The sequence below is a fragment of the Streptomyces olivaceus genome (assembly GCF_000721235.1).
Classification (GTDB): Bacteria; Actinomycetota; Actinomycetes; order Streptomycetales; family Streptomycetaceae; genus Streptomyces; species Streptomyces olivaceus.
The window spans coordinates 1-115,343 of record NZ_JOFH01000007.1 but is presented as its reverse complement, the minus strand read 5'-3'; the positions used below and the strand labels follow the sequence as shown (position 1 = coordinate 115,343).

Below are 115,343 nucleotides of genomic sequence, written 5' to 3'. Positions count from 1 at the left end.
CCCTGGCGCCGTCCCGGACCCCGCCCGTGCGGGGAGTCCGGCTGTCGGCCGGGAAGCGCAGGGCCCGCTCGCATCCCCCACCCCGGGCCCATGGAAGACGAGACGAGGAGAGGCCGTGCAGTCCAAGCGCGACCAGGTACAGGCCCACAGCTTCATGATGGGCAGGCTCAGTTCGGGCCTGCTGACGGCCGCCCCGGACGCCCCGGAGAGCCCGCTCGGACGCACCACGCGCGGTGTCGTCTTCGGCCTGCTGTTCACCGTCCTGATCGGCGCGGGCACCGTGGTCTACGGACTGCTGCGGCCCGGCGGGAACGACGGCTGGCGCGACGGCGGGCACCTGGTGGTCAACCGCGACACCGGCGCCCGCTACCTGTGGACCGACACCGACGGCGTACTGCACCCGGTGCGCAACTACACCTCCGCGCGGCTGATCGGCGGGTCCGACCTGCCGACCGAGGACGTCGGCACCGCCTCGCTGCGGGACGTGCCCGTCGGCGGCCCCGTGGGCATACCCGGCGCCCCCGACGGCCTGCCGGACGCCGGGCAGCTCGACGGCGGCGCCTGGAACATGTGCGTCACCGGGCCGGACGGCGCGGACCCCAGCACCTCCGGTGCGGCCGCCGCCCCGGCCGTCGACGCGGCCGGGGCGACGACGCTGGTGGTCGGCGCGCCGGTGGACTCCGCGGCCGTCGGCCGCGACCGCGGGGTGCTGGTGAGCGGCCCGGACAAGACGCAGTACCTGGTGTGGCGGGGCAGCAGGCTGCCGCTGGACGAGAAGTCCGACGCCCGTACCGCGCTCGGCTACGGCTCGGTGTCGGCGGCGCCGGTCTCGGCGGCCTTCCTGGACGCGCTGGCCCCGGGTCCCGAACTGCGCTCGCCCGACGTGCCCGGACGCGGCGGCGAGGGTCCGGAGCTGGGCGGCGAGGCCACCCGCGTCGGCCAGGTCTTCGAGGTGAGCGTGCCCGGCGGCGAGAGCACGTACCACCTGCTGCGCGAGGAGGGCCTGGTGCCGCTGACCCGGCTGGGCGCCGCCCTGGTGCTGGGCGACCCGGCCACCCAGAAGGACGCCTACCGGGGCGAGTCGCCCGAGGCGCGCACGGTCGGCGCCGACGCGCTGCGCGAGCACCAGGCGGAGGGCGCCGGCGGGGACGAGGCGGCGGGACTGCCGGACGCGCCGCCGGCCCCGCAGTCCGTGCCGCGGGGCAGCGCGCTGTGCGCCCAGGTGGACGGCGGCGACGGCGGCGCCCGGATCGGCTCGGTGCTGGCCCCGCTGACCGAACTCGCCCCGGTGGCCGTGCCGGAAGGCACCGCCGACCCCGTGCGGGAGGCGTGCGTACCGACCGACGCCACCGTCGTACGGCCCGGTCACGGCGCCCTGGTGCGGGCGCTGCACGCGAGCGGCGCCGCCCACGCGGGCACCACCTACCTGGTCGCCGAGAACGGGGTGAAGTACCGCGTCCCCGCCGACGACTCCCTCCAGGCGCTCGGGTACACCACCGGCGACATCGACTCCGTGCCCGCTCCGCTGCTCGCGGCCCTGCCGACCGGCGCCGACCTGGACCCGGACGCCGCCTCCGGCGCCGCGGAGGTCCGGGTCACGGCGCCCGACTGCGGAACGGACGCACAGCAGGAGGAGGCGGCCCCGGGGAAGAAGGCCAAGGCTGCGAGCTTCGTCACAGGAGACCCCGCAGCCGCACCGGGCGCAGCGGACACAGCGTCGCGAACCCGGCAAGACGGTCAAAGCGAGTTCTGAGGAGGTAAGCGGGGTAAAACGGGGGCGATTTCCGGCCCGCGTAGTTGCAGTGGCCATTCGGTCCAAGCGCTTTCTGGTCTTTGTGGTCGCGAGCGAAGCCCGGATCGGAAATTTCCGGCGGCCGTCCCGTGAATTGACCGGAAGCCCCGCATATCCGGTCCGCGGGCCCCGGGGTGGCCGTTCCCGGTGGCCGTTTGCCGCTTCGGCGCGCCCGAATGGCGCCCGTATCGGACCTTCCGCCGGTACGGATGCCGCATGACGGACAGTCCGCCCGGTGGATCTGTTCATCTGCCCGAAACCTTTGGTCAACTGCCTTGCCGCGGACATATATCGGGCAGCCGAACGGACCTCGAAAAGTTCCACCGCGCGTTGCGCGGAACAGGCGCTTCTACTTAGCCTCAGCGGGCAACAGTGCGACGTGATCGCTCGAACGTGATCGCTCGAACGAAGGGAGTGCGACATGGCGGACAGCGCCGCAAGGAAAGCGGACTATGCCAAGGGCTTGGGGGGCGTCTCCTCCCTGGAGTCGGCCCGCAGCCAGGTGGAGAAGATTCAGAACAACGTCGCCGAGATCGCCGCGCGTTCGGGCGTCGGCGGCGACGAGGGCCAGGCCCTGCTGAAGCTCTTCCGCAGCTGGAACACGGAGGCCCAGACGGTCGTCGTCCAGATCAGCAAGATGATCGACGCCCTCCAGGAGAACGTCACCTCCGCCAACCGCCTGGCGCAGGAGAACCAGGACCTCACCGAGGTTCTCAACAGCAAGACCAGTCAGGGCGTCTTCCAGGCGCTGCTCTGACGCGTCCGGCGCGGTGCGGCTCCAACCGGCGCCGCATTGTTCGAGCTTGCCGGGCGCGAGGCGTCCGGCCACCAGAGAGGAGACGTCATGGCCGACGGCATCATCGACGTGCAGTACCCCGTGGTCCGCAGGGCCGTCGAGGAGATGACGGAGCAGACCCAGCAGATCATCAACGCCCTCAACAACCTGGAGGACGAGCTGAAGCCGCTCGTCGCGTCCTGGGAGGGTTCGGACCAGGAGATGTACCGGCAGGTGCAGATGGAGTGGGACCAGGCCACCAAGAACATGGCCACCCTGCTCAACGACAACGGCACGCTGATCCAGTCCATCCACGACAACCACTCCCGTGACGAGCGCCGCAGCGCCGACAACTGGGGTAACGTGCGGGCGCGCTAGCACCTGCCCGCCTCGCCCCGCTTCCGTCCGGAACGCGAAGCGGCGGGCGGCGCGCCGCGGCTCTCACGCGGCGGTGTGCCCCCGCCCTTTCGCAGTCCGTGCATCCACCCGTCAGACCGAGCGGCAGGAGAGCTTCCGATGGCCGACAACCCCACAGACATCAAGCACTTCGACCTGTCCGCGATGGAGAACTTCCGCGACTACGAGGTGGACCGGGCGTACAAGGACGCCAAGCGGCACCGCGAGGGCGGCGGGGAGGGCGACCCCCGCACGCTCGGCGACCTCATCGACGGCCACACCACCGAGGACAACCTCGACCAGAGCCAGCAGCTGCTGCGCATCGGCAAGATGGCCAGCGACGGACGGGTCTCGGGCCCCAAGCTGCTCGAAGGCGTCCGGGAGGCCGCCACGGCGCTCGACAAGCTCCTCGGCGACCAGATCGACCTGTACAAGGAGCTGCAGGACGCGCTCACCGACACCATCGAGGGGGCGCAGAAGACCCAGGCCAAGAACCTGGACGCGATCGACGCCCAGACGCTGCTCCAGCACTTCGACGAGGTCGACACCCTCACCGCCGGCGGCAGCGGCGGCGAGGACTCCGACTCCTAGAGAACCGGTGCCGCGCGACAGGCGTGTCGCGTGCCGCACGACAACCCGACCAGAGAGGGCGCCCGGTGGTCGACCGTTACGACGCGGACTCCATAGACAACGTCAACAAGTACGAAGGCGCCACGGACGCGTCGTCCGACGTCTGGGCGGGTCTGGTCACGCACATCACCGGTTACCCGGTCCCTGACCGCAGCACCGTCTTCGACACCCTCCGCTCCGACCACGGCGGCAAGCTGTTCCGGATGGACATCCGGGACCGCGGCCTCGGCTCGTTCGTCAAGGACGCCTCCGGCTTCCTGCGGAACACCGGCGAGGACTACGACATCTGGTTCTTCGACAGCGGCAAGAAGACCCAGATCAAGCAGGCCAGGATCGTCTTCGAGGGCCGGGTGCGGGCGGGCGACGAGCTGATCTTCGCCGATCCCGGCACGGACGACGTCGCCAACGCCTCCGTGCGCGAGGGCAACGAGTTCAAGGACTACAACAAGGACGAGATGAGCACCGTCGCCCTCGCCCGCTACATGAACGGGCCGCGGACGGCGCTCCTCGAACTGCTGGGCGGCAACACGGCGGACGCCCGCTTCAGCAACCTCGGTGTCGCCGAGGACTCCTCGGTCGACCTCAACTCCTTCAACACCACCGGCCAGACCTTCGACTTCGCGGCCCAGTTCTTCCGGGACCAGGGGCCCAAGATCAAGGAGTGGGAGGAGGCCCTCGGCCGGGAGGACGCGAGCTGGAAGGGCGAGGCGGCGGAGGTCTTCCGCAGCCTGCTGACGAAGATCCGCGAGAACTACGACGCGTACATCGAGACGTTCGACGAGAAGCCCAGCACCGGCGAGGGCGACGGCACCGGCAAGACGGTGTACTCGCGCGCCCTCTCCCAGGCCCGCTCGGCGCTGGAGGACGCCGCCGACAAGCTCCTCGACGCCTGGATCACCTGGGCCAACTCCGACTACTACGACCCGCACCGGGTGCTGCGGTACGTCCTGGACGACCTGGCCCAGTGGGTGGACAGCAACAACGTCGCCAAGACGGACATCAAGACGACCTACTCGGCGTACTCCTCGTCCACCTACCACGACCCGCAGGAAGGTTTCTCCCAGAACCACCCCGAATACGGCGACCTCACCGACATCGCCAACTGGGCGAAGGTCGGCGACAAGGCCGTACAGATCTGGAGCCGGGGCGTCGACGAGCACCTCGTCAAGCCCGCCCGAACCGTGCAGTCGAACCTGAACAACACCTTCCTCGACCTGGGCGGCGACTTCAGCGAGAACATCCCCGAGCCGAAGTCGACCAGCACGGCCTCGCAGGAGTACGAGGAGCGCAAGGCCGAGGAGGCGCAGGAGGAGATCGAGCGGCAGAACGAGGAGAACCGCCGGTACCAGGACGAGCTGCGCGAGGAGCAGGAGAAGCAGCGCGAGGAGGACCGGAAGTACCAGGAGGAACTCCGCGAGGAGCAGCGGCAGCAGCGCGAGGAGGACAAGCAGGCCCAGGACGAGCTGCGCGAGGAGCAGAACCGGCAGCGCGAAGAGGACAAGAAGGCGCAGGACGAGCTGCGGGAGGAGCAGAACCGGCAGCGCGAGGAGGACCGGAAGTACCAGGACGAGCTCCGCGCCGAGCAGGAGAAGCAGGCGGACGAGGCGCAGGAGCAGCTGCGGACGCTGAACGACCCGACGACCACGGACCTCGGCGGCCTCGACGACCTGCTGAACCGGGACGTCCCGGTCACCGAGAGCCTCGGCGACATGGGCGGCCTCAACGGTGGCCCCGGCGGCGGCGACACCGCGCTCACCGAGAACCTCGGTGACCTCGGCGGAGTGAACGGCGGCCCCGGCGGCGGTCCGGGCACCGGTGACCTGGGCAACTTCGGCGACGCCAACAACGCGGCCAACCAGAGCCTCGCCGGTCTCGGCGGGACGGGCGGCGGCGACCAGCCCGCGGCCGTGCCCCCGACGGCGAACCTGGGCAGCCTCGGCGGCCTCAACTCCGGCGGCGGCACGCGGCTGCCGGCCGAGCGCACCCCCGGCCTCGTCGACGGCAACCCCGTCGCGCAGTTCCCCGACGGCAGCAGCACCAGCTTCGACCCCGACACCGGGCTGCTGACCAGCACGGCACCCGACGGTTCGACCACCACCACGGACCTGGGCAACGGCCTGCAGGTGACCAACCCGGACGGCTCGGTCACGTCGCTGGGCGACGACGGCAACCTGAAGACGACCTTCCCGGACGGCCGTACGGAGACCATCGACCCCTCGACGGGCCAGGCGGTGACGACCAACCCGGACGGTACGACGACCACGACGGACCTGGGCAGTCTCGGGGGGCTCAACAACGGTGCCGGTGGCGGGTCGTTGGACATGCCGACGGGTGGCAGTACGCAGCTGTCGGGCGGGGATCTGACGAGCCGGTTCCCGGACGGGAGCAGTACGAGTTTCGACCCGGACACCGGGACGCTGACGACGACGGGTCCCGACGGTTCGACCACGACCACGGATCTGGGCAACGGCCTGGAGGTGACCAACCCGGACGGTTCGGTCACGTCGCTGGGCGACGACGGCAACCTGAAGACGACGTTCCCGGACGGCACGACGCAGAGCATCGACCCGTCGACGGGCCAGGCGGTGACGACCAACCCGGACGGTACGACGACCACGACGGACCTGGGCAGTCTCGGGGGTCTCAACAACGGTGCCGGTGGTGGGTCGTTGGACATGCCGACGGGTGGCAGTACGCAGTTGTCGGGCGGGGATCTGACGAGCCGGTTCCCGGACGGGAGCAGTACGAGTTTCGACCCGGACACCGGGACGCTGACGACGACCAATCCGGACGGTTCGACGACCACGACGGATCTGGGCAACGGCCTGGAGGTGACCAACTCGGACGGTTCGGTCACGTCGCTGGGTGACGACGGGAACCTGAAGACGACGTTCCCGGACGGCACGACGCAGAGCATCGACCCGTCGACGGGCCAGGCGGTGACGACCAATCCGGACGGTACGACGACCACGACGGACCTGGGCAGTCTCGGCGGTCTCAACGGCCAGGGCAACCAGGGCGGCCTCGACTCCCTGGGCGACCTGCAGACCCAGTCGAACGGGGACCTGGGCGGCCTCGGGGACCTCGACCTGGGCAGCCTCGACGGGCTCAACTCCGGCGGCGGCTCCGGGCTGGAGACGCCCACGGGCGGGGACACCTCGCTGGCCGGCGACGACCTGCTCACCCGGTTCCCGGACGGCACTCAGGCGACGTTCGACACGCAGACCGGGATGCTGACCGCCACCAACCCGGACGGTTCCGTCACCACCACCGACCTGACCCACGGCGCGCAGGTGACCAACCCCGACGGTTCCGTCACCTCCCTGGACAACGGCATGCTGACCACCGACTTCCCGGACGGCAGCACCCAGGTCGTCGACCCGGAGACCGGCATCGCCACCGTCACCGACGCGCAGGGCAACACCGAGACGGTGAACCTGCACGACCTCAACACCGGCAACGGCCCGACCTCCTCGAACGGCAACGGCCTCCTCGACGAACTCGGCTCGCTCGACGGGCTGGGCGGACTCGACGGGCTGGGCGGCACGGGCGGCGGCATCAGCACCGAGACCCTCTCCCCGTCCGACCTGGGCCTGGGCAACGGGGGTTCGCTCACCTCCGGCACCGGCGGCGGCCTCACCGCCGGTGCCTCCGTCGGCTCCGACGGCCTGCTCACCGGCGCCGCGGCCCCGCTGTCCGACAGCGCCACCGCGGCCGGGGGCACTCCGCTCACCCCGGCCGCCGGGGCCGGCACGGCCGGCGCCCCGGGCATGCCCGGCAGCCCAGGCATGCCGATGGGCGGCATGGGCGGCATGGGCGGCGGCGGAGACAAGGGCAACGGCGAGCGGGTGCGGGCCGTCCTGGTCGACGCCGCCGAGGAGAGCGAGCGCCGCAACCGCAGGCGGCGCAGCCCCTGGAACCGCCAGGAGGACAGCGACACGTTCCTGTCCCCGGCGTCCCGCGTCGCCACCACCGGCGGCGACGAGTCCTCCGGGGAGGAGCCCGGCCAGGGCCGCGGCGTCACCACGTCCGCCGACTACCTGGAGGAGGACGCGGACGTGTGGGGCACCGAGGACGGCGGCACCCCGGCCGTCATCGGACGGTGACGTCCGGGTCCGCGGTGGCGTCCGAGCGGCGGGCGCGCCGGAGCGGCTCCGGGCCCGCGCGGCCGGGCGGTGCCGGGAGACGAACGCCACTCGGTCCCCGGCTGCCGCGGAGGGCACCTCACCAGGCAAGATCGACCGTGGAGTCGCAGGACATCAGGGAGCGGACGTGACGGAACCACTGGAACAGCGCCTGGAGAAGGCCATGGCCGAGCTCCGGTCCGCCCAGGAGGCGGTCGAGCGCACCGAACGCGAGCTGCGGCAGGCCTCGTTCGCGGTGCTCTCCTCCGACCGCGCCGTCCGCGCCACCGTGGGCCCCCAGGGCGAGCTGACCGGCCTCGACTTCCTGGAGTACAAGTACCGCGACATGTCGCCCCAGGAGCTGGCCGCCAGCGTCCTGGAGGCGGCGAGCGCGGCGCGGGAGAAGATGAACCGGCACGTGATGAAGGCGATGGCGCCCTTCGCGGAACCCAGCAGCGAGGTGCCCGAGCTGAAGGGCTTCGAGCTGGACTGGGAGCGGATCTTCGGTCCCGGCGTGCTGGAGAAGGCCGACCAGGACACGGACCGCACGGACGGCGCGGCGCCGGGCTGGCGCGACGCGCTCGGCGAGGACGGGGAGGACTGACATGGGGCAGCGGTACTACGTAGACCCGGCCCGCATCGAGGCCCTGAGCGGGCAGTTGGAAGAGATCGCCACGCTGGCCCGGAGCATGACCGAGGAGTTCCTCGACGGTCTCGCCCCCACGGTCTCGTGGCCCGGCACGTCGGGCGACTTCGCGGAGAAGGCCAAGCCGCAGGAGCAGAAGGAGCGGCAGACCACCAAGGACACCATGATGTCCATCCGTGACGCGCTGGTGAGCATCACCGACGCCACGCTCAGCCAGGTCAAGCTCATGGAGGACACCCGGGACCGCAACCTGGAGGACATCGAGCGCAACACCAGCCGGATCGAGACCGACGGCTTCGGGCTCGACGGCTCGGGCGGCGGTGACACGGGCGGGCATGGCCGCCACTGATCCCTCCGCCGCAGCAGGCCGCTCCCGCCACATGCCGGGAGCGGCCCCGCGGTGCTGTCCGCACGGCGCGACGGGCGGTCGCCGATGAGCATCATGCCGTCGCCCGAGGTCAACGCGATGATCTTCATCCTCACCGGAGAGCGGCTCATCGACGCGGACGAGGACCTCGCCTACGAGAGCCGGGGACCGTACTCCCGGCTGGGCCGCAAGATCGACCAGATGTCCGCGATGATCCAGAAGTCGGTGCACGACATCGGCCAGTCGATGCCGGACGACCTGTCGAAGGCGTACGCCGGCGCGATGGGCACCCTCACCGACGACGGCGGCCGGAACTACCTGAAGGAGTTCTCCGAGCAGCTCGACAAGATCGCCGAGGGGCGGCGCAAGACCTCCATGGACATCATGGAGTCCAAGTGGCAGGTGATCGCCGAGGTCATCCGGCTGCTCATCGAGATCGCCATCTACCTGGCGCTGTCGTTCTTCACCGGCGGCGCCTCGGCCAGCCAGATCATGCTGGCCAAGATGCGCAGCCGGTTCTTCATCCTCACCACGCTCAGCCACCTGCTCCAGCGGCTGCACATCGCGCCCTCGCTGACCGAGGCGTTCTCCGAGGCGTTCACCACCTTCGCGGTCCGGCTGGCGATGATGAACTTCGCCCCCGACGGCCGCCGTCCCGACGGCTTCGACTGGGGCCAGATCCTCAAGGACGCCGCGTTCGGCGCCGCGGCCGGCGGTCTCACCAGCATCTTCGCCGACTGGGCCCGCAAGATCGTCAAGGGCTACGACGGCAACTTCCTGAAGAACGCACCCGACCTCGACTTCAAGGCGCCGCCGCCACGGGTGAAGAACGGCCCCGACCTCGACGTCGGCAACCACACGCCGCCGAACACCAAGCCGGACCCGGACACCAAGTTCGACCCCACCCCGAACGGCCGTCCCGACCCGGTCACGAACACCCCCGGCTCGGGGTACAACCCGCCGACCAGCTTCCGGGACATGTTCAACTTCCGGAACAACTTCCGCAACAGCCCCGAACTGTGGCGGAACAACCAACTCCTGCGCAACAACGCCGACCGGCCGGGCGCGCTCGCCGGGCACTACGGGATCAAGGGCACGGCCGACTTCCTCGCCGCCGGCGCCGGCGAGGCGCTGGGCGAGATCCTCATCAAGGGCGCCTTCGACGGCGACTGGTCCACGAGCTGGTCCACCTTCGTCGGCGCCGGTCTCAGCAGCCAGGTCGAGTCCACGCTCACCGGCGGCGCCGTCAACGGCAGCGCCGAACTCCGCAACATCCTCGAAGGGTTCCGCGCCAAGCCGCCCACCGTCTCCGGCGGCGGCACCGGCTCCTCCGACTCCCCGGGAGCACGGGACTCCGACGGCCCGTCGCGCACCGGGGGCAGCACCGACCGCACCGACGGCCCCTCGTCCGCGGACACCGGCGGCGGTGCCGGTGCGACGTCCGCCGCGTCCGGCTCGTCCCCGCAGGGCGGCGGCGTCGAGGCGCCCCCGCCGTACTCCGTCCAGGACCCGCCGCCGTACACGTCACCGGCCCCGCCGCCGTACTCCCCGGGCCCGTTGCCCGTGACCGCCACGGAGAACGGCCTGTGGCAGCAGGTCCACAGCGGCTCCGCCGACCTCCGCGAGCAGGCGCTCCGCGACCTCGCCGCCCTGCGGGGCGCGCAGCCTCCCGGCGCCACGGAGATCGGCGTCCGCGACGCCCTGCACGGCAACCTCTCGCAGGCCCCGGAGATCCGCGTGGTCCCCGCGGGGAGCGGCCCGGCCGCCGAGATCGACACGGACGGCGTCCGCCGGGCCCTGGAGGGCTTCGGCACGCCGGTGACGGTGACCCCGCCGCCCACGGCCACGGCCACCGCCACCGACGGCACGGTGCAGGTGGGGCCGGGGGACGGCTCGGCCACGGGCACCGAGGCCACCTCCAGGCCCGGGGGCGACGTGCAGGGCGCTTCCGGCACCGGCACCGGCACCGGTACGGATATTGGCACCGGGGCTGGTACGGACATAGGCATCGGTACTGGCTCCGGCACCGACGTCGGTACCGGCACTGGCACCAGCACCGGCACTGACATTGGCACCGGCACCGGCACTGACGTTGGCACCGGCGCCGATGGTGCTACCGGCACGGGCACGGAGGTCGGCACGGGCGCCGGCGTCGGTCCCGGGGCTGGCACCGACGTCGGCACGGGCACCGGCCAGGGCGCAGACGCGGGGACCGGCGCCGGTATCGACACGGGCACCGGTACTGGCGCGGGGCAGGCAACCGGCACCGGTCCGGCCGCCGGTACCGGTCCGGTGGCAGGCACGGGTCCGGCGGTCGGCGCCGGTACGAGTCCGGGCACCGGCTCCGCCGCGGGCACCAACACCGGTACGGGTACGGCAGCCGGGTCCGGGACCAGTACGGGCACCGGTACCGGAACCAGTACGGGGACAGGGGCAGGGACCGGGACAGGCACCGGAACCGGCACCGGTGCGAGTACCGCGTCCGGTGCGGCCAACGGCAGTGGTGCGAACGCCGGTTCCCGGGGCGGTGCCGTCGGTGATGCGGGTGGCGGTGACCGTGCCGCCGTGGACTCCGACGGGGACGGCCCCGTGCCGGGGGAGGACCCGGGTACCGCCGACGTGCCGGACCGGAACGCTCCCGTCGCCCCGGTCGCGACCTCGACGGACGGCGTGTCGGGGAACCCGGACGCGTCGCCCGGCGACGTCGCTCCCGTGCCGCCGAAGACTGAGCCGACCGGCCCCGTCGGTACCACCGGGGACGCCTCGCCGCTGACCGTCGTCGTGTCCGACGGGCCCCCGCCGGCCGCGGCTTCGCCCGAGGCGGCCGCGCTCCTCGACCGGGCGGGCGCCGACCGCGCCGTGGTGCTCGGCCCGCCGACGGCGCCCGACGGGACCGGACGCCCGGTGCGGGCCGCCGTCGAGCTGACCCGCGAGACACCCGACGGCCCGGTCCAGGTACGCCCGCTCACCGGTCCCGCCACCACCGGCACCCCCGCTCCGGAGACCGCGTTCCCCGGCGCCGACGTGCTGCTGCCGCTCGCCGACGCGCTCGGCCCGCCCCCGGACGTCCGGCCCGTCGTCACCGAGAGCGGCGCGTCGGCGGACCCGGACGCGTCCGTCGGCAAGGACCCGTCCGTCGGCAAGGACCCGTCCGCCGGCCCGGAACCGTCCGAGAAGGCACCGCCACCGCAGGCCGAGCCCCTGTCACCGACCAGCGACGGAACCGTCCCGAACGCCGACGCGCGCGGTACCACCGATGCCGCGGCCAAGTTCGACCCCGCGTCCCGGCCCTGGAACGAACCCGCCACCGCGCTGCACGTGGAGTCGGGCGAGGACGGCGGCAGCACCGTGCCCGGCCCGTCCCCCACGCAGCCCGCCCGGGTCGTCGTACGCCCCGCGGACGGGGGCCCGCGACCGGTCGGCGAGCCGGCCCTCGCCACCCTGGACGGCGGTACCGTCCCGCTCGACCAGGTGCGGCGCCTCGTGCCGGACACGGCGGTACGGCCCGAACCCGGGCGGGCCGTACGGACGCTGACCATCTCCCAGGACCCGGCCGACGACGGCACGGCCCGGGACGCCGGACGCCGGGCGCTGCTCGGGCAGGACAGCTTCCGAGGCGTACGCACGGAGTCGGGTCCGGCCCTCCCGAACCCGACCGGCACCGCGGACACGGACACGGATGCGGACGCGGACCCGGATACGACGGCTACGACGGATACGGCGCAGTCCGTTCCGCGTACCGTGTTCACCGGTCCGCCGACCGCGCTCCCCGGCGCCGGCACCGAGCGGGGCGCCGACTACTTCGTGGGCCACGGCACCCCCCGTGCCGTCACCCTCGGCACGCACGACTCCTCCCGGCCCACCGTGAAGGTCAGCGGCGTGCAGCTCGGCGAGGCGCTCAAGGCGTGGGCGGCCGACGGCGACCGGGAACGGCCGCTGGTGCTGTACTCCTGCGAGACCGGGCGGCAGCCGAGGATCGCGGGCCTGCCGGTGGCCCAGCACGTGGCCAACCGGACCGGACGCCCCGTCTACGCGCCGACCAGCGAGGTCGGCACGGCCCGCGACAAGGACGGCGACGTCCGCGCGGTGCTCGTGGAGGACGGGGACGGGCCGGGACGCTGGCGGATGTTCACCCCGGAACCCGACGGCGCCGACCTCGACCGGCTGGCGCGGGACGCGGGCCTGCACACCGGACCCGGCCCGGCGGACGTGTTCGCCCGCACCCGCACGCTCCAGCAGGTCCGCACCCTGCGCGACGCGCTCGGCACCGACGCCGAACAGCGCCCCGAGAACCGGGAGCTGCTCGCCGGTCTCGCGTACGTGGACGGCCTGCGCTGGCACGGCGCGGACAGCGCGGCGCGCTACGGCGACGGCCGCATGACCCCCGACCTGCTCCGCCGCATGGCCACCGACTGGCACGGTGCCGGGCGCGGCGCCACGAGTGGTCCGACGGGCGGTCGCGGGGACGGACGTACCGCCGTCGACCCGGCCACCGGACCGACCCCCGAGCAGTACACCGCCTTCCTGCGGGCGGCGGCCGCCGCCCGGGCCGACCAGGGCCCCGGCACCACACTCGACGACCTGATCCCTTCGCCGCCGCCCTCCCTGCCACCGACCGCGCTGGTCTCCCGGGACGACGTGCGCGGGCTCGACTACGCCCAGTCGGCGCAGATCGCCTGGGGCCTGTCGGACGATCCGCTGCCCCTGTCCGAGCTGGGCCTCGGCCCCGAGGACACCGCCGAACTCGCGCGCCGCAGGCCCGACCTGTCGCCCGTGCCGAGCCGGCCGGAGAGCCTCGCCGAGGACCTGACCGCGTTCGGCCCGGTGTCCGCGGCTCCCACCACCGGCCCGGCGGACGTCGTCCGGTCGGGCGGGCGCGCCTTCCGCCGGTTCGACGCCCGGCCCGACGGCAACTGCTTCTTCCGGTCGGTCATCGACAGCGCACGCTCCGAAACGGTTCCGCCGGCCTGGGCCGCAGGGAGCATCGCCGGGCTGCGCGCGCGGGTGCGGGACCGCGTCGCCCACACCGAACTGGGCGACATCGCCGACGCCCTCGTACCGGACCCGGTCCACTCCGTCGTGAACGACCTGCGGCTGCGCGCCCTGGCCGGGGAGACCGACCCGGGCGAGCAGCGCCGGATCGCCGAGGAGTGGGACCGGACCGCACGGGAGGTCGTCACCGACGGCGACGCGGGCCGGTGGCGGGAGATCGTCGCGGGCAGCGACTACCCCGGACTCGCCGAGGTGGCGCCCACCCCCGGCGACGCGCGCCGGCTCGGCGGACGAGGGCTGCTCGCCGCCACCGCCGGACGCGTGGACCTGTGGCCGTCCCCCTTCGCCGACCTGATCCCGGAGGCGCTGGCGCACACGCTCGACCTCGACCTGCGGATCGTGCAGCCCGACCCGCGGACACCGGGCGCGCTCACCACGGTCGCGCTGCACCCGGGCGGCACCGGCGACCCACTGCACGTGGCGTACAACGGGGCCGACCACTTCGACGCCCTGATCCCCACGCCGGACCCGGCCACCACGCCGGACCCGGCCACCGCTCCGGACCCGAGCACCGCGCCGGACCCGACATCCACTCCGGACCCGAGCACCGCGCCGGACCCGACATCCACTCCGGACCCGGACCCGGACCCGGAGCCCGTGCCGGAGCCGAGTCCCGCGCCGGCTCCGGAGCCCGGTCCCGAGGGTTCCGACCCGTACGGGGACTGGCTGCGCGAGATGGCCGGGATCACCGACCCCGACGCCGACCCGGCCGATCCGGGCGACCGGGCGCCGCTGGAGACGCAGTTGGACCGGTACCGTCCGGCCCGGCTGCTGACCGGCATGGATGCCCGTCCGCCCGGCCCGGCACCGCGCACCGTCGCCTTCGAGGACGGCAGCAGGCTGCCCCCCGCGCTGATCAGGCCGGGCGCCGACCCCGGTGACACCGACGGGGACGGGACCCCGCCGGGTACCGAGCCCACCGGGCTGTTCGCCGGGACCGGCGTCCTCAGCCTGCGCGCGCCCGAACTCGCGGCGCGGCAGATCCTCGACGGGCTGCCGGAGCGGCTGCGGACGCGGTTCGACGAGGCGGAGCTGCTGCGGCTGCTCACCGACCAGCCCGCGGCGTTCACCGCCCCGCGCGGCGCCCGCCTCGTGGGCCGCGAGAAGTCCGGCGTCGGCCTGGAGATGACGGTGGAGGCCGTTCCGTACCACCGCTGGGTCCGCCTCTCCGACGCGGGCGGCACCGTCAAGGCCGACACGATGCGGCGCGGGCAGGCCGGCACGGGCGGCGGGCGCACGGTGGGCTTCGGACGCCGGATCGCCGGTGCGCTGAGCATGGGGCCGCCGCTGGAGTGGCTGCTGAAGATCGGTGCCTCGCTGGGCTGGGCCCGCCGCACCGACTACTCCCAGGGCACCGCGGCCTACCAGCAGACCGAGTACCGCGCCCACGAGGGCTCCCACCTGCACCTGGACGACGTCCACTACCGGGTACGGGTCCACCGGGTCACCGAGGCGCCGGGCACCACCGCTCCGGCCGTCACCAACGGCGCGACCGGCTCGACGGGTACGACGGGTACGCCCCGTACCGGGCCGGGCCCCCGCTGGACGCGGCAGCTGGTGCACGCCGCCGAGTTCGGCATGCGGGACGGGCTGAGCTGGCGGTTGCCGGACGACCTGACCGTGCCCTTCGAGGGGCCGCGCAAGGCGCCCCGGACGCTCACCTTCCCGGAGGGCGAGCACCCGCGGCTGCTCGACTCCACGGGCCTGTACCTGACGGACCCGGCGGAGGACGTGGCGCTCGCCCTCTCCGGCGCGCGGCCGGGCAGCTCCGCCCACCGCACCCTCGTGTCGTACACCCGGCCCGGGCGGCTGCTCGGCATCTTCGGACGGCTCACCGGACCGGTCAGCGGGCCCGAACTCACCCAGGGCCGGGGCCAGCGCCCGCTGGGACACCTGGTGGTGGAGCGCTCGGTGCCGCACCGGGCCGACCTGGTCACCGAGTCGACCAAGGCCGAGGTGCGCGACCTCACCCAGACCACGTACTCCAACCAGCGCGGGCACGTCCGGGAGACCCGGTTCGGCCTCCAGGTCACCTCCGGTCCGAACCACCAGTTCGCCGGTCCGGTCACCGACGTACGGGTGCAGGGCGGTCCGGCGGTCCGTACGGACTTCGCCGCCGGGCGCGGGCACTACCTGGGCACCGACGCGGCCCGCAAGGTCACCGGCCGGGTCCGCAACCAGCCGATGGCGCTGTACCGGGTCGAGCGCACCCTGATGGTCAGGGGCGCCGGCGAACCCAGGTCCGCGGCCCGGCCGGTGCGGGTGGTCAGCCTGGACTGGATGTCCACGCAGGACGCCCGCAGGCTCGCCGGCTGGGACAGCCGTACGCCCGGCCGCACGGGGCCGAACGCCGACGCCGAGCCGCCCGTGCCGTGGTACCTCAAGAAGGACGACCCGGTCCATCTGGGCGGCCAGGTCCGCGCGGAGGGCTTCCGCCCCGAGAACCCGCCCGCCACCGGCCCGCAGACCGCACCGGTCCAGGACGGTACGCAGGCGGTACCGACGCCGGACGGTACGCAGACCGCGCCGGCGCAGACCGGCACCGCGACCGCACCGGCACAGAACGGCACCCAGACCGCTCCGGCGCCGGACGGCACGCCGCAGCCCGCGCGCGAGCCCGTGCAGCAGTTCGCGGACACCGTCCTCGACACCCTGCACGCCTCCTACCCGTCGCTCTTCGTCCCCCCGGCGATGCGCAACCACCCGCGGCTGGCGCGGCTCTGGTACAGCGACGAGCGGCTGCGGACGGCGTGGTTCAACGAGCGGCAGGTGCGCGAGGCGCTGAACCGGCCCACCCTCGCCCAGGCGCTGGACGACCTGACCACCACCGGCGTCCCGGTCACGCTCGTCGAGGACGGCAAGGTCCGCCGCGGCCACCACACGCTCACCCTGCGGGCCCGCCTCACCGACCGCCGGTTCGAGACCACCCTGAACGAGCGGTCCCTGCGCAACGCGGTGATCGGCAACGAGGTCTCGGGCCAGGGCCAGCAGCAGTCCAGCACCTACACCGCCGGTGTCGAGCTCGGGATCTCGCCGCGCGACCACGACAAGGTGGGCGACACCGGACTGCCGCGCCAGATCGGCAACCTCACGGTCGGCGGGCGCTACGCCCACGCCCGCCAGGAGGCCACCCGGAACACGACCACCGTCGCCCACGACCACCTGGCGGCCCAGAGCGGCATCGACCTCTACAGCTACCGGGTCGAGCTCAAGGCCGACTTCGAGGGCCACCGGCGCCCGCGCGGCTGGCCCCGCCTGCTGTCGGCCGGGCTGCTCGGCACGGGCGTCTTCGTCAGCAAGGTCGCGGAACGCCCGCTGTTCAGCCGCGGTACCGAGCCCGTGGGCCGCGTCGAGCTGGCCGTACCCGCCGCACACGGCTCCGACCGCTACGCCCCCACCACGCCCACGAGCGCCGCGCCCGCCCCCGCGGCCCCCGCCCCGCAGCGGCTCTCCGCCACCGAGGCCGACCAACTGCTCGACGGCACCCGCCCGTTGCCCAGGGCGACCCCGGCGAACCAGTCACTCGTCGGGCGGCTGCTCAGCGCCCCGCACGTGGTGCTCGGCGCCGAGGGCGGCCCGGAGCGCCAGGAGCTGATGCAGGAGACCGCGGACCGCGCCTCCGGCAACTCCTGGCACACCAGCGCCCCCGGCGCCCCGGTCCGCACCGCGCTGCGCCGCGCGGCGGCCAACCTCGGCGTGGCCGGGCAACTCGGCCAGTACCTCGGCCCGTTCGGCACCCGGATCACCGGACTCAACGGCGCCGGACCCTTCCGTACGCACTATCTCAAGGCCGCGGTCCGCGGCGAGCTGGACAACGTACGGGTCATGAGCGACCCCAAGCCCGCCTCGTTGGAGAACACCCTCGCCAACGACCACAAGGTCACCGGCAGTTCGAGCACCACCTCGCGCACCACGCTCGGTCTCCAGGGCAGCGACTCGCCGCTGCAGCAGGCCCCCGGAGCCCAGCCGGTGTCCGGCTCGTACGGCGCCGCGCTCCAGTACGCCTGGGGGAGGGGACGCACCCTCGCGCAGTCCGTCACCCGCGGACGCAGCACCACCATGACGTACGCCGGGCGCATGTACCTCGTGGTCGCCGACGCCGCCGAGACCGTCGCCGTCCGGGACCGCTGGACGGCCGCGATGGGCACCGTCGGCACCCGGGCCGGACAGCGGATCGGCTCCGCCGCCGGACGGCTGTCCGACCGCGCCGGGCGGGCCCTGTCCCCGCGGCGGGCCGCCGCCGCGCTCCAGCGCGTCCGCGACGCGGTCATGTTCCACCTGCCGATGCAGGACGCCATCGAGACCGGCCTCGCCCCGGACGGCCTCGGTACCGCCACCCCGCGCAACCTCGGCGGCGGCTACCGCGTGCCGGGCTTCCTGCGCGGCCGGCGCTTCCCGACCCACCCCAGCGGCCGGCTCGACGCGAGCCGGGCGGCGCAGCAGCTCATGCCGCGCCTGGAGAAGATCGGCGTGCCCTCGCACGACCGCGAGCAGGTCCTGCAGCGGCTCTCGCCCGACTTCCTCCGCGCCCACCTGCACGAGCTGACCACCGACGGCATGACCCTGCCGGTCCGCTACCGCGCCTGGTCCAGCCCCCACCACCTGCCGGTCGGCGGCAGCCCGGGACAGGTCCGGTTCAAGCTGACGCCGGTCACCACCACCGTGGAGCGGCTGCGCACCGGGTACGAGGTGGACGACTACCGGTCCCTCGTCCGCGACTCTGCGCTCGGCACCGGCCAGGACCGCGGCGGCGACATCACCCTGAGCGCGGGCCAGCGCACCCCCGGCAGCGACGTCCTCGCCGCCAACCCCTCCCTCCAGGGCACGGCGACCGGGCAGCAGGCCAGCACCAGCACCGACACCGAGGGCAGCACCGCGATGCCCGACATGGCGACCACGCAGGCGCACGCGGAGGTCGTCACCGGCTACACCCTGAGCGTCACCATGACCGACGCCGCCGGCGACCTGCTGGCGCCGCGCGCCGTCGCGCACGTCGGCACGCTCCACGAACTCGTCTCGGCGGGACTGCTCACCCCCTCCGGCACCGGCGCCGACGGCACGCTCACCGAGCAGGACGTGGCCGAACCCGAGCGCGCGGTACGGATGCTGACGGCCGACCGGGCACGTCAGGAGGCCGTCGCCGCCTGGCGCTCCGACGGCGACGACATCCTGCCGTTCGACGACCGCACCGGTTCCGGCATGCTCGCCGTCGACTTCCGGGGAGCGGCCAACGTCGAGAACGCGCTCACCCTCGCCACCGCCCGCGCCGACGGCCTCGGCGACGGCGACCTCGGCAGGCGGCACACCGGCGACACCCTGGCCGCGCAGGTGCGCATGGCCCGCCACACCCCGCTCACGGCCCTCGGCACGGCGCCCGCGCAGGCGCAGCAGGAGGCCACCTCCCAGGGCGGTCTCACCGCCGGGTTCCGCGAGGCGCTCGGCGCGGACGGCTCCGTGCTGCCCACCCAGTCCTCCGCACGCCTCCTCGGCCAGTCCCACACCGCCGACTCCCGCCTCTACGCCAAGATGCACCGCCGCGGCGCGCGGCTGCTCGCCGTGGAGAGCGCGCCCCGCATGGAGTCCATGCAGCGGCGCAAGACCGCCCAGGCCATGGAGGCCGGGATCACCGACAACTCCGAAGGCGCGGTCGGCACCGCCCCGCTGGTCACCACCACGGGCGCCGGTGTGACCAACCCCGGCGCCACCGGACCGGTCGGCGGCGCGGGCGACGGCATCGCGCCCAAGGAGGCCGACGACGTCACCGCCGGCACCCACGTCAAGTACGGCATCGACCGCAGCATGCTCTTCGCGCTGCCGGTGAGCTGGCTGGCGGTCTCCGAGGCGGACCACCGGATCACCGACAGCCGTCCCGTGCGCACCCTCGGCAAGGCCCAGCGCGGCCCGCGCGCCGCCGAGGCCGACACCACCGCCCTGGTCTGGCTGCGCGAGGACCAGGCCCGCGAGTACGGCCTGCTCGACGACGCCTCGTTCCCCGAGGAGGCCGCCACCGCCTGGGACGACATGGCCAAGGCCGCCGCCGACCTCGCCGCCGCCGAGAAGGCGTACTACGACGCCCGCGCCCGGAGCCGGGAAGCCTGGCTCTCCCTCGGTCCGGCCGAGCAGAGCGCGCTCGGCGACGGCGACCCCGGCCTGACGGCCCCGTTGACGACCGTCCTGCCGCGGGACCTCGCCGAGTCCCCGGCGGTCCGCGCCTGGCAGGACGCCCGCGACGACGTGCACCTGTGGCAGGGGCGGGTGGACACCGCCGCCGCGGACCACCACCGGCTGCACCTCGCCGCGTCCCGGCTCACCGCCCACCACCAGGGCTCGGCCGCCGTGCCGGTGCGGGACGTGCCGCAGGAGTACACCGAGCCCGGGTGGCGCTCCGAGGCCCCCGACCCGTACACGGTCACCGAGGCCGACGGCACCGGCGCCCGCACCCTCACCTCGCCGGACGGCACCGTCGTGCGGGAGGTGCACGAAGTACCGCACGACGGCGCCTCGTTCTTCCACGCGCTGCTCGCCGCCGCCCACGCCCGCGGCCGGCTGCCGCAGCTGCTCGGCGCCGACCTCGGCGACCGGTTCGCCAGGTCCCCGGGCGACCCCGGGGTCACCGCCGACGCCGTCCACACCGCCCGCGACCGGCTCGCCCGGGAGCTGGCCTTGCCGGACAACAGGGACCTGCTCGGCGCCCTCGCCGCGGACACCGCCGACACCTTCACGCAGGACGAGCTGGACGGCGCGGGCGTCACGCTGTCCCGGGAGCAGCAGGCCGAGTTCGACGCCCTCGGCCGGCTCCCGGAGACCTTCTGGCCGACGTCGGCGCAGCGGGCGGCGCTGGCCTCCCTCGCCCTGGCCCGCCCGTTCACCGCCGAGCCGCTGCCCGCCGGCGCCGGGCGGCCCGACGACGACCCGGCCCCGCCCGAACGCCGGGCCGGCGACCACGGCGGCGCCGACCTGCTGCCCGCGCTGGCCGCACGGCTCCTCGGCACCTCGCTGACGGTGGTGACCGGCGAGGGCCGCGAACAGCTCTTCCTGCCGTACGGCGACGGCAACGCCCCCGACGGCCCGGCCCCCGTCGACCGCGCGGCCGACCCGGTGCTCCTCGCCGCCGACGGCCACTTCCACGCGGCCCTGCCCGTCCACACCCCGGCGCCGACCACCACGGCGCTGCCGAAGCCGACACACGAGGACTCCGGCACGACCGGCACGACCGGTGCCGTCGGTTCGACCGGCACGACCGGAACGACCGGCATGACCGGAACAACCGGCACGACCGCGACCGGTACGTCCGGCACCACCGGCACCAACACCGGCACCCCCTCCGACGCCCCCGGAGAGTCCAAGCCGCCCGCGCACCGCAGCCACGCCACCGCCCCCTGGCTGCCGCCCGCCGACAGCGACGGGCCGCGCTACCGCCTCGCCCGCGACGGCGTCCTCACCGCACCCGACGGCGCCACCTACACGCAGGGGACGCCCGCCGGGCGGGGCAACGGCTTCTTCGACGCCCTCTCCACCGCCCTGCGGCACGCCGCCGCGCAACCGGGCCTGGAGAGCCGGGAGGCCGGCCGGCTGCGCTCGCGCGCCGGGGTGTCGCCCGCCCAGCTCATGCGGCTGAACGGCCTGCCGGGCACCCCGGCCGAGCGGACCTCGCTCTTCTCGCCGCCGCCCCTGGTGCAGCGCCGCGGCGCCCCCGCGCCGAGCCCGGAGGCGAAGGAGGGCCGGCTGCGCCGCCACCTCGCCGACGGCCCCTGGACCACCACCGAGGCCGACCAGGCGGTCGCCCGGTGGGCCGCCGCCGCGACCGGCGCCACCGTCACCCTCGTCGAGGAGAACGGCACCGCCCACACCTACCCGGGCCCCGGCGGGGACGGCGGCGCGCACCTGCGACTCCGCCGCCGCGGGGGCGACTTCGTCCCGCTGATCGGGCGCACCCCGGCGCCGGACGCGGGCCGGAACCGCGGGACCGAGCCCGAGGAGGCGTTCGGTCTCGACACGCTGTCCGGCGCGGAGGGTTCGCGGGGGAGCGCCCGACCGGGCCCCGCGCGGCCCGAGGCCGATGCGTTGGCGCGGTTCCGGTTCACCGACGACCCCTCCGACACCTCCGACCCGTCCGACCCCTCCGCCGCCGAGCGGCTCGCCAGGTTCCGGTTCACCGACGACGCCGGCGCCGAGAGCTCCGACAGCGACAGCGACGACAGCGACGGCACCGACCGCGAGGACGGCGAGGACGCCGGCCCGGACCTCACGCCGGAGCAGTACCTCGACGTCCTCTTCACCCCCGCCGCCCGGAGCGACGAGTCGACCGAGATGCTCATCGGCACGGCGCTCTCGCTGCGGCGGCTCGCGCGGGCCCACACCGACGCCACCGGCGAGGCCACCGGCGCACTCGGGGCGCTGCACGCCCTGACCCGGCGGGTGCTCCGGCTCCGCCCGGGCACCCCGGTCGGCGAGGGCCATCTGGCCTTCCTCGGCTCGCTCGCGCTCGACGCCACGCCCGCCGCCCTGGCGAACGCGGACGCCCTCGCCTCCCACCTGAGGCGTCACGACCGGGCCCTGGGGCAGGAGACCCGCTTCCCGCGCGGCGACGGCGCCGTACGCAACTGGACCGGCACCGGCGACCAGCTGCCGCCCCTGGACACGTACGCGGTGGAGGACGCGGACGGCGCGCTGAGCACCTGGCCGGCGCCGTGGTCGAAGCCGTACGTGGTCCTCGCCCAGCAGGCCGGGGACTCGGTGCGGCTGAACACGCCCGACGGCACGGTCACGCTGGACGACAGCGGCGAGTTCGCCCGGCTCGTCACCCGGGACCCGGCCCGGCGCGGGACCGACGACATCGTCCTGGCCTTCCCCCACGACGACGCCGAGACCCTCGCACGCCACGTCGCCGACCTGACCGGCGCCAGGGTCTGGTACTCCGCGCACGCCCCGCGCCCGTCCACGGACTGGCGGACCGGCGCCGACCACCTCACCCTCGGCCCCGTCGACGACGGCGGGGGAACGGTGTGGAACGCGGTCCTGCCGGGTCGGGACGACGGCACCGAGGGCGACCTCGACGACCTCCTCGGCCTGTACGAGCAGGGCTCCGAACCCGGCGACGGGGTCCGGGCGCGCCAGTCCGAGCCGCTGACCACGCGCGACTACGGCATCGTGGACCACACGGGCGACGGCGTGCTGTTCCGCAAGCCCGGCGCAATCCGCGGCGACTGGCAGACCCCGCGGTCGATGGCCGGCACCGAGAACGCCCCCGAGCTGCTCCTGAACGAGCAGGACTACACCCCGACGCCCGCCACCGACCGTCCCGCCCTGCGGATCTCCCCCGACCGCACCCTCGCCGTCGAGGACGGCGCCCACGGCCAGCAGGTCTTCGCCACCCGGGAGGCCGTCGAGGCGTCCTCGGCCAAGCTGGCCCGCGCCGGCCTCGCGGTACGGCTGCGCATCGACGACGACCTCGGCATCGTCCTGCCCACCCCCGACGGGGGCAGCCGGCGCCTGTACCGCGTCAGCCCCGACTTCCTGACCCACTCCGGGAAGTCCACGGAGGAGGTCTGCCGGGACTTCGCCGACATGCTGGCCGGTACCTCACGCACCTCGCACATGGTCTTCCGCGCCCCCGGAGGCGGCCCGGCGGTCACGGCGCCCGTCAACGCCTCCGACGGCGCCGAGGTCACCGGCACCCACCACCTCGCCGACGCCCTGGGCCGCGTGGCGGACGGCCACGAACCGCCGCAGTCGGCGGCGCCGGACTGGGCGGCCACGCTGGTGCGCCGGGACGACCGGCCCACCGGCGGCCACGGCGGGCCGCTCCCCGGCCGCGCCTACGGCAGCGCGCTCAGCCTGGAGCAGCCGGACGACCCGCGCCGCGACGCCCTCTCGGACGCCTCCCGCCGCATCGGCGTCAACGAGCACGCCTGGGCCGACGTCGGCGAGGGCTACGTCGTCCAGTCCGTCGCGGCCGCCGGCGAGCAGGGCCAGGCCAGCCTGGAGCACAACTACGCCAAGCCGCAGACCGACGACACCAGCGCGCACTTCGGCTACCACTTCGCCACCGTGGTCCTGGCCAGCGAGGACGGCAGCCACCAGGTCTCCCTGGAGAACCACGCGCGCGTCTCGCAGCGCACCCACCGCCACCGCCGGGCGGTCCAGGCCAACCTGCGCAACCACGACCTGGACGAACTGCGGGCGATCGCGGCGTCCCTCCGCCGGGAGGCCGAGCGGAGGGAGGACGACGCGGCCGACGAGCACCTCAAGGAGCTGCGCGGCTACCTCGACCTGGCCTTCGCCCTGATCCGGGCGAAGCAGGCCCAGACGGAGACGCAGACCGCGCCGGCGGGCTCGCCGGAGCGCGCGGAGGCCGAGCGGAACCTGGAGGCCGCCGTCCGCGCCGCCGCGAACCGCATCGGGAACCTGGAACCCGTCATCCCCGGCAAGCACCAGTGGTACATGCGGATGTACTCGCGGCGGCCGGGCGAGTCCGCCCACGACACCAACGCCGGGCTGCTGACCGAGGGCCCCTCGGCCGAGGCCAACCCGCTCACCGCCGTCGTGCTCCGCGGCCAGCAGGCGCTGCCGGTCTCCGTCACCTTCGACAAGGGCGTCCAGCACACCCCCGAGGGCTCCCGCGGCGCCATCCGGCACCTGGCCGGGGTGGTGGCCAGGACGGGGCTGTGGAACGCCGCCAACGGGCTGCCGCTGCCGGACGTCACGGTCAGCGGGCAGCGCACCGCCCGCCTGGGCGGCCGGGACCTCCCCCAGGCGCGGGCCGAGGCGGTCGCGGGCTCCTTCCGCCGCGAACTGGCCGACGCGCTCGCGGCGCTCCAGGACGGCACCCCCGGGCCGCACCTCACCGCCGACCGGTTCACCGTCGACCCGGTCTCGGTGCGGGCCCGAAGGGCGTCGCTCGGGGGAGACCAGGGCGCCACCACCGTGGACGTCACGGTCGACGACCACCGCGGCGGACTGCGCGACGTCGCCACCCGCGGCCCGCGGGGCAGCCTCCGGACCGGCGGCGGCCTGCGCGGCGGCTCCCGCGACGACGGCCTCGACCCGATGACCGAGCAGTGGCCCATCGGCCGCCCGGTCACCCTCGCGCGGCCCCGCCACGGCGGAGTCCACCCGTCCGCCGTCGTCCCCGTCGGCGAAGCACCCGCGGCACGTCCGCCCGCGGACCCGAAGGGCAAGTCCCCCGGCACCGGCACGGCGCGTCCGCCCGAGCACTGGTACACCTACACCCGGCCCGCCGACTCCCGCTCGCAGCCCCTCCGTTACGAGGTCGCCGACACCGGGCACCTCAGGCTGCCCGACGGGACGGAGGTCCCGCCGGACGGATGGACGCGCTTCGGCCACGACTTCGTGCACGCGGCGACGGGCACGCTGCTGCGCGGCGACAGCGGCTGGATCGGCCGCGTCGCCAACATGGAGTCCCTCGCGCCGCACCTGGCCGAACTCGACCCCGACCCCGTACCGCAGCGGATCGCGGCCGACTCCGAGGCCCTGTACGTGGTACCGGCGTACGGTTCCACCGCGCTGCGCGTGCCGCTCCGCCAGGACGGGCCGCCGCCCGCCGCCCACCGCGACGGCCGGCCGCGGACCGTCGTGCGCTCCGCCTTCGACGTACGCCGCTTCACCCACGGCGGCGAGAACGTCACCGACCTCACCGTGCGGCTCGCCCTGCGCCCGCACGCGGAGGCGGCCGACGCCGTCACGGCGCGGGTGGCCGAGGGCGTGGAACGGTTCTACAACCGGCCCGGCCACCGCCTGCCCGGCGGCGACCGGCTGCACGTCACCGTCGAGTTCGTCGGCCCGGACGACGACCCGCACCTCACCGTCGACCTGGTCGGCCGCGACCAGCCGATGAACCAGCTGGCGTGGTGGGCCGACGCTGACCCGGAGGAGTTCGCGCACGAGCTGGGACACCAGCTCTTCCTCCGCGACGAGACGCCCGACGCCGCGGGCCCGGACCGCCTCGACGCGCCGGGCAGCCTCCTGGGCGCCTTCCGCGAACCGGCCCCCGACGGCCTCGCGCAGAGCGGTCTGCGCCCGCGCCACCTCCAGCTGCTGGCCGCGGTCACCGGCGACCCCGACCCGCACCCCTCGCCCGAGGGGGCGAGCTGGGCCGACGCGCGGGCCGCCGCACCCGCCGAACTGCGGGAACAGGCCTGGACCGACCCGGTCTCACTCCCCGAACGCACCCCGCAGACCGGCCCCGACGGCGCGGTCCCGCCGCCGCTGCCCGGCGGCCGCCCGATGACCACGGTGCAGGAGGCGTCCGACGAGTCCGAGGAATCCGACTTCGAGGGCTCCGACGACTCCGACGACCCCGACGACGGGGACGAGCAGCCGCGCTGGGCCGACACCGGCTGGCTGAACACCGTCTTCGGACCCCGGTGGGACACCGTCCCGGGCGACCGGCTCAGGGAGACCTCCGAGGCGCTGTACGAGCTGGTCTCGACCGAGGCCGGCGCCGACCAGGAGCCGCAGTCGCTGTACCGCGCCCTGAACCGCGTCACCCGGCAGGTCCTGCACCTGCCCGGCAACGCCCGGCCGGGCCCCGCCGACCACCAGCTCCTCGGCTCCCTGGCGCTCGACGCCTCCTCGGACGACCTGGAGACCACCGACGACCTCGCCCGCTACTTCGTCGAGCGGCAGATCGAGACCGGACGCGGCGCCCTGGACGAGGGGACACTGCTGCGCGACACCGCCCGGAACGCCGCCGGACGCGACTTCGGCCGGTCGGGACAGCCCGCCCCCGCGCCCGACTCCTACGTCCTGCGCGGCACCGGCCGGGTCGTCGAACGGTCCGCGCCCTGGCACAACCCCTACATGGTCGTCGCCCGGGCGGTCGACGGAGCCGTCGAGGTCTCCCTCGCGCCGGGCCGCACCTTCCGGGTGACCCGTCTCGACGAGCTCGCGATGCTCATCTCCTACGACAACCGGCGGCCCCGCGGCGCGGACATCGTCCTGGCCCTGCCCCCGCACATCGCCGCGCCCCTCGCCGTCCTCGTCGCCGGCACCACGGGCCGCCGCGTCTGGCGCCCCGAGGCACCGGTCGCCGTGGCCACGCACCCCACGGCCGGGTCCCGCCTCGCCCTGGACCTGCGCGACGGCGACACCGGCGCGAGCTGGGCGCCGGTCGACCCCTCGGAGCAGGACGGCCTCCCCGGCGCCCGGGACCTGAGCAGCGACAGCGACAGCGACGCGGGCCCGGACGGCGACGACAGTGAGTACTCCAGCAGCGACGGCGACGCGGAGTTCGACCGCCTCGCCGACGAACTCGTCCTCGAACGGCGGATCGACGAGCGCCGCACCCGGCCGCTGACCACCCGCGACTACGGCGTCATCGACAAGCGCGGCACCGGCGTCCTGTTCACCCGGCCGCTCCCGCGCCGCGTCGCGGAGGTGGCCGCCGGGGACGGCACCGGCGCCGGGCCCGACTCGCTGCTGCTGCCGAGCCAGGACCACGGCACCGTCCCGATGGCCGACCGGCCGCCGCTGCACGTCTCCGAGGACCGCACCCTGGCGCTGCTCGCCGACGGCGAGGGCACGACCGGCCGAGGCCGCCAGGTGTACGCCACCCGCGCGGCGATCGACGCCTCCTCGGCACGGCTGGCCGCGGCGGGAGCGGGCGTACGGCTGAAGGCCGACGAGGCGACGGGCATCCTGCTCCCCGGCGAGGACGGCTCCTACGGTGCCCCCCTGTTCCGCGTCGAGCCCGAGTTCCTGACCGCGTCCGGCGGCTCGGAGCACGCCTTCACGCGGGACTTCGCCCAGATGGTGGCCGGCACCGGGCCCGCCTCCCTGTCCCACGTCGCCTTCCGCGGCCCCGCGGGCGGCACCGTCGCCACCGCCCCCGTGAACGGGCAGCACGGCCGCGAGGTCACCGGCACCCACCACCTCGCCCAGGCCCTCACGGAGGTCGCCGAGGGCACCCGCCCCGCCGGTGACGCCACCCCGCGCTGGGCCGCCCGCGAGACCGGCCGCGACCCGCGGTTCACCGGCGGTGTCGTCGGCGCCCCCACCCCCGGCGAGCGCTACGGCGGCGCCCTGAGCCACGTACCGGCGGACAACCCCCGGCGCGCCCCGCTGGCCGCGGCCGCGCGGCGCATCGGCGTCAACGAGCACGCCTGGGCGGGCGTCGGCGAGGGCTACCTGATCCAGTCGGTCAGCACCACCAACGACAGCGGCGCGCAGCTCTTCACCCACAACCACGCCAAGCCCGGCGACCGGGTCGGCCCGCACGCCCCCTACCACTTCGCCCAGGTCGTCCTCGCCAGCGAGGACGGCACCCACCAGATCACGCTGGAGAACGAGACCCACTCCCACGGCGGGACGATCCCGGACGGCGAACTCGACGCGATCGTCGAGGACAACCTCGACCGGCACGGCGGCGACGGCCTGACCCGCCTGGCCCGGGCGGCCGAGCAGCGGCTGGCCGACGCCCGGAGCGACGGCGCGGACGCGACGGAGACGGCCCGCCTGGGCGACCTCGCCCGGGTCGCCAGGGCGCTGGCCGAGGTCCACGACGCCGAGCAGATCCCGTTCTACTTCGACGAGGACCGCCCCGAACACGCCCTGGCCCTGCGCGAGGTGGAGCGGGCGCGCACCCGCGCCAAGGAGGCGATCCGGGCCGCGGCGCCGCTGCTCGACCCGGCGGACCTGTGGTTCTTCCGGGCGTACAGCAAGCGGCCGGGGGAGTCGGCGCACGAGGTCAACGCGGCCCTCCTGTCGGAGGACGCGCCCGCGCTCGCCAACCCGCTGACGACGGTGGTGCTCCACGGCCACGCCCCGCGCCCCCACCAGCGGACGATCCGCTTCGCCCGCGAGCAGCACGACCTCCCCTCGGGAGCCGACGCCGCGATCGACGCCCTGGCCCGGACGCTGGCCCGCGTGGGCCTGTGGAACCGCGCCCACGGCCTGCCGCTGCCGGCGGTCACCGTCACCGGCCACGGCAACCGGTCGCAGGCCAGCGCCCGCAAGCGCGCCGAGGCCGTCGGCAGGGCGCTCGGCACCCGGCTGGCCCGCGTCCTGGCCGACTCCCAGCAGGGCGCTGCCGGAACACCCCTCGCCGTACGGGACTTCCCCCTCGACCTGGACGCCAAGCGGGTACGCGGCGCCACGGACCCCGACGCGGGGCGCGTGGTGACCGTCGACATCGACGACCGCCGCCGGGCGTCCGCCGACCCGGCGCCCGCCGGCACCGCGCTCCCGCGGCCGACGCCCGCCGCACCGACGGACGCCCGGCCCGCGGCGCCCGGCCCGGAGGAACCCACCGCCACCGCGCCCGGCCCGCAGGAGCCCGCCTCCGAAGAGGGGACCCCCGCGCGCTCCGCGTCCCCCGCGCGTTCCGCGTCCCGCGCCCGCAGCCGCTCTCCGCAGCCGAGCCCGGAGCACCGGAACAGCGCCGCGCCGCCGTGGGTCATGGCGCGCATCCGCTACGCCGAGGAGTCCCTCGCCTTCGACAAGAGGCTGGGCGAGTACCTGGCCGAGCACGAGGCCGTGGTCGCCGAGTACCGGAAGATGGCGAACGCGGCGTGGAAGGCGGCGCGCGAGCGGCACCCCCGCAGCCTCGGCGCGTTCGGCGACACCAGCAAGTACAAGGCCGGCGTCGTCGGCACGTCCCGACCGGTGCTCCAGCAGGTGCTGCGCGACGGCAACCTGCGCGAACTGGTGGCGCTGCTCTACGAGGGCATCTCCAGCGACTTCGTGCCCGAGATGCTCGGCGGCAGGGAGGAGCAGCACCCCGAGATCGCCGAGGAGCGGCCGAGCCGGCGGCAGCGCGAGACGCACGCCGAGTTCGAGCGGCGCGCCAAGGAGATCCTCGCCGCCCCGGACCTGACCCCCGCGCAGAAGAAGGCGGCGGTCGAGGAACTGGAGCGGTCGGTGACGATCCGGACCCGCCCCGAGGACGCGCGCCCGCCGCTCAGCGAGGCCGAGCGGCGCATCGCGGTCAACGAGCACGGCCTGACCTGGCTGCCGGCGACGTCCCTGTACGACCTCGCGATGAGCGCCGACTTCCAGCAGCGTTCGGAGGCGTCCGGCGGCCTGGTGGCGACCGGCACCGCCGGATCCACGTACCGCTTCATGGTGCACGCCGCCCGGATGCGGGAGCAGTGGGGCGTCGACCTCGACCTCGGCCTGATCCGCGCCGGCATGCTCGCCGTCTCCCTCACGGTGGACCACCACACCTTCCACGAGGTGATGCGCGGCGCCCAGTTGGCGCTGAACGACCTGGCGGGCCACGACCCGGCCCTGGACTACACCGACAACTGGGGCCGGTACTGGAACATCCACCCCTTCGGCGAGCAGGAGCTGCGGGAGAACGTCGCCCGCGAGGGCCGCTTCCCCGACGAGCACGCCCAGGCCCAACGCGACGAGGCCGAGGGCCGGTCCGGCACGCTGGCCCCCACCACCACCGGCCTGCCGCACCGCCCGGCACCGGCGCGCCCCATCCACACCCGGCCCGCCACCACCGGCCTCAACCACCCCCGCTCGCAGGCGCCGGACCTCCGGGTGCCGCACCGCACCAACCCGTTCGGCGACCCCGCGAACGGGCCCGGCGCCACCCCGGGCGCCGGCCCGCTCCAGGACGTGGCGCCCGACGAGGCCGAGCGGCACCGCGAAGGACTCCTCGACGCGCTGTACGGCCTCGGCGCCCTCAGCAACGTGGACCGGGAGCGGGCCGCCGACGCGCTGGAGCGGCTGGACCGGCTGCGGGGGGCCGACCCCCGGCTGCGCGGCGGCTTCCTGGACCTGGACGCGACGGTCCGCCGGGTGCTGCTGCTCGACCCCGCCGAGCCGGTGAACGCCGCGGCCCGCGGCGCCCTGGTCCGGCTGATGACGGTCCCCTCGTCGGCGGGGGTCGCCTCCCTGCCCGCGCTGTCCGCCCACTACCTGGCCCACCGCGGCGCCTTCCACCCGGACTTCCGGCTCACCGACGCCCAGGGCCGCCCGCGCGGCCGGAACTGGACCGGCCGCGCCCTGCCGGCCGACTTCGACGCGGACAGCACCGGCCGGCTCCGGCGCACCCCCGACGGCACGACCGGTGACAGCGGCGCCGAGGACGCGCCGTGGCGCCCCGCGCCGGGCGACCCCGACCCGTATCTCGTCCTGGCCGTCGGCCGGGGCGACGGGACCGTGGTACGCGGGCTCGGCGGGTTCACGCGTTCCGTGCCGCCCGAGGTGCTGTACGAACTGCTCGCCCTCGACCAGGACCTGGCAGGCCGGCCGGGCGCGGTACTGCTCCACGCCGAGCAGCCCGGCGCCGCACCCCTGGACCTGCCGCGCGGCCTGGCCGACCGGCTCGGCCGCGAGGTGTGGGCGGCCACCGGCCGGGCGGGCGTCGGACGCCTCCCGAGCAGTCCGGACCGCTCGCGTCTCCTGCTCCTCGACGCGGAGGGGCAGGCACCCCGGGGCCAGTGGCTCGCCAGCACGCCCGCCACCGCGCCCGCCCCGCCGCCCGACGGGCCCGCGGGCACGGCGGACGACCGGGTCACCGCCCTCTCCGTCGCCCACGACGGCCACCGGTCCACCGGCTACCTGTCGATGGACCTCGCCCAGGAGCCGGACGGCGGCTGGTCACGGACGCTGGAACACAGCCGCCTCGGGTCCGTCACCTCCTACACCCACGTGCGCAGCGGCTACGACTACGGCAGCACCCCCGCCACCCTGCCCTGGGTGGAACTCGGCCTGCCGGCCCCGTACTTCCCCAACAACCACGGGGCGCCGGACAGCGTCGTGTGGCACACCCCGCAGGGCCCGCGGCAGGACGACGGGCTGCGGTTCGCGCGCACCCTCGCCCGCCGCCGCAGCCTCGCCTCGCTCGCTCCCGGGCACCCCGTGGTGCCGCTCATCTGCTACGCGGCGGCGCGCCCCGGCGTCGGCGGCATACTCGGCGGCGACATCAGCGGACCGCTGCCGTTCGTGCCCGACCCCCTCGCGGCCGTCGCGACCGGCCAGCACATGGCCAACGAGACGGGCCGCACCGTGTTCGCGACCGTCCTGTCGAACTCGGTCGGCCCGGCCCGGCACAACGACCCCCAGTCGTACATCAACCTCGTGACCGACGCGCGCGGCCGGGCCCACCAGTGGGTCACGTTCCGGCCCGAGCCGTCCGGTGACGAACTCGACCTGCGGGCCCGCCTGGCCGGGCTCCACACGGACACCGGCCCCGTCCCGGAACCCGTACGGGAACGGACCCTGCGGCTCGTGCGGGCGCTGCGCGAGATCTTCGGCCCCACGGTCGACGAGAGCGCCCCGTACCCGGACCTGCTGCGCGGCATGGGCGCCCTCGACCTGATGCACCAGGCGGACCCGGCCCTGAACCGCGACGGCGCGCACCGGTTCACCCTGGACCTGTACGAGCAGATCCTCGCCCGGCACCGCTCGGCCGCACACGCGCCGGGACCGGTGCCGCCCGCCACCGAGGACGACCACCGCCGCCTCCTCACCGAGGCCGCCGCCCGCCTCGGCACCGGACAGCCGGGCCCCCTGAGCGACTGGCTCGCGCTGCCGCACCTGGCCCACCTGCTGGCGGGCCTCGCCGCGTCCCCGCAGCGCGAGCAGCTGGCCCGGCAGATCCTGGGACTCGACGCCGCGGCGCCGGTGGGCGAGAGCGAGTACTCCCGGCTGGTGTGGGCGTCGTTCAAGGTCGCCCTGGTGACGAGCCGGGTGGACCGGGGCGCGTTCGCCGCCGCGGTGCTGCACCTGCCCGCCCCCGACCCGGCCCGGTTCGGCGACGCGGTGACCGCGGCGCGGCAGGCGGCGGCCGTCGGCCGCGACCCGCGGCAGATCCACGAGCTGGCCGCCCACCGCCTGGAGCAGCAGGGCGCACTGGCGCCGCAGCGGCTCCTGACGAACGCCGACGGCACGGCGTGGGGCCGCACCCTGGACGGCGCGCACCGGCCGCAGGGCACCTTCGACCCGAGCGTGGTCACCCTCCTCGGGCACGGGCCCGACGGCTCCCTGGTCCCGGTCGGCAGCGAGCCCGCGCCCTGGGCCGCGCAGCCGGGCCGCCCGGCCCCCTTCGTCTACGTCGCCGACGGCAACGCCGACGGGCTGGTGCTGCCGGGCCCCGCCCCGGCCGCGGTGCCGGCCCGGCAGTTCGGCGAACTGGTCTTCCACGACGCGGAGCTGCTCGGCAGGGCCGGCCACACCGAGGTGGTCGCGGTGATCCCGCACGGCAGCCCGGCCGGGGTACGGCCGCCCGAGGGCAGCCTGCCCGACGAGGGCGCCCGCAACTCGGCCCGCAACTGGTGGACCACCCGCGGCGCCACCACCCTCCACCACGATCCGGCGACCGGCACGTACACCGTCGCGATGCTGCCCGGCCCCGACGGGCAGCCGGCCCCGACGGGCACCTGGGACCGGACCGCCCGCCCCAAGGGCGACCCGGAGGTTCCCCCCACGGGCCCGGTCGCCGGCGCCACCAACTCCGCGGCGGCGCTCCGGACGGACCGGCCGGCACAGTCGGTCACCGAGTCCGGCGGCGAACCCGTCACCGAGTCCGGTGGCGAGCCCGTCGGTGCCACCGCCGCGGACTGGGAGGCCCACGCGCGGGCCCTGTCCGCGCTCGGCGCGGCAACCGCCGGGGCCGCGACGGCGCAGCGGACCGGCGCCGACGAGGCGGCCGTGGCGGAGGCCCGGGCAGCGGCCGACGCGGCGCGCCGCCGACTGGAGGACGCCGAGGCGCGGTTGCGGACCCTGGGCGTCGCCCCGGAGGCACTCGGCGCGGCGCGGCAGGCACGGTGGGAGACCGGGGACGCCGAAGAAACCGGGGAGAACGGGAACCTCGGGTACACGGCGCCGTCCGTCCCGAGGGACGCCGACGCCCGCCGCTGGATCGCGGACCGGGTGACCGAGGCGGACCTGCCGCCCGCGCCGACGCCCGCCGCCGAGGGCGAGACCGTCGGCCTGCGCGACCTGGAGGCGGCGGGGCTCACGCCCTCCGTCGGGCAGCGCACCGAGATGATGCTGCGCGGCGACGACCGCCTGCCCGCGGCCACGCTGGCACCGCTCGACCTGGCCCGGATCCGGATGACCGGCCCCGGCCCCTGGACGGCCGCGTCGGACACCGTGGCGGCCAACGCCGCGCGGCGGCTGTGGACACGGGCGTACGCCGGCTTCGCGGACGCGGCGCCCGAGGGCACGGACGAGGCCGACGCCTCCCGCGCCTGGTCCGCCGCCGTCGTCCTGGTCCTGCCGGCCGAGCCGCACGACGTGCTCGCCGACTCCCGGTACGCGGGCGAGGAGTTCCGCGACGCGGTGCGCCGGGTCGCGGACCACGTGCTGGCCGGGGGAACGGACTCCGGGTCCGCCGCCGAACTGGCCGACGCCCTCCGCCCCGCACTGCACCTGCACCCGCGCTGGACGACGCCCGGCACCGACGCGGAGGCCGCGGGAGGGGACACGGCGGAGGCGACGGCGGGGGCGACGGGGGAGGGCCCGCCCGCGGACTCGGCGGAGGACACCGGGACGGACGCCGACGCGAGGGGCGGCCGTCCGGTGGGGCCGCCCGGGACACGGCGGCCGGCGCCCGCGGCGCAGTCGGGGACGGGCACCGACCTGCCCGACACGGACATGCCCGACGTCGACCTGTCCTTCCTGGACGGTCTCGACCCGGACACCACCGGCCTCGCCGACTTCGACCCGTCCGTCCTGGACGGCATGGACCTCGATCCGACCGACTTCACCGGCTTCGACTTCACCGGCTTCGACTTCACCGGCTTCGACTTCACCGACTTCGATGTCACCGACCTGGACTTCACCGGCTTCGACCCGACCGCCTTCGACACCACCGCCGTCGATCCGACCGGTCCCGACCCGACCGCCGTCGATCCGACCGGTCCCGACCCGACCGCCGTCGATCCGACCGGTCCCGACTCCACCGCCGTCGACACCGACCCGTCCGGTACGCGACCCACGGCCCCGAGCCCGACCGCGCTGGAAACGGCCGACGGGCACACGGTGTTCGCCGCGCCGGTCACCGCCGCGCCCGCGAGGCCGCTCGCGCCCCTGCCCCGGCTGAGCCTCGTGGCGTTCGAACCGGCCGGGACGGCCCCCTCGGCCGGCGCGCACGAGAGCGTAGAACGGCTGGCGAAGCGCGTGGCGCGGGCCGGCCTGCGCAACCGGCGTGCCGGGGTGCCGCTGCCGAAGGCCGACATCGCCGGGTACGGCGCCGACGCGCGCGGCGCCGGCACGGCACAGCAGCGGGAACACGACGCCCGGCGACGCGGGGACGAGCGCGCGCGGGCGGCGCACGACCTGTTCGTGCAGGCGCTCGACGACGCCCTGCGCACCCTCCAGGACCGGCTCCCGGCGGGACGGCCGCGGCTCACCGCGAGGGACTTCACGGTCACCTCGCGGGGCCGCGCACGGGTGCCCGGCGAGCCGGCCACCACGGAGACCGGGCCGGTCAGCCGTACGGACCTGGGCCGGCAGGCCACGATCGCGGTCACCTCGCCGGGCCACGCGGCGGCCGTCGAGGCCCTGGACGCGGCGCGCCGCGGCGACCCCGCGCTGCGCCCGGGGGCGTTCGACGCGGACGCGGTCGCCCGGCGGGTGCTCCGCCTGGCGCCGTACGTCCTCGTCGACCCGGAGACGCGCAAGGACCTGTACACGACGGCCCGGCGGGCGGCCGAGGCCGGACGGGCGTCGAGCGTGGCGGCGCTCACCGCGTTCCACCTGGCGGAGGAGGGCGTCCTCGCGGCCGACCGCACCCGGCATCTGACCGTCGGCGGGACGCGCGTACCGGGCCTGAACTGGACCGGCGCCGACGTCGCCGAGATGAACGGCCTGTTCGTGGAGGAGATCCCCGCCGACGGCGCGGGCACCGTCGCGTCCACGACGACCCCCGGCGCCCCCCTGGGCGCGACGGACCTCGCCCCGTGGCCGTGGGACACGACCCCGTACGCCGTCCTCGCCGAGGGCGGCCACGACACGGTGACCGCGACGCTGCCCGACGGGACGACACGCGACCTCGACGCCGACGCGTTCGCCGAACTGGTCGCGGCCGACCCGGCGTTGCGCTCCCTGCCGGACGGGACACCGATCGTGCTGGCGGTGCCGTTCGCCGGCGACCGGTACCTGGACCTGCCGCGCACGCTCGCGGACCGCACCGGCCGCACCGTGTGGGTGCACACCGGCCTGGCACGGCGCCACCCCGACCCGGCCTCCGGCACCACCGTCGCCGTGCTCCGGCGCGACGGGAAACCGCACGGCTCCTGGCTCGCGGTCCGGCCGGGCCTCGCCCCCGACGCCGACGACTCGGCTCCGGCCTGGCACCGCGACGTCCTGAGCCAGGCCGTCGTCAGCTCCGTGACCGGGCGGCAGATCGGCCGCAGCCTGCACGACGACGGCGAACTGCAGGAGCGCGAGGACAACTTCAGCCGCCTCGACCAGATGACGGTGTACGTCCACTACAACCCGGCCACCGGCACGTACTCCGCGCAGCTCCCGCTCGACGACCCCGGGCCCAAGGACAAGGCGTACCACCTGGCGGGCCACGGCCTGCCCGGCCGGCTGATGCTCCCGCTGGCCGGCGGCGGATCGCGGACGGCCGGCCGGCACGAGGCGGGGGAGTGGCTGCGGCGGCGCAAGAGCCTGTCGAGCCTGCCGAAGGACCACTGGATCGACCTGGTGGTCTGCCACTCCTCGGCCCCCCGCGACAGCGCGACGCAGGACCGCCCGCCCGCCGGTGCCCTCTACGGCGCCGTGCCGTTCGCCGCCGACCCGCTCGCCGACGACGCGGTCTCCCTGGGACAGCACCTCGCCAACGTGACGGGACGCACGGTGCGCCTCTCCCACGACGTGCAGGGCGCCGGCATGCACGGCGGCGATCCCGCACGCCTGCTGTGGACCGACGTCCGCGGACGCCGCTGGTGGTGGGAGACCAGCCGCCCGGAGCCCGGCGAGGCCGAGCTGGACCGGCTGGCGGCGCAGGCCGGCCACCGGGGAGAGCCGTCGCCGGCGAGCCGGGCCGCGACCCTGCGACTGGTACGGGCCCTGCGCCGCGTCCTCGGCCCCGACGCGGAGGACGCCGCCGACTACTCCGACCTGCTCCGGGGCGCCGTCGCGCTCGACGCCATGCGCCACGCCGACCCCGTCCTCGGACCGGTCGGCCCCTTCTCCCTCGACCTGCTGCACCGGGTCGTCGCGGCCCACCCGTCGGCCGCCTCCGGAGTGGACCGCGCCGCCGTCCGCCGGGTGCTGAACGCGGCCGCGGAGGCGTGGCGGGCCGCGCCGGCCGCGCCGTTGAGCCGCTTCGTGCACCTGCCCGCAGCGCACACCGCGGTCCGCTGGCTCCAGGACACCGCGGCGGTGGACGAGGCGGCCGTCTCCGCGCTGGGGCTCGCCGGCCCCGACGACGTGGGCGCCGCCGAGCGGACCCGCGTGTTCTGGGCCCGCGTCAAGGCGGTGGAGACACTGGCCGGGGCCGGGCCGGACGCGCTCACCACGAGGCTGCTCCACCTCGACCCGGCCCTCGACGTGGACGCCGCCCGGCACGAGCGGGCACTGTCGGTGCTGACCCGGGGCTTCGCGGCGGGCCGGGACATGGCCGACCCCGACGTGGCGGCTGCCTACGCCCTGGAGACCGGCGGTGCCTTCGACTGGTCCGCGACGCTCACGACGATGGGCACGGAGTCCGGCGGCGGGCGCGACTGGCGGGACACGGCGACGCTGCTGCCCGAGGTGGGCAGGACCAGGACCCCGGCCGGCCTCGCCGACGCGCCGTGGGCCGGCCCGGACGCCTCCGGCGGGAACCGGCCCACTCCGTACCTGGTGGCGGCCTACGTCGACCTCCAGGACGGCAACCGCCTCCAGGCGAGCATCGACGGCGCCCTCCGGGACACCTCCGCCGCCGAGTTCGCCGAGCTGCTCGCCGCCGACCCCGACCTGAACCGCAAGGATCTCTCGGTCCCCGTCCTGCTGGTGCTCGCCGGCATCGACGGTCCCGCGGACGGCGTCGCGGAGACGATCGCCCAGCGCCTCGGCCGCAGCGTGTGGTGGAGCAGGTACCCGGCGGAGCTCTCCGGCACGGACGACACGGGCGCCTCGGTGCCCACGCTCGTCCCGTCGATCATCACCACGGGCACCCCGACGGCCGCCGACTGGCAGGAGGCCCGCCCCACCGACCCCGCCGGCCCCCAGGAGGGCCCGCGCCCCATCGCCCCGCCCGCCAAGCAAGCCACCGACCCCACTGCCGCCACCGACCTCACCGCCCCCACCGACGTACCGCTCCCTGCCGCCAAGGCGCGCTCGTCGGCCGGGGAGCCCATGGAGGGGGTGGAGATGACGTCCGCGCCCGCGCTCTCTCCCGCCCCCGCGCCCCCTTCCGCGCCCGCGCCCACCACCCCCGCCCCGCCCGTGTTCACGGGCCCGGCGGCCCCGTCGCCGGCCGCCCTGCCCCCGCGGAGCCTCGTGGCCTACGCACGCGAGGCGACGGTCCCCTCGCCGGCCGGCCGGGAGACCATCGAGCGGCTGGCCCACCAGGTGGCCGCCGCCGGGCTGCACAACCGCCGGGAGGGCTGGGCCCCGCCGCGCGTCGAGGTCACCGGCTACGGCGCCGACGGCCAGGGCAACCGGGGCCTGAAGCGCGCGACGGCCGCCCGCAGCCACTTCCTGCGGCAACTGGCGCAGGCACTCGACCAGTTGCAGCGGAACCTCCCCGCCGACGCCCCCCGGCTGACCGCCCAGGACTTCCGCGTCAAGGCGCTGGCCATGACCCGCGTACCCGACGGCTGGACGGGCACGGGCGGGCTCGCCGGCGTCAGCCGCGCCGACCTGGGGCGGCAGGCGGCGATCCGCGTCGTCCAGGCGCCGGACGCGTCCGCGACGCAGACCCTCGACGCCCTCCGCCGCCGCGACCGCGTCCTGCGCCACAGTCCGCTGGACGTGGACGCCCTCGCCGCCCGAGTCCTGCACCTCGACCCGGGCACGGTCGTGGACCAGGGCACCCGCGACGCCCTGTTCGCGCTGGTGAACCGGGCCGCCGCGGCCGGACGCGCGACCAGCCTGCCCGCACTGGCCGCCCACCACCTCGCCGAGCTGGGCGTGACCGGCCCCGGCCGGGCCCGCCACTTCACCGCCGGGGGCCGCCGCGTACCCGGCCTCAACTGGGACCCGGACACCGACTCGGCCGCCGAGCTGGACACCACCCGCGGCGACGTACTGGAAGACACGGGACCGGGCCCCTACACCGTCGCGGAGACCCGGCCGGCCCCCTGGCCTCCGGGCACGACGCCGTACGTCGTGGCGGCCGGCGGGCGGCACGACAAGGTGGAGGTGCTGCTGCCGGACGGCACGACGCGGGACCTGGACGCCGACGAGTTCGCGGAGCTGGTCGCGGCGGACGTGGCACGGGAGCGGCTGCCGAAGGACACCCCCCTCGTGCTGGCCGTGCCCTTCGCCGGCGACCAGTACCTCGACCTGCCGCGCACGCTCGCGGACCGCACCGGCCTGACGGTGTGGGCGCACAGCGGCGAGGTGACGCTCAGCTCGGACCAGGGCGTGAGCACCGTCGACACGGTCCGGCGCCCCGGCTCCCCCGAGGGCGACTGGACCGCGAGCGAGCCCGGCCTGGCGCCCGACCCCGACGACGACGTGCCGGACTGGTACCAGCAGGTGGCCACCCGGCCCATCGTCAGCGCGCTGACCGGCAAGCAGATCGGGCGGGCCTCGCACCACGCCGGGGAGTGGGCGACCGCCTTCGAGGACGACGACCGCCACCTGGACCGGATGACGACGTACGTCCACTACTACCCGGCCACCGGACAGGTCTCCGCCGAGCGGGAACTGCCGCGTCCGGGCGCGGAGAACGCCGCCTACCGCCTGGACATGCACGGCTCGCCCGGCCACCTGCACCTGGCGATGCGGGACGGCACCGTCAGGCCGGTCGACGAGCGGGAGGCCGGGCCGTGGCTCAGGCGCCGCAAGAGCCTGTCGAGCCTGCCGAAGGACCACTGGATCGACTTCGTGGTCTGCTGGAGCGGCGCCCCCCGGGACCGCGCCGTGCCCGTGTCGCCGAACACGGCGAGCGACGCCTACGCCGGCCCGTTCGTCCCCGACCCGCTGAGCAGCCTCTCCATGGGCCAGCAGCTCGCCAACTCCACGGGCCGCAGCGTCCGGCTGTCCTACAGCTCGCAGGGGACCCGGAGCCACGACGGCCGCTACACGCGGACCCTGTTCGCCGACGCGCAGGGCCGCCACCGGGCGTGGGCCCTGTTCCGGCCCGACCCCTCGGGCGCCGATCTCGACCGGCTGGCGGCCCTCGCCGGTCTGGCCCCGGGTGACGGCGAGGTCTCCGACGAGATGCGCGCCGGGACGCTGCGCCTGGTGCGCGCGCTGCGGCTGACCTTCGGCCACGACGTGGACGACGCCGCCGACTTCGGGGACCTGCTGCGCGGCGTGGCCGCGGTGGACCACATGTGGCGCAGCGACACGGACTTCGACGCCGCCGGCCCGTTCACCCTGGACCTGCTGAACCGGGTGGTCGCCGCGCACCCGGAGGCGGCGTCCGGGGTGGACCGGGCGGCCGTGCGCCGCGTGCTGGCCGCCGCGGCGGACCACTGGGCGGCGTGGCCCGGCGACGAACTGGTCGGCTTCGCGGAGGTGCCGGCGATCGAGGAGGCCGCCCAGTGGATGCGGGACGGCGACCTGGAGGACGAGGCCGTCACCGCCCTGGACCTGTCCGGCCCGCACCAGGTGGGCGAGGCCGTGCGCTCGCGGATGTTCTGGGCCCGGGTGAAGGCCGAGGAGACCCTGCGGGCCCCCGGCACGGACCTGAACGTCCGCGTGCCCAAGGTGCTCCACCTGCGGTCCGGCACACGGCCCGCCGGCCACCGCGACACCCTGCTCGACCTGCTCACCCGCGCTTTCGCCACCGGCCGTGACGCCGCCGACCCGGACGTGGCGGCCGCCTACGACCTGGACGAGTCCGGGGTGTACGCCGCCACCGGCGTGGAGACGGTGCACGGCGGCGAGAGCGGCGACGGCCGGGACTACACCGCCGAGCAGGCGCCGACGACGGTCGACCTGGCGGAGTTCGGCACGCCCTCCGGCACCGCGGACGCGCCGTGGGCGGGCCGGAAGGGCCCCGCCCCCTACCTCGTACGGGTCACTCCGGACGGCAACGCCCCCGACCTCCTGGAGCTGTCCTTCGACGGGGAGACGCATCGGGTGGCGGCCGGCGAGTTCCTCGAACTCCTGGCGCACGACACGTCGTTGGCAGGAAAGGAACTGAACGTGCCGGTCGTCCTCGCCTTCTCGGCCCACGACGGCGACCCCGGCGACCTCGCGGAGCGGATCGCCCAGCGACTGGGCCGCACCGTGTGGTGGACGGGGTTCCCGGCGGACCTCTCCGCGACCGGAACCTCGGGGGAGCCGGTCCTCACCCTGCGTCCGACGCCCGACGGCGACGTACCGGACGCCGCTGCCTGGGAGAAGGCCCGCCCGGCCCAGGCCACGTCCCCCGGCGACGCGCCCCGCCCGGTCCAGGCACCGCTCGCGAGGGCCGGCGCCGCCCCGCTCCTCGAATCGTTCCCGGCCCTCACCCTGAACGACGACACGGACCCGGACACGGACGCGGAGGCAGCCGACTCCGGCCCGGACGCCGACGACGCCGACGCCGACGCGGAGCCCCGGGGCGGCACGGAAGGGCGCGCGGGCGACCTCCCCGCACCCGACTGGGTCCTGTCCCGCATCCGCTACGCGCAGGAAGCCCTCCTCTTCGAGCAGCGACTCGCCGCACACCTGGGGGAGAACGAGCAGGTCAACGCCGAACTCGGCAAGGTCGTACGGGCCTTCTGGAGCATCACGCTCCACAACCGCCTCGACTACCGGCTGTTCGGCAGCAGGAACGAGATGTCCGCCGGCGCCGTCGGACAGCGGTACGAGGCCCTCGCGCGGGTCGTGGACTCCGGCAACCTGCGGGAACGGGTCACCTTCCTGTTCAACGGCGTCGCCAAGGACCTCGTCCCGCACCTCATGGGCGGCGTCGAGCCCCAGCACCCGGTGATCGGGGTGGAGCGCCGCGACCGGCACCGGAGCCAGCTCTTCCAGGAGTACGAGCGGAGGGTCGCCGAACTCCGCGCGGCGGAACTGGACCCCGAGGACGAGGCGCAGGAGATGGAGGACCTGGAGGCGATGCTGCGTACGCCGCTGCGCCCCGACGAGGTCAGTCCGCCGCTCAGCGAGGCCGAGTGGCGGCGCGCGGTCCGGGACGGGGAGCTGCTCTGGTCGCCCGCCTCCATGGAGCACACGCTGCCGATGGCCGCCGACTTCCAGGCGCGTTCCGAGGACTCCGGCGGTCTGGTGCTGACCGGTACCTCGGGCAGCGCCTACCGCATCCTCACGCACGTGGCCCGGCTGACCCGGCTCGCCGGTGTCCCCGTCGACCTCGGCCTCGTCCGGGCCGGACTGGCGAGCATCCTGGTCGGGGTGGGGCACCACAGCTTCCACGAGGTGATGACCGGCGCCCAGCTCGCCCTGGACGAGTTCGACCCCGGGGCGACCTCGGTCTACTCCGACAACTGGGGCCGGTACTGGGACGTCTACCCGCTGACCGAGGAGGAGTTGCGGGCCTCCGTGGCCCGTGAGGGACTCTTCCCGGACGAGCACGCCCGCGCACTGCTCACCCGGCTGGAGGCGGAGCGGACCGCCGGCACACGACAGTGACGGCGCTTCGCCGCACACGAAGAACGGTGCTCCGACGCACCCGAGGACAAGAGGACGAGATGAGTGAGTCCGGCGCCGAGACGCCTGCCGCCGCCAACCCCCTGGACCCCGCGCCCCCGCAGGAGTACGTCGAGGCGGCCAGGCTCGCCCCCGACCACTGGCTCTACCTGCCCGATCCCGCCTGGCGGGGCGAGGGGCCGCCGCCCGACTGGGCCGTGGTCGGCCAGTGGCGCTCCGACTCCGACGGCACGATCGTCGAGTGGGAGGACAACCCCGAGTACCGGCCGTCCCCGGAGGCGATGGGCTGGCCCGAGCCCGCCGACGCCGTCGACCGTGCCATCCAGCTCGCCACCACCGGCTACGGCCCGGCCGAGGACGTCACCGCGGCCCTGGCCGGCGCCGAGGTCGCCGTCCTGGTCACCGCGGACGGCGAACCGGTACGGGCCTCGGCGCCCGACGGCACACCGGCGGTCCCCGTCTACACCTCCGCCCGCTACCTCCACGCCGCCGGCCGGCTGGCCTCGGCGCACCTCCCGGTCAGCACCCTGCTCACCCGCGTCCCCCCGGACCACGCCCTCTACCTCAACAGCAACGCCCCGGTCGGCATGGTGCTGCCGACACAGGGCCTCGCCGACCTCCTGGAGGAGGAGCCACGGCCGCAGTGACCGGCCGTGGCTCCTCCTCTCCCCTCCCGGGCCCGAGGCCCCCCGGGGCCCGAGGAACTCAACCTGAGACGGTTCGCGTCGTCCTGGGCTCGGGGCGCGCCTTCCGGCCGCCCAGCCACCCGAGATCGGACCGGCACGCGGTGGTGCGGACCCGGCTCAGCATCGGGGATCGTTCGGCATCGGGACGCCGTTGAACTCGTAGAAGGCGGCCGTGGTCCTCTTTCCGGCGATTCCGTCAACGGCGAGGCCGAAGCCGAAATCGTTCAGGAAGCGCTGCAACGCCTTGATCGTGAGGGGGCCGACCACTCCGTCGACCACCAACTTGCTCTTTCCGCTGAAGCCACGCGCGTTGAACATCCGCTGCGCCGCCTTCCAGCTGTCCGTGCCCAGGTGACCCGCGTGCTCCCAGGGCTCGTAACCGGAGCGGGTCATGAAGCACTGCCAGCTCTTTGCCCGGCCGACGGTCAGGCCGAGGTTGTTCACCGCCAGGACGGAGACTTCCCGGGTGCCCGCTGCGGGGCCGGCGGCCGACTCGGAAGCCGCGGAGCTGACGGTCGCGCCGGCCAGACTTCCGGCGGCGATTCCGAAGACGGTGGCAGCGCCGACGAACGTCCGTGTCAAAGCAGTGCGCATGTGAGCCCTCTCAACTTGCCTGCCCCGGCGGGGCGAGGCGGGGAAACGACTTCGTCGCGGCAGAATCTAGATCCGAAGAGGGATCACAACTGTGTTGTGCGTGCACGGCAGTTGGTCGGTCGTGCAGTCGTCGTCCGGTGACCTCGTGTGTCTTGTGCGGCGGGCGTTGAGGGGCGCATCCTGACGGGAGCACGAGAGCGCGGGACAGGCACGGGGGAGACGGCTCGTGGAGGGAACGGATCAGCGCGGCAACGCGTCGGGGCCGGGGCGCACGGCGGCCGGCGCCGGCCGGGGAGCGGTGCTCGACGCCTCGGTCGTCGCGCCGCGTGAGCGTGAGGACACGATCCGGCACGCCCTGTGGGCGTCCTTCTCCCGGGTCGACATCGATCACCACACCTCGCAGGAGGACATCGGGGCCCGGATGGGACTCGGCGCCGTGGGGCCCATGAAGGTCTGCTCCGCCCAGGGGACGCCGGTGAGCCTGCGCCGCACGGAGCGGCTGGCCCGGGAGGACCACGAACCGTCGGTGTTCCTCGGGCTCCAGGTGTCCGGGACCAACATGGTCGGGCAGCACGGCCGCCAGTGCCTGGTCGGACCGGGGAACCTCGTCGTCTTCGAGTCGACCGCTCCGTACACCCTGCGCTTCGAGGAGAGGTTCGGGTACCTCTCCCTGCGCATCCCGCGCGAGGCGCTCGCGCTCCCCGAGCGGGTGCTGCGCGAGGCCGCCGCCGTCACGCTCGGCCCGGGGAACCCCACCGCGCGCCTCGCCTTCACCTACTTCTCCCAGCTCGCCGCCAGCGAGGAGTTACGCGGCGGGGCGCACGCCGAAGCGCTCGTGGGCCCCAGCGTGGAACTCCTCCGGGCCGTCGTGACCTCCCAGTTGGGTGACGCCGGAGCAGGCCGGGCGCTGCCCGAGGTGCCGCTCGGCATGCGCGTCACCCAGTACGTCCGTGCCCACCTGGCCGACCCGGACCTGTCGGCCCAGCGCATCGCCGCCGCGCACGGCGTCTCGGTCCGCCACCTCTACAACGTGCTGTCCCGGTCGGGCATCAGCCTCGGAGACTGGATCCGCACCCGCCGCCTGGCCGAGTGCAGACGGGAACTGGCCGGACCGGGCGCCCGGACTCGGACCATCGCGGCCATCGGCCGCCGCTGGGGCTTCGTGGACGCCACCCACTTCAGCAAGGCGTTCAAACAGGCTTACGGCATGTCGCCGCGGGCCTGGCGCGAACTGCACCAGCCCGGCCCCGCACGCCCTCGCCGCCCCGCACGCCGCCGAGTGGACGTACCGGCGGGCTGACCTGCTGACCTGCTGACGCGCCCGGGGAGCGCGGCTCGCCCGGCTACCGGTCCTCGGGACCTCCCGGTACGGTCTCGTCCTCCTCGCGTTCGCCCTCCGCCTGGGAGGGAGTGCTGTGCGGCACGTCCGCCGTGCCGTTCCGGTCCTCGTCGCGTTCGCCCTCGGCCTGGGACGGGGTCGGCTCGCTCATCACATCCTCCTCCAGCTCCTGCCGAGCGGGTTCGCGGGCCGGGTACCCGGCCCCGGCCGTCCTCACCACCCCGTGGCCGCGCCGGTTCGCCCCCTCTCGCACCTGCGCGTCCGGTACCGGGATGAGCGGCCCACGGGCGGGTGAAGGCGGTGCCGCCCCGATCCGGCCCGGCACCGTCCCACGCGTTCACAGCGGCGACCACCACGTCACCGTCGTCCCCGCACCGCGGTACCCGCCGCCGTCTCCGTCCGGCCCGTCATCGTCCCGGCCGTCGGTCTCCGCCCCGTCCTCCGCCACGCCTCCCGCCCCGTCGTCGAAGACCGTCAGGCGAACCCCGGCACGGCCGTCGGCCAGTGGGGCGGCCGTGTCGACGGAGACCTCGACGCGGGAGACCTCACCTCGGGCGCACGCGTCCGCCAGCGCGTGGCGCAGGGCCGTGACCAGGCGGTCGGCCACCGGCGCGGGTACGCGGGTGTCGACGGCGCCGCTGAAGCGGGTGGACGGGGCGAAGCCGAGGCGGGCGGCGGCGGCCGCGGTCTCGCGCAGGACCCGGCCGCGAAGACCCGTCGGCGGTTCGGCCGGGGGCTGCTGGAGCGCGAAGATGGTGGTGCGGACCTCCTGCACCGTGGACCGCAGTTCGTCCACCGCCCGGACGAGGATGTCGCGCACGTCCTCCGCGCCGCGGCGGCGTTCGATCGACTCCAGCATCATGCCGGTGGCGAACAGCCGCTGCACCACCAGGTCGTGCAGGTCCCGGGCGATGCGGTCCCGGTCCTCGTAGACCGCGAGCCGCTCCCGGCCGCGCCGGGCGTCGGCGAGCACGAGGGCGAGTGCGGCCTGCGAGGCGAACTGCGTGGCCAGCAGCCGCTCCAGGTCCGTGTACCGGCGTGCGCCGCGGCGGCGCGGCAGGGCGAGGGTGCCGATCAGCCGGCCGTTCGCCTGCAGCGGCAGCATCATGCTCGGCCCGAACCGGTGCCGCACGTGGGTCGTCATGCGCGGGTCGGTCGCCGAGTCCGTGAGGAAGACCGGCTCGCCGCCGAGGAGTTGCTCGAGGACGGGGCTGCCCGGCTCGATGGTCGCACCGAGCATGCCGTCCGGGTCGTCGGGCGTCGAGGCGGTCACGATCGCCATGCCGCCCTCGGCCGTCGGGTGGAGGATGACGCCCGCGGAGGCGTCGGCCAGCAGCCGGGCCCGCTCGGCGACCGTCGTCAGCGCGTCGTCGGCGCTCTCCTCGGTGAGCAGCGCGGTGGTGACGGCCGCCGCGCCCTCGATCCAGCGCTCGCGCTGCCGGGCCGTCTCGTACAGCCGGGCGTTGCCGATCGAGATCCCGGCCTGCGTGGCCAGTACCCGCAGCAGCTGCTCGTCCTCGGCCGTGAACGGTCCGGCGCCGGGCCGCCCGGTCAGGCGCAGCTCGCCGAACTCCTCGTCGCCCACGAGGATCGGCACCCGCAGCCCGGGAGCCCCCTCCTGTGGGCCGGCCGGCGTCCCGGGGCCCGGAGCGGGGGCGCGGATCTCGGTCGGGGCGTCCCGGCCGGGGTCGGCGACGACCAGGTCCGCGCGGTCGGCGCCGGTCAGCTCGGCGGCGCCCTCCGCGATGTGCCGCAGGGTGCCGGGCAGGTCCAGTTCGGTGCCGGTCCCGGCGAGGACGGCCTCCAGGAGCCGCGTCAGACGGGGCGCGGGCTGCGCGGTCATTCCGGCCGGCTCCCTCGTCTTCCCCGGCTTCCCGTACCGGGTCTCAGTCGGCCGCCGTCGGGTGCAGCACCAGCGGCTCGACCCGGCCCTCCAGCATGCTGCCGAGTCCCTGGACCGCGCACACGTCGGGCCGCTCCGCGATGTGCACCGGCATGCCCGTGGACTGACGCAGCATCTGGTCGAAACCCGGCAGCAGCGCGCTCCCGCCGACCATCATGATCCCGCGGTCGGCGAGGTCCGCGACCAGGTCGGGCGGGCAGTCCCGCAGCACCTTGCCGATCCCGTCGAGCACGGCCGTCAGCGGCGTCTGGATGGCGTTGCGCACGGTGGCGGTGTCGACCCGCACACTGCGTGCGAGACCGGTCGCCACGTCCCGCCCGTGGATCTCGGTGGACGACGGCCCCTGCGGGGTCAGGCCGTTGCCCGCCAGGGCGAGCTGCAGGGGGCGTACGGACTGGCTGGGCAGGACCAGCTCGTGCTGGTGGCGCAGGAGCTGCACGATCGCGTGGTCCACGGCCTCGCCGCCGACCGGGATGCGTACGGCGGTGACGATCGAGCCGAGGGAGAGCACCGCGACCTGTGTCGCGTGCTTGCCGCAGACCATGATCATGGTCGCCTCGGGCTGCTCCACGGGCAGTCCGCACCCGACCGCCGCCGCGATCAGCGTGTCGACGAGTTCCACGCGGCGCGCGCCCAGCCCGACCAGCGTCTCGATCGCCGCCCGCTGGGACAGCGGGTCCGCGTCGTGCGGGGTGCAGACGGCGGCCCGCAGCCGGGGCTTGCGCCGCAGGGCGCGGCGGACCCGGTCGCCGAGCAGGTGGCGCAGCATGCGCTGGGCCATCTCGATGTCGACGACCGTGCCGCCGGAGACCGGCCGTACGACACGGATGTAGCCGGGCGTGCGGCCCGTCATCCTCTCCGCGAACTCGCCGACCGCGATGAGCGCGCCGGTGCGGGTGTTGACCGCCGCGGCGGACGGCTGGTCGACGACCAGCCCGACGCCCTTGACGTACACGCGGGTCCGCGCGGCGCCGAGGTCGACGGCGAAGTGGCAGCGGCGCAGCGCCTCCAGACTGGCGGTACTGGCAGTACTGGCGGTCATGGCGAATCCTCCCGAGAGCGCGGACCGTGCGGGGCGGCCGGTGGCCGGCCTCTCAGGCATCGTGCGGGGCGGCCGGAGAAGCCGCCTGCTGGAGGGGGCCGGGCGGGGGGCCGCCGAACGGGGGGTGTCGGGGCGGCGCTCCGCGGTCAGCGGTTCTCGGCCGCCGTCAGCAGCGGACGCAGGTCCGGTACGAGGAGGGCGTCGCCGTCCGCCCCGGTCAGCCGGCGCCGGGCCGGTTCGTCGCCGTAGCGGCCGACGAACGGCAGACCGGCCGCGCGGGCGGCGGCCTGCTCGGCCACCGACGAACCGACCAGCACGCAGTCCCCGGCGTCGGCGTCGAGACGCTCCAGCGCACGGTGCAGGACGTCCGGGTCGGGCATGAGGCGGGTGAGGTCGGTGTCCCGGCCGTGCACGTCGCCCCGCAGACACTCCAGCAGACCGCGCCGCCGCAGGTACGAGGTGACCGGCCCGGGCGCCCGGTCGGTCACCACCGCGACGGGGACTCCCCGGGTGTCCAGCGCCTGGACCAGCCGGTCGGCCAGGGGGACCGGCCGCGCGGTGCGCGCCGCTCGCGCCTCGTGCCGGTCGAGCCGGAGCCGCACGTCGGGGTCGAGCCGGTGCCCGGCCAGCGCCCGGACGAAGTCGAGCGTGCCGGCGTATCCGTCCGTGGCGGCCCGGGGCAGGGGCAGTCCGGCCAGCGCGTCCTCGGGGTCACGCTCGTCGGCGAAGAGCCGCAGGACGTCCAGGAGCACCTCCCGCTCGGCGGCGGGCCGGTAGAGCCGGGCCAGTACGTCGTCGAAGCCGAGGAGCACGCAGCGGGCGCCGGAGACCAGGTCCGCGGGGGAGCGCGGGGCGACGGCCCGGGGCCGGGACCCGGCGGGGAGCGGAGGGCGTCCGCCGGGCGGCAGCGGGGAGGCGCCGCGAACGGGCCCACCGTCCGGTGCGGGTGCGGGTTCCCGTGCGGGTTCCGGTGCCGTAGTCGGTTCCGGTTCGCCGCCTGTCCCGCCGTCGCTCTCGTCGCCGGTCCCCTCGTCGATCAGCCGGTACCAGCCGGTGTCGTCGGCCAGCGGCCGGAACAGGCCGGGAGGGAGGAGGAGCCCGTCAGGTCCCTCCTGGTGGTACACCTCGTCGTAGTAGAGGGAGTCGGAGAGGGCGACGACGGCCTGTGCGGCGGAGGCGTCCAGGACCGCGGCGACCGACTCGGCGTCGGCACGGAGGGACTGCACCTCCTGAGCGCCGTCCAGCTGGAACTCCACCTGCCAGAACTCCGCCCGCAGCCGCGCGCCGCCGAGGTGCGCCAGCTGTCCGGGCAGGCCCGCCACGGTCGCCCGGAGGAGCGGGACGGCCTCCACGCGCGGCGCCAGCAGGACGAGCAGGCCGTCGCGGTCGTCCAGGAGCTCGTACGCGGCGCCGTCGAGACCGCTCTCCGCCAGCAGGTGGCTGACCAGGACGTGCAGGGCCGCCGCGCGGTCCCGGTCGCCGTGGCGGCCGTCGGCGAGGGAGTAGCGGGCGCAGTTGCGGTAGTCGGTGTCCAGACCGGCGTCGGCCGCCTCGTCCTCCGGGCCGGCCCCCGGCCCCCGTTCCGCCGCCGGCCCCTCGTCCGCGTCGGCGTACTCCTCCTCGGGAAGGCGCGGGCCGGAGTCCTCCGCCCGGGGGTTTCCCCAGGCTCCGACGAGTTCGCCGTCCGTCGCCTCCGTGGCGTGCCTCTCCGGTTCCTCGTGTTCCTCCGGCGGCCAGGCCCAGAAGTCGTCCTCCGTCGGGAAGGGGCCCTCCGGCAGCTCGTCGGGCGCGGACAGGGTGCCGTGCCGGGCGTCCGCGCCGGCGTCCGGGGGCGTGCCGGGGGCGTCGGGCGGGTCCTCGTACTCCGACCACGGGGCGTCGTCCACCGGTCCGGCGTGCTCCTCGCGCAGCTCCCGGCCCAGCGCCGTCAGGGCCGGACTGCGCCCGCCGGACAGCTCGTACTCCTCGTACACCTCCAGGGCCTCGGCGCCCCGGCCCTGGCGGCGCAGCGCGATGAGGTAGAGGCGGCGGAAGTCCTCGCGGTGCGGGTGGGCGCGCAGCAGACCGGCCAGGTCGGCCGAGGCCCGGTCGTAGTCGCCGAGGGACAGGTCGAGTTCGGCACGCCTGGTGTGCAGGGCGAGGCGCAGCCGCAGCAGGCGGGCGCGGGCGGTGTGGGCGCCCCATCCCGGCACACCGGTCAGGGGCTCGGAGCCGTGCCACAGCGAGAGCGCCTCGGTGACCAGGTCGCGGGCCTCGGTGAGGGCGCCCGCGAGCCGGGCCGCGTCGGCGCGCCGTACCAGCTCGTCGCAGTGCACCAGGTCCACGTGGTCGGCGCTGGTGTGCAGGGCGTAGCCGTGGGACGGCGTCGCCAGGACGCCCGGACCCAGGACCTCCGCCAGTCGCGCCGCCAGCCGTATCAACTCGCGGCGCGGATCGCGCGGTTCGTCGCCCGGCGCCCACAGCCCGTACCGCAGCTCCTCGTGCGTCACCGTGCGGCCGTGCTTGAGCAGCAGCATCGTGAGCAGCGCGCGCTCGTCCGGCGGCAGGGCGGGGGAGCCGTCCGGCAGGGTGACCCGCAGCGGGCCCAGGGCGCGGTACCGGCGCGGGGTGTAGGTCTCCTCGGCCGTCGCGAGCAGCCGGGGGTCCGTGAGCAGGTCCAGCCCTCTGGCCTGCGCCGAGGGGTCCATGGACATCAGCTGGTCGAACGCGTGGGCGTAGTCGATGCGCAGGTCGGCGGGCAGGCGGTCCAGGCGCCGCGAGTCGATCGGCACGGTCAGGCGCGAGGTGCCCGCGCACAGCTCCAGCAGGACGGCGCACAGGGCCCGCAGGTCCGCGGAACGCCCGGCCCGGCCCGAGCTGAGGCCCGGTTCGAGGAGGCTGAGCCGGACCGTGCCGTCCGGCAGGAGGACCAGCCGGGACGCCTCCACACCGCCGTGCGTGAGGCCCGCCCGGTGCAGCGCGGTGAGCGCCCGTGCCAGCTGCGCCGCCAACGACACCGTCAGCGGCGCGGGCAGCCGGCGGTCGCCCGCGCGGGCGAGGGCGTTGACCGCTATGCCGTCGAGGTGCTCCATGACGACGTACGGCACGTCGTCCTCGACACCGGCGTCGAGGACCGCCACCACGTTCGGGTGCGTGAACTCCGTCAGGCGGCGGGCGTCGCGCAGGAAGGCCCGGCGCGCGGCGGCGCCGGTGGCCCCGGGCAGCCGGTCGTGCAGCCGGATCGCCACCGTCCGCCCCGCCCCGGTGTCCTCGGCCAGCCACACCCTCCCGGTCGGCGCGAGCCGGCGGACCGGCCGGTAGCGGTCGCCCAGGGCGCGGGGGAACGGCGAGGGGGCCCCGGGGCGCGCCGGTACGGCCAGTTGCCGGGCGCTGTCCTCACTGATCACGGCGAACGTCTCGCCGCCGTCGGCCCGTTCGGTGCCGCCGCGGGACGGGATCAGCGCGCGGAACTCGCCGGGCGACCGCCCCGCCCGCTCGTCGATCAGACCGCCGGTGCGCAGCAGCAGTTCGTGGGTGCGGTTGCGGGCGGTGCGGGGCAGCCCCCGCAGCAGCAGGTCGCGTACGCCGGGACGGAAAGCGTACGAACCGGGCGGCCCGGCGACCGCGGTGAGCAGGCCGCTGAGGATGACCTCGGCCAGGTGCTGCGGTCGCGGGTCCGGTTCGACCGCGGCCTGCACCAGCCGCATCACCGGCAGGTCGGGCCGCCCCAGCGCGAGGTGGCCGGCCAGCCGGAAGGCCTCGCGGGAGGCGCGGGCACGGAAGCGCAGGACCAGGTCCTCGGGGGACAGCCGGGCGAGGTCGGTGCGGTCGTCGGCGTCGGCCGGCAGCGGCCGGTGCAGCACGGCGGCGGCGCCCGGGTGCGTGGTGCCGCCCGGGCTCGCGACCAGCGCGGCCCAGTTCGCCAGCCACCGGGGGCCCGGCTCCAGCACCGGGACGGACACGGCGCCGCGGGGAGCGGGGGGCGCGGTGTCGTCGTACGGCGTGAAGGCGAGGGAGGAGCTGGGCGCCGCCCGGTGCGGGGCCGACAGCCGGCCCGGGACCGGCGGCAGGGCGGTGTCGCGCCACAACCGCTCGGGCAGCGGCTGGAGGACGGCGAGCGGAGTGTGCCGCGCCCAGCGGCGCAGCGTGCCGAACCACCGGGTGCCGGCCTCGCCCTCGCGCCACTGCGGCCCCATGCAGTCGCTGATCAGCAGGGTGACCGTACGGCCGTCCGCGGGCGCCTGGAAGCCGTCCCCGCCGACGGTGCCGTCGGCGTCCGCGCGGTGCAGCACGACGGTGCGGAAGACGCCCGACTGGGCGAGCGCGTCGTGCAGTTCGCGCACCAGCGGCTGCCAGACCGGCATCGTCGGACCCGCGTCGTGCACCAGGTGCAGCCGCAGCCAGCGCTCCCGCACCGGACGCAGCACGGGCAGCCACCACTCGGGCCCACCGCCGAGGCGCGCGATGCGGTCGGCGGTCGCGGACTCGTCCACCTCGTGGCCGACGGGCGCGGCGGTACGGCGTTTCAGCGGGCGCAGGGAGCGTTGCAGCGCCAGCGTGTGCCGCAGCATCGGCGGGGCGGGCGCGAGCAGGGCGCTGTGCGGTTCGGCCGCCGACGTCCCCGGCGCGGGCGCGGCGGACGACGGCAGCCGCAGCGGGGTGCCGGGCGCGTCGGCGGCGGGCGGCGGCCCCGGCACGGGCCGGTCCTGCCCGGAGTCCCGCCCCTGTCCCTGACCCTGCCCCTGCTCCCGCCCCGGTCCGTGCCGGTGGTGCCGGTCCCGGTCCAGGTCCCGGTCGGGTGCCGGCCGGCGGACCGGGTCCGGCGGCGGTACGGTCCCGTCCGGGACCGGGTCCGTACCGTCCGGTGCCGGGCCGTCCGGCGGGTCCGGCGCCGGGGTCATCTGCCCGGCCAGCCAGAGGAGTTCGGCCAGCTCCAGCGGGGTCGGGCGGGCGCCCGAGGAGGCCCGGCCGAGGATGTCGGCCAGGTGGGGCAGCGGGTCCGGCGGGCCGGGGCGGTCGGCCGGCATCAGAACGCGTCGGCCTGCGGGGACCTGCCCAGGTACGGCATGAGCTGCTCCGCGAGACCGTCCAGGGAGTCGGCGCCCAGACCGGAGGAGCGCGCCAGGTAGATGGCGTTGAGCAGCTGGTCCGTGGCCAGTTCGCCGCTGCCCACCCGGGACAGGAACCGCTGGATCAGCTGCTGCGCGTACGCGTCGGGCTCGCCCAGGTGGGCGCGGACGATCTCGGCGAGGTGGTGGCCTTCCGGCTGCCGCAGGCGCAGCGAGACGCACCGGCGCAGGAACGCGGGCGGGAACTCGCGCTCGCCGTTGCTGGTGAGGACGACGAACGGGAACTCCCTGCACCGCACCCGGCCGCGCTCCACCGGCACCCGCCGGTCGGTGCCGTCGATCAGCACCTCGGCGCGTCCGCCGGGGACGTCGCGGGCGGCCCGGACCAGCTCGGGGATCTCGTACTGGCCCTCCTCCAGGACGTGCAGCAGGTCGTTCGGCAGGTCGAGGTCGCTCTTGTCGATCTCGTCGATCAGCAGGGCGCGCGGGCGGGCGTAGGGGAGGAGGGCGGTGCCGAGCGGGCCGAGCCGCAGGTGGTCCTCGATGCCGGTCGCCGCCGCCGGGGCGCCGGGCAGCCCGGTGGCGTGGCGGGCCGCGTAGAGCCGGGAGAGCGGGTCGTACGTGTACAGGCCGTCGTGCAGGGTGCTGCGGCTGGTGATGTTCCAGCGCAGGACCGGACCCAGGCCGAGCTCGCGGGCGACCGCGTAGGCGAGGGAGGACTTGCCGGTGCCGGGCGGGCCGGTGACCAGCAGCGGGCGGCGCAGATACAGGGCCGCGTTGACCAACTGCACCGTGTCCTCGGTGGCCTGGTAGGTCGTGGCCCGGTGGGCCGTGGCCTGCTGGGCGCGGTCCGGGGAGGCGCCCGGGTCGACGGTGTCCTCGGCGGGCGGATCGAGCACGGGCTCGCCCTCGAAGGCCCGCCAGGGCGGCGGTGGGGGCAGCCGGGTGATGCCGTCGTGCGGGGCCGGCGCGCCGGTGTAGACGGGCCACAGGGGCATGGGTTCTTCTCTCCGGGACGAGCGCGGTGGCGGGTGCTTCAGCGGACGGGCGAGACGGGTGAGATGGGGGAGCCGGGTGGGACGGGTGAGATGGGGGAGCCGGGTGGGACGGGCGACGTGGGGGACGCGGACGGCGCAGGCGAGGTGGGTGGGAACGGCGACGCGGGTGGGACGGGCGAGACGGGGGAGTGGAGCGCGGCGGTGGGGTCGGCGAAGCAGCGCGGGTCGTCCCACAGCAGCTGGAGGTCCCGTGCCCAGTGTGCGTCCGGCTCGTCGGCCGCGTCCGCCGTCTCGCGCAACTCCATGACATGGCGGGGCAGTTCGGACGGAGGTACGTCCGCCACGGACACGGCCAGCTCGTCGAGGAACGCCGAGCCGGGGCAGGGGCCCTCGTGCGGGTCGCCGGGGCAGCCCCGGCGCGGCCACATCAGGACGGGTACGGGGACGGTGAGCCCGACCTCGAAGTGTTCCCGCGCGACCGTGGGCGCCGTGGCGAAGCCGGCGAGTTCCGCGTCCTCCCGCAGCCGCTTGCGCAGCCCGGCCGGCCGCTCCCCGGTGCCGCAGTCGACGCGCTGCAGCGTGCCGCCCCCACTGGCCCCGAGCCTGCGCCACTTCTTGCGCAACTGGTGGCGCAGCCGCCCGCTGCGGTGGCGGTGGCGGTCGGTGACGACCAGCGGGTAGGCGCAGCCGAGCGGTGTGGAGTCGTCCTCGCCGCACTCCCAGTGCGCCACCGGCTCGTTCAGCCACTCGCGAGGCAGCACGAAGGTGAGCAGTTCGTCGGCGCCGGGATCGAGCCGGGTGAACGCCTCGTCGATGCGCTCCTGCACGAAGGCCCGCACGGCGCCGCGGGCCAGCCGGCGCGCGTCCACCGGGTGGCGCTGTCCGTCCCGGTAGGCGGACACCTCGACGGTGACCTGGTCGGCGCCCGCCCCGCTGCGGTCGATCTCCACGACGATGGGCGACCAGGCCGCGGGGCGCGGCGGCGGGGCGTGCAGCAGCTCTTCGAGCCGGTCGGCGAACCGGGCCACGACGCCCGGTTCGGGCACCTCCCACTGCACGTAGGCGGCGGCCTCCCGCAGGCCGGCGAAGCCGCCGTCCGGGGGCGGCGGGTCGAAGCCGTCCGTGGCCGAGGCGTACAGCCGTTTCGGATCGCAGCTCAGGCCGGTCTCCTCGGCCTCGCGCACCAGCGCGTACAGCCGCCGGCGCACGTCGGCCCGGTGGCCCGGGGTGGGCACCAGCTCGCCCAGCTCCGGCCAGTAGCGCGCCATGACCTCGACGGGCAGCATCCGGCCCACGCGCACGTCCCTGGCCCCTGCCACCGCGGAGACCATCCCGACGACCGTGCCGTCGGCCAGCGCGAGGGCCGCGCCGCTGAACCCGGCCGCCAGCGGCTGCCCGTGGGCGGTGACCGCCTCCAGTTGCACCCACTCGTCCGAGATGAGCGGTCCCGGCTGGGCGCGGTACGAGGCGAGCATGCCCTCGTCGTACCCCTTCGGGAAGCCGTAGGCGATCAGGTCCGGTGCGGGCGCGCCCCGTTCGGCGCCGGGCGGGGCGAAGGAGGCCGGGGTGAGCGGGACTTCGCGCTCCAGTTCCAGTACGGCCAGGTCGCCCGGGTCGGCGGCGCCGCCCTGCCAGCCGCCGTGCACGGCGACCGCGGCGGACAGCGCGCCCAGCTCCCGGCGGCCCGGGAAGGACACGGTGACCGGTGCGCGGTCGGCCCACTTGACGACGTGGGCGCAGGTGAGCAGCCGGCGGCCGGAGACCAGGAACCCGGCGCCGACCTCCGGGCCGCACGCGACGCGGGCGTGCCACGCGGCGCCGCTCATGACCGCGTGGCGGCGTCCGGGCCACCGGCCGGTGCGGCCGCCGGGGACGGAGACGGAGACGGGGACGGAGACGGGCACGAGTCCGGGGACGAGGAAGTGGGCGAGGACGGCGGCGGAGCCGGGGACGGCGGCGCGGGCGGAGCCGTAGCCGGGGCTGTGGCCGAGGACGTGGATGGTGCCGGGGCCGGTGCCGGGGCCGGTTCGGGCGACCAGCTCAGCTTCACGACCAGGTGGCCCTCCGCCGAGCCCTTCGCGATGACCGCGCCGGCCTCCGCGCTCAGCTTGACCCCGAACTCCAGCTCCACGGCGTCGGGTCGGAGCGAGCCGTCCCGGAAGACCCGTAACGCGGACGCGGCCGCCGCCCGCACGCCGTCCAGGGAGTCCTCGAAGGTGCGGGCCGCCCGGGCGGGCCCGTCCCCGCGCGAGACCAGCCGCGCGCCTTCCTCGTCCTCGACTCCCTCGACGACCACCCGCACGCCGTCCCCGGTTCTGAACTCGACCAACCCGTCCATGCCGCCGCTCCCCGTATGCCGTACGTGTCCGTGCGCAGCACCATTGTGACGGACGGTACTTGGCCGTGTCCCCAGGTCGGGGGCAGAAGATCGGGCCGGGGGCGGACGTGGCGCGTGCGCGGACACGACACGCGGACGGCGCCGCCCCCCTGGGACGGGGAGGCGGCGCCGTCGGATTCTCTGACCGTCAGACCAGCCAGCCGACGAAGTGGACGAGGCCGGCGAGGATGTCGGTGAGAAGGTTCATGATCGTGATGCTCCTAGTGCTGTGCTGGTGCGAGCCCCGCGAGGTTCCGGGGGGACCCGGGTGATCCGCGGGGACCGCTGGGGACATGTGCGTCGACTACGGTCTGCAGCCCGTCGCTCGCACACCGTAAGTATCGTTGGTCCCCGCAGTCACATACGTCCTTCTGAGCGACGATCACCTGTTCCAGGGAACACCTGCTCGTCTGTTCGGATCACGTCAAGCTCGGCCAAGTCCTGCGGTCGCAGTCGGAGTTGGTCCGCCGTCAGCCGCACCTGCGCCGGCGGACGTTTCAGGATCGCCGCCGCCAGCTCCGGCGCGATGACGGAGAAGTAGCTGTCCGGGGTGGCCCAGGTGGCGCCCGGCGCGGCCAGCGCCAGCGCCCCGCCCGAGCCGCCCTCGCCGATCACCAGCGTGCTGACCGGCGTGCGCACCGACGCCACGGCGCCGAACAGATCGGCGATCGCCGGGCCCACCGCCTGCCCTTCCGCCGCCGCGTCGCCGGCCGCGCCCGGCGTGTCCACCAGGGTCAGCACCGGAATGCCGAGCCGGTCCGCGAGGTGGATCAGCCGGGTGGCGGTGCGGTACCCGGCGGGCCGGGTCGCCGTACCCGTCTGGGCCGCGTACGCCACCGTCCGCCCCGCGTGCGTGCCGAAGCCGCACAGCATGCCCTCGGGGTCGGCGCCCCCGCAGCGGTCGCCGGACAGGGCGACGCGTTCGCCGAAGTAGGCGTCCAGGTAGGCCCCGGCGCGCGGACGCCCGGCGGCACGGGCCCGCCGTACCGCGTCCCAGCCGTCGGCCGGCAGGTCCCGCGCGCCCAGCGGGGCGGGCACCGGCGCCGGGTCGCCGGACGGCGCCGTCAGCAGCCGCAGCCACCGGCCCAGCGTGGAGCGCAGCCCCTCCTCGGGCACCACGGCGTCCGCGCTGCCCGCCGCCACCTGCGCCTCGGCCGTGTACGCCGCCGGGTCGGCGTCCGGCGGCCGCACCCGCGACCCGGCGAAGCCGACCTGGGCGCCGGGCAGCGCGAGGACCACGTCGGCACCCGCGCCCAGGGTTGCCCAGCCGCCGCCCGTGGCGGGGTCCCGCACCACCGCGACCTGCGGCAGCCCGGCCCGCCGGGTGAGCACCGACTGCCGCGCCACCCGCTGGAGCTGGGTCAGCGCGAGCATCCCCTCCTGCATCCGGCTGCCGCCGGTGGCGACCAGCGGCACCACCGGCAGCCGGTGCGCACGGGCGTACGCGTACGCCGCCTCCAGCCGGTCGCCGGTGCGGCGGCCCAGCGAACCGCCCAGGAAGCCGAACTCGAAGGCCAGCAGCACCGCCCGGACGCCCCCGACGTGCCCGGTGCCGCAGACGACGGACTCCTCCTCGCCGGTACGGTCGGCGGCCCGGGCGCGGGCGGCGCCGTAACCGGGCCACCCGAGGGGGCCGTCGGGTTCCTGCTCGCCCCGGGGGGCGGGCAGTTCGGTGAAGTCGTCGGTGACGAGGGCCAGGAACTCCCGCGCGGACCGGCGTTCACCCATGGGTCAGCGCCCGCTTCATGATCTTCCCCATGTCGTTGCGGGGCAGCGCCTCGACGTACCGGACCACGCGAGGCCGCTTGTGCGGCGCCAGCCGGCCGGCGACGTGGTCGGCCAGCGTCTCCAGGGCGGGCGGCGCCGCGGGGTCGGCCGGCACGATCCACGCCACGATCCGCTCGCCGAGGTCCGGGTCGGGCTCCCCGGTGACCGCCGCCTCCCGCACCGCCGGGTGTTCGAGGAGCGCGTTCTCGATCTCGCCGGCACCGATCTTGTACCCGCCGCTCTTGATCAGGTCGGTGGCCTTGCGGCCGACGATGCGGACGTAGCCGTCGGGGTCGCGCACCGCCATGTCGCCGGTGCGGAAGAAGCCGTCCTCGGTGAAGGCGGCGGCGGTGGCGTCGGGGCGGTTGAGGTACTCCGTGAAGAGGTTCGGGCCGCGCACCTGGATCTCGCCGACGCTCTCGCCGTCGAGCGCCGCGATCGGCGTGCCGTCCTCCTCCACGAGCCGCAGCTCCACGCCCGGCAGCGGCACGCCCACCGCCCCGGCGCGCGGCTCGCCGTCCGCCCGGACGCTGGTGTTCATGAGCGTCTCGGTCATGCCGTACCGCTCGACGACCCGGCGGCCGGTCGCGGCGGCGATCCGCTCGTGGTCGTGCACGGGCAGCGCCGCCGAGCCCGACACCAGCAGCCGGGCCCCGGCGAGGGCCTTCGTCAGCTCCGGGTCGCCGGGCAGCGTCTCGGCGATCCGGTGGTACATCGTCGGCACCCCGAACAGCATGGTCGCGCCGCCGTTCAGCTCCCGCGCCGCGCCCTCGGTGGAGAACCTGCCCAGGTGCCGCACGGACCCGCCCCGGCGCAGCGGGCCGAGGATGCCGAGCACCAGTCCGTGCACGTGGAACAGCGGCAGCCCCTGCACCAGCACGTCCTCGCCGGTCCACTGCCAGGCGTCGGCGAGCGCGTCCAGCGTCGAGGAGAGGGCGCGCCGGGGGATGACGGCGCCCTTGGGCGGGCCGGTGGTGCCGGAGGTGTAGACGACGAGCGCCGGGTCGCCGTCGTCGGCGCGCTCCTCGGGGACGGGGCCGCGGGCGTCCACGTCGACGTCCACGCGCTCCAGGGCGCCCAGGGCGGGCGGGAGTTCGGCGCCCGGGGGTGCCAGGACGAGCGACGGCCCGCTGTCGGAGAGGATGTGCGCGAGTTCCTTGTCGCCGGACTTCGGGTTGAGCGGCACGGCGGAGACGCCGGCCAGCAGCGCCGCCACCACGGCGACCGCGGTCTCCATCGCCGGGGTCGCCCAGACGGCGACCCGGCCGGCGGACCCGATCCGGCCGGCCGAGGCACCCGCCGCGGCGGCGAGTTCCGCGTACGTCAGTGAGCGCTCGCCGAACCGCAGCGCGGGCCGGTCGGCCCGCGCGCCGGACGGGGCCGGGGAGAGGGCCGGGAAGAGAGAGGACACGCGTCGTACTCCTTAGCTGTTGCCACTGTTCACGGTGGGCCGGACCGTCGCCGGCGAGCACCGGTTGCCCGGCGCACCGGGCCGGCCTACCCGAAGCCCGGCACGACCAGGACGAGCCAGACCAGCGCCGGCACGACGGCCACCACGATCCCTCCGTACACCATCAGCTGCCGGAAGAAGCGGTCCCGGTCCACGTCCGGCGCCGCCGCCAGCACCAGTGCGCCGTTGGTGGAGAACGGGCTGACGTCCACCACCGTCGCCGACACCGCCAGCGCCGCCACCATGCCGACCGCCCCGATCTCGCCCTGCGCGAGGAACGGCACCGCCAGCGGGATCAACGCCCCCATGATGCCCACGGAGGAGGCGAAGGCCGACACGATCGCGCCGATGTAGCAGAGCAGTACGGCGGCCAGCAGCGGGACGCCGATGCCGCCGACGCCCTCACCGGCCCAGGTGATGGTGCCCATCTCCTCCAGTACGCCGACGTAGGTGAGGACACCGCAGATCAGCAGCACCGTCGACCAGGCGATCTCGCCGACCGCGCGGCGGCTGTCGTCGGGCCAGGCGGCGCTGAGCACGACGGCCAGGGTGACGGCGGTCAGACCGGCGTCCAGGTCGAAGCCGAGGACGGCCACGACGAGGGCGACCAGGGCGACCAGGGTGGCGATCCGAGCGGGGTTGAGGACGGTGCCGCCGAGGCCCCCGCCGGCGCCCGGCTCGGGACGGACGGCCACGGCGGTGGGGCCGGGGGAGGAGGCGGTGCCGGTGACGCCTCCGGTGCCGGTGCCAGTGCCGGTGCCGGTGGTCTCGCCCGTGCTCTTCGCATCGCCACTACCGCTGCTGCCACCGCCGTCACCGGTACCGTCCGCGTCGCCCCCGTCCGGCACGGCCCCCTGCGCCCACAGCTTCCGCCCGCCGAGCACCGCGAACAGCACGGCCGCGATGAGGAGGTTGGCGACCAGCGAGGCGAAGAAGAGGCCGACCTCGCTGCCGGGGAGCTTCTCCCGCTCCACGATCCCGTTGACGATCGAGCCGTAGATGCTGATCGGCGAGAACCCGCCGGCCTGCGCGCCGTGCACCACCATCGTGCCCATCAGCAGCGGGCTGATCCCGTACCGGGTGGCGAAGCTCAGCGCGATCGGCGCCACGATGGCCACCGCGGCCGGGCTGACCGCGCCGATCGCCGTGAGCGCGCCGGTGAGCGCGAACATCACCCACGGGATCAGGGCGACCCGGCCTCTCACCAGCCGGACGGACGCGTGCACCAGCCAGTCGGTGGTGCCGTTGGCGCGGGCGATCGCGAACAGGTACGTGACGCCGACGAGGACGACGAACAGGTCGCCGGGGAACCCGGCGAAGATGCCGTCCGCGTCGAGGTCCGCGACGAGCGTGCCCACCCCGAAGGCGGCGGCGAAGGCGAGGGCGCCCATGTTGACGGAGCGGGTGGTGGCGATGACGAACACCACCACGAGGACGAGGATCGAGATGAGTTCGGGGGACATGCGGGGGCTCCCGAGTGCTGACCCGACGACGGAGCGTCGATTGGTTGAGTGGCTGAGCCACTTAAAGGGTGCGGTTGGCAGGTCAGCGTGGGCCCGCACCGCGGTGGCGTCAAGGGGTCGCGCAGGAATTGGCTCAGCCACTCGGCCACCGGGCGCCCGGTGCTAGGGTCAGACAGACCCTAGGCTCCGAGCGGAATGGGGGGAACCGTGCGGAAGGGGGATCCGTGAGCGACGCCCTGCGCCCCATGCCCAGGCAGCGCCTGTACGAACAGGTGCTGGAGCGGCTGCGCCAGTACGTCACCGAGGGCGGCCTGCGGGCCGGCGACCGGCTGCCGCCCGAACGGGACCTGGCCCAGCGGCTCGGGGTCAGCCGGGCCTCCGTGAAGCAGGCCATCGTGGTCCTGGAGGTCCAGGGCCTGGTAGAGGCGCGGCACGGCGGCGGGACGTACCTGGTCCGGGACAGCCTCGACTCGGAACCGGTCGAGGACATGGTCGAGCGCCGGCGGCGGCTGCCGGACGTGCTGGAGGCCCGCGAGGCGCTGGAGACGAAGCTCGCCGAACTCGCCGCCGAGCGACGCACGGAGGACGACCTGGCCGCGATGCGCGCCGCGCTCGCCGTGATGGCCGAGGAGATCGGGCGGGGCGCGCACGGCGTCGAGGGCGACCGGCTGTTCCACGCGTCGGTGACGGCGGCGGCGCACAGCAGCCTGCTCGCGGAGTTCATGCGCTCCATCGCCCACCAGATCGCCGAGAGCCGCACCGAGTCCCTGCGCCAGCCGGGCAGGCCCGACCGCTCCCTGGCCCAGCACCGGGCCATCCTCGACGCGATCGCCGCCCGCGAGCCCCGGCAGGCCGCCGCCGCCATGCGCCGCCACGTCCGCACGGTCGCCAAGGTCCGCCTCCTGGACTGGGACCCGGGGGACGAACGCTGACGCGGCCCGCACCGGCCCGCGTCACCCGCCGGGCGGCCCCTGCTCCCGGCCCCCGACCGCCGTCCGCTGGAGCAGCCCCCAGGTGAACTCCGCGACCACCTCGTGCCGTACGCCGGTCCGGTCCGGGGCGGTGAGGGCGAGGCCCCAGCGGGTGGGCGCCGAGCCCTGGAGGGGGCGGGCGGGGGCGAAGGCGCGGGCCGCCTCGTCGACCGTGCACGACCAGGGCGTCAGGTCGTCCAGGGTGCGCAGCTCGGGACCCCGCGCGCCGGGGGCGCGGACCAGCCACTCGTTCCAGATCGCGCCCCGGTCCGCGACCAGCACCTCGAAGCGCAGGTCCGACCAGAGGGGCAGCGCCCACTGCCGGGCCTCGCACCGGAGATCGCCGACGCGGCGGGGAGCCACGGACTCCGGCTCGCCGAGGACGGAACGGTACCGGGCGGCGGCCGAACGGGACCCGGGCGAGTGGAGCATTGCCTGCCAGCGGCGGTTGGCCTCGCGCATCTCCGCGACCGAGGCGCCCAGTTCGCGGCGGGCGTCCTCCACCGGGCCGGGATTGTGGTCGGCCATGCGGCGCAGCAGCACCAGCTGGAAGTCGCGCGGGGTGAAGGGGCCGGCGGGCCGCTTTCCGGTGGGCATGGAGCCATCATCGCGGACCGGCGGGGCCGCGGACCGCGGACCACGGGGGGAACGGGCATACGCGCCCCTGGGGCGACGGGCATACGCGACCCCTGGGGGCGGGCGCACACCCATTGCCCCGGCAAACGCGATGTGAGTAGCCTGTGTTCGCGATTCCGACCACTTGTTGAAATCTCGAACACTCACGCATCTCGCACGCTACCGCATCCACCTAGGGAGGGGGCTGGACATGGGACGCCTCGTGCCGGCCGTGACCCGGGCTCTCGACATTCTGGAGCTCTTCCTCGACGGGGACGGCACACTCTCCGCCCCCGACATCGTGCGCCGGCTCCAGCTGCCGCGCACCACCGTGCACGAGCTGGTCACCACGCTCGCCGCCCGGAAGTACATCGTCCCCGTCGCCGAACAGCCGGGACGGTACCGCCTCGGTGTCCGCCCGTACCAGCTCGGTGCCCGCTACGCCGAGCACCTCGACCTCGCCGCCGAGGGGCAGCAGGTCGCCCGGACCGTCGCCGAGACCTGCGACGAGACGGTGCACGTGGCGATCCTGGAGGACACGGACGTCATCTACATCGCCAAGGTGGACTCCACCCACGCGGTGCGCATGGTCTCCGCGGCCGGCCGCCGGCTGCCCGCCCACTGCACGTCCGTCGGCAAGATGCTGCTCGCCTCCCTCCCCGAGCCGGAGGTCGCCGCGCGCTTCCCCGACGGGACCGGGCTGAGCGCGATGACGCCGAACAGCATCACCGACCCGGCCGCCCTGCGCGAGGCCCTGGCCGCCGTCCGGGAGCGCGGCACCGCCGTGGAGAGCCGCGAGTCCAACCCGGACGTCTCCTGCGTGGCCGCCCCGGTCCGCGACCGCACCGGCCGGGTGGTGGCCGCGCTGTCGATCTCCGTACCCATGATCCGCTGGAGCGACGAGCGCCTGGGCGAGCTGGAGGAGCTGGCGGTCAAGGGCGCGGGCGACCTCTCCGAGCGGCTCGGCCACCGGAGCGCGGCATGACGGCGCCGCGCCCCGCGCGCCGGGCGGCGTACGACGTGGCCGTCCCCGCGCAGGCGCTGCTCGGCGAGGGACCCACCTGGGACCCGGTCGCGCGGCGCCTGCTGTGGATCGACATCCTGGGCTCCCGCGTCCACACCTACGACCCGTCCGACGGCCGGCGCACCCTGCGTCGCACCGAGCAGCACGTGGGCGCCGCCAAGCCGCGCGCCGGCGGCGGCCTGGTCCTCAACCTGCGGGACGGGGTCGGCCTGCTCGACCCCGACGACACCTTCCGCTGGCTGCACCGCGAGCCCGTCCCCGGCCGGCGCGCCAACGACGCCGCCGTCGCCCCCGACGGCAGCCTGTGGGCGGGCACCATGCGCTACGACGAGGCGGCCGGCGGCGGCACGCTCTCCCGGTACGCCGGCGACGGCGCGGCCGAGGTGCTCCTCGACGACGTGACGGTGAGCAACGGCACCGGCTGGAGCCCGGACGGCCGGCTGATGTACTACGTCGACACCCCGACCCGGCGCATCGACGTCTTCGACGTCCGCACGGACGGGCAGGACGGGCAGACCGGGCAGAACGTGCAGACCGGGGGCGGGCGGATCGCGGGGCGCCGCCCGCTGGCCGGGATCGAGGAGGGCGCGGGCTTCCCCGACGGGCTGTGCGTCGACGCGGACGGCTGCGTGTGGGTCGCCCTGTGGGACGGCGGCGCGGTACGCCGCTACACCCCGGCCGGCGAGCTGGACCGGGTGATCACCCTGCCCGTCCCACGGATCACGGCCTGCGCCTTCGGCGGCCCGGACCTGACCGACCTGTACATCACCACGGCCCGGGTGGGCCTGACCGCCCCGCACCCGCTGGCGGGCTCCCTGCTGGTGGTGCCGGACGCGGGACGGGGGGTGGCGCAGCCGGCGTTCGCGGGGTAGGCGCGGGCCGGGCCGGTCAGCCGTCCGTGCGGTCCAGTCCGGCGAGCACCTCGCGCTCGCCCGGGGTCAGCGGCGGCCCGGTCAGCAGCGGGAGCGGGGGGCCGGCGAGCGCGGCCAGGACCGCCGAGGGGTGGAACAGCCGGGCCGGGGACGCGCGCATGCTGGTGACGTCCCAGATCGCCGAGGCCGCCGCGTAGGAGCCGGTCGACGCCCTCGTCATACGCCGCGTGTACGCGGACACCGCACGGTCGGCGGCGCTCGGCCGCCCGCCGCGCGTCCCGGGATAGAGGACGTCCTGGCCGACCGCCATGGACCAGGCCGCGTCCACCGGGCGCGCCGCGCCCCGCAGCACGCGCCGGGCGAGACCGGGCGCGCCGAGGTCGCCGGACCGCGCCAGCTCCCGGCCGAGGACCCGGGCGCCGAACGCGGCCACCGACATGCCCTGCCCGTAGGCCGGGTTGAAGGTGCCGAGCGCGTCGCCGAGGACCACGAGGCCCTCCGGCCAGTCGGGGGCCTTCTCCAGGTAGTGCCGGACATTGCTGGTGGACCGGCTCAGATGCACGTCGGTGAGCGGTTCGGCGCCGGAGACCAGCCGGCCCACGATCGGGTCCGGCAGGCCGAGCGTGTACCGCAGGAAGCCCTCGGGATCGGCCGGCGGCTCACCGCCCCGCGTGCCGCCGCAGCTCACCAGCCAGCGGTCCCCCTCGACCGGCATCACCATGGCGCTCCGGCCCGGCCGGGACACGTACGGATTGGACTGCACGATCGTCAGCGGGAACCGCTCGGCCCCGGCCGGCACCCGGTACATGCGCGAGGCGTTGACCAGCCCCGAGTCCACCGTCCGGGTCCTGCTGCGCACGCCGGACAGCCCCAGCCCGTCCAGCCAGCCGACGATCCGCGTACCGCGTCCGCTCGCGTCGACGACCAGGTCGGCGTCGAGGACCTCCTCCCCGCCGGGCCCCGACACCCGTACGCCCCGCACCCGCCCCGCGGACCCCGTCAGCCCGGTCACGGCCCCCCTGCGGATGCTGACCCGGGTGTGTTCGAGCACCGCGGCCCGTACCGTCCAGTCGACCAGCGCCCGGGTGCAGGTGAGCATGACCGGCCCCGCGCGCCGCCACCGGCGCAGCCAGCCCTCGGAAGTGAGGGCCAGCATGCCCGAACTGAGGGATATCTCGTGGGCCCCCGCCGCGAGCAGCCGCTCGCGCAGGCTCACGCCCGGCACGATCTCCTCCATCGCGCTCAGCCCACCGGTCATCAGCAGGTGCGCGTGCCGCCCCTGCGGCAGCCCCCGGCGCTGCCGCGGCCCGTCCGGCAACGCGTCGCGGTCCACCACGAGGACCTCCGCCACGCCCGCGTCCGACAGCACGGCCGCGGCCAGCATGCCGGCCAGTCCGGCACCGACGATGACAGCTCTACGCGACATGGGGCTCCTCGGGTTCGGGCCGGGTGGTACCGGGCCGGTTCGGTGCCGGCCGGGTGGCCGGGCTCCCCGGCGGGGCGGACGACCCGGCGGACGGCTGGGCGCCGCAGGGCGCGGCGGGCCGGCCGGGAGGACGGTGCAGTGCCTGTGCCAGCTCCACCAGGCCACTGGGTCCCGACACCTCGGTGGCGTGCAGCCGGTACGTGCCGGCGGCCTCGGGCGGCTCCTCGCGGGCGGCGGCCCGGCACGCCGCGTCGGCCAGCATCGCCGCCTCCGCCGTCAGCCGCGCGTCGTGGGCCGAGCGGCCCTCCCGCAGCGCGGAGTCCCTCACCCGCGTACGGAGTCGGTGGTCGAAGTACGGCGCGAGCGTGAGCAGGGCGTCGTGGATGGAGACCTCGCGCCACTGGAGCCGGTCCCGGGGGAGCTGCCACCACGCGGACGGCTGCTCGGGGGCGGTGGACACCGACCTCACCAGCGACCAGAGCGGAGCCAGCCGCCGGTAGTCCTCCAGGCCCCGCCGGTGGGCGAGCACGGGCGGCAGCAGCCGGGGCAGCGCGAACCCCGCCGAACACAGCAGCGCCGCCAGCGAGGCCATCGGCGGGGCCACCGTGGTGGACAGGAAGTCGAGATCGTGACCGGCCCAACGCGCCACCACCGCCGTGTACTTGGTGAGCGAGAACCCCACCACGTCCAGCAGCGACCCCAGCAGGATGAGGTGCAGCCCGGTCCGCAGCAGACCGCCCACCTCACGGCCCCACTTGACGCAGACCGCGCACATCACCAGCATCGCGGCACTGTGCCCGAACAGGTACAGCAGGATCATCTCCCGCATGAACGGCGTGCCGGCGTAGTACGTGTCGAGGTCGGTCAGCCGCTCGGTGTCCGCGTCGGCGAGCAGGAACAGCACGACGATGGCGACCACCAGCAGACCGTAGGCGGCCATGCTGCGCAGCACCATGCGCCGCACCACCGGCCGGGGACCGCCCCGCCAGTTGATCAGCAGCACCAGGACGGCGCAGCTGTACGCCGAGAGCATGCCGTACGTGAGCGGGGCCCCGAAGTTGGTGACGCCGGTGAGTCGGTTGACGGTGCGCAGGGTGACCGGGGCGGCGCACGCGAGGACCAGGGCGCCCAGGACGATCGCCACGCAGGTCGACACGGTCAGGGGGTTGCGCAGGGCGGTGCGGGGGCGGCGGAGGAGCAGCACCGAGGTCATGCCGAAGACCACCGCCGCCAGGTACACGACGAGACTCACGCCGGACCACTCCTCTCGTACGGCACCGGCTCCGCGCCGCTCACAACCGGCTCCGTGCGGCCCGGCACCGGCTCCATGCCGCCCGGTACCGGCTCCGTGCGGCTCGGCACCGGCTCCTTGCCGCCCGGCACTGCGGAGGCGGTCGGTACCGGGACGGGCGAGGCCAGCGCGTCGGCGATCCGGGCGAGGGCGGCCGGGTCGGGCGGCGGGCCGAGGGGCCGGCCGGCACCGGCCTCGGGCGCCACCCGCCCGGAGCCCACCGCGTGCCCCGCGGTCTCCCGCCGCCGCGCCTCGTGCCGTACCGCGTCGGTGACGACCGCGGCCGAGGCCCGCGCCCCGGCCAGTTCCGCGTCCCCCGTCGCCGCCAGGGCGCCGGCGCGGGTCCGCTCGTACAGGTCCCGGTCGACGTACGCGTCGAGGTGGCTGAGGGCGTTGTGGATGCTGGTCCGGCGCCACATCAGGAGGGTGGCGGGGGAGGCGAGCCGCGGGCGCGGCAGCCGCAGCGCCCGGCGGACGAGCAGGTCGTCCAGGGCCCGTTCCAGCGGTTCGAGGCGCGCGTACTCCCGCCCCGCCCGCCGCCACTCGGCCACCCGCGGCGCCAGCAGCGGCACCAGTACCCCGACGACCGTCAGCAGGGCGCCGAGGCCCGCGGCGGCCGGGGAGACGGCGGTGCCGAGCACCGGCCAGTCGAGCCCGGACCAGCGGGCGCCCACCGCGACCAGCTTGGCGACGCTGTAGCCGGCGCCGCACAGCGCACCGGTCCCGAGCAGCACCAGGCCCGCCCGCAGCGCGCCGCGCACCTGCCGGGCCCAGTGCAGCGCGGACACCGTCGTGACGGTCACCGCGGTCAGGTGCGCCACCAGGTACAGCACGATCATCTCGGCGAGGTACGGGGTCTTCGCGTAGTAGGTGTCGAAGTCGGTGAGGCGCTCCGCGGGCGCCTCGCCGAGGGCGAAGGCCACCGCGATGCCGAGGACGACGGCGGTGTAGGCCAGCGTCCACCGGCGGGCGGTACGGCCCACCCCGGGGCCGCCGCGCAGGTGGACGACGAGGACCTGGGAGGCGGCGCAGTACCCGGTGATCGCCGCGTAGGTGAGCGGGGCCGCGAGGTTGGACACACCGCTCAGCCCGTTGACGGCGCCGACCGTCGGCGGGGCGCCGAGCAGGAAGCAGAGCCCGGCCAGCGCCAGCACCGCGCAGATGGCCCGCAGGTACGGGTCGTGCCGGTGCCGCAGCAGGTCGGGGGCCTTCGCCGCGAGACCGAGCCACAGGGCGCCGCAGCTCAGGTAGTTGATCAGGCTGTTCACCGGGTCGTCCCGCGGTAGTTGAGCGCGGCCCCGATGCGGCCGGCGAGGTCCGACGGGTTCTCCCGGTCGCCGTCCCCGGCCGCGAACACCGAGTCGGCGGACGCGTCCAGCCAGGGGCGCAGCCGGCTGCCCATCAGCATCCCGAAGCGGTCCGCCTCCTGCTCCTCGGCCAGCGAGAAGTCGGTGCGCGCGGCCACCGGCCGGGCGTCGGCCCCGGCCCCGGTACCGGCCTCCGTGCGGCGGCTCATGTGCCACACCTCGTGGCACAGGATGACGATCTGGTGCCACACGGCCGCGCGTTCGTCCACCACCACGTCGTCGTGGCTCTCGCGCTCCAGCCACAGGCCGCTCGCGGTGTGCGGCGGGAACGCCGCCCGGTGCACGAGCACCTCGCGCCCCCGCCAGGCGCCGACGGAGGCGACGAGCGCCTCGAACAGCACCTCGGGGTCGGCCGGTACGGGCACCCGGATGGGATCGATCAGGGCGTCAGCGAGACGACGCATCTCCTTCCTGGTGCCCACCGCTGTCTCCTCGTTCCCCCGGCCGCCGCTCGGTCACCAGAGCAATATGTCAAGACAGTTGCCGTCCCGGCCAGTTCGCGTGGCACCGCCGCCGAAAAAGTCCCGCGCCCCCGGAAAAGATCCGGCCCGGGTTCTTGCCCGGACCATTGACGGGCAAGCGCTTTCCCTCTACGTTCCCGTTCGAAGTTACGAGCGACTTTCGATATGTCGAACACTCGGACATCCCGGACACCCCGAACGTGCGCAACCCGTTGTCGACGAACACGACGAGCAGATGGGGCAGGGCATGGGACGACCTGGCCTGGATCGCAGGCACTTTCTGGCCGCCGCCGGCGGTCTGACGGCCGCGGGCAGCTTCGGCTTCGCGGCGCTCGGCACCGGCGCCGACGCGCTCACCTCCGGAGCGGACACCCGGGTGCGCTACTGGAACCTCTTCAGCGGCGGCGACGGCTACAACATGATCGCGATGCTGGACTCCTTCCGCAGGGACAACCCGGGCATCGACGTGAAGGACTCCACCCTCCAGTGGGGCAGCCCCTTCTACACCAAGCTCGCCATGGCCGCCGCCGGCAACCGCGCGCCCGACCTCGGCGTCATGCACCTCGGCCGCGTCACCGGCTTCTCGCCCGGCCGCCTCCTCGACCCCTGGGACCCCGCCCTGCTCGCCGAATACGGCGTGCGGGAGGCGGACTTCAACCCCGAGCTGTGGAAGCGCGCCGTCGTCGACGGCAAGCTCTACGCCCTGCCCCTCGACATCCACGTCCAGCTCTGCTTCTACCGCAAGGACGTGCTGAAGAGGGCGGGCCTGCTCGGCGACGACGGCCGGATCGTGCCGGTCACCTCCACCGGCGAGTGGTTCGACGTGCTCAAGGAGGCCAGGAAGGCCACCGCGAAGGGCCTGCAGACCATCGGCCTGTGGCACAGCGACCAGAACTTCCAGTGGTGGTTCTTCGTCGCCTTCTACACCCAGCTCGGCGGCACCTGGTTCAACGACGCCGAGACCGAGGTCGCCCTCGACACCGACAAGGCCGTCCAGGTGCTGGAGTTCCTGCGGCAGCACATCACCGACGGCTACGCCGACCCCGGCTTCGGCGGCACCGCGGGCGCCGAGCAGTTCGTCAACGGCTCCCCGTTCGCCTGGGAGGGCAACTGGTCCGTGCCGACCTTCGACGCCGCGCGGGTCGACTACGGCGCCACCCCGCTGCCGCCCGTCTTCGGCAGGCGTGCCACCCACGCCGAGTCCCACTCCTTCGTCCTGCCGCACCAGGCCGACCGCGGCGGCCCCGCCAACGAGGGCGCCCACCGACTCGCCGCCTACGTCGTCCAGCACGCCCGGCAGTGGGCGGCCGGCGGCCACATCCCCGCCCACACGCCGACCCTGTCCACCGCCGCGTACCGGAAGCTGCGGCCGCAGAACGAGTACGTCTCCGCGATGGATCACCAGGCCACCGAGCCCAAGGTGTGGTTCGCCGGGTCCACCGGCATCCTCGCCCAGCGCGTCGGCCCGATCGTCGTCTCCTCGACGACGGGCTCGGCGAAGCCCGAGGCCGCCGCCCGCCGGATGAAGAGCACGCTCGCCGAACTCCTCGCCATGAAGAACCCCATGGACCGCCGCACGGCCGCGCAGGGAGGTGCCGGCGCATGACCGCGAGCACCGAGACCGTCGTCCGCCCGGCGCGGGCGGGGACCGCCGCCCGCAGCGTCCCCCTCCGGCGCGGGCAGGGCTTCCAGCACGGCGGCTGGTTCGTCGCCCCCTTCCTCGTGCTCTTCGTGCTCTTCGTCGTCTGGCCGCTGCTGCGCGGCCTCTACCTCAGCTTCACCGACGCCAACATCTCCGGCGACGACGCCCACTTCATCGGTCTCGACAACTACCGCGAGGCGCTCGGGGACCCGCTGATGTGGGACGCGTTCGGCCACAGCGCGTACTTCACGCTGCTCGTCGTCCCCTGCATCACCGTCCTCGCCCTCCTGCTCGCCCTGCTCGCCCACCACATCGAGCGCGGCAAGTGGCTGTGGCGGCTCTGCTTCTTCCTGCCGTTCCTGCTGCCGTCCACCGTCGCCGGAAACCTGTGGCAGTGGCTGTTCAACCCCGGCACCGGCATGGTCAACCACGTCTTCGGCCTCGACACACCGTGGCTGACCGACAAGTCGTACGCCATGCTCGCCGTCGTCATCACCACCCTGTGGTGGACCGTCGGCTTCAGCTTCCTGCTCTACCTCGCCGCGCTCCAGGGCATCCCCGCCCACCTCTACGAGGCCGCCAGGCTGGACGGCGCGAACGCCTGGCACCGCACGGTCCACATCACCCTGCCGATGCTGCGCAACATCACCGGCCTCGTCGTCGCCCTGCAGATCCTCGCCTCGCTCCAGGTCTTCGACCAGGCCGTCGTCATGCAGGACTTCGGCCCCGGACCGGAGGACTCGACCCGCACCTTCGTGCAGTACACGCTCGAACAGGGCTTCACCAGCTACCGCGTGGGCTACGCCTCCGCGATCTCCATCGTCTTCTTCGTGCTCATCGCGGCCGTCGCCCTCGCCCGGATGTGGCTGCTGCGCAACCGTGAGGAGAGCGGCCGATGACCACCGCCACGGCCCGGACGACCCGGCCCGGGCCCCGCCGGGCAACGCCCCGCAGGGCCTGGACGCCCGGCCAGATCGTGCTGACCCTGCTCGGCACCGCCGTCTCCGCCGTCTTCCTCGCCCCGCTCGCCTGGGCCCTGTTCACCTCGCTCAAGTCGGAGACCGAGGCGGTCGAGGTGCCCACGCACTGGCTGCCGCACGACTGGACCGGCCAGGCGTGGACGGCCCTGTTCGAGACCGGCAACATCACCGACTGGTTCGTCAACTCCCTGGTCGTGTCGGTCTGCGTGACGACCGTCGTGCTGCTGGTCGCCGCGCTCGCCGGATACGGCTTCGCCCGCACCGAGTTCCGCGGCAAGGGCGCCCTGATGGGCGTGGTGATGGCGGGCCTCATGGTCTCCCCGGCCGTGCTCGGCGTCCCGCTGTTCACGACCGTCCAGCAGATGGGGATGGTCGACACCTACTGGGGCATGATCCTGCCGCAGTGCGCGCCCGCCGCGATGGTCTACATCCTCTACAAGTTCTTCCAGGGCGTCCCGCGCGAACTGGAGGAGGCCGCGTTCCTCGACGGCGCCGGCCGCTGGCGCGTCTTCTTCACGATCATCGTGCCGCTCTCCCGCCCCTCGCTCGCGGCGGTCGGCATCTTCACCTTCATCAGCTCCTGGAACAACTTCCTGTGGCCCTACATGGTCACCAACAACCCCGACCTGATGACCATGCCGAACGGCATCGCGACCGTCATGAACTCCTACGGCATCCAGTGGGCCCAGCTCATGGCCGGCGGCCTGATGGCCGGCCTGCCGCTGATCGTCGTCTTCGTCTTCTTCCAGCGCCAGATCGTGGCGGGCGTGGCACACACGGGCCTCGCCGGCCAGTAGCCCCCTCACCCAGCCCCGAAGTCCCGAAGCCCTGAAGCCCCGCAGTCCGGAAGTCCCGCACTCCCGAAGTCCCGCACTCCGGAAGTCCCGAAAGGAACAGATGCGCACCGCCCGTTTCACCCTCGACCCCGCCTTCACCGTCGGCGCCGTCAACCCCCGCCTCTTCGGATCCTTCGTCGAACACCTCGGCCGCTGCGTCTACACCGGTGTCTTCGAACCCGGTCACCCCGCCGCGGACGCCGAGGGTCTGCGCGGGGACGTCCTGGACCTGGTCCGGGAACTCGGCGTCACCACCGTCCGCTACCCCGGCGGCAACTTCGTCTCCGGCTACAGGTGGGAGGACTCCGTCGGCCCGGCCGGCGACCGCCCCCGCCGCCTCGACCTCGCCTGGCGCTCCACCGAGACCAACCGCTTCGGCCTCTCCGAGTACATCGCCTTCCTGAAGAAGCTCGGTCCTCAGACCGAGCCCATGATGGCCGTCAACCTCGGCACCCGCGGCGTCGCCGAGGCCCTCGCGCTCCAGGAGTACGCCAACCACCCCGGCGGCACGGCCCTGTCCGACCTCCGTGCCGAGCACGGCGACAAGGACCCCTTCGGCATCCGGCTGTGGTGCCTCGGCAACGAGATGGACGGCCCCTGGCAGACCGGCCACAAGACCGCGGCGGAGTACGGCCGCCTCGCCGCCGAGACCGCCCGCGCCATGCGCCAGATCGACCCGGACGTCGAACTCGTCGCCTGCGGGTCCTCCAGCCAGGCGATGGAGACGTTCGCCGCCTGGGAGGCGACCGTCCTGGAGGAGACGTACGACCTCGTCGACCACGTCTCCCTGCACGCCTACTACGAACCCCACGACGGCGACCTCGACTCCTTCCTCGCCTCCGCCGTCGACATGGAGTCGTTCATCGAGAACGTCGTCGCCACCTGCGACCACGTCGGCGCCCGCCTCAAGTCGAAGAAGCGGATCAACCTCTCCTTCGACGAGTGGAACGTCTGGTACATGGCCAAGACCCAGGCCGAGGTGAGCGCCCTCGACTGGCCCGAGGCACCCCGGCTCCTGGAGGACAACTACAGCGTCCTGGACGCGGTCGTCCTCGGCTCGCTCCTGATCGCCCTGCTGCGGCACGCCGACCGCGTCACCGTCGCCTGCCTCGCCCAGCTCGTCAACGTCATCGCCCCGATCATGACCGAGCCGGGCGGCCCCGCCTGGCGCCAGACGACCTTCTTCCCCTTCGCCCAGGCATCGAGGTACGGCCGCGGCGAGGTCCTCGACGTCCGGGTGGACTCACCCACGTACGAGACGGAGAAGTACGGCGAGGCCGACCTGCTGCACGCCACCGCCGTGCGCGCCGAGGACGGCACCGTCACCGTCTTCGCCGTCAACCGCTCCCGCACCGGGGCCCTCCCGCTGGACGTCGCCCTCAGCGGCCTGGACCTCACCGAGGTCGTCGAGCACAGCGCCCTCGCGGACGCCGACCCCGACGCCCGCAACACCCTCGCCGAGCCCGACCGGGTCGTCCCGCACCCGGTGGACGGCACGGCCCTGGGCGACGGGAGGCTGACCGCCGTCCTGGAGCCGCTGTCCTGGAACGTGATCCGGCTGCGCTGAGGCCCGCCCCGGATCAGCCGCGGCGCGTGCCGGGGGAGCCGGGGGAGCCGGGGGAGGGGACGGGCTCGACCGGCACCCCTCCGGCCGCGCCGCCCAGCAGCTCCAGGCGGACCGGGCCGGGCCCCGGCGGGGTGTCGCCGCCGGACAGCACCGCGAGGGCCAGGGTGTTGGCGGCGGCCCGGGTGCGCAGGATGCCGTTCGGCAGGACGAAGGAGGGCGGGGCGCCGGTGCCGCCGCCGGTGTACTCGCCCAGGTTCCAGCCGTTCAGGAAGACCTGGACCCGGCGGTCGCGGTCCGGGGAACCGTCCAGCACCAGCCCCACCGGGGCGTCCACCTCCGGCGGGACGTCCAGCCGGAACGTGGTCCGGTACCAGGTCACGCCCTGGCGCGGCTCCTCCCGCGCGGCGGCCGCCGGGGACACCGCCTCCCAGCCCGCGTCGTCGTGGCCGGGCAGGTGCCAGCCGTACCGTTCGCCGTACAGACCGCCGTTGTTCAGCGGCCCGCGCACGGGGTCGGGGGCGGCCGCGCCCATGATCCGCCAGGTGACGTCGGGTGCCGCCCCCTCGAAGCGCGCCGCCGCCAGCCCCCGGGCCGACCGGTGGGCGTTCTGGGCGTGCTGGGTGCGCCGGACCAGGACGGACAGGACGGCGGGCGCGTCACCGTCGCCCGTGCGCCGCGCGCGCAGTGCCGCCCGCAGGGCCCCGGGCAGCCGGAAGCGGGCGGTCCCGGTCCAGGTGCCGCCCCCGTCCTCGGCCGCCGCGCCGCTCACCCGGTGGGTGCCGAGCGGCTCCCCGTCCAGCCAGGCCATCAGCAGCCCGTGGGCGCCCGTGCGGTAGGACAGGGAGACCGACTCCAGACCCGCGGCGCCGGTGAGCCGGCCCCGGTACCAGACGTCGCCGTAGTGGAAGCCGTAGTCGTCGGCGAACAGCACCGGCTGCCCCTTCGGCACGGGCGTCGTGCTGCGCGAGGTGCGCCGGTCGGCGACCGTCCACCCCTCGTCGCCGTACCCCGGCCGGGACTCGGGGTTCTCCGACCGCCGCCGCCAGCCGTCCAGCGCGGGCAGCACCAGCTCGGGCACGCCCGGCAGCGGCCACACCGCCATCAGGCTCAGGGCGCGGCCGAAGCCCGACTGCACCGCCTCGCCGTTCCAGGAGATGCCGGTGATGCCGCGCGGCACCCACGCCTCCAGCTCCCGCTCGCCGACCGTGTCGCCGGTCAGCCGGACCGTGGCACCGTCCAGCACGGCCCCGCGCAGCAGCTCCGGGCCCCGTACCAGGATCCGGCCCGACGGGGTCTCGTACGGCCACAGCCGCAGGGAGGCGGCGTCGTCGGCGAAGAGCAGCAGCATGGTGCGGTCGGTGTCGGCGCTGCGCACCCGCACCCGGGTCAGCCGGTCCTCGGCGAGCGGCACGGTCACGTGCAGCCTGCGGTCCTCGAAGACCCAGGCCGCCTCCTCGTCGAGCCGGGTCGGCCAGGGATCGTCCGGGCAGTCCAGGACGAGGCGAGCCTGCTCGCCGGCCCGCCCCACGAACGCGGTGATGTCGAGGCCGCCGACGCTCAGCGACAGCATGGGCTGCACGTTGGCGTACGCCAGCTTCCGGCCGGAGCCCAGGTGCAGCCCGGTGGCGAACAGCTTGGCGTCCCGGGCGGGGACGGTGACCTCCACGTCGGTGCCGCCCATCGGCAGCGTCGAGGTGACGTCGGCGGCGGAGTCGTTGCGCAGGACGTAGGCGTGGGCGCCGGTGTCCGGGTTGGCCAGATGCCGCACCGCGACGCGGGCGTCCGCGGCCCGGACCTCGTCCGCCTCCTCCAGCCGGGCGAAGTCCGGGACGTGGCGCAGCAGGTGCCCCAGCTGGTGGAGCGGGGCGAGCGCGGGGGTGGGCCGGCGGGCCGCGTCGATCGCCGCGGTGGGGTCGTACGCCGGGGCGGGCGCCGAGGGCGCGGGCAGCCAGCCCCACGAGGTGCCGCCGAACGCCATGCGCACGTTGTGCAGCGTGATCCCCTGCGCCAGGTGCGAGAAGTGCTCCCGCCGCGCCTCGGCGGCGTCCCGGGCCCCCGCCACCTCGCCCCAGGCGAGCGGGGTGTCGGCGTGCAGCAGCGGTACGTCGATGCCGTCGGCCCGGATCCGCTCGTGCAGGCGGGTCAGCCCGGCCCGCTCGGCGGGGTCGAGCCGGTACAGCAGGACCGTGCCGGTGCCGCGGGTGAACTGGTGCCGGGCGACGATCGCGTCCACCCGGCGCAGCCACTCGTCGGCGTGGCGCAGATACTCCCGGTCGGTGGCCCCGCCCCGCCCCCCGGTCGCCGTGAGCCAGCCGGGCAGGCCCCCGGCGTCCACGTCGGCGCCGATGTAAGGCCCGGGGTGCAGCACGACGTACAGACCGCACTCGGCGGCCGTGCGCAGGAACAGGCCGAGGTCGCGGACGCCGGTGAAGTCGTACGCGCCGGGGGCCGGGGAGTGCTCGTTCCAGGCGAGGCGGACGCTGACCGCGTTGTGGCCGTAGGCCCGCAGCTTCTGCAGCACGTCCCGCCACAGGGACGGGCTCGGCAGCCGGAAGGGGTGCAGCTCGCCGGCCCACAGCGCCAGCCGCCGGCCGTCCACCAGCAGCGAGTACCGGTCCAGCGCGACCCGGTGCCGCGCGCCGTCGGCCTCGGGCGGCCCCGGCGGCGGCCCGGTGGGCACGGGACCGGCGGCGCCGGGCAGCGCCGCGCTGCTCACGCTGCCGCCGAGCGCGAGACCGAGGACGGTGGTGCCCGCGAGGGCGCTGAACGCTCGTCTGCCGAGCCTGTTGAGCTCCAAGGGAGCCTCTCCTGGTTGCCTGTACTCCTGGTCCTGCCGCGTACGCGGGACCGCCTGTGCCGGGTCATTGTTCCAGCGGACGCCACAATGGTCCGCATGAGGATCTCGGCGCGTGCGGACTACGCGGTACGGGCGGTACTGGAACTGGCCGCCAGGCAGGAGGACTGCCCGGTCAAGGCGGAGGACGTGGCCGCGGCCCAGGACATCCCGCACAAGTTCCTGGAGGGGATCCTCGGGGACCTCAGGCGCGGCGGCGTCGTCGAGAGCCGGCGCGGCGGGGGCGGCGGCTACCGGCTGGCGCGGGACGCCTCGTCCATCACGGTCGCCGACGTCATCCGGACGGTGGACGGCCCGATCGTCTCGGTACGCGGCGAGCGCCCCACGGGCCTGGTCTACACGGGCACGGCGGGCCCCCTGCTGCCGCTCTGGGTGGCCCTGCGCGCCAACGTGCGCCGGATCCTGGAGGGCGTGACCATCGCCGACCTCGCGGCGGACGCCCTGCCGCCCCCGGTACGCGACCTGGCGGCGGAACCGGCGGCCTGGGAGAACCCGTAGGTCACCGCCGGGTGCTGGGGAGGTGGCTGCGTCCACCGACGGTCATTCTCGACCGCACGCGGGCCGGACCGTCGTTGCCCGACCACGCCCGCACCTGCCTGAGCCGTCCCCGAGCCGTCCCCGAGCCGTCCATGTGCCCGGCGTGCTCAGCGCGACCCGGTCCGCGGGTGCGCGCCCGCCCGTTCGAGTTCCTGCCGGACGGCTTGCTCGTCCTTGCCGTGCGCCGTCTTCTCCAGACTGTGGTCGTCCACCCGGGAGAAGCGCTCGCCGCGGGCGACGTCGTCCTCGCTCAGGGTGCGCCCGCACCACTCTCCTCGGCCGACGGTGCCCTGGTCGTAGGGGACCGAGGCGCCCTCTCCGAGGACCACCCACTCGTCGGTGGCCCACCGGAGGGCGAGGAGGTAGGTGTGGCCCGGCTCCAGCCGGGGAGCCGCGGCGGTCGTCCTCTTGGCGCGGTCGCCGCTCTCGCGGTAGACCCGCCAGCCCGCGGCCACCATCTCGAAGTCCTGGCCCAGGGCGTGCCGGGGCTGTCGCGAGGACCACAGCACGTCGTCCGTGCGGAAGGTCACCGCGCGGTCGGTCTGGTACTGGATCGCGCCCTCTTCGAAGTCGCGCCGGTTGGTGTCCTTCTCGGCCGTCGGCGTGGCCACGACGACGTGGTCGGCGCCGGCGACCCAGTCCTTGGCGGTCTGCGAGGGGTAGTCGTCGCCGGGGAATCCGCAGCCGACCACCGTGTCCAGGCCGCCGTCGCCGACCAGGACACCGGCGGCTATGCCCGCCAGCGCCAGGACCGCGCCGACGGGACCGCTCGCGGTGCGTTCCGCCCAGGTCGTCCGCATGCCCAATGTGCTTCCCTCCGGATGGTCGTGTCTCCGCCTCCGCGGCAGAAGCTGATACGACCACTCTCGAAGGAGTGCGAGAGCCGAGGTCGACGCGCGCAGACGTCCGACGGGTTAGACAGGCACATCGCGGGGCGGGTTCCACTTCGGCCGGATCAAGATCACCGGTTGGTCCCGTGCCGGGTCGAACCGGCGGCAGGCACTGACGACGGCGTACGCCGTCAGGACGTGCTCGGGCGGCACAGCAGGGGTTTGTCCAGTTCCGAGCAGGGGCGGTGGCCCTCGGCCCGGATGATGTCCTTGCCGACCTCGTCGGCGAGGTAGCGCAGGAAGCCCGCGGCGATCGAGTCGGCCGGCGGTTCGCCGTAGGTGTAGGCGATCTCCGTCTGCCAGTACGGGTACGCCCCCTGGTCGGCGCCCTCCAGCGTGGCCGGGTAGCCGTCGATGCGGATCTGCCGGACGTCGTCGTGGGCGGCGGCCGCGCCGACCTCGCTGTGCCCGAGGGCGCCCGGAGTCGCGGCCACCGTGTCGAGCAGCGTTCCGGTGCTGCCGACCTCGCAGCGGCCCGGCCGGTCCCGGTCGAGGCCCGCGCAGTCGGCCGTGGTGACCCGGGGCGGGCCACCGCCGTCGAGGACCTGCTGTTCGAGCGTGGTCCGGGTGCCCGAGCCCGGGTTGCGGCTGACCAGGTGGATGGGGACGTCGTTGCCCCTGACCTGGCTCCAGTTGGTGACGGTCCCGGCGTAGATGTCCCGCACCTGCTTCAGGGAGAGGTCCTCGACGCCCGCGTCCGGGTGGACCACCAGCGTGAACAGGGACAGCGCGACCGGTCGGGGCAGCAGGCGCGGGCGCCCGTCGGACTTCGGGCCGTCGCTGAACGTCAGCCTGCTCCCGAGGCCCCGGCCGTCCGGCAGCCGGGCGTCCGCTCCGGCGGCGGCGAGGGCACCGAGGCCGTCGACGCTGCCCTTGAACGAGGTGGCGGTCAGCGGGATGTGGGCCTCGGGGCACGTCTCCTCGTACCGCTTCGCCGCCTCCCGCAGGACCGGCGCGAAGGCCGTCGAGCCCGACAGGTGCAGGGTTCCGGTGGTGCAGTCCAGCGGGGCGGCCTCGTCGTCGCCGGCCAGGGTGAAGGCGGACTGGGTGGCGCTCACCAGGATGAGCGAGGCGAGCAGCCAGCGGACCTGCCGGGAGGCGAAGGGGTAGTACGCGGTCTTCTTGATGTTCCCGCCGCGCACGCCGCCGACGACCCCCGCGGAGACCTCCGGCTCGGGGAACTCGGGGTCGCTGAAGCCCTCCTCACGGTCCAGGACCGCCAGGACCTTGTAGTGCGCCCGGCGGTTGAGGATCACCTTCGGCAGGCTGATGACCCTGCCCGTGGTCTCGAAGCCCTCCGCCCCCGGCACGAAGAAGGTGGGCGGCACCTGGGTGCTGCGCTCGGTGACGGTCATGCCGACCACGCGGCGGCCCGGGAAGGCGATCCGTATGCCCACGGGGTCGTTGGCCGGAGCGACGTAGTCGGCGGCCACGAGGGGGCGCCAGCCGGCGTTCTCGATGCGCAGCAGGACGACCGAGGGGTCGCGCAGGTTCGTGCCGTCCCACTGCATGCGCTGCAGCACCGTGGTGTCGGGCCCCGACGCGGCCGAGTCCCGGATCGTGGTGTCCAACTGGACGCGGTAGCCGAGCCGTTTGCGGCCCGCCAGGACGAACTCCCACAGGGCCGCCGCGACCGGCACGGCCAGACCCAGGATCGCGGCCAGTGACCCCCAGGACACACTCACGTCCGGCTCCCCCTCAGGACGGTGACACGGGAGGCCATGGTGGCGGGGGAGGGGCCGGAACGGGCGCGGAAGCGGAGACTCCCCCGTTCGAATTCACGCGCGGGTCATGTACGGCTCCTGTACGCCACCCGCTGTTCAGCGGCGACGGCCCCGCCGGCCGGTCAGCCGACCTGGCCCATGCCCGCCGCGTTCGGCCAGTTCTGCGGCCCCGGCCGGCCCGCCGCCTGCACCGACTCCAGCCCGTTCGTGCCCCGCACCTGGGCGGCCGTGAGACCGCCGCGGGCCGGGACGCCGGGCGGGGTGGGGCCGGTGGGCGGCGGGTACGCGGCCATGGGCGAGGCCATCGGGGCGACCGGCGCCGCGGCGACCGGCACCGGCGCGGGGGCGGGCGCCGGGACGGCCGCCGCGGCGGGCACGGGCTGCGGGTACGGCGCCGGCTGGGGGACCGGCACCGGACCCTGGTAGGGCACCGGCTGGGGGACCGGCACCGGGCTCTCGTAGGGCGTCGGCCGGGGGACCGGCGGGGCGGCCGCCGCCATCGGCATCGGCACCGGGCCGACGGTGGCCGCCGCCGCGGCGACGGGCACCGCGGCGGGGAGCGGCGTACCGGTGCCGACGGCGGGAGCGGCGATCGGAGAAGCGACCGCGGCGGCGGCCGGAGCGGCGCCGATCCCGGGGAAACCGGCACCCGCGCCCGCGCCCGCGCCGACCCCCGCACCGTTCCCGGACCCGATGGCCGCAGGGGCGCTCTGCGCGGTGACCGCGCGCATGCCCTTCCCGTTGGTCTCGCTCATCAGGCGGTCCACCGCCGCCGTGCCCGAGCTGTAGCCGTTCCCGGCGGCGGGCTCGGGCACGGCGGCTCCCCTCCCGGCCCCGTAGAGCACCTGCTCCATGCCGGACACCAGACGGCGAACGTCGGGCTGGGGGCGCACCACGAGACGCAGGAAGCGGCTGGACGAGCCGATCTTGTTGCCGCACTCGCGGACCAGGACCCGGTGCTCGGTGAGCATCCGGTCCCGGACGACGGTGCCCTCGGCGCCCACGGGCAGGCGTACGAAGAGGAAGTTGCCCTGCGAGGGGTAGACGGTCAGGCCGGGCAGCGCGGCCAGCTGCCCGGACATCTCCAGGCGGTCGCGGCGGACCTGGTGCAGGCTCTGCGCGTACTCGGCGCCGTGGTCGCGCAGCATGAACACCACGTGCTCGGCGAAGGAGTTGAGGTTCCACTTGGGCAGCATCGAGCGCACCCGCCCGGCCAGCGCCGGGTTGGCGACCAGGTACCCGAAGCGGATGCCGTGCAGCCCGAAGTTCTTGCCGAGGCTGCGCAGGACGACGACGTTGGGCCGCAGCATCGCCTCCTGGACCACGCTGGGCTCCGCCTCCGCGTCGGCGAACTCCAGGAACGACTCGTCGATCACCACCAGGTCCCGGTCGGTCATCGCGTCCATGAACTGCACCAGCGCCTGCTTGTTCTGGTAGCCGCCGTCGGGATTGTTGGGGTTGCAGACGACCACGGCCCGGGTGCCTCTGGCCCGGATGAACTCGGCGTACCGCGCGAGGTCGAGGGTGAAGCCGCTGGACTCCTGGAGCGGGAACATGTCGACCCGCTTGCCGGTCTCCATGGGCTGGTCGGTCCAGCGGCCGAAGGTGGGGACGGGGACGGCGAGGGACTCCCGGACGAGCAGGTGGTCGATCCAGGTGATCAGCTCCGTGGAGCCGTTGCCCATCGCGACGCACTGCGGCGGCAGTTGGAGCAGCCCGCACAGCTCGGCGGTGATCGTGTCGGCGCTGCTCGGGTAGTACGTGATGATGTCGCGCAGCCGGCCGGCCATCTCGTCGAACATCGCCGGGGTGGGGAAGTACGGGTTGCAGGGGATGCAGAAGTCCACCGGACCGGCGCCCGCCGTCTCGCCGCTCTCCCGCGCCAGCGCCGCCATCGAGGGGCTGTGCGCCGTGGTGCTGCGGAACAGCGAGGTGACGTTCCCGGACAAATGGACCTCCGTAGGTGGGCGGCCCGCGCGTAGGGACACGAGCCGCCGATGTATACGGGGATGGCTGGGGTGCCGTTCAACGCCTGTGAAGAAATTGTGCGCTGAGAGGTTTCAGCGCCTCACAGGCGCGCTCCCCGCACGCTCACGCCCCGAACGAGTGCACCGTCGACGTCCGGTACGTCTCGCCGGGCCGCAGCACCGTCGACGGGAACGACGGCTGGTTCGGCGAGTCCGGGAAGTGCTGCGTCTCCAGGCACAGGGCGTCGCCCTGGCGGTAGAGGGAGCCGCCGGTGCCGGTCAGGGTGGAGTCGAGGAAGTTGCCCGAGTAGAACTGCAGTCCGGGCTGGTCGGTGGCGATGCGCAGGGTGCGGCCCGAGGTGTGCTCGCGCAGGGTGGCGACGTGCTCGGGGCGGTCGGTGACGCCCTTGTCCAGGACCCAGTTGTGGTCGAAGCCCTGGGCGGCGACCAGTTGCGGGTGGGCGTCGCGGAGGTCCCGGCCGACCGGTTTGGCCCGGCGGAAGTCGAAGGGCGTGCCGGAGACCCGCGCCAGCTCCCCCGTGGGGATCAGGCCCGCGTCGGTGGGCGTGTAGCGGGAGGCGGCGATCGACAGCTCGTGGTCCTCGACCGTGCCGCTGCCCTCGCCGGCCAGGTTCCAGTAGACGTGGCTGGTGAGGTTGACGACGGTGGCCCGGTCGGTCGTCGCCTCGTAGTCGACGCGCCAGTCGCCGCGCCGGGTGAGGGTGTACGTCACCTTCGCCCGCAGCGTGCCCGGGTAGCCCATCTCGCCGTCGACGCTGGTGTAGTGCAGCACCAGGCCGGTGTCCGGGCCGTCGGTGAACGGCTCGACGTCCCACACCCGGTAGTCGAAGCCGAGGGCACCGCCGTGCAGGGAGTTCTCGCCGTCGTTGACGGAGAGCTGGTACTCCTCGCCGTCCAGGGTGAAGCGGCCCTTGGCGATGCGGTTGCCGTACCGGCCGATCAGGGCGCCGAAGTGGGGACTGCGGGCGACGTAGTCGTCGAGGTTGCCGAAGCCGAGCGAGACGTTCGCGTGGCGGCCCCGCCGGTCCGGGATCTCCAGGGACTGCACGACCCCGCCGTACGACAGCACCTTCATGCGCGTGCCGCCGTTCTCCAGCGACCAGCGGTACACCTTCGTCCCGTCGGCCAGCCTGCCGAAGAGTTCCTTCACCGGTTTCCCGCCTCCCGAGGCGTACGCCGTGCCGCCGGCCGCGGCGGCGGTGAGGCCGGCCGCGGCCGCCGACGCGATGACCGCTCGTCTGCTCAGTTCCATGTGCGGCTCCTGTACTTCCGTGAGAAGAAGCGGGCCCCGCCGCACCCGGCGGCGGGGCCCGAGATCCGTTACGAACCGACCCTGCGCTTGTTCCAGACGTCGAACCCGACCGCCGCCAGCAGCACCGCTCCCTTGATGACCTGCTGCCAGTCGGTGCCGATGCCGACCAGGTTCATGCCGTTGTTGAGCACACCGAGCACCAGGCCGCCGATGATCGCGCCGAGCACCGTGCCGACGCCGCCGCTCATCGACGCGCCGCCGATGAACGAGGCCGCGATGGCCTCCAGTTCGAAGTTGAGGCCCGCCTTCGGGGAGGCCGCGTTGAAGCGGGCGGCGAAGACCAGACCCGCCAGCGCCGCGAGCATGCCCATGTTCAGGAAGACCAGGAAGGTGACCTTCTTGTCCTTCACGCCCGACAGCTTGGCCGCCGGCAGGTTGCCGCCGATCGCGTAGATGTGGCGGCCGATGATCGCGTTGCGCATCAGGTAGCCGAAGCCGACGACCAGCACGCCCAGGATGAGCAGCACGACCGGGGCGCCCTTGTAGCTGGCCAGCAGCAGTGTGACGACGAGGACGGCGGCGACCAGTGCGACCAGCTTGAGCAGGAACAGCTTGAGGGGCGGCACGTCGAGCGAGAACTCCTGCTGCCGCTTGCGGTCGCGCACCTCCTGGTACACCACGAAGGCGATCAGGGCGAAGCCCAGCAGCAGGGTGAGGTTGTGGTAGTTGGTGTTCGGGCCGACCTCGGGCAGGAAGCCGTTGGCGATCTTCTGCAGGTCCTTCGGGAACGGGCCGAGGGTCTGGCCCTTCAGGAAGATCTCGGTGAGACCGCGGAAGAGCAGCATGCCCGCGAGGGTCACGATGAAGGAGGGTATGCCCAGATAGGCGATGAAGAAGCCCTGTACGGAGCCCGCGACGGCGCCGATGGCCAGGCACAGGATCACCGCCACCGGCCACGGCAGGTCGTTGTTGACCATCAGGACGGCGGCCGTCGCGCCGATGAACGCGGTCAGTGAGCCCACCGACAGGTCGATGTGGCCCGCGATGATGACGAGCATCATGCCGATCGCGAGGATCAGGATGTAGCTGTTCTGCAGCACCAGGTTGGAGACGTTGCGCGGCAGCAGCAGGTCGCCGTCGGACCAGACCGCGAACAGCACAACGATCAGGCCGAGGGCCATCAGCATGCCGTACTGGCGCATGTTGCGGCGCATGCCGTCGAGCATCAGCTGCAGCAGGCCGCCGCCGGAACCCGCTCCGTCCTTGCCTGGCGGCGCCGGGGCCGGGGTCTTGGCGGTCACGTCCGTGCTCATCGGGTTACCTCTTTGTCCTTGTCCTTCGTCATCCGACGCATCAGCGCTTCCTGCGAGGCCTCGGCCCGCGAGAACTCACCCGTCAGCCGCCCCGCGGCCATCGTGTAGATGCGGTCGCACATGCCGAGCAGCTCCGGCAGCTCGGAGGAGATGAAGACGACCGCCTTGCCCTCGGCCGCCAGCCGGTCGATGACCGTGTAGATCTCGTACTTGGCGCCCACGTCGATGCCGCGCGTGGGCTCGTCCAGGATCAGCACCTCGGGACCCGCGAAGATCCACTTGCTGAGGACGACCTTCTGCTGGTTGCCGCCGGACAGCTTGCCCACCGGCTCGAAGACGGTCGGCGCCTTGATGTTCATGGACTTGCGGTAGTCCTCGGCGACCTGCTGCTCGCCGTGCTCGTCGACGACACCCCGTTTGGACACCTTGCCCAGCGCGGTCAGGGAGATGTTCCGGTTGATGGTGTCGATGAGGTTGAGGCCGTAGTGCTTGCGGTCCTCGGTGACGTACGCGATGCCGTGCCCGACCGCCTCGGGGACGGTCTTCGTACGGATCTCGGTGCCGTCCCTGAGGACCGTGCCGCCCGCGTGCCGGCCGTAGGTGCGGCCGAAGACGCTCATCGCCAGCTCGGTGCGGCCGGCGCCCATCAGCCCGGCGATCCCGACGATCTCGCCGCGCCGCACCTCGATGGAGACGTCGTCGACGACCTTGCGCTGCTGGTCGATGGGGTGGTGCACGGTCCAGTTGCGGATCTCCAGAGCGGGCGAGGCCCCCTCCTCGGGGTGGTGCGGTGTCCGGTCCGGGAACCGGTTCTCCAGGTCGCGGCCGACCATCCCGGAGATGATCCGGTCCTCGGTCGTCTCCGCCGCCTTCACGTCGAGCGTCTCGATGGAGCGCCCGTCGCGCAGGATCGTGACCGAGTCGGCCACCGCGCGGATCTCGTTCAGCTTGTGCGAGATGATGATCGAGGTCATGCCCTGTTCCTTCAACTGAAGGATCAGGTCGAGGAGTTTGCCGCTGTCCTCGTCGTTGAGCGCCGCCGTCGGCTCATCGAGGATGAGCAGCTTCACCTTCTTGGAGAGCGCCTTGGCGATCTCCACCAGCTGCTGCTTGCCCACACCGATGTCGGCGACGCGGGTCTCGGGGTGCTCGTCGAGACCGACCCGCCGCAGCAGTTCGGCGGCGTGCCTGAGGGTGTCGTTCCAGTTGATCAGTCCGCGCTTGGCGTGCTCGTTGCCGAGGAAGATGTTCTCCGCGATGGACAGATACGGCACCAGCGCCAGCTCCTGGTGGATGATCACGATGCCGTGCTGCTCGCTGGCCCGGATGTCCTTGAACCGGCAGGTGTCGCCCTCGAAGAGGATGTCCCCCTCGTAGCTGCCGTGCGGGTGGACTCCGGAGAGCACCTTCATCAGGGTCGACTTGCCGGCGCCGTTCTCCCCGCAGATGGCGTGGACCTCGCCCTGGCGGACGGTCAGCGTGACGTCCGACAGCGCTTTGACACCGGGAAAGGTCTTGACGATCGAGCGCATTTCCAGGACGGGTCCCGCCATGGTCGTGCCTTCCAATCCTTGAGGGAGCCCGGTTACTTGAGGTCGCTCTCGCTGTAGGTGCCGTCTTCGACGAGCGTGGTGTAGTTGGACTTGTCGACACTGACCGGCTGCAGCAGGTAGGCGGGGACGACCTTGGTGCCGTTGTCGTACGACTTGGTGTCGTTGGTCTCGGGCTTCTTGTCGTTCAGGGTGGCCTCGACCATGTTCGAGGCGACCTTGGCGAGCTTGCGCAGGTCCTTGTAGACGGTCTGGGTCTGCTCACCCGCGATGATCGACTTCACGGAGGCGAGCTCCGCGTCCTGGCCCGTGACGATCGGCATGGGCTTGCTGGCGCTGCCGTAGCCGTCCGACTTCAGGGACGACAGGATGCCGATGGAGATGCCGTCGTACGGCGAGAGCACCGCGTCCACCTTGGCGCTGCGGTAGCTGGAGGTGAGCAGGTCGTCCATGCGCTTCTGGGCGGTGCCGCCGTCCCAGCGCAGGGTGGTGACCTGGTTCAGGTCGGTCTGCTTGGAGCGGACGACGAGCTGGCCCTTGTCGAGGTAGGGCTTGAGGACGTTCATCGCGCCCTGGAAGAAGTACCGGGTGTTGTTGTCGTCGTTGGACCCGGCGAACAGCTCGATGTTGAAGGGGCCCTTCTTGCCCTCCTTCAGACCGAGCTTCTCCGCGATGTAGCCGCCCTGCAGTTCGCCGACCTTCTCGTTGTCGAACGAGGCGTAGTAGTCGACGTTCTCGGTGCCGAGGATCAGCCGGTCGTAGGAGATGACCGGGATGTCGGCGTCCTTGGCCTGCTGCATGACGTTGTTGAGCGACTTGTTGTCGATCGCGGCCACGATCAGCGCGTCCACGCCCTGCGTGATCATGTTCTCGATCTGCGAGACCTGCTGGTCCGGGTCGTCCTCGCCGTAGACGAGCTTGGTCTTGTAGCCCTTGCCCTTCAGCTCCTTGACGACGTTGGCGCCGTCGGAGATCCAGCGCTCGGAGGACTTGGTCGGCATCGCGACGCCGATGGTGGCGCCCTCGCCGCCCTTCTTGTCGTCCTCGCTGCCGCCCTCGCTGCTCTGGCCGCAGGCGGTCAGCGTGAGGGCGAGCGAGGCGGCGGAGGCTATGGCGGCGAGTGCGGCTCTGCGGTTGCGCATGGTCATCATCCTTGATGTGGGCAGGGTTCGGTCCGTGGTGCCAAGTGGCGCCGGGTGGTGCGGTGGTGCCGGGTGGTGCCGTGGTGCCGGAACGCTGGGGGCGGGTCGACCGAGAGGCAGGTGTGTGGGATTGTGCGCGGTCGTGTCGTCTTTTGAGAAGGGAGTTTCCGGAACGTTATGACGAGATCTCGAACCGGTTGAGCGGACCGGGAAGGCGGGTGCCGAGCGGGGCCATCTCCCCGTCCGCGCCGTGCCGGGCGAGCAGGTCCAGCGCGAGCCGGCCGCGCCGCACCCGTTCCTTGGCGGTGGCGAGGGTGAGTTCGCGCAGGTGGTGGCCGTACGGATAGATCCCGGGCGTCTTGGAGAGGCCGAACTTCAGATACAACGGAGCGCCGCGCCGCACCAGTTCGGCGACCTCGTACATCCGCACGTAGCCGCCGAGGTCGTCCGGGGCCTCGATGTACATGTCCATCGGCGCGGCCGAAACCCGACGTATTTCGGTCAGGTGGGCGAGCGTCAGGTCGCTGGGCACGTTGATGGAGTCCGCGCCCAGCTGCTCGTAGACCGCGTACGACGCCGGGTTGACCGGTCCGACGAGCGCCGAGAGCTTGAGCGTGGTGTCGGCCGGCAGGATGCCCGCCGCCCGCGCCCGGTGCAGCGTCCACAGCACGCCCTCGTCGGCGACGAGCAGGCACTTGACGCCCAACTCGGCGGCGCGTACGGCGTCTTCGACGCATCCGGCGACGGCGTCGTGGCCACGGGCGCGCAGGCCCCCGCCGCCCGAGTCGGTCCGGGTGGAGCCGCCGATGTCCCAGGTGCCGCGCGGTCCGGTGAACAGGCAGAGCTCGATGCCGCGTTCGGCGGTGGCCTCGACCATCTCGGTGATCTCGGCGTCGGTCAGCATCCACACGCCGCTGCCCTGGCTGATCCGGTGGATCGGCACGTCGAGGCGCGAGGACTCCTTCAGCACCACCGCCAGCGCCTCGGGACCCTCGCAGGAGGGGATCTCGGTGCGCCAGCGTCCGCCGCCCGGGAAGGAGTGCGGCGAGGCGTCGGCGGGATCGAGGGCGGGCGCGGGCAGGCCGAGGTCGGTGAGCGCCTGCTCACCGGGCCTGCGTGCGGCGGCGGTGGCGGAAGCGTCGGTCACAAGCTGTCCTTAGTGTTCAGTGTGCGATGTGCCGGACGAGGTTCGCGGCGTCGGAGGTACGTGGCGTCGGAGGTACGGCGTCGGAGGTGCGCGGCGTCGGGGGTACGCGCCGCGGAGGCGCGGTCCGTCCGCGGCCGGATGCCCGGCCCGCCCAGGGGGGTACGCCGGCACGGAGGCCGTCAGGTCGCCCCCGCACCGGCGTACGGCTCAGGGTGCGGGGTCGGGGCGCAGCAGCACCTTGCCCACCTTCGGGTCGCCGGAGCCCACCAGCTCGATGGCCTCCTCGAAGCCGCCCAGCGGAAGTTCGTGTGTCACCAGCGGCCGCGGGTCGAGCAGACCGGCCGCGAAGACCCGCACCGTGTGCGCCCAGGCGTCCGGCGGCGCCCCGAAGACGGTGTGCACCTCCAGTTGCCGTACGACCAGGTCGGTCGGGTCGAGCCCGTCGGCGCCCGCGGCCGGGATCCCGGTCAGCACCAGCCGCCCGCCCCTGCGCAGCAGCGAGGCCGCCGTGCGGGCGGCGTCCGCGGAGCCGGCGGTCTCGATCACGACGTCGACGTCGTCCGGGAGGGGCTGGTCCTTGGTCCGGAAGTCGCTCGCCCCGTACCGCCGGGACAGCGCCTCGCGGTCCCCGCGCGTGCCGACGACCAGCAACTCGGCCGGGGAGGCGGCGCGCAGGAACTGCACCGCGAACATGCCGAGCGTGCCGGTGCCGACGACGGCGACCCGCTCGCCGGGCCGGGCGTTCGCCTTCAGCGCGGCGGCGGCGATGCACGCCGCGGGCTCCAGCAGGGCGGCCGCGGTGAGGTCGGCGTCGTCGGGCAGGACGTGCAGCAGCCGGGCGGGCAGCGTCAGCGTCGGGGCCATGGCACCCGGCCGGGTGAAGCCGGTCTCCTCGTACCCCGCCGTGCACAGCGTCGTCTCGCCCGCGTGGCAGCGGTCGCAGACCTGGCAGTTGCGGAACCCCTCACCGACGACCTTCCGGCCGACGAGGGAGTCGGGCACCCCGGCACCGGCCCGCTCCACGGTCCCCGACCACTCGTGGCCGGGCGTCAGCGGGTAACGCACGTACCCCTCGGGCCGGTTGCCCTGCCAGACCTCGCGGTCGCTGCCGCAGATCCCGGCCGCGTGCACCCGCACCAGCGCCTCGCCGGGCCCGGGTTCGCGCACCTCGTGCGCCACGAGCCGGTGCACCCCGGGCGCCTCGACGACGACGGCACTGCTCATCCCTGACTCCCCTCCGGCTTGCGCTGCTCCCAGCCCTCGGCCCACAGGTCGAACCGGGCCTGCTGCTGCGGGAACTCGGCCGCCGCGTCGGTGTCCAGCTCGACGCCGAGACCGGGCGCGTCGGAGAGGTGGAAGCACCCGTCCTCGGGGTCCACCACCGGCGCGCCCTTGACCACCTTCTTGATCTCCGCGTCCGCGAAGTCGTTGAAGTGCTCCAGGATCTTGAAGTTCGGCGAGGTGAAGCCGACTTGCAGCGAGGCGGCGGTCAGCACGGGCCCGCCCACGTTGTGCGGGGCGATCAGCGTGTAGTGGGTCTCGGCGGTGGCGGCCAGCTTCCGGGTCTCCCAGATGCCGCCGATGTGGCCGACGTCGGGCTGGATGATGTCCACGGACTGGTCCTCGAACAACTCGCGGAACTCGATCCGGTCGTGGATGCGCTCACCCGTGGCGACCGGCATCTCCACCTTCTCGGCCACCTTCTTCAGGGCCTTGAGGTTCTCCGGCGGCACCGGCTCCTCCAGCCAGGCGGGCTTGAACGGCGCCAGCTCGCGGGCGAGGCGGACGGCGGTGGCGGGGGAGAAGCGCCCGTGCATCTCCAGCATCAGCTCGGCCTCGGGGCCGATGGCGTCCCGCACGGCCTCGATCAGCGACACGGCGTACAGGGTCTGCTCGTGGTCCAGCTCGAAGTGCCCGGTGCCGAACGGATCGATCTTCAACGCCCGGTACCCGCGCTCCACGACCCCCTGCGCGGCCTTGTGGTACGCCTCCGGGGTCCGCTCGGTCGTGTACCACCCGTTGGCGTACGCCTTGACCTTGTCGGTGACCCTGCCGCCCAGCAGCTGCCACACCGGGACACCGAGGGCCTTGCCCTTGATGTCCCAGCACGCCATCTCGACGACGGCGATCCCGGACATCACGATCTCGCCCGCGCGGCCGTAGTCGCCGTACTTCATGCGCCGGACCAGGTCCTCGACAGCGAACGGGTCCGAACCGAGAATGTGGTTGGCCTCGGCCTCCTTCAGGTATCCGAGGAGGGCGTCGGTGTGGCCCAGCATCCGGGTCTCGCCGACACCGGTGATGCCCTCGTCGGTGTGCACCTGGACGTAGGTCAGGTTGCGCCACGGCGTCCCGACCACGTGTGTGCTGATTCCGGTGATGCGCACGGCGGCTGCCCCTCGGCTTGTTCGATATTTCGTCACGCGTTCGAAATGCTGGCGTGACAGTAAGGACGGTGCGGTCGGAGTGTCAATGGGTCGGACAGGTAACGGTTTCGGCAGTTTCACCGGCACGGGCGGAACGATCCCGCCCGCTTCCCTACACAACTTTCACAGCCACCTCTAGGAACCCGGCGGCCCCAGAACTTAACCTGCCCGCGTCATGGACTACTGCCACCCGTGCCGACGGCACCTCAACGGCGCCCTCGCCTGCCCGGGCTGCGGCACCCCCGCCGCCGAACCCCCGTCGTCGCAAGCCCCCTTGGCGGCAGGTGACGATGCGGCCCGAGGGCCGTCCGACGACGAATCCCCCGAGGACGACACCTCGCCCGGCGCCCGGGCGAGCCGCCGCGACCGCAAGGCCGCCGCACACCGCCGGCGCCGCCGCCGGACCCTGCTCATCACCGCGGGCTTCGTCCTGGCGGCCGGCGGGCTGAGCCTGGCGGAACTCGGCATGGACGCCCCCGGCTCCCCGGCGAAGCCCGCGAGCGCCGGGGACGAGACGGCGGACGGCGACGCGACGCGCGAGGTGGGGGAGGCGTCGGCGCTCCCGGCCGGCGAGACCTCGAAAGGCCCCACGCCCTCGCTGTCGGCGTCCCCTGGCGCCTCGTCCTCGCCCTCCGGTTCGGCGTCCGAGTCGGGTGCGGAGTCGCCGGACGCGGAGAAGTCCGACGAGGCGCGGGACTCGGACTCCCCGGAGGCGTCCCGCCCCGGGCCGTCGGACGACACCCCCGACACCTCGGACCCGGCCCCTTCCTCCCCCGAGTCCGACGACGACCCGCCCCCGTCCACCAGCCCGACTTCGCCGGAGTCCCCGGACCCGGCACCCACGGAGACGTGCGACCAGTTCCTGTGGTGGTGCACGTAGGAGCGGCGCGCGCCCGGTGCGGGCGGGACGGCCTCAGCGCCGTGCGATGAAACGGGCGATCTCGGCCGCCACGGCCTCGGGGACGACCGACGGCGCGAAGTGCGTCTGGCCGGGGAACGTCGCGCGGGTGACGTCGGGCAGCGCTTCGGCGAGCCGGTCGAGAACGGCCGGCATGGGCTGCCAGGTGTCGGCGCCGCCCATCAGCAGCGTCGGGACGGTGACGCCGGACCAGCGCTCCACGTCCGCCGAGTCGGCGGCCATGGATTCGAGGTCGCGGTGCCAGCCGGCCGTGTCGTCGGGTTCGTCGCCGGCGGGCGCGCCCGCGTCCATGAGGTCCAGCAGCGCGGCCGGGACGCGGGCCACCTTCTCCGCGAGCAGCCGGTCGGTGCCTCGCCGGTCACCGCTCGCGACCAGTTCCTCGAACTCGTCCAGCACGGGCCCCAGTTCGCCGCCGGCCGCGTACAGCGGCGGTTCCCACAGCACGAGCGAGCGCACCGGCAGCCCCGCCGCGGCGGCGTGCAGGGCGACGGTGGCGCCGTAGGACATGCCGACCAGGTGGACGGGGCGGCCGACGGCGTCGATCAGTGCCCCCACGTCCCGCACCTCGTCGGCGAAGCGCTTCGGCGACCGGCCCGGCCCGCTCGGGGCGTACCCGCGGCGCGCGGGCGTCCACAACTCGAACCGGCCGGCGAGGTGTTGGGCCACCGGCTGCCAGGAGTGCAGCCCGCCGCCGGAGCCGTGGACCATGACGACCGGCGGGCCCGAGCCGAGCCGTGCGTAGCTGATGGCGGTGGCGTCGAAGGACTCGAACGACGCGACGGCTGCGCGGGACTGTGACGACTCGCTCTCACTTGGCATGCCCGGACGGTCGCACGTCCCGTCCGGGCGGGTCCACCGAATACCGCCGCGGAAGCTCCGGCCCGTCCGCGCGTCAGTGAGCGGCCTCTCCGGTGCACGCGCTCGACGGCGCGGTCTTGAAGACCGCCCACACACTCTTCCCGACGACGTCCTGTGTGATTCCCGTGTCGTCGGCGACCTCCCGGACCAGGTGCAGGCCGCGTCCCGAACACGCCTCCAAGTCGGCTTCCGGGGCGTCGATACTGACCTGTCGATCACCGCTGTCCCGCACCGCCAGGCGGATCGCCGAGCCGTCGAGCGTGAGGCTCACGCAGTACTCCCTGCCGGGCGGTGCTCCGTGGAGCAGGGCGTTGGTGGCCAACTCCGAGACGCAGAGCGTTATGTCGTCCAGTCGATCGGTGTGACCCCAGTCCGCCAGGACCTGACGAACGAAAACGCGGGCGTCGCGCACCGAGGCGCGCGAGCGTGGGAAGCGCCGGTGTTGTGACACGGGCACGGGGGCCACCTCCGGAAGCTTGGGGCGTCCAAACGACGAGGCGACCTTACTGGTTTTTGTGAAAGGTAGCCAGGTGGCAGGATGGTGGGGAACACATGGATGAAGTCGCCTGACGTTGGGCGCCGACGGGCGCAAGCGTCGGCTGCGAGGAGGGCCTGATGAGTGTGAACAGCTGGGTCAGCACGTCTTTGCCGTATCTCACGCCGCAGGCGACGGGGCGCGGTGACGCCTGGGCCGCCGAGGCCGAGGCGCAGGGGCGCCGGGGAACCCAGCGCATCCTGTACGCGGGCGAGGCGCCCGCACCCGCCGAGGTCGCGGGACTGCTCCGCATCCCCGAAGGAGATCCGGTCGTCGTGCGCCGGCGCCTGATCCTTCTCGACGAGCGTCCGAACGAACTGACCGATACCTACTACCCGTCGGCCATTGCCCAGGGCACCGACCTGGCGCGCACCGCCAAGATCCGGGGCGGCGCCGTCACCTTGCTCGCCGAACTCGGTCACGTCGGCGTCCGGGTGAGCGAGGACGTGACGGCCGCGATGCCGGACGAGGAGGAGAGGCGGACCTTGGAGACCGCCCCCGGCGATCCGGTCCTGCGGCTCACCCGCCTGACGCTCGACCGCGACGACCGCCCGATCCAGGTGGACCGTATGGTGATGCCTGCGCTGCGGCAGAGGCTGCGCTACACGATCGAGATCGGATGACCGTGCCCCGGGCAGAGACGGAATACGTCGACCGTCGTTCCCTCCACGAGCGCATCGCCGCCGATCTGCGCGACGACATCATGAGTGGCGAACTGGCGCCGGGCGCGAGCCTTCCCTCGACGGCGCGGCTCAAGGAGCGCTTCGACGCGTCGAACGCCACCGTGCAGAAGGCGTTGCAACTCCTCAAAGAGGAGGATCTCGTGGTCGGCAGAGCGGGAGCCTCCGTCACCGTCCGCGAGCACCGCCGGCGTACGGTCGCACCGGCCGCGCTCTCCACCGCCGACCGCTGGCTCACGGAAGCCGCCAAGCACGGCACTCACGCCCGCAGCGTCCTCCGTGATGTCGCAGAGGTCCGCCCACCCGCCGACGTCCGTTCCGCCTTGAACCTCCCCGTGGACGGCACGGCGCTGCTGCGCAGCCAGATCCTCCTCATCGACGACGAGCCGGCAGAACTCGTTGATTGCTATTACCCGTTGGCCATCGCCGAGGGCACGGCTCTCATGGAGCGCCGTCGGATCAAAGGCGGTACGCCCGCGCTTCTGGCGGAACTGGGCCACTCCGCGCGCCGAAGCGTGGACCGGATCTCCGCCGAAATCCCGACCCAGGAGCAGTACCGGTCTCTCCGCCTGACCAGCAGCACGCCCGTCCTGCGCACCCTCCGGGTCGTCCACGGCGCCGGGGACAGCCCGGTCGAGGTGACGGTCATGGTGAAGGCCGGACACCTCTACGAGTTGCGGTACGAGTTCTGAGCCGACCTCCCTGGTCATCGGTTACCGGGGAGTCCGGGCAGATCAGCTGTGGGCAGCCGTGTCGGTGCCGTTTCGGCGGACGACCTTGTGGCACCCGCGTTCGAGCCCTCGCACGCGCCCGTAGGAACGGGTGTCGGCAGGTGAGAGCGCCCGTATGCTGGCCGTGTACCGCCTGTCGAGTCACGCTGCGGCTGCCGGGCGGACGAGGAGGTGAAAGCGAATGAGCGTTGCCGTCGACCACACAGGGCCCTGGACCGTTGCCGACGTCCTCGCCCTGCCCGAAGACCGTGCCACCCGCTACGAGCTGCTGGGGGAGTCCCTCGTCATGTCCCCCGCCCCCGGAGTCCGCCATCAGCGGGCCTCGTTCCGCCTCCACGTCGCCCTGGACGCGGCCGCCCGGGCCGTCGGCGCACCGGTGGAGATTCTGGAGGGCGTCAACGTCGTCCTGCCGTCAGGTCTGGTCGTTCCTGACCTGGTCGTGGTCGACGCCGGCGCGACCGCTGACGATCCCGTCACCGTCGACGTCGACGCGGTTCAGCTTGTCGTCGAACTCGTCTCCCCGGGCAACAGCACCATGGACCGCAAGGTCAAGCCCATGCTGTACGCCGAGGCGGCCATCCCGCACTTCTGGCGACTCGAGTTCGACCCCGCCCCCATGCTCGCCGTCTACGAACTGCAGGGCGGCCGGTACGTGGAGCGGACGACTGCGCTCTCCGGCACGACCACGCACCTGGACGACCCGTTCCCCATCGCAATCGACCCCACTGGACTCGCACGGCCTTAGGCATCGTCCTGCGGCAGCATGGACGGCGACCTGGCCCGGGGACAGGCCGAGCGAGGTGAAGGTCAGCTCCCCGCCGCCCCCTCCCCGACCATCAGCCGCAGCGCGTCCCGCAGGGACACCCGTTCCTGCTCCGACAGGCCCGCCAGCGGCGCCCGGGCGAAGGACAGCGACTCCCGCAGGCCCCGGGCCACCCGGCGCCCCTCCTCCGTCGCCGCCGCGACCTTGACGCGCCGGTCGCCGGGATCGGACCGGCGTTCCACCAGGCCGCGCGCCTCCAGGCGGTCGACGATGCCCGTGACGTTCGACGGCTCGCACTTCAGCCGGTGGGCCAGCTTGCGCATCGGCAGCGGCTCCAGTGAGAGCAGGCTGAGCAGCTTGGCCTGGGCGCCGGTCAGGGCGCGCTCCGCCGCCGCCTCCTCGTAGTCGGCGTGGAAGCGGGCCACGACCTCGCCGATCAGCTCGACGACTTCGAGGGTGAGCGCGTCGGGTCGGCGCGTGGTGTCGCGTGGTGTGGCCATGGAATCCAGGGTACCCATTTGTTTGACAAGCTGAAATGTTCAGCCGCATGGTTGTTTCATGGGCTGAAACACCTCCGGCGTCCCCAGGGCGTCCCCCGGAGCCTGTAGAAGCCGGAGAGCCCGAAGGGCACACCACGTCCCCGCATCCCCCGTATCCCCGCAAAGGCGACCCTCATGACCGACTCCCCCGCACTCCCCTCCGTCAACCGCGCATGGCACCTGGTCACCCGCCCGGTCGGCTGGCCCAAGCCCGAGGACTTCGCGCTCGTCGAGGCGGAGGTCCCCACCCCGCGCGACGGCCAGGTCCTGGTCCGCAACCTGTACGTCTCCGTCGACCCCTACATGCGCGGCCGCATGAGCGCCGCCAAGTCCTACGCCGACCCCTACGAGCTGAACAAGCCCATGCTGGGCGGAGCCGTCGGTGAGGTCGTCGCCTCCCGCGCCGAGGGCTTCGCGGTCGGCGACCACGTCCTGCACTCCTTCGGCTGGCGCGAGTACGCCGCCCTGGACGCCAAGAACGCCGTCAAGGTCGACCCGGACGCCGCGCCGCTGTCGACGTACCTCGGCGTGCTCGGCATGACCGGGCTCACCGCCTACGTCGGGCTGCTGCGCACCGCCTCCTTCCAGGAGGGCGACACGGTCTTCGTCTCCGGCGCGGCCGGGGCCGTCGGCAGCCAGGTGGGGCAGATCGCGAAGCTGAAGGGCGCCTCCCGGGTCATCGGCTCGGCCGGGTCGGACGAGAAGGTCGGGCTGCTCGTCGACGAGTACGGCTTCGACGCCGCCTTCAACTACAAGGACGGCCCGGTGAGCAAGCAGCTGCGCGCCGCCGCCCCGGACGGCATCGACGTCTACTTCGACAACGTGGGCGGCGAGCACCTGGAGGCCGCCATCGGCTCCCTCAACCTGAACGGCCGCATCGCCATCTGCGGCGCGATCTCCGTGTACAACAACACCGAGCCAGCCCCCGGCCCGAAGAACCTCGCCCGCCTCATCCAGACCCGCGGCCGCATCGAGGGCTTCCTGGTCGGCGACCACTACGACCTCCAGCCGCAGTTCGTCGAGGAGGTCGGCCCGTGGGTCGCCTCGGGCGCGCTGAAGTACCGCGAGACGGTCGTCGAGGGCATCGAGAACAACCTGGAGGCGTTCCTCGGCGTCCTGCGCGGCGACAACACCGGGAAGATGATCGTCAAGATCTGAGCTTCCGCCACCGGGCGGATCTTCCCGTCGCTTCCGGCATGCGGTAACGTCTTTCCGAAATTCGTCGTGATCGTGGGCGCGAGTCACGGCGGACCGAGCAGGAAGACACCCGCATGCCCCTCCAGCAGTCCGAGGTCCTCTAGACCGCCGTCGCCACCGCCGAGAACGGCCGCGACGGACGGGTGGCCACCGATGACGGCAAGCTCGACGTGGTCGTGAACCCGCCCAGGGAGATGGGCGGCAACGGCGCCGGCACCAACCCGGAGCAGCTCTTCGCCGCCGGGTACAGCGCCTGCTTCCAGGGCGCGCTCGGCGTCGTGGCCCGCCAGGAGGGCGCCGACGTCACCGGTTCGACCGTCACCGCGAAGGTCGGCATCGGCAAGAACGACGACGGGTTCGGCGTCATCGTGGAGATCTCCGCGCAGATCCCGGCGGTCGACGCCGCCACCGCCCGGTCCCTGGTGGAGAAGGCCCACCAGGTCTGCCCGTACTCGAAGGCGACCCGGGGCGACGTCACCGTGACGCTCGCCTGAGACGGCCCCGCCCCGGCGACGGTAGAGTGCGCGCATGCGTGATCTTGGGGCGGGGTTCGGTCATCTCCTGAAGGGCCAGCGGTGGGTGGCCCGGCACGGCCGGAGCTACGGCTTCGGGCTCGTTCCGGGCCTGATCACCTTCGTCCTGTACGTGGGCGTGCTGATCGCGCTCGCGCTGTGGGGCGACGACTTCGTCGCCTGGGCGACCCCCTTCGCGGACGGCTGGTCCAGCCCCTGGCTCGGGCTCTTCCGCGGCTTCCTCACCGCCGTGCTCTTCGCGCTCGCGCTGCTCCTCGCCGTCCTGACGTTCACCGCCGTCACGCTGCTGGTCGGCCAGCCGTTCTACGACGAACTGTCCGAACGGGTCGACCGCGACGTCTCCCCGGACGGCACCGCGCCCGAGTCCGACCTGCCGCTCTGGCGGGACCTGTGGATCTCCGGGCGCGACAGCCTGCGGATCCTCGTCCGCGCCGCCGTCTGGGGCGTACTGCTCTTCGCGCTCGGCTTCATCCCGGTCGTCGGGCAGACCGCGATCCCGGTGATCGGCTTCTTCGTCACCGGCTTCTTCCTCACCGAGGAACTGGCCGCCGTCGCCCTCCAGCGCCGCGGCGTCGAACTGCGCGAGCGCCTCGCCCTGCTGCGCTCGCGCCGGATGCTGGTCTGGGGCTTCGGCACCCCGCTCGGCCTGGCCTTCCTGGTGCCGCTTGTCGCCGTGTTCCTGATGCCGGGCGCGGTCGCCGGTGCCACCCTCCTCGCCCGCGAACTGCTGGGCGAGGAGACCCGCGACGGCGACCACCCGGCCGACGGCGCCCCGGACGACGGCGGCCCCGGCGACTCCGCGGTCAGCTCCGGTCCCGCCCCGACGCACTGACCGCCACCGCCAGGATCGCCCGCGTCTGCGCCACGATGTCCAGCCGGTTGCGCACGAACGCCGGGTCGGTGACCGCCCCCGTCGCCGGATCGGCGTTGTCGGGACCGAACTGCAGCACCGGCGTGTGCACGTGCCCGCCCGGCAGCGTGCCGTGCAGCCCGAGCCGGTCCCGCAGCAGCGTCGCCCGGTAGGCGATCTCGTTGGAGAGGTAGTTGCCGCCGCCCCCTTCCCGGGCCGTCGAACCGGGCGTCGGTCCGTCCGGCCGTACGACGGGTTCGGTGCCGCCCGCCGGGATCTCCGTCACGGCCGTGTTGTCGAGAACGGGGAAGCGCCCGGTGTCCGCGGCCGCGATCGCCGCGTACGGCAGCGTGGTCGTCGTCCACTGCGGCTGCGAGGCCGGGTCCGCGACCGGGACCGTCTCGGTGCGGGACACGTTGTCGTTGTCCGGGAAGCCGCCCCGCCAGGCCCCGTTGGTCCGCTCCACGTCGAACTTCCCGACCCGGCCCTGGCTCACGGTGGTGAACAGGTCCACCTTCGGGAGGTACGGCCGCAGCGCCCGCTCCACGGCCCCCTCGGCGAAGTCCTGCCAGCGCACCGGGAACACGGCCGTCTCCACGCGCGCCGGCCCGTCCGGCGTGTCGATCACCGTGCCGTCCAGGGCCAGCGCCACCGCCCCGGAGGGGTTGGAGATGCGGATGTCGCGGTCCAGCGTGAACGGGTCGAAGCCGGTCAGCAGGACCCGCTTCACACCCTTGCCGCCGCCACCGCTCCCGGTCCTGTGCTGCGGCAGGCGGATGTCGCGCTGCCCCCGCGAGGTGCGCTCCAACTCGTCCAGCAGCCCGGCTCGTTGCCGTTCGCTCAGACCGAACCCCGGCTCCCACGTCCGCAGTTCCCGCGTCATCCCGAGCCGTGCCCAGTACAGCGGCCGGTCGTCGTCCCGGCTGAGGTCCCCACGGGCGGGGCCGCGCCCCTGCACCCGGTCCACCGCCCGCCGCCACAGGGCGGAACCCTCGCGGGCGACGAGCCGCCGGGCCTCGCGGTAGGAGTCCGCCCGGCCGAGCCCGCGCGCGAACGCCGGTGCCGCGGAGGCGAATCCGGAGCGGCGCAGGATCTCCCGGGGCGCGTCGCCGTCCAGCCGCCGTTCCTCGAGAGTCGGTGCGGGAGCGGCGGCGGCCGTGACGGGGGCCGCGGTGGCGGATGCGGGGGTGGCGAGCCCCGCCACCAGGGCCAGTCCGAGTACGCCGATGCGGGCGCGTATGGGTGTCAAGGGAGTTCAGGTCCTTCCGTCGCCGTGGGGTCGCGCTGCCGGACGGCGGCAGTATCGCCCGACAGGCGAAGCCCGCGCTACGGCCCGGCGACCTGCGCGCGGGTGTTTGTGAAGGGTTCGTACGAACTCGGGACCGGACCCTCGATCACGGACCGCCGGATCAGCGCGGCGATTAACGTCTGAGGCGGGACACCGACCCGCGAGCCACCGGGCCCGCGCGGACGTCCCCCGCGAACTGCCCCGGCCCGGAACCTGACGGCCGGGCCGGGGCGGCACCCGCCCCCGACGGCCGCCCGGCGAACCCCGGCCGGCCTGCGGGCCCCGGCGGCCCCGCGAACCCCGGCGGCCCCGCGAACCCCGGCGGCCCGGCGAACCCCGGCCTGCGGGCTACCGCGCCGAGAAGCCGTACACCGTCTGGGAACGGAACACCTCGCCCGGCCGCAGCACCGTGCTCGGGAAGTCCGGCCGGTTCGGGGAGTCGGGAAAGTGCTGCGTCTCCAGCGCGATGCCGTCACCGGGCGCGAAGGGCTCGCCCAGCTGGTCGGCGGTGTACAGCTGGACGCCGGGCTCGGTCGTCGCCACCGTCAGCACCCGCCCCGACGCCGGGTCGTACAGCTCGGCGACCTCCTCGGCGGTGTCCGTCACACCCTTGTCCAGGACGAAGTTGTGGTCGTAGCCCGAACCGACCTTGCGCGGACGCCGGAAGTCGAAGCGCGTGTCCGCGACGTCGTCCGGTCCGCCGGGGACCGGGATCAGGCCGGCGTCGACCGGCGTGACGCGGGAGGCGTCCAGCCGCAGCTCGTGCCCGCCCGCGTGGCCGGACCCGCTCAGGTTGAAGTAGCTGTGGTTCGTGGGGTTCAGCACGGTCGGCGCGTCCGTCACCGCCTCGTAGCCGATCCGCAGCGCCACCGGCCCGCCCGCCCCCTCCGGCTCCTCCAGCGCGTACGTCACCGAGATCTCCACCCGGCCGGGGTAGCCCTCCTCGCCGTGCGGGCTGACCCGGGTGAGCCGGATGCCGTGCCCGGCGTCGCCGACGGGCGTCACGTCCCACACGCGCTTGTCGAAGCCGCGCTCGCCACCGTGCAGCGAGTTCGGCCAGTTGTTGCAGGCCAACGCGTACGTCTGCCCCTCCAGCGGGAAACGGCCGCCCGCGATCCGGTTGGCGTACCTCCCGACGAGCGCGCCGAGGTAGGGCTCCGGGTGCGTCACGTAGCCGTCCAGGTCCGCGAACCCCAGCACCACGTCCACCCTGTTGCCGTCCCGGTCCGGCACCTCGGCGGACTGCACGATCCCGCCGTACGACAGGATGCGGACCCGCAGGCCGGCCCGCTCCAGGGTCCAGCGGTGTACGGGAGTGCCGTCGGAAAGTGTGCCGAAGAGTTCGCTCATGTGCGGAACTCTAGGACACACGCAGGTCAGGGGCGCTTCGCGGTGACCGTCCGGTAGGCGATCTCGGCCAGCCGGGCCTGGCCGCTCACACTCGGGTGGAACCAGTCCCAGTGGCTCAGCTGGTCGGTGCCGAAGCGGAAGGCGTGCACCGCGCCGTCGTCGGTGCGGCAGTACCGGTCCTTCGCGCAGACCTCCCGCAGCACCTCGTTGTAGTCCGTCACCCGGTCCCGCACGGTGTTGCGGCGCAGCGTCGCCGCCGAGTCCAGGGAGTCCGCGTCGGCCAGCATCGACGGGCACAGACCCAGCTTCCACACCTGCTTGCCCAGCGCGTTGGTGCGCCCTTCGGACCAGAGCCGCTTCAGGTCCGGGATGCTCGCCACGTACACCTGCGCCTTGGGCAGCTTCTCGCGCAGGGTGCCCATCGCCTCCTCGAACTGGCTGCGGAACTCGGCCACCGGCGTCATCGCCGACGCCGTCGACCGGCAGGCGTCGTTGGCCCCGACCATCACGGCCACCAGCTCGGGCCGGTGCGCCGCCGCCCGCGTCACCTGCCCGGTCAGGTCCGCCATCCGGGCGCCGGTGACCGCGTGGTTCCAACTGCGCTCGGTCGCCCGGTCCTTCCCCAGCAGCCGTACGGCGAGACTGTCGACCTTCGCGCTGCTGCCGGTCGCCCACGACACCTCGGGGCAGTCCGACAGGACCGTGCAGGCGTCGAAGCCGCGCGTGATGGAGTCGCCGACCGCCGCGACCGACGCCGGGCCGGTGTTCCACACCGGCGCGGGCTTCGACGGCTTCGACGCGCTGGGGGACGGGCCGGTCGAGTCGCCGCCCGCCGCGTCGCAGCCGGCCGCGCCCAGGACGGCGACGGTCAGGACGGCGAGCACGGCACGCGCCCGGCGCCGGCCGCCCCGCGTCACCCGGTCCGTCCCGTGCCCCATAGCCGTCCACCCCTCGCCTCGTGCCTGCTCGCCTCTGCCCGCCGCATGACCGCGCATACTCCTCGTGCCGTGCACACCCGCTCGTGGCCGCGCGCACTCCTCGACACAGTGCTCAACCCGTTACGCCGCGCGAGGGTTCCCGGTGACCGCGATGAGGCGGCTCACACCGCGCTCACACCCGTACAGGCGTCCTGCCGGGTGAATGACGCGGATTTGTCGGCGCCGGGACCGACCGTACGTCACACTCCTTGCCCCCGCGCACGGTAGCCTCGCCATCAACGCGGCCCACCCGGCCGCGGACGTTCCACCCGTTCCGAGATGTCCCGCTCAGCCCGGAGGTTCCGGTGACGACACGTGGAGTCCTGTACGTGCACTCCGCGCCGCGCGCGCTCTGCCCGCACGTCGAGTGGGCCATCGCCGGGGTGCTCGGCACCCGCGTCGGCCTCGACTGGACCCGGCAGCCCGCCGCGCCCGGCACCTGGCGCTCCGAGTTCTCCTGGCAGGGCCAGGCGAGCATCGCCTCCAAACTCGCCTCCGCCCTGCGCGGCTGGCAGCTGCTGCGCTTCGAGGTCACCGCGGAACCGTCCGCGAACGCCGAGGGCGAGCGCTACAGCTGCACCCCCGAGCTCGGCATCTTCCACGCCGTCACCGGCATCCACGGCGACATCATGATCCCCGAGGACCGGCTGCGCGCCGCCCTGGTCCGCTCCCAGCGCGGCGAGAGCGACCTGGAGTCCGACGTCGCCAAGCTCCTCGGCAAGCCCTGGGACGACGAACTGGAGACCTTCCGCCACGCCGGCGAGGGCGCCCCGGTCCGCTGGCTGCACCAGGTGGTGTGAGCCGCCCTCCCGCCCGGCACACGTGAAGGGGTCCCCACCGGCCGGTGGGGACCCCTTCACGTACGTACGACGGCTGCTCAGACCGATCGGAACGCGAGCACCACGTTGTGCCCGCCGAAGCCGAACGAGTCGTTCAGCGCGGCGATGCGGCCCTCGACCGGCAGCTTGCGGGCCTCGCCGCGGACGATGTCCGCGTTGGCCTCGGCCTCCGGGTCGAGGTTGTCCACGTTGATGGTCGGCGGCGCCACCCGGTGGTACAGCGCGAGCACGGTCGCCACGGACTCCACGCCGCCCGCGCCACCGAGGAGGTGACCGGTCATCGACTTGGTGCCGGAGATCGCCATGTGGTCGACGTCGTCGCCGAAGACCTTGCGCAGCGCCTTCAGCTCAGCGATGTCACCGGCCGGCGTCGAGGTGGCGTGCGCGTTGACGTGCACGATCTCGGACGGGTCCAGGTCGCCCCGGTCCAGCAGGTTCTGCAGGGCGGCGGAGATGCCGCGGCCCTCGGGCTCCGGCTGCACGATGTCGTGGCTGTCGGCGGAGATGCCCTGGCCGACCGCCTCCGCGTAGACGCGGGCGCCGCGCGCGGCGGCGTGCTCGGCGGACTCCAGGACGACGACGCCGGCGCCCTCACCGAGGACGAAGCCGTCGCGGCCGGTGTCGAAGGGGCGCGAGGCGCCCTGCGGGTCGCCGTTGTTCTTGGACATCGCCATCATGTTGCCGAACGCGGCGATGGGCAGCGGGTGGATCGCCGCCTCCGTGCCGCCCGCGACGACGACGTCGGCGCGGCCGGTGCGGATCATCTCGATGGCGTAGCCGATGGCCTCGGCGCCCGACGCGCAGGCGGAGACCGGCGTGTGCACGCCCGCGCGGGCGCCCACGGCCAGGCCCACGTTGGCCGAGGGGCCGTTCGGCATCAGCATGGGGACGGTGTGCGGGGAGACGCGGCGGACGCCCTTCTCCTTGAGCACGTCGTACTGGTCGAGCAGGGTCGTCACGCCGCCGATGCCGGAGGCGATGACCGCACCGAGCCGGTCCGGATCGACGTGTGCGGCCCCGTCGTCCGCGGGGCTCTCACCCGCCTTGCCGGCGTACCCGGCGTCCTTCCAGGCCTCCTTGGCCGCGATCAGCGCGAACTGCGCCGAGCGGTCCAGACGGCGGGCCTGCGGCCGGGGGATGACCTCGGAGGGGTCCACGGCGGCGGGCGCGGCGATGCGGACCGCCTGGTCGGCGGCCCACTCCTGCTCCAGGGGCTTGGCGCCGGACCTGCCGGCGACCAGGCCCTCCCAGGTCGAGGCTGCGTCGCCACCCAGCGGTGTGGTTGCGCCGATACCGGTGACGACCACGGTGCGATTGGTCGAGCTCACGGGAATTCTTTCTCCAACGGGATACGGATTCGTACGGCGCCACCGCCGGGTGGCGGGGCAGTCTGCCCGGTTCAGTCCGGTACCCGGTTCGTGCCCGGGTACCGGAGGGTCAGGACTGGTGGTCGAGGATGTACTTCGTCGCGTCGCCGACCGTCTTGAGGTTCTTGACGTCCTCGTCCGGGATCTTGACGTCGAAGCGCTCTTCGGCGGCGACGACGACCTCGACCATGGACAGGGAGTCGACGTCCAGGTCGTCGGTGAAGGACTTGTCCAGCTGGACGTCCTCAACCGGGATGCCGGCGATCTCGTTCACGATCTCCGCGAGACCGGCGACGATCTCTTCCTGAGTGGCGGCCATGATGGCGCTCCTTCTTTGTTGTCCAGAGGATGTGGCGGCCCGCCGCGTCGCGGCGAGTGCTGCTGCTCCGTGTCCCGGACCGCATGATCCGGCACGCGGTGCCTAGGGGAGGGTAACGACCGTCGCGGCGTAGACGAGACCCGCCCCGAAGCCGATGACGAGCGCGGTGTCGCCGCTCTTGGCCTCGCCGGTCGCCAGGAGCCGCTCCATGGCGAGCGGGATCGAGGCGGCCGAGGTGTTGCCGGTGGTGCGGATGTCACGGGCGACCGTGACGTGCTCCGGCAGCTTCAGCGTCTTCACCATCGAGTCGATGATCCGCACGTTGGCCTGGTGCGGGATGAAGACGTCCAGGTCGTCCGGGCTGATTCCGGCCGCGTCCAGCGCCTGCTGCGCGACCTTCGCCATCTCGAACACGGCCCAGCGGAACACCGCCTGGCCCTCCTGCGTGATCGCAGGAAACTTGACGTTGCCCTCGGAGTCGAGCGGCAGTTCGGAGACGTCGCCGGTGGGGGTGCCCCCGCCGGCGCGGAGCCGGAGGTCGGGGAGGAAGCGGTCCCAGGGGACCGTCTGCTTGATCGTCTCGGACTTGTCGCCCTCCGAGCCCCAGACCGTCGGGCCGATCGCCGGCTCCTGGGACGGGCCGACCACGACCGCGCCCGCACCGTCGCCGAACAGGAAGGCCGTGGCCCGGTCCTCCAGGTCGGTCAGGTCGGACAGCCGCTCCACGCCGATGACCAGCACGTACGGCGCCGAACCCTCGACGATCATGCCCTTGGCCAGCGTCAGTCCGTAGCCGAAGCCGGCGCAGCCCGCCGAGATGTCGAACGCCGCGGCCTTGTCCGTGCCCAGCCTGTCGGCGATCTCGGTGGCGATGGCCGGGGTCTGGCTGAAGTGCGACACGGTCGACACGACCACGGCGCCGATCTGCGCGGCGTCGATCCCGGCGTCCGCGATCGCCTTGCCGGACGCCTCGATCGACATCGCGGCGACGGTCTCCTCGGGGGAGGCCCAGTGCCGGGTCTCGATGCCCGAGCGCGAGCGGATCCACTCGTCGGACGAGTCGATCGTCTCGAGGATCACCTCGTTCGGCACGATCCGGGTCGGACGGTAACCGCCGACGCCGAGGATGCGCGCGTACGGGGCGCCCTTGCTGGGCTTGATCTTCGACATGCTCTCGCGCTCCTTGTCAGGCCTGGGTGTGCTCGGCGACGAGCTCGCGGGCCGCGTCGAGATGGTCGGGGGACTTCAGGGCCAGCGTCTTCACGCCCGGCAGCGCCCGCTTGGCCAGCCCGGTCAGCGTGCCGCCCGGGCACACCTCGATGACCGCGGTGACGCCCAGCTCCTTGAACGTCTCCATGCACAGGTCCCAGCGGACCGGGTTGGCCACCTGGCCGACCAGCCGGTCCAGCACCTCGGCGCCGCCGGCGACGGCCTGCCCGTCCTTGTTGGACACGTACGTGACCTTCGGGTCGCCCGGTTCCAGCGCCTTCGCGGCCACGGCGAGTTCGTCCACGGCGGGCGCCATGTGGTGCGTGTGGAAGGCGCCGGCCACCTTCAGCGCGACGACCTTGCGCACGCCCTCGGGCTTGTCCTCGGCGAGCGCGGCCAGCTGCTCCATGGTGCCGGCGGCCACGATCTGACCGGCGCCGTTGACGTTCGCCGGGGTCAGGCCGAGCCGCTCCAGGTGCGCCACGGTCACTTCGGGGTCGCCGCCGAGCAGCGCCGACATGCCGGTCTCGGTGACCGCGGCGGCCTCGGCCATCGCCAGGCCCCGACGGCGTACGAGGGACAGCGCGGCGGTGTCGTCGAGGACGCCCGCCCAGGCGGCGGCGGTGATCTCACCGACACTGTGCCCCGCGACCGCGCCGGGCGCGATGTCCCCGATGTCACCGAGTGCCGCGGCGGACAGCAGTCCGGCGGCGACCAGCAGCGGCTGGGCGACGGACGTGTCACGGATCTCGTCCGCGTCGGCCTTGGTGCCGTAGTGGGCGAGATCGAGTCCAATGGCGTCGGACCACGCGGCGACGCGGTCCGCGGCGCCGGGAAGGGCGAGCCAGTCAGTCAGGAAGCCGGGCGTCTGGGCGCCCTGGCCGGGAGCGACGAGTACGAGCACTCTCACACTCTCTCTTGAGGACGGTCACGACCGCCCGTGGGGACAGGGACGAAGAACAGCGGGGGGTTTTGTGGACCCTCGACAAAAGTTCAGACTTGCGGGTCTCCGTCGGCCAGGCGCCCCAGGATGAGCGCGATCCGCAGAGTGAACGCAGACCGTACATCAGAGGGTGACCAGCCGGTGACGTCAGTCACACGTCGGAGCCGGTAGCGCACGGTGTTCGGGTGAACGAAGAGCATCCGGGCCGCGCCCTCCAGACTGCTCGCCTGCTCCAGATAGACACTGAGCGTCTCCAGGAGCGCGGCCCCGGCCTCCTGAAGCGGTCTGTAGATCTCCTCCACCAGCTGCTCACGAGCCGAGGGGTCGGAGGCGATCGCGCGCTCCGGCAGCAGATCGTCGGCGAGGACCGGCCGCGGCGCGTCCTGCCAGGCCGTGCACGCCTTGAGCCCCGCCGCCGCGGCCTGCGCCGACCGGGTCGCGGCCAGCAGGTCCGGCACCACGGGCCCGGCCACGACCGCACCCTGCGCGAACGGCCCGATCAGCGACTTCGCCACCGCCAGCGGATCGTCGCGACCACCGGCGATCACCACGAGCCGGTCCCCGAGCACCCCGGTCAGCACCTGGAGCTTGGCGTGCCGGGCCGCGCGCCGGATGGCCTCCACGGTCAGCTCGGAGTCCCCGTCGGGTGCGGTCCCCAGCACGACGCACACGTGGTCGGGCGAGTTCCACCCCAGCGCGGCCGCACGCGACACGGCGCCCTCGTCGGCCTCCCCGCTGAGCACGGCGTTCACCACCAGCGACTCGAGCCGCGCGTCCCAGGCACCGCGTGCCTCGGCGGCCTGCGCGTAGACCTGGGCGGTCGCGAAGGCGATCTCCCGGGCGTACACGAGCAGCGCCTCGCGCAGCACCGACTCGTCGCCGGGCGCGGCGACCTCGTCGATCGCGGACTCCATCACCTCGATGGTCGTCCGCACCATCTCCACGGTCTGCCGCAGCGTGATCGCCCGGGTCAGCTCGCGGGGCGCGGTGCCGAAGACGTCGGTGGAGATGGCCTGGGGCGCGTCCGGCTGCCGGAACCACTCGGTGAAGGCGGCGATGCCGGCCTGGGCGACCAGCCCGATCCAGGAGCGGTTCTCCGGTGGCATCGCCCGGTACCACGGCAGCGTCTCGTCCATGCGCGCGATGGCCTGCGCGGCGAGCGTTCCGGAGGACTGCTCCAGCCGCTTCAGGGTCGCGGTGTGCGGGTGGGGCGGCTGGGCGGGGGCGTCGGGCCTGCCGGTCTCGGGTTCGGGCACGGGGACAAGACTGCCTCATCAGGACGTGCGGGGGTGTGGCCGGGGCTGTGCTGATCGGCACAACCGCGCCGCGCCGGGGCTACGGTGAACGACGTGATGGACGTACGCCGCGCCGACGAGCGCTATCCGGGCGGTGATCCGGCAACCGGGATCGCCTCCCGCCACGCCTTCTCCTTCGGCCCCCACTACGATCCCGACAACCTCCGCTTCGGCGCGCTGCTCGCCTGCAACGAGGAGCACCTGGCCCCCGGCACCGGCTTCGACGAGCACCCGCACAGCCACACGGAGATCGTCACGTGGGTGGTGGAGGGCGAACTGACCCACCGCGACAGCACGGGTCACGAGACGCTGGTCCGCCCCGGCGACGTCCAGCGCCTCAGCTCCGCGGGCGGCGTCCGCCACGTGGAACGCAACGACGCCGCCGTCCCCCTCACCTTCGTCCAGATGTGGCTCGCCCCGCTCGACCCCGGCGGCGACCCGTCCTACGAGATCGTCCGCGGCATCGCCGACTCCACCCCGTACGCCCTCCCGCAGGCCGGCGCGATGCTCCACGTCCGCCGCCTGACGCCGGGGGAACGGACGGCGGTGCCGGACGGGGCGTACCTGTACGTCCACGTGGTGCGCGGCGAGGTGACGCTGGGCGGGGAGACGCTGGGCGCGGGGGACGCGGCCCGGATCACGGACGCCGAGGCGCTGGACGCGGTGGCGGTGACGCGGGCCGAGGTGCTGGTGTGGGAGATGGCGGGGCAGTGACCTCCCCCGGTGACCGGACGCGTCAGCGGGCAGACGGCCTGCTACGAGTACCGCACTTCCGTACGCGTGTGCCCGTCCGGTTCCTCCGCTACCTCGAAGCAACACGTACCGCCAGTGGATTCATGTCGTCTCCGCTGATGGTGGCTTCAAGCCCTGCGGCTTTGAGGATCCCGATGATGGCTTCCTGCATGTGGCGAGCCACGGCTCCATTCTGTCGGATCACCGGTGCCTGTAGATCTCCGCTGAGTAGGCTCTCAGCGAGAGCTGGTCCGAAATCGGCTGTCCAGGTCACGACGACCCCTCCTGCTGAGTCCTCTCCCGGGTCAACGGTGACTTCTGCTCCGGGTGACTCATTCGCATCGCGTTTCCAACGATGGGCTGGGAGGCCCGCCCTGCGCAGTTCCGCATATGTGCGGTCGGCGATTCGGTTTCGCTCCTCCAGCACATCCTCCGAAGCGTGTGGATAGCCGTAATCGCTCACTGTGTCACCTTTCCATTGAGTCAGCGGATGGGGTGCGGTGGGTGCTGCTTGCTGCTTCGGCACCCACCGCACCCCTCAGGGCTTCTCTTGGTCAGACGCCGCCCGCATCCTTGATCATCTTTTTGAGAAGCTCGTTGGCGGCTTGCTTCAACATCGCGTCATCGCCCCACGGAACCGACCAGTTGACCGGAGTCCCCGGTGTGAGGACATCCTCCAGGAGAGGCCCGCAAGCCGAGCAGGGCTGACGCTCGCTGTAAACCTCTGTGATCTTGGTCGGCGAGACATTCCGGTCGGCCAATTGATCAAGTATATGGTTCTCCGAGTGGTATCCCTCCCCCTTGCTGAAGCCGACGACCAGGTCAGCAGTCTGGGGGTCATTCCAGCCTGGAACCCGTGCGACAGCTACGTTCCGCCCTGGGGGAAACGTAGAGGCTGCTCTGGCCTTGTAGGCCGTGCGGCTCAGCTCTGTGCTGGCGTAGGCAATGATGCCTTCGCATCCACTTCCAGACGCGGAGGCTGCCAATATCCTGACGGTCGTTCGTCTGCAGGTCTTGACGAATCCATCGAGTCCCTTGAGCCCGATCTGGAACGCGGCATCCGCAGGGAGGCCCAGCGTGCGCAGCCCCTTCCAGGCGTCGGCGAAGCCGAGGCCGGTCTTGACGGACGCGTCCAGGGCAGTGACCGCGTCCGCGATGGGCCGCAGGATCTTGCCCGCGAACAGACTCGCGACGTCCACGGCGGCCCAGGCGCAGCCTCCCCAACTGCCGTTCCCGCCGCCCGGGGTGATTTTCTGGGCGCATCTGATCCAGCTGCCGAAGAGGATGTCGATCGGGTCGACGCCCTGCTGGTACTCGGCAATCGTGATGGTGTGCGTGACCTCGGTGGACAGTTCCTTGGTCGAGTGCTGACCGAGGTAGACCGTCGCGCCGGAGGGGCACGTGAACCGGGACAGGTCCAGATCCTGCGCGGTGCACAGGTACAGGTCGAGGACCGCCTTGAACCCGATCTTCGTCGTGATCGTGCAGTCGCCGTCGTAGAAGAGCTGGTCGATGAAGCCCTCGCAGCCGTCCGACTGCCTCACAACCTTGGGGGCGCCGACCTTCTCGATGTGATCGACGACGTAGAACATGTCGCCGATCGGGGCACCGGTCTGGTCGACGACGGTTCCCTTCTCGATCTGTCCTGCGTTCGCCTCCTTCTCCGCCTGGTCGGCTGCCTGTTGGGCGGATTCGGCGTACTTCTGGGCGTCCTTGGCGGCCTCCTCCGCCGCCGCTGCTTCGGTGGCGGCGTGGTCCGCCGCGTCCCGGGCGTCCTTGGCTGCCTGTTCCGCCTCGGTCGCGGCGGCTCGGGCGGCCTCGGCGTCCAGAGCGGCCTCGTCGGCGGAGTCGCGGGCGTCCTTGGCGTGGCCTTCGGCCCGTCCGGCCGCGCTGTCGGCCGCTGCCGCGTCCTTGGCGGCCTGGTTGTCGTGGGCGATCGTGCGGGTGAGTGACTGCGCCGCCTGGGCGGCGTACGAGGCGGCCTCGGCCGAATAGCCCAGGGCTTCCTTGGCGGACTTGCGCGCGTCCGCCGCGTAGCCGAGAGCCTCGGCGGCCAGCGTGTAGGCGGCCTTGGCGTCACCGCCGGCGGCGTTGGCCACGCTCTGCGCCTGGGCGGCTGACTCCTCCGCGTTCTGCGCGTGCGCTTCGGCCACCGCCTGCTGCTGCTCGGCGATCGTTTTCGACGACTGTCCGGTCAGTACGGCGAGACCGGCGGCCGAGTCGGTGGTGACGTACGGCGATCCGAGCTGGATGGCGTCGTTCGCCGGCGCGGCGACCTGCGCGGCCGAGTTGCCGGCGTCCACTGCCGCCTGGGCGGTGGTGTAGGCATAGCCGGTGGCCTCGTTGGCGCCGTTGAGCGCGGTGGCCGCTTCGGCCTTGGCCGCGTCCGCCTCTTTCTGGGCGTCGGCGGCGTCCTGCTCGGCCCCGTCGGCCAGTGCCACTGCTGTACGGGCAGCCGTCGCGGCGGTCTTGGACGCCTTGATCGCGTCCGCCGCCGAACTGGTCGCCGTCCTGACCGCAGCGTCGGCGGTCAACTTGGCAGCCTGGGCGTTGTCGGAGTTGGCTCGGGCCCGCTTGGCTGCGGCCTCGGCGCGGGTGGCCGCAGCGTCGGCATCCGCCGCTGCTTGAGTTGCCTTGTCGGCCTCGGACCGTGCGGCGACGGCCGCCGTCTCCGCGTCGTCGGCGGCTGCATCGGCCTCGTTGGCGGCCTTGCGGGCTTCCTGCGCGTTGTCGTCGGCCTCGGCGGCCTGAGCGTACGCCTCTTTGGCGTCAGCCTTGGCGCGTGCGGCGTCGGCCTTCTGCTCGGCGTCCCAGGCGTCGTCGCGGAGGGCCTTCGCCTTGTCGCGAGCGGCCTCCGCGCCCTTGCGCTTCTCGGTGGCGGTGGTGTCGGCGGTCTCCGCGCGGTCCTTGGCGTCCTCGGCCTCGGTCGCGCGTTTCTGGGCGTTGGTCTTGTGCTGGGCGGCTTCGGCCTGCTTCTGAGCGGCGGTCTCCTTCTCCGCCTCGGCGGTGGCCTCCTCCTTCTCCGCGGCGAGCCGTTCGGCATGTGCGGTGGCCGCGGCGGCCTTCGCATCGGCCTCGGCGTTCTTGGTTTCGGTGAGTTTGGTCTTGGCGGTGTTGCGGGCGGCCTTGGCGTTGCTCGCCTGGACGCCGGCGGCTTCAGCCGCGGCCTTCGCCTGCTCTTTCGCGGCCTGGGCGGCTGCGGTGCGGAAAGCGGCCTGGGTTCCGGCAGCCTGTGCCACCGCCCGCGCGGCGATCGTCTCGCTGTCGCCGGCGGATGCCTTGGTGGCGGCCAACGCGGTTTCACCGGCCTTGAGCATCGCGTTCAGCGCGGCGGAGGACGCCTTGGTGACCTGGTCCTTCTGCTGACCGATGAGCAGGGCCCGGCCCCGGGGAGCTCCCACGCTGTCGGCGATGGCGTAGGCGTCTTTCAAGTACTCGTCGGAGTCGGCTGCCGACATGCCCGCGATCTGGGCCTGTCGTGCGATCAGACTGAGTTGTTCCGCGGCCTTGGCCCGGGCATTGGTGACGCCCGTGGTGGCCTGAGCGAACTGGACCGGCGCCGGGTAGGCGAGGTCGTCCGTGCCGTTGTGTCCGGACGGCACGATGTCGAACTTCTGCGGATCCTTGCCGGTGCAGGCCCACAGCCGTGCGTCCTGGCTGTTGGTGTACGTCTGCAGATCAAGGCACTTGCCGCTGCCCGTGTTGCGCAGCTGGGTGGTGCGGTTGGGGGTGAATTCCCAGTTCTGGGCGCCGTTCTGCTTGCACGTCCACTGCTGGATACGGGTACCGTCGGCCGTTCCGTCCTGGTGCACGTCCAGGCACTTGCCGGAGTTGACGTTCACCAGCGCGTTGCCGTCGATCCGCCACTTCTGGTTGGCGCCACCGTTGCAGGTGTACATCTGCACCACGGCGCCGTCGGCCTTCGACTGGCCCCCGACTTCCAGACACTTGTCGGACGCTGCATGAATGTGGACGATCATCGGGCTGTCCCCGATCCAGCCCGCGCCGCCCGGCGACCAGTAGTCCTGCCAGCGGGCAAGGTGGTCCGCGGTCCAGGACTGGCCCAGCATCTCCCCGAGCGCCTTTGCACCTGTCGCCAGCGCCTCTGTCGCGTACCGGTTGGCGTCGATGATCTCGTTGCGCTGGGCCGATTGCGCGGCGATCTCCTGCTGCCACTCCGCCGACGCCGTTGCCACCACCTTGCCCAGCACTCGGCTCGGGTCGGGCGGGTTGCGCCACGCGCAGGCAGCGAACCGTGTCTTCAGATCCTCGACGGCAAGACGGAACGGCAGGCTGTTGGGCTCAGGGGCGGTACGCGGGAAGCCACCGGACGACAGGAAGAGCCGGGCATCGTCCGCGCCCATCTCTTGGAACCCGTCGGCGAGTTCGTCGAATGCCTGCTTCTCGGCGTACGCCTGCTGCCACTCGTCACTCGGCAGGGACGGGTCGGGGTCGCCGTAGAGCGGGGTGCCGAGCTTCTTCACCGCCTGGACGGTCGCCTCGTCGGCGACCGGAGTCGGATCGTCGTAGAAGAGGCTCTCGTCCTTCCAGTACTGTTCGCCGACCCACGCCGAGTAGCCGACCTGGCCGAAGAAGTCCTCACCGGTAGGCACTCCGGGCGGCCAGTAGAAGTCGGCCTCGGAGGTGAAGTTGCCCGGGTACGACAACCCGTCCAAAGGCTGCTGCCAGGCGTCCACACGTGTGCCGAGCGTGTTGCTGTTCTGGGCGAAGGCGGTCTTGTCCTTCTGGAACGCTGCCGCCAGGGGTGTGTCGGTCCAGTACTCGCGGTCGGCTGCGAGACGCAGCTGTTCCGGCGTCCAGTCCAGCGCGTACTGCGCCAGGGTGTGCATCTGCGGGCCGCCGAGCCGCAGAGAGTCGGACATCAGGCACTGGTCCTGGCGCAGTTGCTCGGCGGCATCGGCGTCGAAGCCGTCGTAACTGTCGGCGACTGTGTCGGTGCCGAGCAGGGGACCGCCGGAAGGGGGTTCGGGGCCGAGCAGTCCGGCGAGTACGGCGCCTATCACCGTCAGCGGTACGAGAGGCAGGGAGACGGTACGCAGTCGCCGGGCGCCGGGTCTGCCGGGCGAGTCGTCAGATGGTCTGTGGGCACGTCTGAGACGCACTGGAGCATCCTTCGTCGAAGACGGATGCGGACGAAAACGCCCTGGACGAAGGGATGGAAGGCACGACGAAATCCGTCCCCACGCCTGCGACGGTTCCCGGCCGCCCTGTGACCACGCGCCGGCGGCGGGGCCTACTCCGCTCGGCGTGGCGGGTCACTGTAGGCATGCGTCATGATCACGCCACAAGATCGTGACCAGCGTCTGACCGGAACACGACTATGGGGAAGTCGTGATGATTACGTGCGACTCCCGAGCTCCACCTGTGGTGATGTCGTGAAGGATGGAGAGGATCGACCGGGGGAGGTTGACCAGATCGTTCTCCCATGCGTGGCTCTCGGTCGACGCGGTTCTGCGCTGCTACCGCAGACCGTCGACGAACGCCTGCCAGGCGGGGGCGCTGACGGTGACTATCGGACCGGACGGCGCCTTGCTGTCCCGCACGGGGACGGATCCGGCGGAGCAGTCGTCGGCGACCTCGACGCATTCGCCGCCGTTGCTTCCGCTGTAACTGGACTTGCGCCACTCAACGTTGCTCAGTGCTGTGTGGGTCCGCATAGCGTTCCTCCATCACGCGGGCGATCAGGCTCGCCGAGCCTTCGGGGGAGAGGGCTGAGGCTTGTAGTCGAGCGTAGCCGAACGATCGCTCCTTGATCACGTCCGTACTGGCGGTCATGTGACCTTGGTCGTAACCGTCCTTGTAGAAGACATCAGGATCGGAGTCGAACCTGAGTAGCGTGAACGTCCCCATCATGCCTGCGTGTTGGCCCGTGGCAAGGGGGAGGACCTGGATCCGGACCCAGGGGGCGGCAGCGAAGGACAACAGGTGCGCGAGCTGCCCGCGCATGACGTCCCGTCCGCCGATCTCCCGCAGCAGAGCGGCCTCGTCCAGGACGACCCACAGTGCGGGTGGTTGGTCGCGCTGGAGGATGCGCTGGCGTTCCATGCGGGCGGCGATCATCTCGCTCACGTTGCCGCCTTCCACGCTGAGGACCGCCCGCGCGTACTCCTTCGTCTGCAGCAACCCGTAGACCAGCTGCGCCTGGTACGTGGAGATGTACGTCGCCCGTGCCTCCATGTCCGCGTACGGCTGGAACCACGTGGGGAGTTGGCTGCGCAGGACCAGGCCGATCAGGCGGGAGAAGAGGCCGTCCGTGCCCAGGGCGGCGTCCACGCGCTCGGAGAAGTCGCGGGTCGGGACCTTCTTCGTGGTCTCGATCTGGCCGATCAGCGAGCCCGTGCAGAAGATGATGTCGCCGAGCTGGCCCTGCTTGAGACCGTGGGCCTCG

General features: G+C 73.9%; 68 protein-coding genes and 1 pseudogene. 27 read left to right on the top strand and 42 right to left on the bottom strand.

Annotated elements, in window-relative coordinates:
- Positions 1-115: 115 nt before the first annotated feature.
- The 9 genes from eccB (at position 116) to IG94_RS0110510 (ending at position 43,115) form a co-directional block, all read left to right on the top strand.
- On the top strand, positions 116-1,753 hold the full coding sequence (eccB, locus tag IG94_RS0110555; RefSeq protein WP_031033844.1) for a type VII secretion protein EccB: 1,638 nt from the start codon (positions 116-118) through the stop codon (positions 1,751-1,753).
- Between the two features lie 460 nt (positions 1,754-2,213).
- Positions 2,214-2,549 (top strand): hypothetical protein, encoded by a 336-nt coding sequence (locus IG94_RS0110550; protein ID WP_031033838.1) that lies wholly within the window; start codon positions 2,214-2,216, stop codon positions 2,547-2,549.
- A gap of 87 nt (positions 2,550-2,636) precedes the next feature.
- Entirely contained in the window at positions 2,637-2,945 is a 309-nt protein-coding gene (locus tag IG94_RS0110545; RefSeq protein ID WP_031033835.1) for a WXG100 family type VII secretion target, read from the top strand.
- Positions 2,946-3,083: 138 nt separating this feature from the next.
- Complete coding sequence (locus IG94_RS0110540) at positions 3,084-3,554, top strand: type VII secretion system-associated protein (protein ID WP_031033833.1); 471 nt, start codon at positions 3,084-3,086, stop codon at positions 3,552-3,554.
- A gap of 65 nt (positions 3,555-3,619) precedes the next feature.
- Positions 3,620-7,699, top strand: coding sequence for an AAWKG family protein (locus IG94_RS42545; protein ID WP_043483328.1), 4,080 nt, complete (start codon positions 3,620-3,622; stop codon positions 7,697-7,699).
- Positions 7,700-7,865: 166 nt separating this feature from the next.
- A complete protein-coding gene (locus IG94_RS0110525; RefSeq protein WP_031033826.1) occupies positions 7,866-8,321 on the top strand; it encodes a YbaB/EbfC family nucleoid-associated protein in 456 nt (151 codons plus the stop codon).
- Between the two features lies 1 nt (position 8,322).
- Positions 8,323-8,712 (top strand): hypothetical protein, encoded by a 390-nt coding sequence (locus IG94_RS0110520; RefSeq protein ID WP_031033824.1) that lies wholly within the window; start codon positions 8,323-8,325, stop codon positions 8,710-8,712.
- Between the two features lie 84 nt (positions 8,713-8,796).
- Positions 8,797-42,450, top strand: a complete 33,654-nt coding sequence (locus IG94_RS38510; RefSeq protein ID WP_157852237.1) for a lonely Cys domain-containing protein — start codon at positions 8,797-8,799, stop codon at positions 42,448-42,450.
- A 59-nt stretch (positions 42,451-42,509) separates the two neighbouring features.
- Positions 42,510-43,115, top strand: coding sequence for a type VII secretion system-associated protein (locus IG94_RS0110510; protein ID WP_031033819.1), 606 nt, complete (start codon positions 42,510-42,512; stop codon positions 43,113-43,115).
- A 156-nt stretch (positions 43,116-43,271) separates the two neighbouring features.
- Here IG94_RS0110510 and IG94_RS0110505 read toward each other — a convergent pair whose 3' ends face one another.
- Entirely contained in the window at positions 43,272-43,748 is a 477-nt protein-coding gene (locus IG94_RS0110505) for a peptidoglycan-binding domain-containing protein (RefSeq protein WP_043483325.1), read from the bottom strand.
- A gap of 298 nt (positions 43,749-44,046) precedes the next feature.
- On the opposite strand from IG94_RS0110505, the gene IG94_RS0110500 reads away from it, so the two are divergent.
- Positions 44,047-45,048 carry a helix-turn-helix domain-containing protein gene (locus tag IG94_RS0110500; protein WP_397934222.1) on the top strand — a complete coding sequence of 334 codons (1,002 nt, stop codon included), beginning with the start codon at positions 44,047-44,049 and terminating at the stop codon, positions 45,046-45,048.
- Between the two features lie 43 nt (positions 45,049-45,091).
- Here the strand turns inward: IG94_RS0110500 and IG94_RS42850 are convergent, their stop codons facing one another.
- From IG94_RS42850 to IG94_RS0110445, 10 genes are all read right to left on the bottom strand, one after another.
- Positions 45,092-45,238, bottom strand: a complete 147-nt coding sequence (locus IG94_RS42850) for a hypothetical protein (protein WP_166624024.1) — start codon at positions 45,236-45,238, stop codon at positions 45,092-45,094.
- Between the two features lie 186 nt (positions 45,239-45,424).
- The gene (locus IG94_RS0110490) at positions 45,425-46,930 is read right to left on the bottom strand and encodes a sensor histidine kinase (RefSeq protein WP_031033813.1); all 1,506 of its coding nucleotides are present in this window, start codon (positions 46,928-46,930) and stop codon (positions 45,425-45,427) included.
- Between the two features lie 43 nt (positions 46,931-46,973).
- Positions 46,974-48,032 carry a rod shape-determining protein gene (locus IG94_RS0110485; protein ID WP_031033810.1) on the bottom strand — a complete coding sequence of 353 codons (1,059 nt, stop codon included), beginning with the start codon at positions 48,030-48,032 and terminating at the stop codon, positions 46,974-46,976.
- Positions 48,033-48,178: 146 nt separating this feature from the next.
- Positions 48,179-53,038 (bottom strand): SAV_2336 N-terminal domain-related protein, encoded by a 4,860-nt coding sequence (locus IG94_RS39625; protein ID WP_078892246.1) that lies wholly within the window; start codon positions 53,036-53,038, stop codon positions 48,179-48,181.
- On the bottom strand, positions 53,038-54,078 hold the full coding sequence (locus tag IG94_RS0110475) for an AAA family ATPase (RefSeq protein ID WP_031033806.1): 1,041 nt from the start codon (positions 54,076-54,078) through the stop codon (positions 53,038-53,040). Before IG94_RS0110475 ends, IG94_RS39625 begins: the two co-directional genes overlap by 1 nt.
- 38 nt (positions 54,079-54,116) lie before the next feature.
- Entirely contained in the window at positions 54,117-55,904 is a 1,788-nt protein-coding gene (locus tag IG94_RS0110470) for a VMAP-C domain-containing protein (RefSeq protein ID WP_078892253.1), read from the bottom strand.
- Complete coding sequence (locus tag IG94_RS43400; protein WP_224326174.1) at positions 55,901-56,416, bottom strand: CU044_2847 family protein; 516 nt, start codon at positions 56,414-56,416, stop codon at positions 55,901-55,903. The genes IG94_RS0110470 and IG94_RS43400 overlap by 4 nt, the downstream gene beginning before the upstream one ends.
- A gap of 396 nt (positions 56,417-56,812) precedes the next feature.
- Positions 56,813-58,183 carry a carboxyl transferase domain-containing protein gene (locus tag IG94_RS0110455; RefSeq protein WP_031033797.1) on the bottom strand — a complete coding sequence of 457 codons (1,371 nt, stop codon included), beginning with the start codon at positions 58,181-58,183 and terminating at the stop codon, positions 56,813-56,815.
- On the bottom strand, positions 58,176-59,633 hold the full coding sequence (locus tag IG94_RS0110450) for an acyl-CoA synthetase (protein WP_031033795.1): 1,458 nt from the start codon (positions 59,631-59,633) through the stop codon (positions 58,176-58,178). The genes IG94_RS0110455 and IG94_RS0110450 overlap by 8 nt, the downstream gene beginning before the upstream one ends.
- An 86-nt stretch (positions 59,634-59,719) precedes the next feature.
- Positions 59,720-61,135 (bottom strand): SLC13 family permease, encoded by a 1,416-nt coding sequence (locus tag IG94_RS0110445; protein WP_031033793.1) that lies wholly within the window; start codon positions 61,133-61,135, stop codon positions 59,720-59,722.
- Positions 61,136-61,359: 224 nt separating this feature from the next.
- Here IG94_RS0110445 and IG94_RS0110440 point away from each other — a divergent pair, with 224 nt between their 5' ends.
- Positions 61,360-62,067 (top strand): FadR/GntR family transcriptional regulator, encoded by a 708-nt coding sequence (locus IG94_RS0110440; protein ID WP_031033791.1) that lies wholly within the window; start codon positions 61,360-61,362, stop codon positions 62,065-62,067.
- A 21-nt stretch (positions 62,068-62,088) separates the two neighbouring features.
- On the opposite strand, the gene IG94_RS0110435 is transcribed toward IG94_RS0110440, so the two are convergent.
- Positions 62,089-62,703, bottom strand: a complete 615-nt coding sequence (locus IG94_RS0110435; protein ID WP_031033789.1) for a hypothetical protein — start codon at positions 62,701-62,703, stop codon at positions 62,089-62,091.
- A gap of 229 nt (positions 62,704-62,932) precedes the next feature.
- Between IG94_RS0110435 and IG94_RS0110430 the strand changes: the two genes are divergently transcribed.
- Both IG94_RS0110430 and IG94_RS0110425 read left to right on the top strand, forming a co-directional pair.
- Positions 62,933-63,706, top strand: coding sequence for an IclR family transcriptional regulator (locus IG94_RS0110430; RefSeq protein ID WP_031033785.1), 774 nt, complete (start codon positions 62,933-62,935; stop codon positions 63,704-63,706).
- Positions 63,703-64,617 carry an SMP-30/gluconolactonase/LRE family protein gene (locus IG94_RS0110425; protein ID WP_031033783.1) on the top strand — a complete coding sequence of 305 codons (915 nt, stop codon included), beginning with the start codon at positions 63,703-63,705 and terminating at the stop codon, positions 64,615-64,617. The genes IG94_RS0110430 and IG94_RS0110425 overlap by 4 nt, the downstream gene beginning before the upstream one ends.
- Before the next feature lie 16 nt (positions 64,618-64,633).
- Here IG94_RS0110425 and IG94_RS0110420 read toward each other — a convergent pair whose 3' ends face one another.
- Genes IG94_RS0110420 through IG94_RS0110405 form a run of 4 tightly spaced genes read right to left on the bottom strand, consistent with a single transcriptional unit; the run spans position 64,634 to position 69,123 of the window.
- The gene (locus tag IG94_RS0110420; RefSeq protein WP_107060503.1) at positions 64,634-66,043 is read right to left on the bottom strand and encodes an FAD-dependent monooxygenase; all 1,410 of its coding nucleotides are present in this window, start codon (positions 66,041-66,043) and stop codon (positions 64,634-64,636) included.
- Positions 66,033-67,295: a DUF6545 domain-containing protein gene (locus IG94_RS0110415; RefSeq protein WP_224326173.1), complete on the bottom strand. Its 1,263-nt coding sequence runs from the start codon at positions 67,293-67,295 to the stop codon at positions 66,033-66,035. Before IG94_RS0110415 ends, IG94_RS0110420 begins: the two co-directional genes overlap by 11 nt.
- Positions 67,292-68,602, bottom strand: coding sequence for an MAB_1171c family putative transporter (locus IG94_RS0110410; protein ID WP_224326171.1), 1,311 nt, complete (start codon positions 68,600-68,602; stop codon positions 67,292-67,294). Before IG94_RS0110410 ends, IG94_RS0110415 begins: the two co-directional genes overlap by 4 nt.
- On the bottom strand, positions 68,599-69,123 hold the full coding sequence (locus IG94_RS0110405; protein WP_031033773.1) for a hypothetical protein: 525 nt from the start codon (positions 69,121-69,123) through the stop codon (positions 68,599-68,601). Before IG94_RS0110405 ends, IG94_RS0110410 begins: the two co-directional genes overlap by 4 nt.
- Before the next feature lie 286 nt (positions 69,124-69,409).
- On the opposite strand from IG94_RS0110405, the gene IG94_RS0110400 reads away from it, so the two are divergent.
- From IG94_RS0110400 to arfA, 4 genes are all read left to right on the top strand, one after another.
- Entirely contained in the window at positions 69,410-70,768 is a 1,359-nt protein-coding gene (locus IG94_RS0110400; protein ID WP_031033771.1) for an extracellular solute-binding protein, read from the top strand.
- A complete protein-coding gene (locus IG94_RS0110395; protein ID WP_031033770.1) occupies positions 70,765-71,703 on the top strand; it encodes a carbohydrate ABC transporter permease in 939 nt (312 codons plus the stop codon). Before IG94_RS0110400 ends, IG94_RS0110395 begins: the two co-directional genes overlap by 4 nt.
- Positions 71,700-72,581 carry a carbohydrate ABC transporter permease gene (locus IG94_RS0110390; protein ID WP_031033769.1) on the top strand — a complete coding sequence of 294 codons (882 nt, stop codon included), beginning with the start codon at positions 71,700-71,702 and terminating at the stop codon, positions 72,579-72,581. Before IG94_RS0110395 ends, IG94_RS0110390 begins: the two co-directional genes overlap by 4 nt.
- 100 nt (positions 72,582-72,681) lie before the next feature.
- Complete coding sequence (gene arfA / locus IG94_RS0110385) at positions 72,682-74,187, top strand: arabinosylfuranosidase ArfA (protein ID WP_031033767.1); 1,506 nt, start codon at positions 72,682-72,684, stop codon at positions 74,185-74,187.
- Between the two features lie 13 nt (positions 74,188-74,200).
- Here arfA and IG94_RS0110380 read toward each other — a convergent pair whose 3' ends face one another.
- Positions 74,201-76,984 carry a beta-galactosidase gene (locus tag IG94_RS0110380; protein WP_031033766.1) on the bottom strand — a complete coding sequence of 928 codons (2,784 nt, stop codon included), beginning with the start codon at positions 76,982-76,984 and terminating at the stop codon, positions 74,201-74,203.
- A 96-nt stretch (positions 76,985-77,080) separates the two neighbouring features.
- Here IG94_RS0110380 and IG94_RS0110375 point away from each other — a divergent pair, with 96 nt between their 5' ends.
- Entirely contained in the window at positions 77,081-77,539 is a 459-nt protein-coding gene (locus IG94_RS0110375) for an RrF2 family transcriptional regulator (RefSeq protein ID WP_031033764.1), read from the top strand.
- 146 nt (positions 77,540-77,685) lie between these two features.
- On the opposite strand, the gene IG94_RS0110370 is transcribed toward IG94_RS0110375, so the two are convergent.
- The 10 genes from IG94_RS0110370 to IG94_RS0110320 form a co-directional block, all read right to left on the bottom strand.
- Complete coding sequence (locus IG94_RS0110370) at positions 77,686-78,378, bottom strand: hypothetical protein (RefSeq protein WP_031033762.1); 693 nt, start codon at positions 78,376-78,378, stop codon at positions 77,686-77,688.
- A 221-nt stretch (positions 78,379-78,599) separates the two neighbouring features.
- Positions 78,600-80,153 (bottom strand): substrate-binding domain-containing protein, encoded by a 1,554-nt coding sequence (locus tag IG94_RS0110360; RefSeq protein ID WP_031033759.1) that lies wholly within the window; start codon positions 80,151-80,153, stop codon positions 78,600-78,602.
- 161 nt (positions 80,154-80,314) lie between these two features.
- Positions 80,315-82,141 (bottom strand): pyridoxal phosphate-dependent aminotransferase, encoded by a 1,827-nt coding sequence (locus IG94_RS0110355; protein WP_031033757.1) that lies wholly within the window; start codon positions 82,139-82,141, stop codon positions 80,315-80,317.
- 142 nt (positions 82,142-82,283) lie between these two features.
- Positions 82,284-83,432 carry an aldose epimerase family protein gene (locus tag IG94_RS0110350; RefSeq protein WP_031033755.1) on the bottom strand — a complete coding sequence of 383 codons (1,149 nt, stop codon included), beginning with the start codon at positions 83,430-83,432 and terminating at the stop codon, positions 82,284-82,286.
- A gap of 68 nt (positions 83,433-83,500) precedes the next feature.
- Positions 83,501-84,745, bottom strand: coding sequence for a multiple monosaccharide ABC transporter permease (gene mmsB / locus IG94_RS0110345; RefSeq protein ID WP_031033752.1), 1,245 nt, complete (start codon positions 84,743-84,745; stop codon positions 83,501-83,503).
- Positions 84,742-86,298, bottom strand: coding sequence for a multiple monosaccharide ABC transporter ATP-binding protein (gene mmsA, locus IG94_RS0110340; protein ID WP_031033750.1), 1,557 nt, complete (start codon positions 86,296-86,298; stop codon positions 84,742-84,744). The genes mmsB and mmsA overlap by 4 nt, the downstream gene beginning before the upstream one ends.
- Positions 86,299-86,330: 32 nt before the next feature.
- Complete coding sequence (gene chvE / locus IG94_RS0110335; protein ID WP_031033748.1) at positions 86,331-87,437, bottom strand: multiple monosaccharide ABC transporter substrate-binding protein; 1,107 nt, start codon at positions 87,435-87,437, stop codon at positions 86,331-86,333.
- A gap of 175 nt (positions 87,438-87,612) precedes the next feature.
- Complete coding sequence (locus IG94_RS0110330; RefSeq protein WP_031033747.1) at positions 87,613-88,584, bottom strand: hypothetical protein; 972 nt, start codon at positions 88,582-88,584, stop codon at positions 87,613-87,615.
- A gap of 207 nt (positions 88,585-88,791) precedes the next feature.
- The gene (locus tag IG94_RS0110325; RefSeq protein WP_031033746.1) at positions 88,792-89,808 is read right to left on the bottom strand and encodes a zinc-dependent alcohol dehydrogenase; all 1,017 of its coding nucleotides are present in this window, start codon (positions 89,806-89,808) and stop codon (positions 88,792-88,794) included.
- Positions 89,805-90,971: a mandelate racemase/muconate lactonizing enzyme family protein gene (locus IG94_RS0110320; protein WP_031033745.1), complete on the bottom strand. Its 1,167-nt coding sequence runs from the start codon at positions 90,969-90,971 to the stop codon at positions 89,805-89,807. Before IG94_RS0110320 ends, IG94_RS0110325 begins: the two co-directional genes overlap by 4 nt.
- A 214-nt stretch (positions 90,972-91,185) precedes the next feature.
- On the opposite strand from IG94_RS0110320, the gene IG94_RS43100 reads away from it, so the two are divergent.
- Positions 91,186-91,890, top strand: coding sequence for an SCO2400 family protein (locus IG94_RS43100; RefSeq protein WP_031033744.1), 705 nt, complete (start codon positions 91,186-91,188; stop codon positions 91,888-91,890).
- A gap of 33 nt (positions 91,891-91,923) precedes the next feature.
- On the opposite strand, the gene IG94_RS0110310 is transcribed toward IG94_RS43100, so the two are convergent.
- Together IG94_RS0110310 and IG94_RS0110305 are read right to left on the bottom strand one after the other, a co-directional pair.
- Positions 91,924-92,748, bottom strand: coding sequence for an alpha/beta fold hydrolase (locus tag IG94_RS0110310; protein WP_052410616.1), 825 nt, complete (start codon positions 92,746-92,748; stop codon positions 91,924-91,926).
- Between the two features lie 73 nt (positions 92,749-92,821).
- Entirely contained in the window at positions 92,822-93,244 is a 423-nt protein-coding gene (locus tag IG94_RS0110305) for an ATP-binding protein (RefSeq protein ID WP_031033742.1), read from the bottom strand.
- A gap of 158 nt (positions 93,245-93,402) precedes the next feature.
- On the opposite strand from IG94_RS0110305, the gene IG94_RS0110300 reads away from it, so the two are divergent.
- From IG94_RS0110300 to IG94_RS0110290, 3 genes are all read left to right on the top strand, one after another.
- Positions 93,403-93,945, top strand: coding sequence for a GntR family transcriptional regulator (locus IG94_RS0110300; RefSeq protein WP_031033741.1), 543 nt, complete (start codon positions 93,403-93,405; stop codon positions 93,943-93,945).
- Positions 93,942-94,694, top strand: coding sequence for a GntR family transcriptional regulator (locus IG94_RS0110295; protein ID WP_031033739.1), 753 nt, complete (start codon positions 93,942-93,944; stop codon positions 94,692-94,694). The genes IG94_RS0110300 and IG94_RS0110295 overlap by 4 nt, the downstream gene beginning before the upstream one ends.
- A gap of 220 nt (positions 94,695-94,914) precedes the next feature.
- Positions 94,915-95,478, top strand: coding sequence for a Uma2 family endonuclease (locus IG94_RS0110290; RefSeq protein ID WP_031033737.1), 564 nt, complete (start codon positions 94,915-94,917; stop codon positions 95,476-95,478).
- A gap of 62 nt (positions 95,479-95,540) precedes the next feature.
- Here the strand turns inward: IG94_RS0110290 and IG94_RS0110285 are convergent, their stop codons facing one another.
- The gene (locus IG94_RS0110285; protein ID WP_031033734.1) at positions 95,541-95,996 is read right to left on the bottom strand and encodes a MarR family winged helix-turn-helix transcriptional regulator; all 456 of its coding nucleotides are present in this window, start codon (positions 95,994-95,996) and stop codon (positions 95,541-95,543) included.
- Between the two features lie 174 nt (positions 95,997-96,170).
- Here IG94_RS0110285 and IG94_RS0110280 point away from each other — a divergent pair, with 174 nt between their 5' ends.
- From IG94_RS0110280 to IG94_RS0110270, 3 genes and pseudogenes are all read left to right on the top strand, one after another.
- Entirely contained in the window at positions 96,171-97,193 is a 1,023-nt protein-coding gene (locus tag IG94_RS0110280; RefSeq protein WP_031033732.1) for an NADP-dependent oxidoreductase, read from the top strand.
- 113 nt (positions 97,194-97,306) lie between these two features.
- A pseudogene (locus IG94_RS38500) lies at positions 97,307-97,726 on the top strand (organic hydroperoxide resistance protein).
- 34 nt (positions 97,727-97,760) lie between these two features.
- Positions 97,761-98,597: an EI24 domain-containing protein gene (locus tag IG94_RS0110270; protein WP_031033729.1), complete on the top strand. Its 837-nt coding sequence runs from the start codon at positions 97,761-97,763 to the stop codon at positions 98,595-98,597.
- Here IG94_RS0110270 and IG94_RS0110265 read toward each other — a convergent pair.
- The 3 genes from IG94_RS0110265 to IG94_RS0110255 form a co-directional block, all read right to left on the bottom strand.
- Positions 98,569-99,864: a pyroglutamyl-peptidase I gene (locus tag IG94_RS0110265; RefSeq protein ID WP_031033727.1), complete on the bottom strand. Its 1,296-nt coding sequence runs from the start codon at positions 99,862-99,864 to the stop codon at positions 98,569-98,571. The two genes, IG94_RS0110270 and IG94_RS0110265, sit on opposite strands and share 29 nt — an antisense overlap.
- A 387-nt stretch (positions 99,865-100,251) precedes the next feature.
- Positions 100,252-101,253 (bottom strand): aldose epimerase family protein, encoded by a 1,002-nt coding sequence (locus IG94_RS0110260; RefSeq protein WP_031033725.1) that lies wholly within the window; start codon positions 101,251-101,253, stop codon positions 100,252-100,254.
- Between the two features lie 26 nt (positions 101,254-101,279).
- Positions 101,280-102,191 (bottom strand): SGNH/GDSL hydrolase family protein, encoded by a 912-nt coding sequence (locus IG94_RS0110255; RefSeq protein WP_031033722.1) that lies wholly within the window; start codon positions 102,189-102,191, stop codon positions 101,280-101,282.
- Between the two features lie 344 nt (positions 102,192-102,535).
- Here IG94_RS0110255 and IG94_RS0110250 point away from each other — a divergent pair, with 344 nt between their 5' ends.
- Entirely contained in the window at positions 102,536-103,030 is a 495-nt protein-coding gene (locus tag IG94_RS0110250; RefSeq protein ID WP_031033720.1) for a DUF3145 domain-containing protein, read from the top strand.
- 77 nt (positions 103,031-103,107) lie between these two features.
- Here the strand turns inward: IG94_RS0110250 and IG94_RS0110245 are convergent, their stop codons facing one another.
- From IG94_RS0110245 to fasR, 5 genes are all read right to left on the bottom strand, one after another.
- Positions 103,108-104,397 carry a beta-ketoacyl-[acyl-carrier-protein] synthase family protein gene (locus tag IG94_RS0110245; RefSeq protein WP_031033717.1) on the bottom strand — a complete coding sequence of 430 codons (1,290 nt, stop codon included), beginning with the start codon at positions 104,395-104,397 and terminating at the stop codon, positions 103,108-103,110.
- Between the two features lie 109 nt (positions 104,398-104,506).
- Positions 104,507-104,755 (bottom strand): acyl carrier protein, encoded by a 249-nt coding sequence (locus IG94_RS0110240; RefSeq protein ID WP_031033715.1) that lies wholly within the window; start codon positions 104,753-104,755, stop codon positions 104,507-104,509.
- A 102-nt stretch (positions 104,756-104,857) separates the two neighbouring features.
- On the bottom strand, positions 104,858-105,925 hold the full coding sequence (locus tag IG94_RS0110235) for a ketoacyl-ACP synthase III (protein ID WP_031033713.1): 1,068 nt from the start codon (positions 105,923-105,925) through the stop codon (positions 104,858-104,860).
- A 16-nt stretch (positions 105,926-105,941) separates the two neighbouring features.
- Complete coding sequence (locus tag IG94_RS0110230) at positions 105,942-106,868, bottom strand: ACP S-malonyltransferase (protein WP_031033711.1); 927 nt, start codon at positions 106,866-106,868, stop codon at positions 105,942-105,944.
- Positions 106,869-106,957: 89 nt separating this feature from the next.
- Positions 106,958-108,163, bottom strand: coding sequence for a fatty acid biosynthesis transcriptional regulator FasR (gene fasR / locus IG94_RS0110225; protein ID WP_031033708.1), 1,206 nt, complete (start codon positions 108,161-108,163; stop codon positions 106,958-106,960).
- Positions 108,164-108,259: 96 nt separating this feature from the next.
- Here fasR and IG94_RS0110220 point away from each other — a divergent pair, with 96 nt between their 5' ends.
- Positions 108,260-108,916 carry a pirin family protein gene (locus IG94_RS0110220; RefSeq protein WP_031033706.1) on the top strand — a complete coding sequence of 219 codons (657 nt, stop codon included), beginning with the start codon at positions 108,260-108,262 and terminating at the stop codon, positions 108,914-108,916.
- An 88-nt stretch (positions 108,917-109,004) separates the two neighbouring features.
- On the opposite strand, the gene IG94_RS42540 is transcribed toward IG94_RS0110220, so the two are convergent.
- The 4 genes from IG94_RS42540 to IG94_RS0110205 form a co-directional block, all read right to left on the bottom strand.
- Positions 109,005-109,397 (bottom strand): hypothetical protein, encoded by a 393-nt coding sequence (locus tag IG94_RS42540; RefSeq protein ID WP_157852235.1) that lies wholly within the window; start codon positions 109,395-109,397, stop codon positions 109,005-109,007.
- Positions 109,398-109,488: 91 nt separating this feature from the next.
- Positions 109,489-113,817, bottom strand: a complete 4,329-nt coding sequence (locus IG94_RS0110215) for an RICIN domain-containing protein (RefSeq protein WP_043483346.1) — start codon at positions 113,815-113,817, stop codon at positions 109,489-109,491.
- A 597-nt stretch (positions 113,818-114,414) separates the two neighbouring features.
- Entirely contained in the window at positions 114,415-114,612 is a 198-nt protein-coding gene (locus tag IG94_RS40300) for a DUF397 domain-containing protein (protein WP_078892244.1), read from the bottom strand.
- Positions 114,581-115,343: helix-turn-helix domain-containing protein (locus IG94_RS0110205; RefSeq protein ID WP_031033699.1), on the bottom strand; the 763-nt coding region annotated here is incomplete at its 5' end. The genes IG94_RS40300 and IG94_RS0110205, both read right to left, overlap by 32 nt.

What these genes read in the sequence shown, in the direction of transcription:
- IG94_RS0110270 (WP_031033729.1), top strand. Translation starts at nt 97,761, where the DNA reads ATGCGTGATCTTGGGGCGGGGTTCGGTCATCTCCTGAAGGGCCAGCGG.
- IG94_RS0110430 (WP_031033785.1), top strand. Translation starts at nt 62,933, where the DNA reads ATGGGACGCCTCGTGCCGGCCGTGACCCGGGCTCTCGACATTCTGGAG.
- IG94_RS0110490 (WP_031033813.1), bottom strand. Translation starts at nt 46,930, where the DNA reads ATGACCGCGCAGCCCGCGCCCCGTCTGACGCGGCTCCTGGAGGCCGTC.
- IG94_RS0110255 (WP_031033722.1), bottom strand. Translation starts at nt 102,191, where the DNA reads ATGGGGCACGGGACGGACCGGGTGACGCGGGGCGGCCGGCGCCGGGCG.
- IG94_RS0110370 (WP_031033762.1), bottom strand. Translation starts at nt 78,378, where the DNA reads ATGCGGACGACCTGGGCGGAACGCACCGCGAGCGGTCCCGTCGGCGCG.
- IG94_RS0110395 (WP_031033770.1), top strand. Translation starts at nt 70,765, where the DNA reads ATGACCGCGAGCACCGAGACCGTCGTCCGCCCGGCGCGGGCGGGGACC.
- arfA (WP_031033767.1), top strand. Translation starts at nt 72,682, where the DNA reads ATGCGCACCGCCCGTTTCACCCTCGACCCCGCCTTCACCGTCGGCGCC.
- IG94_RS0110300 (WP_031033741.1), top strand. Translation starts at nt 93,403, where the DNA reads ATGAGTGTGAACAGCTGGGTCAGCACGTCTTTGCCGTATCTCACGCCG.
- IG94_RS0110550 (WP_031033838.1), top strand. Translation starts at nt 2,214, where the DNA reads ATGGCGGACAGCGCCGCAAGGAAAGCGGACTATGCCAAGGGCTTGGGG.
- IG94_RS0110390 (WP_031033769.1), top strand. Translation starts at nt 71,700, where the DNA reads ATGACCACCGCCACGGCCCGGACGACCCGGCCCGGGCCCCGCCGGGCA.
- IG94_RS43400 (WP_224326174.1), bottom strand. Translation starts at nt 56,416, where the DNA reads ATGGACGGGTTGGTCGAGTTCAGAACCGGGGACGGCGTGCGGGTGGTC.
- IG94_RS43100 (WP_031033744.1), top strand. Translation starts at nt 91,186, where the DNA reads ATGGACTACTGCCACCCGTGCCGACGGCACCTCAACGGCGCCCTCGCC.
- IG94_RS0110215 (WP_043483346.1), bottom strand. Translation starts at nt 113,817, where the DNA reads ATGTCCGACTCTCTGCGGCTCGGCGGCCCGCAGATGCACACCCTGGCG.
- IG94_RS0110375 (WP_031033764.1), top strand. Translation starts at nt 77,081, where the DNA reads ATGAGGATCTCGGCGCGTGCGGACTACGCGGTACGGGCGGTACTGGAA.
- mmsB (WP_031033752.1), bottom strand. Translation starts at nt 84,745, where the DNA reads ATGAGCACGGACGTGACCGCCAAGACCCCGGCCCCGGCGCCGCCAGGC.
- IG94_RS0110540 (WP_031033833.1), top strand. Translation starts at nt 3,084, where the DNA reads ATGGCCGACAACCCCACAGACATCAAGCACTTCGACCTGTCCGCGATG.
- IG94_RS0110350 (WP_031033755.1), bottom strand. Translation starts at nt 83,432, where the DNA reads ATGGAACTGAGCAGACGAGCGGTCATCGCGTCGGCGGCCGCGGCCGGC.
- IG94_RS38510 (WP_157852237.1), top strand. Translation starts at nt 8,797, where the DNA reads ATGAGCATCATGCCGTCGCCCGAGGTCAACGCGATGATCTTCATCCTC.
- IG94_RS0110455 (WP_031033797.1), bottom strand. Translation starts at nt 58,183, where the DNA reads ATGGGTGAACGCCGGTCCGCGCGGGAGTTCCTGGCCCTCGTCACCGAC.
- IG94_RS0110445 (WP_031033793.1), bottom strand. Translation starts at nt 61,135, where the DNA reads ATGTCCCCCGAACTCATCTCGATCCTCGTCCTCGTGGTGGTGTTCGTC.
- IG94_RS0110325 (WP_031033746.1), bottom strand. Translation starts at nt 89,808, where the DNA reads ATGAGCAGTGCCGTCGTCGTCGAGGCGCCCGGGGTGCACCGGCTCGTG.
- IG94_RS0110485 (WP_031033810.1), bottom strand. Translation starts at nt 48,032, where the DNA reads ATGACCGCCAGTACTGCCAGTACCGCCAGTCTGGAGGCGCTGCGCCGC.
- IG94_RS0110470 (WP_078892253.1), bottom strand. Translation starts at nt 55,904, where the DNA reads ATGAGCGGCGCCGCGTGGCACGCCCGCGTCGCGTGCGGCCCGGAGGTC.
- IG94_RS0110280 (WP_031033732.1), top strand. Translation starts at nt 96,171, where the DNA reads ATGACCGACTCCCCCGCACTCCCCTCCGTCAACCGCGCATGGCACCTG.
- IG94_RS40300 (WP_078892244.1), bottom strand. Translation starts at nt 114,612, where the DNA reads ATGCGGACCCACACAGCACTGAGCAACGTTGAGTGGCGCAAGTCCAGT.
- IG94_RS0110400 (WP_031033771.1), top strand. Translation starts at nt 69,410, where the DNA reads ATGGGACGACCTGGCCTGGATCGCAGGCACTTTCTGGCCGCCGCCGGC.
- IG94_RS42850 (WP_166624024.1), bottom strand. Translation starts at nt 45,238, where the DNA reads ATGAGCGAGCCGACCCCGTCCCAGGCCGAGGGCGAACGCGACGAGGAC.
- IG94_RS0110420 (WP_107060503.1), bottom strand. Translation starts at nt 66,043, where the DNA reads ATGTCGCGTAGAGCTGTCATCGTCGGTGCCGGACTGGCCGGCATGCTG.
- IG94_RS0110240 (WP_031033715.1), bottom strand. Translation starts at nt 104,755, where the DNA reads ATGGCCGCCACTCAGGAAGAGATCGTCGCCGGTCTCGCGGAGATCGTG.
- IG94_RS0110260 (WP_031033725.1), bottom strand. Translation starts at nt 101,253, where the DNA reads ATGAGCGAACTCTTCGGCACACTTTCCGACGGCACTCCCGTACACCGC.
- IG94_RS0110285 (WP_031033734.1), bottom strand. Translation starts at nt 95,996, where the DNA reads ATGGCCACACCACGCGACACCACGCGCCGACCCGACGCGCTCACCCTC.
- IG94_RS0110425 (WP_031033783.1), top strand. Translation starts at nt 63,703, where the DNA reads ATGACGGCGCCGCGCCCCGCGCGCCGGGCGGCGTACGACGTGGCCGTC.
- chvE (WP_031033748.1), bottom strand. Translation starts at nt 87,437, where the DNA reads ATGCGCAACCGCAGAGCCGCACTCGCCGCCATAGCCTCCGCCGCCTCG.
- IG94_RS0110505 (WP_043483325.1), bottom strand. Translation starts at nt 43,748, where the DNA reads ATGCGCACTGCTTTGACACGGACGTTCGTCGGCGCTGCCACCGTCTTC.
- IG94_RS0110220 (WP_031033706.1), top strand. Translation starts at nt 108,260, where the DNA reads ATGGACGTACGCCGCGCCGACGAGCGCTATCCGGGCGGTGATCCGGCA.
- IG94_RS0110295 (WP_031033739.1), top strand. Translation starts at nt 93,942, where the DNA reads ATGACCGTGCCCCGGGCAGAGACGGAATACGTCGACCGTCGTTCCCTC.
- IG94_RS0110520 (WP_031033824.1), top strand. Translation starts at nt 8,323, where the DNA reads ATGGGGCAGCGGTACTACGTAGACCCGGCCCGCATCGAGGCCCTGAGC.
- IG94_RS0110310 (WP_052410616.1), bottom strand. Translation starts at nt 92,748, where the DNA reads ATGCCAAGTGAGAGCGAGTCGTCACAGTCCCGCGCAGCCGTCGCGTCG.
- IG94_RS0110475 (WP_031033806.1), bottom strand. Translation starts at nt 54,078, where the DNA reads ATGCCCCTGTGGCCCGTCTACACCGGCGCGCCGGCCCCGCACGACGGC.
- IG94_RS0110545 (WP_031033835.1), top strand. Translation starts at nt 2,637, where the DNA reads ATGGCCGACGGCATCATCGACGTGCAGTACCCCGTGGTCCGCAGGGCC.
- IG94_RS39625 (WP_078892246.1), bottom strand. Translation starts at nt 53,038, where the DNA reads ATGCCGGCCGACCGCCCCGGCCCGCCGGACCCGCTGCCCCACCTGGCC.
- mmsA (WP_031033750.1), bottom strand. Translation starts at nt 86,298, where the DNA reads ATGGCGGGACCCGTCCTGGAAATGCGCTCGATCGTCAAGACCTTTCCC.
- IG94_RS0110510 (WP_031033819.1), top strand. Translation starts at nt 42,510, where the DNA reads ATGAGTGAGTCCGGCGCCGAGACGCCTGCCGCCGCCAACCCCCTGGAC.
- IG94_RS0110435 (WP_031033789.1), bottom strand. Translation starts at nt 62,703, where the DNA reads ATGCCCACCGGAAAGCGGCCCGCCGGCCCCTTCACCCCGCGCGACTTC.
- IG94_RS0110235 (WP_031033713.1), bottom strand. Translation starts at nt 105,925, where the DNA reads ATGTCGAAGATCAAGCCCAGCAAGGGCGCCCCGTACGCGCGCATCCTC.
- IG94_RS0110290 (WP_031033737.1), top strand. Translation starts at nt 94,915, where the DNA reads ATGAGCGTTGCCGTCGACCACACAGGGCCCTGGACCGTTGCCGACGTC.